We start from the raw sequence: 113,488 nt of genomic DNA, 5'->3' as shown, positions 1-113,488 counted from the left end.
GAAAATGCCATCCTCGATCAGTTTCGAGGAAGCCGCGGCCATTCCGCTCGCCGCCATGACCGCATGGCAGGGATTGTTTGATCATGGCCGCCTTCGAAGCGAGCAGCGGGTTCTGATCCATGGAGGGGGTGGAGGCGTGGGCCATTTCGCGATCCAGTTCGCGAAGGCCAAGGGAGCTTGGGTCGCGACGACTGTTTCGGGGCTGGACATCGATCTTGCCCGGCGCCTTGGAGCAGATCAGGTCATCGACTACAAGTCCGAACGTTTCGAGGATATGCTTGATCCCGTCGATATGGTTTTCGATCTTGTCGGCGGTGAAACACAAAAGCGCTCGTTCGAAGTTATCAAGAACGGAGGCGTTCTGGTGTCGACACTAGGCGAGCCGGAGCGACCGGACACCGTATCCGGTAATATTCGGGTTGCCGGCTATATGGCCACGCCGAATGCGGGCCAGCTTCATGAAATCGTCGATCTGATAGAGCAAGGGCAAGTCAAAGTCCTGCTTCACAAGGTTTTTCCGCTTGATATGGCCGCCGACGCTCAACGAACACTGGAAAACGAGCACGTCCAAGGAAAAATCGTTCTGAGCGTGGACTGATCGGCGAAGATAGATGGATTGCCGACACCGGACTGATTTCAACCGACCGGAAGAGTGATGGTAGACCAAGCTGTCCGGTTGGGTTGCATGGCATTCGCGCAATTCTGGAATTCCATTCCGTCAATGCAAGGACGATCGGGAACGCCTAGCTCGATCCGACAGCAATGACGCCGCCTGACGTCCAAATAATCGCCTTGGACTCAGGCAACTCTCGCCGGCGCGCCTGAGGCGGCCATCCGGATCATCCCGATGACCGGCGCGTCATCGGGATGACAAGTTTGAAAGAGCATTTCGCTGCCGTTGCCCGGCACGATCAAAGGCCATGGAACGGGGCGACCGTTTGGCTTCGTTCTGGACTTACTTCGGGGTCACGTCGAAGCCGAACCATTTCTGAGACAGCTTCGCGATCGTGCCGTCGGCTTTTGCCGCCGCGATCGCATCGTTGAACATCGCCTTCAGCTGGGTGTCGTCCTTGCGCAGACCGACGGAACTGCCGCGGCCGAGGAGGCCGCCTTGGAAGCGCGGTCCGGTCACGGTCATATCTTCATTGCCGGGCTTTGCCGCCGCCGTCGACAGATAGGCCATCGACGCCATGATGAGATCGACGCGGCCGGCCTTCAGGTCGAGGTCATGCTGCTCGGTCGTCTTGTATTCGCGAATATCGGCGACGCCCTTCAGATATTTGTCGAGGAAGGTTGCCGCGATCGATGCCGTCTGCACGCCGATCGTCTTGCCCTTGAGCATCGGTTCGAGTTCCTTCAGCGCCTTGGCCGCGCCGGCTTCATCCGTCGCGAGGGAAAACACCTGGCCCTTCATGGGAAGATCGGCAAGCGGGGAATCCTTCAGGGTTGCGAAAGTCTGGCCGGTGGTGCCGTAGGAATCGCTAAAGGCAATGACCTCCTCCCGCTTTGCGGTTGCCGACATGCCGGAAATGATCGCGTCGAATTTACCCGCATTGAGTGCCGGGATCATGCCGTCGAAGGGCTGGATGACGGTCGTGCATTCGACTTTCATGTGATCGCAGAGATATTTGATCAGTTCGATCTCGTATCCGTCCAGGCTGCCGTCCGCCTTGGTGAAATTCCATGGGCGAAAGGCACCTTCGGTCGCGATGGTGACATGCGTCCACTTTTTGTCCTCGGCGCGCGCGACGCTCGCCGTCGCGAACGTGGCGACCATCATAAGCGCGGTTAGAAGTCCGGTCAGGTATTTCATGATCGAGTTCCCCATTGTGATTGAACTTGAAATTATTGGCTGATGAACTGGCGGAAGCGCTCGGAACGTGAACCGGCAAAGACATCCTGCGGCTTGCCGTCTTCCTCGACGACGCCCTTGTGCAGGAAGATGACGCGGCTCGAGACATCGCGCGCAAAGCCCATCTCATGCGTAACGACGAGCATGGTGCGTCCCTCCTCGGCGAGCGCGCGCATGACCCTCAGGACCTCGCCCACGAGCTCGGGGTCGAGCGCCGATGTCGGTTCATCGAACAGCATGACCTTCGGATGCATGGCGAGAGCGCGCGCGATGGCCGCGCGCTGTTGCTGGCCCCCCGAAAGATGAGCCGGGTAGAAATTGCGCTTGTCGGCGATGCCGACCTTGGCGAGCAGCGCTTCCGCTTCCTCGATGCATTCGGCGCGCGAACGGCCCTGGACGTGGACGGGCGCCTCGATCACGTTCTCCAGCACCGTCTTGTGGGACCAGAGATTGAAGCTCTGGAACACCATGCCGAGCTGGGAACGGATGCGATCGACCTGCCTTCCGTCGGCCGGGCGATGGGCGCCGCGGGCGGTGCGCTGCATGCGGATCGTTTCGCCCGCCACGGTCACCTCACCGGAATCGGGCGTCTCCAGCAAATTGATGCATCGCAGGAATGTCGATTTTCCGGAACCTGACGAGCCGAGAATCGAGACGACGTCGCCTTCCAGCGCATCGAGCGAGATGCCTTTCAGCACCTCGACCGGTCCAAAGCTCTTGTGCATGTCGCGCACGCTGAGTGCGATTGGCGTGGCAGTCATCGCGGATCTCCTACGGGGGCCGTCACGGCGGCGGTATCGTGCGTCGCCGGCACGGGCGGGCGCAGATGCGGGCTCAGCCGGTATTCGGCAAACTGGATGAGGCGCGTCAGCACGAAGTTGATCGCCAGGTAAATGGCACCTGAGACGACGAAGACCTCGATGGCGCGATAGGTCTCCGAAATGATCTTCGCCGCAACGCCCGTGACTTCCATCAGCGTGATGATCGAGGCGAGCGATGTCGCCTTCACCATCGAAATCATCTCGTTGCCGTAGCCCGGCAGCGCCTGACGGATGGCAAGCGGCAGGATGATGCGCCGGAACATCATGAGACGGTGCATGCCGCAAGCCCGCGCAGCCTCCACCTGCCCATGCGGCACCGAGAGCAGACCACCGCGGATGATTTCGCTGGCATAGGCCGCGGTATTCAATGTCAGCGCCAGGACGGCGCACCAATAGGGATCGCGCAGAAACGGCCAGAAGATGCTGTGACGGATGACGGGGAACTGGCCGAGACCGTAGTAGATCAGGAAAATCTGGACGAGCAGCGGCGTACCGCGAAAGACGAAGACGTAGAGCCGGGCAAACCAGTCGAGGACGGTGACGCCCGACAGGCGAGCGAGCGCCAGAAGCAATGCGAGGATGGCGCCGAGGCAGATCGACGTCACCGCGAGTTCGATCGTCAACGGGATCGCCGCGACAAGGCTCACGAAAGTTTCTTCAAGGAATTGCCAATCCATCAGCGTTTCCTCACACCGCGCGACAGATGGCGCTCTGCCTGCTGGATGATCAGGCTGGATAGGGTCGAGATCATCAGATAGATCAGCCCTGCGATCAGGTAGAAATCGAACGGCAGTCCCGTGGAGCCGGCACCGACCTGCGCCTGGCGCAGCAATTCGGCGACGCCGGTGATGGAGACCAGCGCCGACTCCTTGAGAACGACCTGCCAGACGTTACCGAGCCCCGGCAACGCATGACGCAAGGTCAGCGGCGCGATAATCCGGCGCAGGCGCAGCCAGCGCGGCATTCCGCAGGCGATGGCGGCCTCGATCTCGCCGGGATGCACGGCCTTGAACCCGCCGCGCAGCACCTCCGTGAACTGCGCACCGGACGTGACGCCAACGGCAAGGGAACCAGCCAGGAAACCCGGAAAACCGAGGAAGCCCTCCGCTCCGAACATCTTGCCGATGGCCGTGACGACCGCGCTGCCGCCGAAGTAAAAAAGATAGATGACCAACAGATCGGGGATGCCGCGAAGAACCGTCGTATAGGCATCCGCCGTGGCGCGGACAAACCGATTGCCAGCGATCTTGCCCCATGCACCGAGCGTTCCGATGCAGGCGCCGACTGCATAGCCGGAAATCGCGACAAGAATGGTCATCCAGGCGCCGGCGAGGAGAGCATGACCCCACCCATCCGGACCGAAGCCAGCAAGCTCGAATAGGGTTGGCTGGTTCATGCGCTTGACCTGAAAGAATGGACGTGGGCAAGGGAAGTCATGGTCTTATCCTCGGCCGGGAACGGTGGATGCGGGAGGCGTTCAATTGGCCTCGAAGGTCGGCGTCAGGTCGATCTTGCTCCATTTTTCCGAGAGCTGCTTGATCGTGCCATCCTTGGCCGCCCGCTTGATGGCATCGTCGAATTTCGCCTTCAGATCGGTCTCGCCCTTGCGCATGCCGAGAGCGACCTCCGTCGCCAACATCGCACCCTTCACCAGGGGGCCGGACATCATCAGATCGTCGTTGCCGGGTTTGGCGAGTACGGAGGCTTCATAAACGCCGCTGTCGAAGCCGGCATCGATGCGACCTGCCTTCAGATCGAGATCGCGCTCCCCGGAGTTCTTATAGGCACGCACCGTCACATCCGATCCGAAATAGGAATTGATCAGCTGCTCCTGGCTGGTCGACTGGACGACACCGACCGTCTTGCCCTTCAAGGCCTTGCCGATCTCCGCCATCACCGGATCCGCCTTCGCCTTGTCGTTGAGATTGAGCCGCTCACCCGTCATCGGGAGAGGTGAAACCGATCCATCCTTCACGAGCAGGAAGCTTGCGACACCGCTCGCATAGGGTACGGTGAAATCGACCACCTGTTTGCGCTTCTCGTTGATGCCGAGCGTCATCACAAGATCGAATTTGCCGGCATTCAGGCTTGGGATCATCGCGTTCCATTCGCCGGCGATCAGCTCGCAATCGACCTTGGCGCGCTTGCAGAGATCGTTGATGAGATCGACGTCGAAGCCGGCAAGCTTGCCGCTTGAATCCATCAGGTTCCACGGCGGGAACGCGCCTTCGATGCCGACCTTCACCTGGGTCCAATCCTTAGCGCCGGCGGTCAGCGGAGCAAGGGAGGCAATCATGCCGAATACGGCGGCAAGCATTTTTCTGTTTTTCATGTTCGTTCCCCTTTTCGGCCGCTTAGGCGGCCTTTTGTCAGATCCGGTATTCTCGGCGTCAGTTCTCCAGAGCCGCTCGCAGGGCGGCATTGGCCTCCCGCAGCGCGTGAGCGATGCGATTTCTCGTCTGACGCGCGTGAACGACGTAGAAGGCGGTATCCGGCGAGCCTTCATCCAGTCTCGCCAGCGCGCGCAGCCCTTCCAGAGAGGGCCAGGCGACGTGCGGCAGCGCGGAGTCGGGATGGAAGCGTTCGCCGCTCGTATAGTTCAGCGGCACCAGATGCCGCCCGGCATGCATCAGCGAGGCATCGATCCGCGCTGCTCTTTCCGGCGTGGGATCCCTCACCTGCAGAAGCGAATTTGCGTTGACGCGCAAGTCTTCGATGGCCCGGGACAGGCCGGAGATGTCGAGACGGCCGGCAAGCGCTGCCTGCAATTGCCCAATCTGCTCGTCGAGAGAGGCGGCATATTGAGTGTAATCCAGCGGCAGGACGGGCAAAGTCAGCAGCCGCCAGAGAACTTCGAGAACAATCGCCGTGTCCCGGCAAAGATTGTCCGGATCGATATGTTCGACGGTGTCGTGCGGCGTATGCCACCACCATCCGAGCGCTGTCAGCATCTTGACAGGGCCCGGCGGCTGATGGCTGAGGCTGCCGAACATCGAGGGAATACCGATACCCCAGAAGGACTGATCCGCAGCGCGGCCATGACGCCTGCCGGCATGTTTCTGTCCGGTCACACGCTCGATCACATCCGCAGCCAAGGGCCTGAGTTCGTCGATCACACCGGAATTGGTGAGGACGGTAGCACCCTCGCCGCCGGTGGAATCGACATTGACATGGACGGCGCAGCGGCGATCGAGTTCGTCGAAATACTCGTCGGCGTACCAAGCTGAACCGGAGTAGCGGCCATGGGAATGACCGGACCAGAAGCATATGCGCAAGCCCCTGCGCCATTCCGAGGCACGAAGCGCGAGCAGGCGCGCCGCCTCGAGCATCGTCGCATTGGCGCCGCCATTGTCCATGACCCCGAAATGCCAGGTATCGTGATGGCCGGAAAACAGGACGAAAGGTCCATCGTCGCCTTTCGGTTGAAGCTCGGCAACAAGCAAGGGCGTCTCGCGCCAACCCGTGTCGACCTCCGCGCAAAGCGTTGCAGTCACGGCCTCTCCGCGCGCCAGTCTTTCACGCAGGCGGCCGCCATCATCCTTAGCGATCGAGCAGATGACGGTCGTCGGCAGTCTGTCGCGCGTGTGTTGCGACGGGCTGCCCCAGACCGGGGAGACGCACATCTCATAGAGATGCTCGTTCGGACTGATGTGAAGTTCGCCGAGCGCGCCGAAAGCACTCGCAAGCGCGGCCACTTCTTCGGTCGCGATACCATCGACCAGGACGATCTTGCCGGCAATATCCTTGTCCGCGAAATCGGCCTCGGTTCCCTCGCCGACATGGATGAGATTGCCGGTTACCCCCGCGGCTGGTGTCGAGACCGACATGGAATGCGTGATGCAACGAAGGTTCTCGCCATCGATCTCAACCGTGGCGGCACGTGGCAAGCTGATGAAGGCATCGTGCGACAAAAGCCGCGTGCGATAGCCAAAGCCGTCCATCTCAGACTGGAGATAGCGGAAGCTTTCCAGCTCTTCGGCCGTGCCCGAAAGCTTTACCCGGCGCGCGAATTCGCCGATATGCGCCATCAAGCGCGCGCGATCGGGCTTCAGACCGGCCTCAGCCATTGGCCTTCTCCGGCAGCGGCGGCTCGACATCGTCCGGGATCGGGTTGACGAAGGGCGTACCTTCGAGACGTGCCTTGTGATCTTCCTTGGCGGCCGCGATGAGTGCGGGATTGCGGATGAGTTCGACGGCCGTGCTCGCCATCACCTTGGCGGCATGTTCGGTGCCCTTGTGAGCGACAGGCAACTTGCCCTGCGCGACGAGCTGCCAGGAGTGGCCGGGCGTGCCGATCGCATAGGTGGCGCCGCGCATCTGCACGGTCGGGACGACCCAGCTGACCGTTCCGACATCGGTCGAGCCTACCAGGGTGCCATCGCCGGCGTTCAAGGGAAAGATTTCCTCACAGAGCGCCTGGCCCTTCTTCGGCTTCAATGCAAATCGGCCGTAGGAAGCGGCAATATCCTCCGCGCTGAAGGTCTGCTGAAACTTCAGCGCGGTCTCGCGATCCGCGTCGTCAAATACGGGCGGCCCGAGCCGATCCAGCTGCGCGAACATGCATTCCTCGAGCGGTGTATTGCCAACGAGATTGGCGTCACCGCTGATGATCTCGCTGCGAACGGTCGTCTCCGTCATCAAGGCGGCACCCTCGGCCACCTTCTTGACCCGGGCGACCAGCGAAAGGAGTTCCGGCAGGGTCCGCGCCCGCACGAGATAACGCACGGTGGCGCGCGCCTGCACGACATTGGGGGCCGCGCCGCCAGTATCGGTGACGGCATAGTGGATGCGCGCCGTCGAGGGCATGTGTTCGCGCATGTAGTTGACACCGACATTCATCAGCTCGACCGCATCCAGCGCGCTGCGGCCAAGATGAGGCGTGGCCGAAGCGTGCGAGGCACGGCCGGAAAAGTGGAAATTGATCTCGTTGCAGGCGAGCGAAATGGGATTGTTGACGCCGGCGAAGGCCGCCGGATGCCAGGAGATGGCGATATCGACATCATCGAAAACGCCAGCACGAACCATGAAGCCCTTGGAGGATCCACCCTCCTCGGCCGGGCAACCGTAATAGCGCACCCTGCCCTTCAGGCCGTTTTCCGCGAGGAAATCCTTGACCGCGGCCGCCGCGAGCATCGAGCCGGCGCCCAGCATGTTATGGCCGCAGCCATGGCCATTGCCGCCATCGACCAGCGGCCGCTCTTCCGCGACACCGGCTTCCTGGCTCAATCCGGGCAGCGCATCGAACTCGCCGAGGATCGCGATGACCGGACCATCCTCGCCCGCTTCGCCCATGACAGCCGTCGGCAGGCCGGCGATGCCGCGCTCGACACGAAACCCCTGACGCCCAAGCATCGTGGCATGTTCTTCGGCGGATCTGTATTCCATGTAGTTCGTTTCAGGAATGTCCCAGATCCGATCGCTGAGCGCGAAGAATTCCGCGCTTTTCCTTTCGACAATGTCCCAGACCGCATCCGAATTTTGCATGGACTTGCCATCCGCCTCATATAATGGATATTAAATTGGTACCAATTTATGTGCCAATAAGAACGGATGCGCAAGAGATAAGCATGAATATTTTTTCAGCAGCCATAACGCGCGCCATGTTGAAAAATGTGGACCTATGATAGTCATCGCCAACTTGGGAAGGTCTGGGAGAGCTGCATGAACTCGCTGGAAGCTGAAGCGGCGGCGCCGTCGCGGGGAGGAGAGGCCGCCGACGTGACCGAGCTCATTCTCCAGGACATCCTCGCGGGCAGGCTCCCGCCCGGAACATGGCTGAAGCAGATCGATCTGGAGCGTCGGTACAGCTGTACGAGGCCGCAGGTGCGGCGGGCGCTCGACCGCCTCGTGCAGAAGCGGCTTGTCGAGCACATTCCCAATCGCGGCTATCACGTGCACGAGCAGGATGGGCGCCGCGCCCAGGAAGTAAGCGATATCCGCGTGATCCTCGAAGTGGCGATCAGCGATCGCATCGTCGCCAATGCCGACGATGCGGATATTGCCAATTTGCGCGCGCTGGCTTCGCGTTTCGACGATCTGGTGCTCAATGGCACCATGCTCGAGCTTTACGAAGCCAATCTCGCTTTTCACCGATACCTGCTGGTACTTGCAGGAAATCAGGAGCTTGTCGAACTCATCACCGAAATCCGGCAACGCACCTCATCGGCACCGGTCTCGCAATGGCGAACCCGAGCCCGCATCGAGCAGTCCGGCCGCGAGCACCAGCAGATGATCGACGCAATAGAGAAGCGCGACGTCGATATGCTCAAGGAACTGACCCGCAGGCATATTTTGCAGACATGATTGATATCGACCACAGCCTGGGGGCATGCCCGGCGAGGCTGTCGGCCGGGGTCGGGATCCCATTTCACATCGCGGGCCTATCCGCGCCTGTCCCAGATCACTCGGTCCGTCTTGCGGTGAACGCAATGATGGCGGCCGCCAGAAACAGAACACCGCTATAGGCGAATGGGCTCCACCATCCGACGCCGTCGAACAGCAGCCCGCCTGTGAAGGCACCGGCGGTGATTGCCGACTGGATCAGCGCCACCAGCAGCCCGCCGCCGGCCTCGAGTTTGTCTGGGATGGCGCGGGTCATCCATGTGTTCCAGGCAACAGGAATGGGCGTGGCGAAGAACCCAAACAGGCAGAGGAGCGCGGCGACCGCAATACCCGAAGGTGCGAGCGGGATCAGCAGCAGAGCGATCGCGGCGAGCGCCGCGGGGAATCCGGCGAGGACGGCATCCAGATGCGCTCGCAGCAGGAAGCCGATCAAGGACGTGCCTAGCAGGCCGAACAGGCCGATGCCGAGGAGCACGACCGACAGCTCGTTCACATCAAGCCTCGTCACATCTCCAAGGAGCGGTCGAAGATAGGTCGATAGCGCGAATTGGCCCATGAAGAAGAAGGACATGGCGGCCATGCTGATTGCCAAAACGCGGTTTCGCAGCAACCCGAGCGGACCGCCCCCGTCATTCTTCGAACCGCCGGGTATTCGCGGCAAGGCGAAGATCTGCCAGACGAAGGCGATGATGCCGACCGGAACGACGATGAAGAAGGCGCCGCGCCAGCCTATCAATCCGCCGAGGAAGCTTCCCAACGGCTGAGCGATGACCGTGGCCAGAGCAGTACCGCCCTGCAGCATGGCGAGGGCCTTTGGAATGTCCTGTTCGGCAGCGATGCGCGCGACGATAGAGGTGGACAGCGACCAGAAACCGCCGATCGCGATGCCGATCAGCGCGCGGCCGAGCATGAAGACGAGATAGTTGGGCGCGAATGTGATCGCCAGACCCGAGAGCACCATCACGATCGTATAGGACAGGACCACCGTTCGCCGATCCAGCCGCCACAGCACCGTGTTGCTGAACAGGCTGGTGACGACCGCGAAAAATCCGGAAACGGAAATCGCCTGCCCCGCCTGCCCCGCGGTAATGCCAAGCTCCTCTGCGAGCGGGGTTAGCAGGCTGACGGGAAGAAACTCGGAAGCGACGAGGGTAAAGGTCATCAGCGTCATGCAGATGATCGCGGCCCATGGGCTGGCCGCACGCTCGGCGGCGCGGTCATAGGTGGTTTCCATAACAATTGTCCAAAGTTGCCCGGAACGCGCTGTTCAGCGAAAAGTCTTGATGGTGGCAGGGGCGCTCATCGCGGCGATGAATTGCCTTTTCTTCATGGCCTGCTCGTCACGTCCTGAGCAGTGCCTTGATGGCCCGGCGCTCATCCATGGCCTTGTAACCATGCGCGACATCGGCAAGCGGAACCGCCGGATCGAAGACCTTTCCGGGATTGATGAAGGATTGTCGCGAGCATGGCCTGGTCTCCCGTCGGGGCGCGTTGCGCCTGTCCGTTTCGCATTCGGGAGAACACATAGCATCGCTCGATAAATCGGATTAGATGGGGTAATTTGTATGAACCTATCGAAAATTGATATTAATTCGGCCCGCGAATATGGGATAGGACAAGCTTATGCCACGGGAAAATTTCAACGAACTGCTGGTGTTCCTGGCCGTCGCCGAGGAACGGAGCTTCACGAAAGCGGCCGCAAAGCTGGGCACATCCCAATCGACGCTCAGTCATGCGGTGAAGAAACTTGAAGAACGTCTTGGCATGCGCCTGCTGGCGCGCACGACGAGAAGCGTTGGACTGACCGAGGCGGGCGAACGGCTGCAACAGTCCCTGTCTCCTCGCATCGCCGAAATCGAAGCGGACATCGAAGCGTTGACCGTCTATCGGGAACGCCCGGCAGGAACCGTCAGGATCACGCTTTCCAACCACGCCATGGAAAGTGTCGTGTGGCCGAAATTGTCGTCCATCCTTGCCGATTACCCTGATATCAAGCTTGAGCTCAGCGTCGATGGCAGCTTCCGGAACATCATCGAGGACGGGTTCGATGCCGGCGTCAGGCTTGGCGAAAGCCTCGAGAAGGACATGATCGCGGTACGCATCGGCCCCGACTGGAGGCTGGTGGCGGTCGGCTCGCCAGAGTATTTTAGAACCCGATCAGCACCGCTGACCCCACAGGAGCTGATGCGTCACAACTGCATTCGACGACGCCTCGGCCGCATCGGCGGTCTCTATGCCTGGGAGTTCGAGAAGGACGGAGAGGAGATCCGGGTCAGGGTCGAGGGCCAACTCACGTTGAATACCGATCGCGAGATGATATCGGCCGCTCTCGACGGACACGGAATTGCCTACGTTCCGGAAAGCTATGTCGAGCACCATCTGGAGGCCGGGCGGCTTCAACTTGTCCTCGACGACTGGTGTCCGAAATTCGCGGGCTACTACCTCTATTATCCCAGCCGCCGACAGAATCTTCGCGCATTCTCCGTCGTCATCGATGCCCTTCGCGAAAGAGGCTGAAGTCAGGCACCAACGATCTGACCAAGGCGCTGTTATCGGTGCCGGGGATTCGGTCAGGTCAATCGAGAAGCCACAGCAGACTTGAGGGTGGCTCGGATGCTGGTCAGCCCGCTAAAATCAATCAGCCGCAGCGGTAGCAATTCCTGTGATTGACCCGAACCGCGGGACGGGATCAGATTGGGAGAGGCTGAGCGGCCTGCCGGATGCGTGCTGAGATCCGGACGGTGGATTCGTTTGGCTGTTCATTCGGCTGCCTCGTCGATTTCCATGTAGCGCGCCAATGCCAAGGCCGCATTCAGCATATGTTCGCGCATGACCAGGGCCGCTTCCGTCGCATCGCCCCGGATCATAGCGCGCAGGATCGCCTCGTGCTCAAGGAATGAAGCCGTCAATCGCTTCGGTTGCCGCAGCTGAGTCCTGCGGAATGGCAGCAATCTCGCCCGCAGCCTCATCAATTCATCAAACAGAAACTCGTTATGCGCACCGCGATACAGCGTTTCGTGGAAGGACAAATTGAGCTTGTCATACTGTTCAAAGTCGTCTGCCTTCGCCGCGAGTTCGGAACGCTCATGAATTTCGGTCAGAACCGCGCGCTCCACGCCCGTTATCCGATGGGTCGCCAGGCGGACGCACATGCATTCCATCTCGGCGGTCACTTCGAACATCTCCATCAGCCGCGGCAAGGTCAGCGGCAGGACGGTTGCGCCTCGCCGCGGACGAATCTCGACGAGCCCGATCGCCTCCAACTGACGTAACGCATCCCTTACCGGCGTGCGGGAAGCGCCGAAGCGGCTGCTGAGCGTTGCCTCGTCCAGGCTTGTGCCGGGCCTTATGGCGCCGGAGGAAATCTCATCCATCAGCACCAGTTTAATGCGCTGACCGATCGATCCAGCTTCGTCAAATTCCGTCATATCAAACCTTGTTTCCGATTTGGCGGGCAACCATTCAGTTTTACACCATCCAATTCGACAGATAGCAATCGATATGAAGCACGATGCAGCATCCGGCCCGTTTTGCCTGTTGGCGAGGAGGCCGTCGACGACGGCTGGATCGGCAAGCGTCGAGCTATAGCCGGGCGCCGAAATCGTACCGGCGATCCCGTGCAGGATGCGACGTCTAAAAACCCTTTTCCTGCACCGGTTCGACCGGCTTTCCCATATTGTTTCAGCCCCCTGCAATCGCCCTGACGGCGAGATAAAGGATCGAAGGCGCTACAAGGCAGCCCAGCCCCGTGTGAAACGTCGCCGTCAGTGCGCCATAGGGGACGAGACGGCGATCGGTCGCCGCCAGGCCGCCGGACACGCCGCTGACGGTTCCCATCAGGCCGCCGAACACCATGGCGCTACGAGGATTGTCGAGACCGATCGCCTTGGCGACGATCGGCGTTCCGACCATGACAAGGACCGCCTTGAAAACACCGGTCGCAATCGACAGCGCGATCACGGCCGAGCTTGCGCCCAGAGCGGCTCCCGTCACAGGTCCCACGATGTAGGTAACGGCACCGGCGCCGATCGTCGTTATGGATATCGCATCCGTGTAGCCGAAAGCGACGGCGAGCAACGAGCCGACAATGAACGGAAGAACCGTGCCGAGGCCAAGAGCAAGCGCACCGACAGCGCCAGCCTTGCGTGCTTGGCCGACATCGACCTCGAAGGCCGTGGCGACGATGGCGAAATCGCGCAGCATGGCTCCGCCCATGAGGCCGATGCCACTAAGGATTGGAATATCCACCACCCCTTTCTCGCCTCCGGTCCACAAACCAGCCGCGAAGGCGGCGGCGAGCCCCAGAACGATTGCTATGGCCGAGCCGTGGACGCGGCCGAACAGGACATGTTTCGAAATGGCGTTCGACAGCCACATGACCAATCCGACGATGGCGAATGCGGTAAGCAGGCTGTTGGCGGTCAAGCCGTGTTTCAAGATCTCCATGGCGGCCTCCCTCAGACCGGATTGCCGGAGGTGGCAAGCTCACCCCTGGCCCTCGCTTCGATTTCGTCCATCGTTTCGCCTCTCTCGCCGATGCGACTCATCAGGGCGACGGTCGCGAAACAAACGAAAACCGTCACGATACCGGCGATCAGCACCAGCGGACCGCTGCGCGCGGCCACCAGCACGTTTTGCTGCGCCGCCATGGCGACGACGATCGGGATGTAGAGAGCGCCCCAGAACTCGACACCGAGTTTGAGCGGCAGCGTCAGCAAGCCCCGCCTACTCAGCCAAAGCCGCGTGGCGATAAGCAGGATCATGGCAATGCCAACACCGCCGACATTCGCCTTCACGCCAAGCGCTACCCCCAGGAGATCACCGAGGATGCTTCCCAAGAGGGTGCAAAGGGCAAGCATCGCGACACCGGATATCATCATGAGCGATCCTCCCTGCATGCGCTTCGATAGAAATACCAGTTCACCATTTTTCCTCCTCCAATGCATACGGATAGACCGCACGACGATTTTAAAATACACCTTGTTGCAGTTTTCGCAATTGTGTGTACATTATATTTCCATAATCACGCTCTTGCGCATACATAGGGCCATCAAATGCTTGATTGGAACACGAAAGGTCGCGACAGGCTGGCGCGTATCGAGGCCGGCCAGCGTTTCTCTGCCGGGAAGCTCGTCGACCCGCAGCAGCTCGTCGCTTTCCTGGAAGCGATCCTGAAGCCTGGAGATCGCGTTTGCCTCGAGGGCGACAACCAGAAGCAGGCGGACCTTTTGGCCAAGGCGCTGTCCAAGGTCGATGTCGCCAGGATACACGACCTGCATATGGTACAATCGGGCGTGGTCCTGCCGGAGCATCTCGACATTTTCGAAAGCGGCATCGCCCGAAGGCTCGATTTTTCTTATTCCGGCCCGCAGTCGGCTCGCATCGCGCGCATGATGTTCGGCGGTCAGATCGAACTGGGTGCGGTCCATACCTATCTGGAACTCTTCGCCCGCTATTTTATTGATCTGACGCCAAAGGTGGCGCTCATCGCCGCGGTCAGCGCGGACAGAGAGGGAAATCTCTATACGGGGCCGAATACGGAAGACACGCCAACGGTGGTGGAGGCGACGAGCTTCGGCAAGGGGCTGGTCGTCGCCCAGGTGGGCGAGATCGTCGATCGCGTGCCGCGCGTCGACATTCCCGCCGACCAGGTTCATTTCGTCGTGGATGCCAAGCGACCCTTCTATGTGGAGCCACTGTTCACGCGCGATCCGGCGGCGATTACCGAAACGCAAATACTGACGGCCATGCTGGCGATCAAGGGTCTCTATGTGCCCTATGGTGTGCGCCGTCTGAACCATGGCATCGGCTTCAACACCGCGGCCATCGAACTGCTGCTACCAACCTATGGCGAGCGACTGGGATTGAAGGGCAAGGTCTGCACGCACTGGGCACTGAACCCTCATCCCACCTTGATCCCCGCCATCGAAGCCGGATGGGTGGAGCAGATCCATTCCTTCGGCTCCGAAGTGGGCATGGAAGACTATATGCGGGCTCGCCCCGACATTTTTTTCACCGGGCCCGACGGCTCGCTACGTTCCAACCGCGCCTTCTGCCAGACCGCCGGACTCTATGCCTGCGACATGTTCATCGGCTCGACCTTGCAAATCGACCTTGCCGGCAACAGTTCGACCGTGACCGGCAGCAGGGTCGCCGGTTTCGGCGGCGCCCCCAATATGGGATCGGACGCGCGGGGCCGGCGCCATCCGAGCGAAGCCTGGCTGCGTGCCGGCCGGGAAGCCGATCCCTCCGCTGCCACCCCTGCCCTGCGCCGAGGCCGCAAGCTGGTCGTCCAGATCGGCGAAACCTTCGGCGATGGCATGGTGCCGATGTTCGTCGAGCGTCTCGCCGCCCTGGATCTGGCCGACAAGCTACAGCTCGATCTGGCTCCCGTGATGGTTTACGGTGATGACGTAACCCATATCGTGACGGAAGAGGGGATCGCCAATCTGCTGTTGTGTCGCGACAGGGACGAGCGGGAACAGGCGATCCGTGGCGTGGCCGGTTACACCGAGGTCGGTCGCGCCCGAGACCGCAAGATGGTGGAGCACCTGCGTCAGCGCAAAGTCATCCAGCGTCCCGAAGACCTTGGAATTGATCCCCTGGATGCCGATCGCAGTCTGCTGGCCGCGCATTCCATCAAGGATCTGATGCTCGCCTCTGGCGGCCTCTACAGGCCGCCTTCCCGGTTCCGCAATTGGTAGGCCACCGCCATGGAAAATCTGCTTTATGAACTGAAATCGGCACAGACCGGCGGGACCCGCGCCCTCGCCCTGGTGGGCGTCGTCGCTTCGGGCAACCTCGAAGTATTGCTTGAACGACGGGAGGCGCCGGACCGTTGCGTCATCGAGATCGCGACGCCGGCCCATGGTTTCGCCGAGCTGTGGGCAGCGGTTACCGAGGATTTCGCGGCACGCTCCGCCGCCGGCGGCCTGCGCATCACGATCAATGACGGCGGCGCCCGGCCGGATATGGTGGCGCTGCGCCTGGCTCAGGGTGTGCGGCTGATGGAGAAGCCAGAATGACCGATTCTCGCACGCCGCGCCGAAGCTGGTATGAAGAATCCGCCCGTGGCCGGCTGCTGCATCTGCTCGATGCCGACAGCTTCACCGAATTCCTTGGCCCGGAACGACGGGAGACGAGCCCTCACCTCTCACTCTTCGATTTGCCCCGGCAGTTCGACGATGGCATCATCGTCGGAGCCGGCCGCATCGACGGTCGCCCCGTGCTGTTGGCCGCCCAGGAAGGGCGCTTCATGGGCGGTGCCATCGGCGAGGTCCATGGCGCCAAGCTGACGGGCCTGCTGCATGCCGCAACCAAGATGCGGCGGGATATCGTCATTCTCTTCGACACGGGCGGCGTGCGCCTCCAGGAAGCCAATGCCGGTGAATTGGCGATCTCCGAGATCATGCGCGCCGTGCTGGAGGCACGGTCCGAGGGCGCGCGCGTCATCGGTCTTCTTGGCGGCCGGGCGGGCTGCTACGGCGGCGGCAGCCTGATTGCCGGCTGCTGTTCGGCACTCGTCATTTCCGAGCAGGGTCGTTTATCGGTGTCCGGGCCGGAGGTCATCGAGACGAACAAGGGCGTGGAAGAATTCGACTCGCGCGATCGGGCGCTCGTCTGGCGAACCATGGGCGGCAAGCATCGCTACCTGATCGGCGGAGCCGATATCTTCGTCGAGGACGATATCTCAGCCTTCCGCGCCGGTGCGATTGCCGCGCTGCAACGGCCGGCCAGTTTAGACCCGACGGTACTGCAAGCGGAACAGACGCGGCTCGAACATCGATTACGCCATTTTGGCGATGCCCATGATGCCACCGAGATATGGGCGCGGCTGCGGATCGACGACCCCGGGCAAATACCGGAGCGGGACATCGGGACTTTCCTCACCACGGCCAATATCCATCGGGAGAGCGCCGATGCAGCTCGCTGATATCCTGTCCTCACTCTTTCCCGCCGGCCATGAGATAACGCTGGCGGATGGGCGCGTTACCGGCTGGGGGCGGCTGGACCGACAAAACCGGATCGACCTGATCGGCATTGCCGACAAGACCTATCCAGGCGTCGATGAGGCGATAGAGCTGGCCGGGCATATCCTGTCGGTCGCCCGGCGGCCGGACAGTTCACCCCTTTTATTCCTGGTCGACTCCGGCAGCCAACGCATGAGCCGGCGTGACGAACTGCTGGGTCTCAGCGAGGCGCTGGCGCATTTGGCAAAGGCGCTGTGGCAGGCTGAGCATGCGGGACACCGTACAGTCGGCCTTCTCTATGGCGGCAGTGCTGCCGGCGCCTTCATTGCCACCGCGCTGGCCTGCGGATCGCTGGCAGCCCTGCCCACCGCATGGCCCGAAGTCATGGACCTGCCATCCATGGCCCGGGTAACCAAGCTGCCGCTCGCTACGCTGAAAGAAAAGGCCGAGACAACGCCTGTTTTCGCGCCCGGCCTCGATAATCTTCTCGCAACCGGCGCCATAGCGGAAGTGTGGGATCCGGCGTCCTCATTGAACGCCCAGCTCGCCGCGCTTCTCGCCAAGCCCATTTCCCCCGATCCGCGCGCGCAATGGGGCGCGGATCGCGGCGGTCGGCCGAAGGCCGCCATGATCGCGGCCGAAGTAGAACGGCTGGCTTTGCTCCATGGTTGACGTCGCCGCCCTCCGCCGTCACGATCTTGTCTATGTGCGCTCCGAAGCATGGCCGGGCTTGCTGCAGGGACAAGTCCAGGACGAAATGGAGACCGACCTGCTGGCATGGGCGGAATTGGGACGACCAGCAATCTTCCGTCGTCGGACCTGCGGCGACGCGGCGGATATCGTACCCTTGGGGCTGCCCCTTCCTCCAGGCATGGGGCGCAAACGGCTCGCTCTCGCATGCCCGCCGGCTGCCGTCATGCGGACGGCACCTCCTCCTCTATTGCGAGACGCGCTGCCCGCGGCACCGGCGCGATGGTGTCGGGCCATTGGCGCGCTTCTGGAGTCAGTCCCCTCTTGTCGCTGTTTCGGAAGTCTGGCTTGGCAATACCTGACCGGCCTTTCCTATCTGGCCGATACTTCCGATCTCGATCTTCTGGTTGAGTGTCGCTCGGACGCGGATGCAAGACGAGTGACGGGTTTACTGACCGATGTTGCCGAACACGCGCCCATGCGGATCGACGCGGAATTGATCACGCCCTACGGCGCGGCCGTTCAGTGGCGGGAATGGCTGTCGGAAAACCCGGAGCTCCTGGTTAAATCCCATACCGGATCGATCCTTATTGCGCGGGAGGCGCTCTTCGCATGACGTTTCCATTGCTGGCCGAACCATGTCCCGTCGCCGTCAAGTATCACGATCCCGAGCTGATCGGGCGGCATGCCGCCCAAGCGCTCGTCCTGGAGGTGGAAACCTGGCCCAAGCCCGGATTGGTCAGCCATATCGACAACGGCGCTCACACCGACATGGACGCGGATCTTCTGCGCCTGAGCGCTCGGACGCTGGAGCCGTTCTTCGTCGCGCTCGCGGAGGCGGGCGCGATGAACGCCGGCATGGATCGCCTGCGGCAAATCGGCATTGAGGCGGAAAAGGCAATGCGGGATGCGACCGGCGGAGTAAACACCCATCGCGGCGCCATACTCGGCCTTGGCCTTCTGGCGGCGGCGGCCGGCCTGGCGGCGACCCGCGCCTGGCAGGCGCCGCTTGGCACCCTTGTCGCTCAGCGTTGGGGACGTGACATCCTTAACCAAGCGCCGGAGCACGACACTCACGGCAGCCTGGTGGCGCGACGCTACCAGGTCGGCGGCGCGCGGGCCGAGGCTGCCGCCGGCATGCCGTCCGTCTACGATGTCGCCCGCCCGGCGCTTGCCGAAGGGCGCCGCCTGGCCATGGGTAACGAGGAAGCCGCGAGGGTTCATGCCTGCATGGCCCTGATCGCGGTGGTCGACGACAGCAATCTGCTTTATCGTGCCGGCCCGGAAGGGTTGAATTTCGCGCGTGACAAGGCCCGCTCCTTCCTGGCGGACGGCGGGGTCGCGCGCGCGAGTTGGCGATGGGATGCCAAGGCCGTTCACGAGGCGTTCGTGGCGCGCAATCTCAGCCCGGGCGGTTGCGCCGATCTCCTTGCCATGGCGCTGTTTACCGAGGTGTTGGAATCGTGACCCTCGCGCTGCTGTGTTCGGGCCAAGGCCACCAGAGCCGGGAAATGTTCCGGCTGCTGGCAGCGGAACCCGACGCGCAGCTCGTCTTCGAGGCCGCGGCCGCGGTGCTTGGGGCGCATCCAACAGACTTCTGCCGGACCGCACCCGAAGCCGCGTTGCATGCGAACCGCGAAGGTCAGATCCTGTGCGTGATACGTGCGCTTGCGATTGCTCGCGCCCTTTTTCCGGCCGGAGCGCCAAGCGAAACAATGGTGGCTGGCTACAGCGTCGGTGAAATAGCGGCATGGGGGGTGGCTGGGATCTGGTCGCCCATGGACACTTTGAGGCTGGTCGATCAGCGGGCGTGGGAAATGGACGCCGCCGGCGGCCCGGACGACGGACTTGGCTATGTGCGTGGTTTGCCAATGGCGGCGGTGCAGGAGCTTGCCGATCGTTTCGGCTGCGCAATCGCCATCGTGAACCCCGGTCTCCTGTTCATCCTCGGCGGCGCCAGACAATCGATCGATGCGCTATGCACCGCCGCGCTTGAAGAAGGCGCGGCACGTGCCGCGCCGATGCCGGTGCATGTCGCCTCCCATACACCTCGGCTCGCCGGTGCGGTTGCACCGTTTGACAAAACTCTCGCCTCGGTAGCCATGAGCCGCCCGGCGCTGCGCCTCATGACCGCCACCAGTGCCACGCTTGTCGTCGATCCGCAACGCGCCCGCGGAGGGCTCGCGCGGCAATTGGCCGAAAGGATCGATTGGGCAGGCGTGATCGAAGCCATGGCCGAACGTGGCGTCACGACGATCCTCGAACTGGGGCCGGGTCGAGCCCTGGCGGAGATGGCAGCTCTTGCGCTACCCGGAAGAAGAGTGCGTGCGGTTGACGAGTTTCATAGCCTCACAGGGATCAAAGCCTGGCTGGCTGCGGACTGAAACCAAGGTCTTCCCGCTACCGACTTGTATTGCCTGTCCTCGGATGCCGCGATGCAACCGATCCTGAGGCCGGTGGCGGCGAGCAATGGCGAATGAGCTTACTCCAGCCGCCGGCCGGTCGCCGCGTCGAAAAGATGCAGCCTTCCAAGATCAGGTATCAACGAAAGACGGCCGCCAGCCTGCGTGGCCACCCGCTCGCGCAGCGCTATGACGAGATCGTCGGACCCGATACGAGAAACAATCAGGGTCTCCGCTCCGGTCGGCTCCACCACCACGACTTCGGCATCGATGCCGCCCTCGCCCATGGCAATGTTTTCGGGCCGCATGCCGTAGACAACCTCCGCGCCACGCGTGACGTCGAGCCCTGCGGGCAACGGAAGGCGCGCTCCGCCATCGGCGAGGAATTCCAGCGGACCAGCGGTGCTGATCTTGCCGCGGATGAGATTCATTCCCGGAGAGCCGATGAAGCCAGCAACGAACAGGTTGGCGGGTCGGTCGTACAGTTCCAGAGGCGAGCCGATCTGCTCGACATAACCGTCGCGCATGACGACGATCCGGTCCGCCATCGTCATGGCTTCGATCTGATCATGGGTGACGTAGATCGTGGTCGTGCGTAAACGTTGGTGCAGCTGCTTGATTTCCGAGCGCATCTGCACGCGCAGCTTGGCGTCCAGATTGGACAGCGGTTCGTCGAAGAGAAATACCTGTGGCTGACGCACGATCGCGCGGCCCATGGCAACGCGTTGGCGCTGGCCGCCGGACAGATTGCGCGGATAGCGGTCGAGCAGGTTTTCCAAGCCGAGGATCTGCGCCGCATCGCGCACGCGCTGCCGGATCTCCTCCTTCGGCGCCTTGGCCAGCCGAAGCGAAAAGCCCATGTTCGCCTCGACGGTCATATGCGGATAAAGCGCGTAGGATTGGAACACCATGGCGATGTCGCGGCTCTTGGCTTCGACGTCGTTGACCACCCGACCGCCGATCGCGACCTCACCGCCGCTGATCTCCTCCAGTCCGGCGATCATGCGAAGAAGTGTCGATTTTCCGCAGCCCGAAGGGCCGACGAGAATGACGAATTCGCCATCCTCGATATCGATATCCACTCCATGCAGAACTTCGAAGTGACCGTAGCTCTTGCGGACACTCGTCACGCTGACCGATGCCATTATGATCTCCAGTTAGAAAAGCGTGTGTCTGATCGCCAACGCCCTTGCCGACCACCATGGCCGGCAAACGCGCCAAGGCGACCTATGCGATCGTGGCCGCGGAATAGGGTTCCAGGGCCGCATCGATAGCCGCGATGCAGAGATCGCGCGCCCGAGGCGGAACCTTCCTTGCGACCACTGCCGGATAGACCCGGCCGAGATACTGGCTGATGAGCGTTTCCGGAATATCGCCCTCGAAGCGCGCGAACAGGGTCTCGACTGCCGCGGCCGCCTTCTCGTTCGGCCAATAATAGCGGATGCGATCGCTATAGCTGAAATGGCGCTGCAGGCGCTGTTCCTCGGCCGAGCCGCCATAATGGGAATTCCAGTGACCTGGATTTTCGAGCATCAGGGCCTCCATTGTGGCATAGATCGTATCAGGCGGAGCCCTTCCGGCGAGAACCGATGCGATGGCATCGAGGCCATAGAGCGCCTCCCGCAAGGCAAAGGTCAGGCCCGGGCCGACCTTTAGGATCGCGAAACCGCCCTGCACGAGGGCGGCGAGCGCGTCCCCGGGCTGATAGTCCGTGGAATGCGCCTCAAAGAGCAAGCCAGGCATTTGGTCGAGAGCGCCAATCAAGCCATCCGCGCGATCGGGTCTGTAAAGGACGACATTGGCATTGCCGAACTCGACGCCGGGCTGGACGACGATGGCGATCACCCGCTCCAGGGCGCTTTCGACACCGGCCTTGGCGAAGGCGGCACGATGCACCGCCAGCGTGTTTATCGCCGCCTCTGCTCGCGTCACCTCAAGCTCGTCGAGGGCGTGGGTGGCGCCGCCCGGCGGCGGGACCTCGGTTCCGATAATATAGACCGGTGGTCGGAGGCCGGAGCGACGAGCGGCCTCTTCCGCCACGCGGGCGAGCCGCGCGGCACGTTCCGCCGTCAGTTCGTCAGCCAAGGCGACGGGCTCGCCCGCGCAGCCCATCGAGGTATCGAGATGGATCTTTTCGAAGCCCGCCTCGATATAGGTGGCGATCATCGCTTCGGCCTTCGCCATTGCTTCCTCCACGGGAAGCTTCCTCCACGGGTTCGGCCCGAGATGGTCGCCGCCCAGGATAAGGCGATCGATGGGAAGGCCGACCGCGACGGCGATCTCCTCGACGAAACGGCGGAAATCGCGGGGCGTCATCCCGGTATAGCCGCCGTCCTGATTGACCTGATTGCAGGTCGCTTCGATCAGCGCGACCGCCCCTTCCGAAGCCGCACGCTTGAGCGCCGCCTCGATGACAAGCGGATGCGCGGAGCAAACGGAGGTGATGCCGTGCGGCAGTGTCTTGACGCGATCGCCGAGAAGCTTTTTCAGCGCCGCACGGCGATTATGTTCGACGGAGGCGTTCATCCGAGCATCACAACCTTGGTCAGATGACGGGGCGATACCGTATCGACACCCTTCGACTGTGCTGCCCGTTCGCCGAGAATCTGCAGAGCCGGCAACACGCAGAGGCCAGCGAGCGCCGGATCGCAATCGACAGTCAGTTCCAGATCGCCTGGACCGCCAAAGCCGATGACGGCCGCTCCCTTTTGCCGCAACTCCTCGATCAGCAGCGCTTCCGCCGCCTTCTGATCGGCGCTGTAGAGCATGACAACAGCGGTATTTTCATCGACGAGGCTGATCGGTCCATGGCGGTATTCGAGCGGATGGAAGCCCTGGGTGACGACCTGGCTCATTTCCATCAGCTTCAGCGCACCCTCCAAGGCAATGCCGTAGAGCGATCCGCTGCCGAGGAAAACGAAATGCGAGCGACCTTCGATGATCTTCGGAAGAGCCGCGTCGAGCTGATCAGCCAGACGGCGTGCCGATTGGGTGATCGAGGGCGGGATCTCCGTGCCGACCATCTGCATGCCGAGAAGCAGCATCAGGCTTGCCGAGACCGTCATGACGATGCCTTCATCGCTATGGGTCGCCGCTTCGATCAGCCGGTCGCAGTTCTTGGCAAGCGAGCTTTCGGGCTCGACCGTGATGGCGGTGACGAAAACGCCGGCCTTGCGGCTTGCCTTGGCGGCGGCAACGGTTTCCGTCGTTTCTCCGCTGCGCGAAAGGGCCACCAGATGGGCCTTACGCCAGCGCGGCCAGACGGCGGCTGGCCGGTTCAGCCATTCCGCACCCGGTACGGCAATCGCCGGATAGCCGGCAAGATTGGCGTGAGCCGCAAGCGACAAAGCGAGATTGTAGGATGTGCCGCAGCCCAGAAAAACCGTCAGTTCGGCTTCTTGCGGGGCGGAGACCGGTCCGATCGCTTTTTCCCAATAAGGGAATTGCTCGAAGATCACCTTTTCCGTCGTATTCATATCAGCTCCGATTTACTTGACCGATCCGGCCAGCAGACCGCTGACGAGGTATCGATTGAGAAAGATGACGACCAAGGCGGGAATGATGATGGCAATCGATCCGCTTGCCGTGATCAGCCCATAGTCGATGAAGTTCTTGGTGACGAATTCGGGGATCAGCACCGTCAGGGGCTTCGTCGCCTGCGGCGAGAAGATGAGCGGGACGAGATACTGCCCCCATGCGCCAAGAAAGGTTAGAATTGCCGCCGCCGTCAGGCCGGGACCGGCAAGCGGCAGGACGATGTTGAAGAAGATGTAGAGCCTGCCGGCGCCATCGAGCTGTGCCGCCTCCTCAAGCGCGATCGGCAATGCCTCGAAGACGCTGCGCAAGAGCCAGAGCGACAGCGGCAGGTAAGCCGAGACATAGATCAACGCCACGCCCACATAGGTATCGACCAGATGCAGGCCGATCATGATCCGATAAAGCGGAATGAGCACCGCATAACCGGGGATTGCGAGCGTCGCGACGACGGCGGCAAACAGAAAGCCCCGGCCGGGAAACTGGATCCGCGTGAAGGCATAGGCGCCGAGTGCCGATATCGCCACGCAAAGAAGCGTCGCGGCCACCGAGGTGACGATGCTGTTGATCAGTGCCGCGCGAAACTGCGACCAGACCTGGACTCCGCCGATCCTGGCAATATCGATGCCGAAGAGGCGCGAGAAATGGTCCAGCGTGAAATGCTGCGGAAAGAAATGGATCGGTCTAGCCGAAAAGTCCTCGGTCGGAGTGATGGAGCTTGCAAGCGTCCAGTAGATCGGCCCGAGCGACCAGATCAGGAGAACCGCGACACCGGCCCAGATCAGCAAACGATAGGAAAGGCTCTGTTTCATCAATCAAACCTGGTGTTGCGATAGACCCGCAGGACATAGACGAGCGAAACCAGCAGCGAGACCAACGTGATCACGAGAGACAAGGCCATGCCGTAAGAAAAACGCAGGTTCTGGAAGGTCTCGAGATAGATCTGGACAAGAACCGGTCGCGTCTCGAGGCTGGAACCCGCCAAGACCCAGGCCTCATCGAAGAGGTTGAATGCATTGACGGTCGCGTTGGTCATGGCAACGGCAATGGCGCTGCGCACCAGCGGAAGCGTAACAAGGGCGAACATCTGCGTGCGCGTGGCACCATCGATGCGCGCGGCTTCATAGAGATGAGCGGGTATGCTCTGCATGGCGGCCAGCACGATGACGACGGTCAACGGCATCATGCGCCAGACATGAACCACCGTGACGGCGATGATGGCGCTGGTGCGATCGTTGAACCAGACGTGGTTTTCAAATGGCAACCCCACGGCCGATAGAATGCCGTTCAGCAATCCCGCGCCGGGCTGATAGATCCAGAGCCAGATCACCGCGTTGACGACACCGGGCAACGCCCAGGGCAGGACGACTGCCGCGAGCAGCCATTGCCGGCCAACCTTGACCTGATTGATGAGAGCGGCGGCAAGCACGCCGAACACCGTCTCGGCGATGACCGCAAGCACGACATAGAGAAATGTGTTGATCCATGTCGTACCAAGCGCCGCGTCGGAGAACATGCGGGTGTAGTTCTCCAGCCCGACGAAAGGCGTTCCCGCCTGCATCGGATTGACCCTGTGCAGGCTGTCCCACACCGTTCTTCCGATCGGGTAGAAAACAAGGGCCGCCATCGTGATCAGGATCGGCGAGACAAGCAGGATAGCCAGCATGGTGTCGGCCTTGACGCCAGCACCACGCCTGCTCCCGCCATTGGCGGAGACTGCGATTGTCATTGCGCCGATGCCTGCTTTGCCGCTTCGGCGATGTTCTGCATCGCCTGATCGACGGTGACCTGGCCCTTCGCCGCGCTATTGATGGCCGTATTTACCGCGCTGGAGAATTCCGGATACCAAGGGGGCGTACCCTGCGGGAACAGCGGCTCGACGGTCTTCGACTGCGCGACCAGCGTATCACCGCTCAACAACTGGCCGGCGGAATTGAGCTCGGACAATGCCGAGGTGCGGGTCGGTAATGCGCCGTTGGCCGCGTTCTTCTTCTGGAACTCCTTGCTGGTGAACCATTTGACGAAGGCGATGGCGGCTTCCCTGTTCTGCGAAACGCGAGGGATGGCGAGTGCTTCGGGAAGACCGAAGCTGCGGGTCTCGCCGCTTGCGGTCGGCACCAGAATCGCCTCGATCTGGCCGGCCACTTTCGACTGCTTGGGATCGTTCATCTGACCGATCCTGCCCGGCTCGCCCGAGATCATGATGCTCGTGACGCCCTGGGCAAACATGCTCTCATTGATCTGGCTGTCCTTGAGGCCGGTGGAGGCGGGATCGACGAGCCCCTCCTTCAGCAGCATCAGCTCGAAGGCGAGTGCCTTGTAGCCGGCCGAATCCTTCGAGACGAAAAGCGGCTTGAAATCCTTGTCGAACAGTTCGCCGCCGAAGGCTTTCGTCAGCAGATACCAGCTCGTGGACGCGCCTTCGGTCGCCGAAAGCGGCAGGCCGATCGGATAGGTTGCGATCTTCTTTTCCTTGATCTGCTTGGCCGCTGCGACAAGTTCGTCGAGCGTCTTCGGCATTGTCGTGATGCCCGCATCGGCGAAATGCTTCTTGTTGATCAGCATGACGCGGAAGTCGTTGGTATAGGGCACGCCGAGCAGATTGCCGTTGACCGTGAAGATCTTGGAGACACCGATATCCTTGACCGTATCGGCGTCGATCACGTCGTTGAGCGGCAGATACCAGTCCGCGGCGCTGAACTGGCCGGTCCATGACCAATCGAATTCGGTGACATCGGCCGGCGCTGTTCCCGCGATCAGCGAGGTGACGAGCTTGGGACGGATATCGTCCCAAGATAAGGTTTGCATGTTGACGTGGATGCCGGTTTCGGCTTCGAAGTCGCCGGGAATGTTCGGCGCCTGCGGCGAAGGCATAAGCACCGTGATCGATTGACCGGCAAGCGGTTTCGCATCCTGAGCGAAAGCCGGAACGGCGGCAACGAGCGCCGCCAGAGCGACGAATGGCAAAGTAAATTTACGCATGTTCCCTTCTTTCCTTGTTATTGAGGTCTGCTTCACCTGAATGCACCGCTGCGGTCTTTACCGTTGCGGCGATTTGCGTGATCCAGCCGTCATCCACCGGCCAGTCGAGGAGTCGGGCGGCCGCCAGGAGGGCGCCGCCGATGGGAGGAAGCTTCGGGCTCACGGCCGGGCGACCGATGCGCCGCTCGAGCGCGGCTAGCAGGGCGCGGCTTGCAAATGTTCCTCCGGCATGGGTCCAATCTGCCGACGGATCGCAATGCGGCGCTATGGCGTCGACATGCTTTGCCAGTTCGGAGGAGGCCTGTTCGATGAGTCGCTTGGCTGCTGCGTCACCAGCGCGCGCAACGCGATCGACAAGAACAGAAAGGGCTGCGATCGCGGCGCGAGGGTTTTCCAGTTCGCTCACCCATCCTCCCAGCGCATTGACCGGGTCGATGCTGTCGAGGTTCAGGAATTCGAACATGGCCTTCGCCAACGCGGTCGGACGTGCCCGCCCGTCGAGGCTCTGGCTGACGAGGCTGAGAGCTGCCCGCCCGATCCAATAGCTGCTGCCCTCGTCGCCGATGACATCGCCCCATCCGCCGACGCGCGCAGATGCACCAGCGCTGTTGCGTGCCCAGGCCATCGAACCCGTTCCGGACAGGATCAGAATACCAGGCTTTCCGGCGAAGGCGCCGAGATGAGCCGCATCGACATCGTTGAGAACATGCCGCTTGGCCTTGGGGAAGCTGGTCTCGATAGCCTCGCGCTGCCGTTCCGACAGGTGGGCGACCTCACCATAGGCCGGCAGCGCGGCGGCGACGGCGGCCGGCTGCTCCCGCTCCAGGAAGGGGTGCAGGGCAAGATCCAGTTCGCGCCGCCAGTTCGGATTGTCCATCGGATTGACGCCGCCGCTCCGCGTCATCTGGAGTACGTTGCCGGCTCTATCAACAAGCGCGGCCAGCACCTTGCTGCCGCCGCCATCGATGCCGAGGATCAGCTCGTCGTTCATTCCGGCGCTCCGAGATCCGCGATTGTCATCTCGACGCCGAGGTTGACGAGTTCGCCGCGCCAATGGGCGGAAAGACCCGCATCGGTTATCACCTTGGCGGCACTCAGGGGAGCGACCTTATAGGTCGCCATCGTGCCGAATTTGGAGGAATCGGCGAGCACGAAACGGTTCGCGGAGCGGCTGAGCATGCATTTATTGAGGCTCGCTTCGGCGCTGTCGACACTATAGATCGCGCCATCCGGGCTGATGGCGCTCGCGCCGAGGAAGAGCTGATCGAACCAGATGCTCTCGAGCATCGCTTCGGCCTGCGGCCCGACGAGCGAAGCGTTTTCGCTGCGAAGCTGGCCACCGAGCAAGACGACGTCCAGATTGGGAATATTAAGGAATTCCTGCGCCACCGTCAGGCCATTGGTGAAGATGCGAAGTGGGATCGGGTTGAGGCGGATAAGACGCGCGAGCTGCAAGACGGTGGTTCCAGCATCGAGAAAGATCGCCGTGCGCGGGCTCAGCAAATCGTAGGCAGCTGTTGCAATTGCACGTTTGGCCGACAGATGCCGCTTGGCTCGCTCCTGAAAGGCAAGCTCCACCGAGGAGCCCTCGGCGATGCGAGCGCCGCCATGTACCCGGTCGATGGCGCCTTCCCGTTCGAGCACCTGCAGGTCCCTGCGCACCGTTGCCAGTGAGGCGCCGATGGCGTCCGCGAGCGCCTGGATGGTCGAAAATCCGTTCGCATAGAGATGACTGCGAATAGCATCGAGACGATCGACTTTCACTCCCCCGGCCTGGCTCAACGAAGGTTCCTCTTTCGCAATTGCTTCTATTTCGCTCAAACTTCCACCCAATAAGATCAATGTCAATCAGAATTTTGATCTTTTTTGATTTAGTCTTGAGATCACCTCAAACCAAAAAATGCGAACGCGCGGCCTCCTCTGCTGAGGAGACCGCGCTTGGGAATTACCGTCGCTGAAGACGTGGTGGGCTAGTGATAGGCGGGCAAAAGACTGCCGTGCTGCTCAATCATATCATCGACAAGCGTCCATATTTGATCGGGGGACAGTTCCGCCGAGGTGTGCGGATCAAGTAGGGCCGCCTGATAGATGCGATCCCGTTTCTTCGTCAGTGCCGCCTCGACCGTCAGCTCCTGCACGGAAACGCTTAAACGCATGACGGCTGCGAGCTGCGAAGGTATCCGCCCGATGCGCATCGGCTGGACGCCGTTGTGATCGACATGGCATGGAACTTCGACGATGCACGCGTCGGGCAGGTTTTGGATCAGTCCATTGTTCGGGACATTTCCGTAGATCAGCGCGGGCTGCCCGGTGACTGCCGCATGAATGATGCCGGCCGCGTATTCGTTGCTCCGGCAGACATCGATCGGCTTGCCGCCTTCAAGGTCTCGACGCAACTCGTGCCACTCGGCGATCTGGACCTCGCAACGGCGGATATATTCATCCAGGGGAATGTTGAGCCGCTCTATCAGATCGCTACGGCCTTCCTTGATGTACCAGGATGTATATTCCGAGAAATGCTCGCTCGATTCCGTGACGAAGTGGCCAAGCCTTTTCAAAACGTCGAAACGCACCCGATCGTCAGCGGGAATGCGTCCTTCTTCGGCCAGAGCGCGCAGACGCGGGTAGAGGTCCTCGCGACTGCCGTCGGCGTGCAGCTTTTCATATTTGAGAAAGAAGGCGACATGGTTGATGCCGGCCGAGAGATAGTTGATATCGGCGACATTCTCGCCGAGGCAATCGGCAAGATGGGCGGCCGTGTGCTGCACGCTGTGGCAAAGCCCGACGGTGCGGATGTGGGGCGCGATCTCCTTGATCGCCCAGCAATTGATCGCCATCGGGTTGACGTATTGCATCAGCAGGGCCTCGGGGCACATGTCTTCCATGTCACGGCAGATTTCTTCGAGAACAGGAATGGTGCGAAGCCCGCGGAAAATACCACCGATCCCGAGCGTATCGGCTATGGTCTGCCGGAGACCATGCCGTTTCGGGATCTCGAAGTCAGTCACCGTGGCCGGCTTATAGCCGCCGACCTGCATCATCAGGATGACGAAATCCGAGCCTCTCAGCGCTTGCCGGCGATCAAGCGACGCCTCGACGCGCACCTTGTCGAGATGAAGCGCCTCGCAGAGCCGGCGGGCAACGATTTCGGATGTTTTCAGGCGCTCCGGATCGATGTCGAAGAGGCTGATGACGTAATCGCCACCCCTCTGACTGGAAAGGACGTCGCCCAGAATATTCTGGGCAAAGACGGTGCTGCCGGCACCGATCAGGCAGATCTTTGGCATGAAGGGATCTCCGCTTGGAATAGCTTTGAGCCTCAATGCCTCTTTCAATTCGGAATTTCCTCCTGCTATCAATGAAATTATTCCCGGATTCGCGCCACCAGATAGATCCCATGCCGAAACCCAGCCATTCCCTCGAGCGCGAAGCTCTCATCACATCCGCCGGCGGCTTTCTGATCGAGCGGCACATCGCCGATGCCATGAGCGCTGCGCATTGGCACGACCATGTCGAGCTGAACTTCCTCATGGAAGGGCAGATGACCTATATCTTCAATGGGAGGCAGGAGCAGGTCGAAGCGGGGCGACTGGTGCTTTTCTGGGCCGCCATTCCCCACAGGACGATTGCAGTCACCCCTGGTGCGCCACTCATCTGCATCTATCTTCCGCTCGTCGATTTCCTGAGTCTGCCGATCGAGCGTAGCGTGCGGCAGTCGATCATGCAGGGACGGTTTTCGGCCGACAGCCGCCCCTACCCCGCCGACGCGATGCTCCTGGCGCAATGGGTGGCCGATTGGGAGCATGGCGACATGGCTCGGCGTCGGCTGATCCTCGACGAGGTCAAGCTCAGAATACGGCGTTTCGTTCTCGATGCTCCCGACGACAACCATGACTACGCCCGACGGCGCTCGGTACCGGCCGTCAGCATCGCCGTGCAGCGCACCGAAACATTGACGGACCTTATTCATACCCGTTATTGCGAACCGGTAAGCCTGCCGATGCTGGCGGGGCTCGCCGGCATCCATCCCAGCACGGCCAACAAGCTATTCCGCAGCGTATTGGGCATCTCGGTCAACGAATATCTGACGCGCTATCGCCTCGCCCGGGCGATGCAGCAGCTCGCAGAAACCAACAGCCCGATCCTTCAGGTCGCCTATGACTGCGGCTTCGGGTCCAGCAGCCGGTTCTACGACATCTTCAAACGGCGGACCGGAACGACGCCGAGACTGTTCCGTTCGTCGCTCGGACGGGATGGAGGCGCCGATGATAGCGATGCAATGCCGTTCCTAACCATTTGACGGCGCCGGACCAAAGCTCTCGCGCCGAATGAGCTTGCTTTCGATGACATGACGCAGGGCCGTTGCCTTATCCGGCGCGTCGATCCGCTCCATCAGCAAGCTCACGGCCATCTGACCCATTTCCTCCACCGGCTGTTCGATGGTCGATAATGGCGGCATCGAATATTCGCAGACCGGAGCGCCGTCGAAGGATACGATGGAAAGATCTGTCGGAATTTTCCAGCCCATGCGTTGAACGCAACTCATGAAGGAAATCGCCATGTCGTCGCTCGTGGCAATGACGGCCGTCGGCTTCAAGATGAGATCGGCAAATTCCGCCGCCGCGGCGACGCCGATCTGGAAACCATGCTGATAGTCGAGGCTGCCGCCGGACCTGACGATCGCGGTCTCCGGCAGACCCGCGGCGGCAAGCGCTTCAACGGCGCCCCGATAGCGTTCATTGTCGTGATAATTGCCCTCAGGGCCGGCAAGATAAAGGAAACGGCGGTGGCCAAGAGCAAGCAATTCGGCCGTGGCCTCGCGAACGGCCTGCCGATCATTGGTCACGACGCTCGGCAGGGCCGCGTGGCTCATATCGAACAAGAGCGAGACGATCGGCAGGGCCGAATCCTTCAGTGACCGACCACCGTGGACCGGTAGATCCGAGGAGAGAATGATGGCGCCACGGACCGTGCCGCCGAAAGCCAGATCGAGGATATGGCGCTCGGAAGCCTCGTCGCGATCGAGGTTGGCAATCATCAGGTGATAGCCGTTCTGGCTCAACGATCGGTTTATCCCCTGCAGGACCAGGGGAATGACCTGCGAGACACCGTAATAAAGCGAGCCCGGCAGAATGATCATGACGACGTTGGACTTGCCGACACGGAGCCCCCTCGCCATGGCATTGGGCGTATAGCCGAGCTGCTTGGCGGCGGCATCGATCTTGGCACGCGTCTTTTCGTTCACGCGGCCGGGATTGGCAAGCGCCCGGCTCACCGTCGAGATCGCGACGCCTGCCAGCCGAGCGACGTCGGCCATCAAAGGGCCGGAATGCTCTTCTGCCGGCAGATTCTTGTTATTCTTCACTTTTTGGCGTCCTTCCCAATGCCTGTTGCGCGGGATGCTACGGCAATCCCAACCGTTTAGCAAACGTTTGCCAAAAATCACTTGCATATAAAAACGACTTGTCTACTATCTAGGCACGGCAAACGTTTGCCACTTACAGTGCATTGAAATCATTATGGATTATGGGCCGTGGACCGTGGTTCCGCGAGCGATCTTCCATGTCTTAGGAACGGATAATCTCATGACCTCTACGGAACGGCTGCGTTTTGGTGTCGATCTCGTCACCTTTTTCCACCCCGGATTTTGGGGCGTAGAGGATTATGACGGCATCATCGCGCTATCGTGCAATGAACCGCGCGCCTTCTGGGACAAGATACTGGATGCCGTGCAAGCCTCGGGCGTCACCGGCGTGGAGCTGACCTTCTCGCCCTTCAACTGGCAGGACGCGACGAAGACCTATGGTTCGGTCGAGAACTTCGCCGCCGAGCTTTCCAGGCGTGGGCTCACGCTTGCGAGCGGCTTCTTCGCGGAACTCGAAGCCGCCGGTGATTTTACCGAGGCATCCGCCCAGGCGGCCATCATCGACAAGGCAGAAAAATATGCCGAATTCCTCAAGGCGTGCGGCAGCGATGTCATGGTCATCGGCGCGCCGCTTCGCCAGACGCTCGGCGCTCAGCCGGTGCGGTTCTTCGATTTCGAGCAGGCGCGCAAGATTGCCGATTTCCTCAATCGCCTCGGCGCCGCTCTTTACACCAAGGGTGTGCGGCTCGCGCTCCACACCGAGGCGCATTCGATTTTCGCGGCAGCGCGCGATGTCGATCTGCTGATGCTGCTGACCGATCCTGCCTACGTGCATATGTGCCCGGATACGGCGCATATCATCGTTGCCGGCTCCGATCCGCTGCAGCTTGTCGATCGTCACCATGAGCGCGTCATCATCGCCCATTGGAAGGATGCGCTTGGCCCGATGCCCGCCGATACCGTGATCGACGAACATATCCATGATCGCCATCGCCCCTATTTCTGCGGCTTCGGCCTTGGCCGCGTCGATTGGCCTGGCTGGGCCAGGCTGCTGCGCGACCGCGGCTATGAAGGCTGGGCGATACTCGAGCTGGACGCGGCGCCCGATCCGGTCGGCGATATCGCCAACGGGCTGACGCTCGTCAGACAGGCGCTCTTGCCAATTTATCGCTGATACCAACGATCCGAAAACGAATAGCCCCGCCAAGAGGGCTTTCCTGAAGAGGTGGAACGATGAAAGACATAGTGAAAATGCTATTGATGGGAGCCGTGCTTTTTGCGGCCTCCATCCCTGCCCATGCGGAAGACAAGCCGCAGGCTGAGGTAATGACCTCCTGGACATCAGGCAGCGAAGCCGCCGCCCTTAACGTCGTCAAACAGGAGTTCGAAAAGCGCGGCGGTACCTGGAAAGACTCTTCCATTGCCGGTTTCGGCGCGGCCGATGCCGCTTTCCAGAACCGTCTGGTCGCCGGCGACCCACCGACCGCAAAGCAGGCCGTGCTCGGCCTTGCCAATGCCGATTTCGTCAATCAAGGACTTATGAACCCGATCGACGATCTGGCGAAAGCCGGCAAATGGGCCGATGTGCTGCCGAAATCGATCTACGACCTCATCACCTATAACGGCAAGGTCTACCTCTCCCCGACCGGCGCCCATGGCGAGAGCTGGGTATTCTATTCCAAGGATGCCTTCGCCAAGGCTGGCGTCGCCGAGGAGCCGAAGAGCTGGGACGAATTCTTCTCGGCACTCGATAAGCTCAAGGCCGCCGGCATTCAGCCGGTCGCCTGGGGCGGCCAATCCTGGCAGGAGGCCAAGGTCTTCAACATGATCCTGCTGACGCAGGTCGGCATCGACGGCTTCCTCAAGATCTATGTCGACAAGGACAAGGGCGATGCATCGACAGCGGGCGTGAAGAAGACGCTGGATATTCTCGGCAAGCTTCGCGCCTATGTCGACGAGGGTGCCGCGGGCCGCAACTGGAACGACGCGACCGCCATGGTCATCACCGGCAAGGCCGGCGTGCAATTCATGGGCGATTGGGCCAAGGGCGAATTCGTTGCGGCCGGCAAGAAACTAGGCAATGATTATGGCTGCATGCTCGCACCGCAATCGCCAGGCACGGTCTATGTCGCCGATTCCTTCTCCTTTCCGAAGATCGCCGATGCGTCCGCGCAAAAGGGTCAGACCCTGCTTGCGGAGGTCGCCATGGATCCGGCCGTGCAGGTCGAATTCTCGCTGAAGAAGGGCTCGGTGCCGATGCGCACCGACGTCGACAAATCCAAGCTCGATACTTGTGCGCAAAAGGGCCTCGAGTTGATGAGCGCCGGCAAGATCGTGCCGGATCAGGCGCTGATCCTTTCGCCGCAGCAGGCCGGCGCTCTCAACGACTTCGTCGACGAGTTCTGGACCAATCCGTCCGAGGACAGCGCCTCAGGTGCGGAGAAGTTCTTCGCGATCTTCGAATAGTCTTCCAGCGAGCCGATCCTCCAATTCCGGTCGACCGGCTCCGCCCATCCTTTCGAGAAAGTTTGCCTATGCAAACCAAGCGCAGACGTCCCCTTGCTGCGACCTTTGCCCTGCTGCCGACATGGATTGCCGCGATCGTCGTCTATATCGGCACCATGGTCTGGTCGGTACGCCTGTCCTTCACGGATTCGACCATTTTCCCCTCGTCCAACTATGTCGGCTTTGCCCAATATGCCAAGCTGTTCCGGACATCGCGATGGCTCGCGTCCCTGGAAAATGTGCTGATCTTCGGCCTTCTCTACGTCGCCGGCTGCCTTGCTCTCGGCTTCGTGCTCGCCGCGGCGCTCGATCGCAAGGTTCGCTTCGAAAGCCTGTTTCGCACTATATTCCTTTACCCCTATGCCATGTCCTTCGTGGTTACCGGCCTCATCTGGCAGTGGATGCTGAACCCGACCTTCGGCATTCAGGCGACCGTCAGGGCGCTTGGCTGGCAGAGCTTCGTCTTCGACTGGATCGTCAATCGCGACATGGCGATCTACACTGTCGTCTTCGCCGGTGTCTGGCAGGGCGCGGGTCTCGTTATGGTTATCGCCCTGTCGGGCATGCGCGGGATCGGCGAGGAGCAGTGGAAAGCAGCCCAGATCGACGGGATTCCGGTCTGGCGCATCTATACCTCGATCATCCTGCCGCAACTCGGGCCGGCGCTTGCCGCATCGGGCATGCTGCTCTCCATGGGCGTGATCAAAACCTATGACCTCATCGTCGCGCAGACCGGCGGCGGTCCCGGCTATTCGACCGAGGTGCCGGCAAAATTCATCATGGACAATCTGTTCGAGCGCCAGAACCTCGGCCTTGCGAGCGCCGGCGCCACCGTGCTCGTGCTTTCGGTCGTCATGGCCGTCGCACCGTTTCGCTACGCGCTCCACATGCGCGCCAGAAGAAGAGGAGCACATTGATGGCGGCCCCTCATCCCCGCGGTCCCAAGCCGTCTAGGCTCACGGCTGGTCAGATCGGGCTCTATGCCTTCCTCATTCTGTCCGCGCTCTTCTTCCTGCTGCCGCTTTATACGATGCTCATCACCTCGCTGAAGACGATGGAAGAAATCCGCCAAGGCCGCATCTTCGCCTTGCCTGATATCATCGACTTCAACGCCTGGAAAACCGCCTGGTCGGGCGCCTGCATGGGCACGCAATGCCTGGGTGTGCGCATCGGCTTCTGGAATTCGGTCAGGATCACGGTGCCGGCAGTCGCGATTTCCGTCTTCATCGGCGCGATCAACGGTTATGCCCTCTCCTTCTGGCGGCCGAGAGGCTCGAACCTGCTGTTCGGGCTTCTGATGGCCGGAGGCCTTATCCCCTACCAGATCTTCCTCTATCCGCTGGTCCGGCTGCTCGCCAATCTCAGCCTTTATAACTCGGTGGCGGGCGTGGTCCTCGTTCACGTGATCTTCGGCCTGCCGCTGGTGACGCTGCTGTTTCGCAACTATTTCGTCGCCATTCCCGAGGAACTCTGTAAGGCGGCTCGCGTCGACGGCGCCGGCTTCTGGCGAATCTTCCTCGAGATCATGCTGCCCATGTCGGTGCCGATGATCGTCGTCGCCTCGATCTTCCAGTTCACCGGAATCTGGAACGACTTCCTGATCGGCCTGGTCTTCGCCGGACGCGACAACCTGCCGATGACAGTGCAGCTCAACAACATCGTCAACACCACCATGGGCGAGCGCGCCTACAATGTGAACATGGCGGCCACCATTCTGACCGCCGTCGTCCCGCTCGCCATCTATTTCTTCTCCGGCCGCTGGTTCCTACGTGGTGTCGCCGCCGGCGCCGTCAAGGGGTAACGCCATGCAGCCTGCCGTCTCGGTCAAGGATCTCAAGATCGCCTATGGTGATCACACCGTCATCGACAACCTGTCGATCGACATCGCTCCGCGCGAATTTGTCGTGCTGCTCGGACCTTCCGGCTGCGGAAAGTCCACCCTGCTCAACTCGATCGCCGGCCTGCAAGATATCAGCGACGGCGAGATCTGGATATCGGACAAGAACGTCACCTGGGCCGAACCGAAGGATCGCGGCATCGGCATGGTCTTCCAATCCTATGCGCTCTATCCCCGCATGTCGGTGCGCAAAAATCTCTCCTTCGGCCTGCGCGTGGCGGGTCTTCCCAAGACCGAGATCGAGGCGCGCATCGCCCGCACGGCTTCGCTTCTCCACCTCGACAAGCTGCTCGACCGCCGCCCCTCGGAATTATCGGGCGGCCAGCGCCAGCGCGTCGCGATCGGCCGCGCCCTTGTACGTGAGGTCAATGTTTTCCTGTTCGACGAACCGCTATCCAATCTCGACGCCAAGCTGCGCAACGAGTTGCGCGTCGAGATCAAGAAGCTGCATCAGAGCCTCGGCAATACGATGATCTATGTCACGCATGATCAGGTCGAGGCGCTGACCCTTGCCGATCGCATCGCCATCATGAAGGACGGCGTGATCCAGCAGCTCGCCAGCCCTTCCGAGATCTATCATCGCCCGGCCAATCTCTTCGTCGCCGGTTTCATAGGGGCGCCGGCGATGAACTTCATCGAGGGCGAGATCATTTCGAAGGCGGACGAGCCGGTCTTCGAAAGCAACGGACTTGCCATCACCCTCGCCGGCTACCCCTTCCTCAGCGCCGTCAACGCAGGTCCCGCCACACTTGGCATCCGGCCGGAGCATATCGCGCCGAATGGCGCGGACGTTGGTTGGCCTACCCTTCCGGGCACTGTCTCTGTCGTCGAGCCGATGGGCGCCGATACCGTGCTGTGGTTCGACTGGGCCGGCCAAAGCCTCTCCTACCGCGTCATGGGAGATGCCGCGCTCCAGCCGGGTGCGACGATCACGCCCGGACTCGATATCGCCAAGGCCTCCCTCTTCGGCGCCGACGGCGCCCGCCTCTAAGACCACTTCCACAGCATACGGAAATTATCCATGTCTCAGACTGTCTATGACGCGCTGGTGATCGGCTCCGGCGCCGCTGGCTCCTTCGCCGCCAAGGAATTGACTGCCCAAGGGCTATCGGTGCTGCTGCTCGAGGCCGGACCGGCGGTGACACAGAAGGATTTCGATCCGAACAGCAAGAAGGCGCCGGCCAGCAGCATCAATATCTGGGAGCGCGCCCGCGCCACGCTGAAGGGTCAGCCGATCCAGGCGCGCGCCGCCTTCTTTACCGAGCGCTTCAGCCATTTCTTCGTCAATGATCGCAAGAACCCTTATACGACCCCCAAGGATGCACCGTTCCTGTGGATACGCGGCCGCCAGGGCGGTGGCCGCCTGCACAGCTTCGGCCGGGTGTTGCTGCGCTGGACGGATGATGATTTCAAGATCCGCTCGAAGACGGGCAAAGGCGTCGACTGGCCGGTTTCCTATGCTGAGCTCGCGCCCTATTATGCCGAGGTCGAAGCGAGCCTTGGTCTCTATGGCAACGAGGATGGCGTGGAGACATTGCCCGACGGCGTCTACGCCCATCCGGCGAAGCTGACGCCGGCCGAAGAAATCTTCAAGACGGAAGTCGAAGAACGCTGGCCGAAGCGGCATGTCGTTTCCTGGCGCTATATCGCGCCCGATGCCGAACGAACGCCGAAGCCGCTGCGCGAGGCGTTGGCGACCGGACGGCTGACCATCCGCCATGACGCCATCGTGCGGCGTATCACCACCGACGATGCCGGCGGCCGGGCGACGGGTGCCGAGTTCATCGACCGCACGACCGGCAATGTCGAAGCCGCTCGCGCTGCCCTCGTCGTGCTCTCGGCGTCGCCGATTGAAAGCGTGCGGCTGCTTCTCAATTCGGCCACGGCTCGCCACCCCCATGGGCTCGCCAACAGCTCGGGCGCCCTCGGGCGCTATTTCATGGATCAGCTTCCATGCCTTGCCTTCGGCTCCTTCTCCAAGGCGAAAGGATGGGCGACCGATGATTCCGCGCCTGTCGATCCCTTCTACAATCCATCCGGCGGCATCTTCGTGCCGCGCTTTGGAGAGGGCGACACAGGCCGCGGTGATTTCGACTATCAGGGAAGCATCGGTCGGGCACCGACACCGGATGACGAGCCTTCACGACTGGCCTTCTTCGGCTTTGGCCGCATGCTGCCCTATGCCGACAATCGCATCACGCTCGATGCAGGGCGCAAGGATGCCTGGGGAATCCCGGTGCCACATATCCGATGCGTCATGGGCGAGGAGGAACATGCCCTGCTGCACCGGCAGGAAGAGGTATTGATCGACATGGTGCGCGGCGTCGGCGGCGAGCTGGAATTCATCGGCTCGCCCACCGGTTTTAGGGAGATGGGCCGTGGAGCCTTTCCCGAGGCCGATCCGTTCAGCCGCTTCATGTTCCGCAGATGGTTCCGCAAGACCATGTGCATGGGCGCCGCCATCCATGAAACCGGTGGCGCGCGCATGGGCACATCGAGGAAGGACTCTGTGCTCAATGCCCATAACCAGAGCTGGGACATCCCCAACTTGCTCGTGACGGATGCTTCCGCCTTTCCGGGCAGCGGCATTGCCGGCACCACGCTGACCGTGATGGCCCTGACCATCCGCGCCTGCAGGAACATCGCCGATCGATATCGCGCCGGACAATTATGATCGGGCGCTTCGTTCGGATTAGCAGCGCAACTTCGGTCGACCTCCATTTCAGATATGGAGGCTCGCCACACTCATCCTTGGCCGCCGTCTGCGCAGCCTTCGCGGTTTCGCCATCCGACGGAAATAGTTTGGCTTTGTCACCTTGCCCCTGTAAATATCGTGCATATCTTTCTGCTGAGTTGCATCGAGCGATTGTGCAGGATGAACGGGTGGGTTCGACCACTCCGTAACGGCGTCCAACTCAGAAGAAATTCGCGCCGAAATAGCTTGAAAAATTAGAATGTCTTTCGCCAATTGCAGGGAAATCCGGCTCTAGCGCGCAAAGCCATTTAAAGCGCACAATCCCCCCTCGCCACGAAGCGTCGAAAACCGCTTCTCGCGCCAGCATCTGGAGGAGATGCGGGACAAGCCCCATGATTTGACGAGCGTCGGGAACGCTTAGGGAGGAACAATGCTTGAACGACTTTTCAAATTGAGTGAGCACGGCACGTCCGCGCGCACCGAACTCATTGCCGGCGTGACGACATTCCTGACGATGTCCTACATCATCTTCGTCAATCCCGACATTCTGTCGACGACCGGCATGGACCGCAACGCGGTCTTTGTCGCCACCTGTCTCGCAGCCGCGCTGGGTTCGATCGTCATGGGACTCGTCGCCAATTGGCCGATCGGCATGGCACCGGGCATGGGGCTCAATGCCTTCTTCGCCTTCACCGTGGTTTCGGCTCTCGGCTTTACCTGGCAGCAGGCGCTCGGCGCGGTCTTCATTTCGGGCTGTATTTTCGTCCTGTTGACGGTAACCGGCGTGCGCAGCTGGCTGATTGCCGGCATCCCGCATTCGCTCAGAAGCGCGATTGCTGCCGGCATCGGTCTCTTTCTGGCGATCATCGCGCTCAAGAGCGCCGGCATCGTCGTCGCCAACAAGGCGACCCTCATTGGCCTCGGCGACCTCAAACAGACCGGTCCCCTTCTCGCGATCTTCGGCTTCTTCGTCATCGCCGTTCTCGACGCGCTGAAAATAAGAGGTTCGATTCTCATCGGTATTCTCGCCGTCACCATTCTCTCCTGGATCTTCGGCGTCAGCGAGTTTCACGGCATCGTTTCGGCGCCACCGTCGATCATGCCGACCTTTTTGCAGCTCGACATCGTCGGCGCTCTCCATGGCGGCCTGGTCCATATCATCCTCGTCTTCGTGCTCGTCGAGGTTTTCGACGCCACCGGGACGCTGATCGGCATTGCCAAGCGGGCGAACCTGATCCAGGAAGGAAAGCCGAACCGCTTGAGCAGAGCTTTGCTTGCCGATAGCGCGGCAATCGTCGCCGGCTCGCTGATGGGCACGAGCAGCACGACGGCCTTCGTCGAAAGCGCGTCGGGCGTCCAGGCCGGCGGTCGCACGGGCCTGACTGCGATTACCATCGCCGCCCTCTTCATTGCCGCCCTCTTCTTCTCGCCGCTCGCGGCTTCCGTGCCAGCCTATGCGACGGCTCCGGCGCTGCTCTATGTCGCGGGCCTGATGATGCGCGAGCTGACCGAAATCGAATGGGATGACCTGACCGAAGCGGCACCCGCGGCAATCACCGCGCTTGCGATGCCCTTCACCTACTCGATCGCCAACGGTCTTGCTTTTGGCTTCATTACCTATGTGGCCGTGAAAGTCTTCACCGGCCGCTGGTCGATGCTGCATCCGGCAACACAGATCGTCGCGGCCCTGTTCGTCGTACGCTTCGCCTTCTTCGCGGATTGACGGCGGAATGATTTCAAGGCCGGGTCGTTCACTGAAATGACCCGGCCTTTGGCATTCCGCAGATTGCGAGGAACGGGAACCACTTTGACAAATAAGGGGCGCTGCAACCGCAGCGCCCCTTATTCTGTCTGCACCGATCGAGATCCGATCAGCGGATCAGGAACGCCTCGTCATAGAAATGCTCCTCAAGATTGACGCCTTTGCCGCCGCGATCCACAACGATGAAATCCGAGATGCCGTCGAGGGGCGTCAGGATGCCGTGCCAGACGTTGCGCCAGATATTGACGCCTTGTCCGGGTCTGGTTCGGAAAGCCATGGGCTCACCCGGGCCACTGTCCGTCTCCGGCGCGGCCACGACGAGGAACGGATTGCCGGTCAGCGGCACGAAGGCCTGGCTGCCGAGAGGGTGCCGCTCCACCATCTTCAGTTCCATCGGCAGCGCATAGGGTTCGCCGCGCAGCCAGCTGATCATCGTGCGTGCCTCCTCACCAATCGCTTCGACCTTTGCGAGATCATGATAACGAACGCATTTCCCGGCGTTGATGGGGAAACTTTGTGCCCCCTCCATTTCGATGACATCGCCAAAGGGCGCGAATGCGGCTCTCGTCAGCGGCTGAATTTCGATCACTTTCATTCATGGTCTCCCGTTTCCATTCTCCGAAGTCATCTCTTCCTCAATCGACGACAGCCGCCATGCCGCGGCTATTTCCATGGTCGATCATTCCCGACGCTGATCACCAAGACCACGGCATCGGATTCTCCTGCCGCAAGCGCCTCTACCCGATACACAACAGGGTCGGCCGAACATCGGCGTGCTCATCACGTCCGCCATGCAACGCGGAAACCTGCATTTTCATCAAATGCATATCGCGATACCGGCACGTATTTCGCGACCTCAGCGCATGCGAAGCGCGCAAGCCGTATTCATCCATCCCGCCGTGACATCGTATGAAACGCTCCTCCAAACGTTTCGATATCCAATGTCTAGCCGCAAATCGCGCGTGCCATTCCCCTTGGAAATTTTGAAAGTCTCGAACGTTACAGCTGCTTTTCATGGGAATGGGCCTGGCGGATAGTAGAAAAAGGAGCGCTACGTTCGGGAGAAGAATATGCAGTCTCATTCGCCAGGAGCCGGACGGCTCACGACCCACGTCCTGGATACGGCGCTTGGCAAACCTGCGGAAGGCTTGCGCATCGAACTCTACCGGATCGAGGGCGATGCACTGCACCTCCTGAAGTGCACCGAAACCAACGACGACGGTCGCTGCGATGCGCCGCTACTGTCAGGCGAAACCATGCAGGCCGGCACCTACGAGCTGCGCTTCCATGCCGGTGACTATCTCGGCCGCACATCGGCGAGCCCGATGTTTCTGGACATCATCCCGATCCGGTTCGGTCTCGCTGATGAACAAGCGCACTACCATGTGCCGCTGCTCCTCTCGCCCTACAGCTACTCCACCTACCGCGGGAGCTGAAAATGACATCGACGACAATCCGCTCCGAACTTCGTTTCATTCTCAACGGCCGGGACATCATTCTTACCGACGTCGCACCGGACCAGACGCTGCTCGACTGGCTGCGCCTTTCCCGCTCGCTGAAGGGCACCAAGGAAGGCTGCGCCGAAGGCGACTGCGGCGCCTGCACGGTGCTTGTGGGTCGGCTGACGCCGGCGGGTGGCCTCATCTATGAGGGCGTCAACGCCTGCATCCGCTTCCTCGGCTCGCTTGATGGCTGTCATGTGGTCACCGTCGAGCATCTCGCCCCGAGCGACGAACACCTGCATCCGGTGCAGCAAGCGATGGTCGACTTTCACGGATCGCAATGCGGCTTCTGCACGCCTGGTTTCGTCATGTCGCTCTACGGACTTTGGATGCAGACGCCGAATCCCACGGATCAACAGATCGAAACGGCGCTCCAGGGCAATCTCTGTCGCTGCACCGGCTATGAACCGATCTTGCGCGCCGCCCGCTCCATCTCCCACTATGGCGGTACGCAAGACGACCCGCTGCTGATCGAACGCGAAACCATGATCGCGCGCCTGCAGGCCCTTCGCGATGGCGCCCGCGTCGAAATCGGCGAGGGTCGTAATCGGCTTATCGTGCCTGCGAATCTTGATGACTTCGCCTCGGTTCTGGAAGCATCGCCGACGGCGACCGTGGTGGCTGGCTCGACCGATGTCGGCCTCTGGGTCACCAAGCAGATGCGCGATATCACGCCGGTCGTCTTCATTGCCGGGCTGCAGGAGTTGAAATCGATCGAGGTGCAAGACGGCGTGATCAGCATCGGCGCCGCCGTCACCTATTCGGAGGCGATCGCGACGCTGTCGCAGCATGTCCCGGCGCTTGGGCCGTTGATTACCCGCATTGGCGGCCAGCAGGTGCGCAACATGGGCACGATCGGCGGCAACATCGCCAACGGCTCGCCCATCGGCGATACGCCGCCGGCGCTGATCGCGCTCAACACGTCGCTGACCTTGCGCAAGGGCACCGTCCGGCGCACCATCGCGCTTGAAGACTTCTTCATCGCCTATGGCAAACAGGACCGCCAGCCTGGTGAATTCGTCGAAGCCATCCATATTCCGGTTCCTGCAGCCGCGGCGAAATTCGCCATCTACAAGGTGACGAAGCGCCGGGACGAGGACATTACCGCCACGCTCGGCGCCTTCCGGCTGGTACTTGGCGAAGATGGCACCGTTGCCGAAATCCGGATCGCCTATGGCGGCATGGCCGCGACGCCGAAACGGGCCTTCGCAGTCGAAAAAGCGCTGCTCGGCCAGCCCTGGAGCGAGAAGACCGTGGAGACGGCAATGGAGAAATATGCCGAGGATTACGCGCCGCTGACCGACATGCGCGCCACGGCGGAATATCGTGCGCTGGCTGCCAGAAACCTTCTGCTGCGCTTCTACCTGGAAACGACGTCCAGTGCGGCGCCGGCGCAGGTATCGAGATACGAGGCCGCGTAAGACATGAACAAGCACACTCCCGATCTCAAGCCCGAAACCATCATTGGCGGCGTGCATTCCAGCCCGCGTCATGATTCCGCCCACAAGCATGTCTCCGGTGCCGCCGTCTATATCGACGACATCACCGAACCCACGGGCACGCTTCACGCCGGCCTCGGCCTGTCCACCGTGGCGCATGGCACCTTGAAATCCGTCGATCTGTCAGCCGTGCGCGCCGCCCCCGGCGTCGTTGCAGTACTGACCCATGAGGACGTGCCCGGCGTCAACGATATCTCGCCCTCCTATATGAACGACGACCCGGTGCTTGCCGCCGGTAAGGTCGAATTTCACGGTCAGCCGATCTTCTGCGTGATAGCCGAAACGCGCGAGCAGGCTCGCCGCGCCGCACGGCTGGCAAAGATTGACTATGAGGAACTGCCTGCTGATATCGACATCTGGGATCTCGCCGTTTCCACCCATAGGCAGGTGGTTACACCGCTGACGCTGAAACGCGGTGATGCGGCGGCCGCCCTTGCGGATGCGCCGCGGCGCGTGACGGGCCGTATGCGGCTTGGTGGCCAGGACCATTTCTATCTCGAAGGCCAGGTCTCGCTTGCCGTACCCGGCGAGGACGACGAGGTCGCCGTCTATTGCTCCACCCAAGGGCCGAGCGAGACGCAGCACATGGTTGCCCATGCGCTTGGCGTGCCGAGCAACGCTGTCACGATCGAGGTTCGCCGTATGGGTGGTGGCTTCGGCGGCAAGGAGACGCAGGCAAACCAATGCGCGGCAATTGCCGCGATTGCCGCCAAGAAGCTGAAGCGCGCCGTTAAAATCCGGCTCGACCGCGACGAAGACATGGTCGCGACCGGCAAACGGCACGATTTCGCCATCGACTACGATGTCGGCTTCGACGACGAAGGCCATATCCTCGCCGTGGACTACACCTTCGCGCTTCGCGCCGGCTTCTCTGCCGATCTCTCGGGTCCGGTCGGCGACCGTGCGCTGTTTCACTGCGATAATGCCTATTTCTTTCCGCATGTTCATGCAAAATCGGCGCCGCTCTATACCAATACCGTCTCCAATACGGCCTTTCGCGGCTTCGGCGGTCCACAGGGGATGGTCGGCGCCGAACGGGTCATCGACGAGGTGGCCTTCGCCGTCGGCAAGGACCCGCTCGAAATTCGCAAGCTGAATTTCTATGACGCAATGGGCGTCGACGGTGAGCGCAACCTTACCCCCTACCACCAGAAGGTCGAGGATTGCATCATCCAGCGCATCGTCGCCGAACTGGAGGAAAGCGCTGACTATGCCGGACGCCGCAAGGCGATCGCCGAGTTCAATGCCAACAGCCGCATCGTCAAGCGCGGCATCGCGCTGACCCCGGTGAAATTCGGCATCTCCTTCACCAAAACGGAGTCGAACCAGGCCGGCGCGCTGGTGCATGTCTATAGCGATGGCTCCGTGCACATGAACCACGGCGGCACCGAAATGGGACAAGGCCTGCACCTGAAGGTGGCGCAGGTCGTGGCGGAAGAGTTCCAGATCGATCTCGACCGGGTGAAGATCACGGCGACGACGACGGCCAAGGTGCCGAACACCTCGCCGACCGCGGCCTCCTCGGGTGCCGATCTCAACGGCATGGCGGCGCAGAACGCCGCGCGCCAGATCAAGGAACGGCTGATCGCTTTTGCCGCCGAAAGCCACCAGGTGCCGCGCGAGCAGGTGATGTTTCTGCCGAACCGCGTGCGCATCGGCGATATCGAAATGCCCTTCCCCGATCTCGTCAAGAAGGCCTATATGGCCCGTGTCCAGCTTTCGGCGGCCGGCTTCTACAAGACGCCGAAGATCCATTGGGACCGCAAGGCGGGCTGCGGCCATGCCTTCTACTACTATGCCTATGGCGCGGCGTGCTCGGAGGTGTCGATCGACACGCTGACCGGCGAATATGTCATCGAACGCACCGATATCCTGCACGATACGGGCCGCTCACTGAACAAAGCCATCGATATCGGCCAGGTCGGAGGCGGCTTCATCCAGGGCATGGGCTGGTTGACGACGGAGGAGCTCTGGTGGGACGGCAAGGGGCGGCTTCGAACGCACGCGCCCTCGACTTACAAGATCCCGCTTGCATCCGACCGGCCAAAGATTTTCAATGTGGCGCTAACCGATTGGTCGGAGGCCCATGAGCCGACGATCCATCGTTCCAAGGCGGTCGGCGAGCCGCCGCTGCCGCTCGGCCTTTCCGTCTTGCATGCCCTTTCGGATGCCGTGGCGAGCGTCGCCGACCACAAGATCTGCCCGCGTCTCGACGCGCCGGCGACACCCGAACGGGTGCTGATGGCGATCGAGCGTCTCAAGGCGGCGAAGAAGGAGTAAGATCATGCCTGCCGCCCGTGAAGATATCCGGGATTTCCTACGCCGTGAACCGGCATCGATTCTCGTTGAGGTGACGGGGGTCGCAGGTTCCGCGCCGCGCGACGCGGATGCCTGGATGCTGGTATCGGAGCGGGCAATCTTTGCGACGATCGGCGGCGGAACACTGGAATATATGGCCATCGACCAGGCACGACGGGCACTGCGCTCCGGCCTTGCGGCGGAGCCGATGAACGTACCGCTCGGCCCGGAGATCGGCCAATGCTGCGGCGGTCGGGTGGGCCTCGCCTTCACCGCCCTCAGTCCAGCGCTTGCGAATGATCTCATAGCTCGGAGCGACCGCGAGATGGCCACACGCCCACATGTCTATGTTTTCGGCGCCGGCCATGTCGGCGATGCGCTTGCCATGGCGCTTTCGCTGGCGCCGTTACGCGTGGTGCTTGTCGACACGCGAGAAGAAGAGCTTGTCGCCAGCACCGTGCCGGGGGTTGAGACCTGTCTCACGGCCATGCCTGAGGCTGTCGTGCGCGATGCGCCGGCCGGCAGCAGCTTCGTCATTCTCACCCATGATCACGCGCTCGATTTCCTGATTGCCGCCGAGGCGCTCAAACGTAACGATGCCGCCTATGTCGGCATGATTGGCTCCAAGACGAAACGCGCCACCTTCCGCAACTGGCTGTCGCGCGAAACCGGGCACGCTGAGCTTTTCGATCGCCTCGTCTGCCCAATCGGCGGAACGGCGGTGAAAGACAAGCGTCCCACGGTCATCGCCACGCTTGCCGCCGCCGAGATCATGACAGCGGCGCTAACTTGGACGGCCGCTGCACAGCTGGCCGCGACAAAACCTGTTATCGGATAACGGGCAACTGCTTGAAGGGATTGGCGAACGGAACGCCGAGCTGCGCGAAATGCCGCGTATTGGCGGTCAAAACCGTGAGGCCGTGTGCAGCGGCGGTCGCGGCGATGGCAATGTCCTCCAAGCCGGGGTCGTGAGCACGCGCCCGGTCAAGCATCAGGCCAGCATGCCCCGCCTCCTCAACTCCGAAGGGCAGGATACGGTCGGCATAGAAATGTTCGACCGCGGCGAGCCAGCGGCGCAGGTGCTCCGCCTTCGTGGTCGCCTCGATCCTGACCGCGCGGGCGATGCTTGCCTCGATCTCGGCGATGGTGATGGCCGAAAGATAAAGCCGGTCATTATTGGCACGCAGCCAGGCCGCGAATGCATCAACGCCGACTTGGCGTTTGGTTGATACATCGCCCGATACGATATTGGTGTCCAGAAGATACAAGATCAGAAGCCGTTTCCATGCAACGAACGCGCGGGCTTTCGCGATCGCTCTGGAATATCGGCGGGCTCGCCGGGAAAGGCGAGAAGCAGATCGGCGAAGTCAGGTACTCTGGAGACGCGTTGCCATTCCTCGAAGGAAACCAGCACTGCTTCCTTCCGGCCATGGCGGGTAATAACGGTCGGCTCACCGGCCACCGCTTGATCGACCACGGCCGAAAGCCTCGCCTTCGCATCCTTGAGCTGGATTTCTTTCATGCCGTTTCTCCATATGACCACCAATAGTCATATATGATCTCGCTAGCCTGATTCAAGCGCAGATCAATCTGCACCTTCGGATCACGAGGCCGCAGCGGCTGGTTCGTCCTCGAGCAGCTTGCCGATGAGCCGCTGACAGCGCTCCGCCATGAAATCGATCATCAGGCGGACCTTCGGATCCTGGAAACGCTTGTGAGGATAGATGGCGGCGAGCTGAACCGGAGCCGGCGGACTTTCCTTCAGGATCTCCACCAATCGCCCTTCCCTCAGATAGGCTTTAACCTCGAACAGCGGTTTGTTGATGATGCCGCGGTCTTCCAGCGCCCATTGGGTCAGCACATCGCCATCATCGCTGTCATAAGGGCCTGCGACCTCGAATTTGCGGGTACCTTCCGCCGTCATCAGCGTCCAGTAATATTCCTTCGATCCGGGATAGCGCAACAAGAGACAGTCATGCTTGTCGGTGATCAACGCATCCGCGCTCGCCGGCACGCCACGACTTGCAAGATAGGTCGGCGATGCGCACAGCACGCGCTCGCAATTGAGGATACCGCGCATGCGCAGGTTGGAATCCTCCAAGACGCCAAGCTTGAAGGCGACGTCGACGCCTTCGGCCAGGATGTCGACATTGTGGTCCGACAGGCGCAAGCGTACTTCGATATCCGGATATTGGTCGTGAAACTCCGGAATGCCCGAGGCGATCAGCCTTCGGCCGATGCCGAGCGGCGCGGTGATCCTCAGCGATCCCTTCGGATTTCGCGAAAGATCGGCGATCGCCGCTTCCGCCTCATTGACCGCCTCGATGATCTTCACCGCTTTTTCGTAGAAAACGCGGCCATGTTCGGTCGGCGAGAGCTTACGCGTGGTGCGGTTGAAGAGGCGCACGCCAAGATGACGCTCGAGTTCCTTGATGCGATTGCTCGCCACCGCAGGCGTGACGCGCTGGTCGCGGCCTGCCGCCGAGAGGGTACCGAGTTCGACCACGCGAACGAAGACGCGGACATTATCAAGATAGGACATGGCTCTTTCTACCACATTGGCGCGCGGAACAAACCAGGGTTCATCTTATAGATTTTTTTGAAAGTGTTGGCGGATTCACCGGGATTTTCGAGAAAATCACCCGATGGCAAACAGTCCCGTGAAGATCAGGCCCCTGAAGGCCGGGAGGAGTTCCCATGTATGAATATGCCATCGCTTGGGACTGGCTGACATTCGCCGTCCGCTGGCTGCACGTCATCACCGCCATCGCCTGGATTGGCTCGTCATTCTATTTCGTGGCACTCGACCTCGGTCTCAAAAAGCATCCGGCGCTGCCGCCGGGAGCCTATGGCGAGGAATGGCAGGTCCACGGCGGCGGCTTCTACCATATCCAGAAGTATCTGGTGGCGCCGGCCAACATGCCAGACCACCTCGTCTGGTTCAAATGGGAAAGCTACGTCACCTGGCTGTCGGGCTTCGGCATGCTCTGTCTCGTCTATTACGCCGGCGCCGATCTCTACATGATCGACCCGGCCGTACTTGACGTCTCCAAGCCGGTGGCGATCGCCATTTCGCTCTGCTCGATCGCCGGTGGATGGCTCCTGTACGACCTGATCTGCAAGTCGCCCTTCGGCAACGATAATACCCGGCTGATGGTGGCGCTCTATTTCATCCTGGTGGCGGTGGCTTGGGGCTATACGCATCTGTTCACCGGCCGCGCCGCCTTCCTGCATCTCGGCGCCTTCACGGCGACGATCATGTCGGCCAATGTCTTCTTCATCATCATCCCGAACCAGAAGATCGTAGTCGCCGACCTGCTTGCCGGGCGGACGCCAGATGCGAAATACGGCAGGATCGCCAAGCAGCGGTCGACGCACAACAACTATCTGACGCTGCCGGTGCTGTTCCTGATGCTGTCGAACCACTATCCGCTGGCTTTCGGCACGCAGTTCAACTGGATCATCGCCTCGCTCGTCTTCCTGATGGGCGTCACCATCCGCCACTGGTTCAATACCCGGCACGCCAATGCCGGCAACCCGACCTGGACCTGGCTGATCACCGTCATCCTGTTCATTATTATCATGTGGCTCTCCACGGTACCGAAGATCCTGACCGGCGAACCCACAACGAAGGTCTCCGCCATCCAGCAGCCCTTCATCATGGCGCGGGATTTCCCAAAGGTTCGCGATACCGTGATGGGTCGCTGCTCCATGTGCCATGCGAAGGAGCCGAGCTGGGAGGGCATCGTGGCTCCGCCGAAGGGGGTGATGTTCGAGACCGATCGCGATATCGCCGCCCATGCGCGCGAGATCTACCTGCAGGCTGGCCGTAGCCACGCCATGCCGCCCGCCAACGCCTCTCACATAACCGACGAGGAGCGCCGCCTGCTCGTCTCCTGGTATGAAAGTGCCATCAATGGGGAGAAGACCCAATGAACGAAGTCCTGATCCGTGGTCGCGTGCTGACCTTCCTTGCCGAGCCGCAAGGCATAGATGACACCGCCTCCTATCGCTATATCGACGACGGCGCCGTCTTCGTCCGCGACGGCAAGATCGTGGAAATCGGCACCTATGGCGATGTGAGAAAGCTGGCTGACGCCGGCATCAGGATTGCGGACCATCGCCCGAACCTCGTCCTGCCGGGCTTCATCGACACGCACCTGCATTTCCCGCAGACGCAGGCGATCGCGTCTTATGGCGCGCAGCTGCTCGAATGGCTGAATACCTATATTTTCGTCGAGGAACAGAAGTTTGCTCGCGCCGCCCATGCGGCTGAGGTCGCGGACCGCTTCATGGACGAACTCCTGTCGAACGGCACGACGACGGCGGTTGCCTATTGCTCGGTGCATCCGGAAAGCGTCGATGCCTATTTCGCGGCCGCGGAAGCGCGCGGCATGTGCATGATCGGCGGCAAGGTGATGATGGACCGCAACGCGCCGGACGCTCTGCGCGATACGCCTCAGCGCGGCTATGACGAGACAAAGCGGCTGATTGCGAAGTGGCACGGCCGCGGACGCGCCCTTTATGCCATCAGCCCACGCTTTGCGATTACCTCGACGCCCGCGCAGATGGAAATGAGCAAGGCGCTCGTCGCCGAACACCCGGACTGCTACGTCCAGACGCATCTCTCGGAAAATCGCGACGAGATCGCCTTTGCCACCTCTCTCTATCCGGAGGCCAAGGACTATACGGATATCTATGCTCGCTACGGTCTGCTTAATGATCGGATGTTGCTCGGCCATTGCATCCATATGAGCGAGCGGGAGGTCGCGGTTCTCGCCGAAACCGGCGCGGTGGGTGTCTTCTGCCCGACCTCGAACCTCTTTCTCGGCTCGGGGCTCTTCAACGCTGCGGCGTTCGACAGGCTTGGCGCGCGCTGGTCGGTCGCAACCGACGTCGGCGCCGGGACCAGCTTCTCCATGCTGGAAACGATGGATGAAGCCTACAAGGTGCTGCATCTGCAGGGGCAGCGGCTGACGCCGTTCAACTCCTTCTATCGCATGACGCGCGGCAATGCCGTGGCGCTCGGTCTCGAAAAGCAGATCGGCTCGCTGCAGGCGGGCGCGGACGCCGATATCGTCGTGCTCGATTCCAGCGCCAAGTCGGCCATGGAATTCCGCATGCGCACGACAACCTCATTGGCGGAGGAGCTCTTTATCCTTCAGACCATGGGTGATGACCGTTGCGTTGCCGAAGTCTATGTCGCCGGCAAGGCGACGAAGACCAAGGGTAAGAAGGCAGATACGACGCTACGCGAACAACTGCAGCTCGCCTGACCAAGTAAATGTGGCGGGCCGGCAACGCCGTCGTCTCGGGAGAGACGGCGGTGAAGACGTTCAGGTCCGCTTCGAGCGTCCACCCATCGCCTTCGTCAATTCTTCCGCCGCGGCCCGCACGACAGGGCCGAGCGCAGCAACCCTTTCATCCGGCAACCGCACAGCCGGGCCTGAAATCGAAATTCCGGCGATAGCCTCGCCATATTCATCGAAGATCGGCGCCGCCACGCATCGCATGCCGAGCGTATGTTCCTCATCGTCGATCGACCAGCCGCGAGAGCGGATCTCGTCCATATCCGCGAGCAGCATAGGCAGAGTGTCGCGGGTCTTGTCGGTGAAATGCTGGAGCGAACGCGCCCCGAGCAAGGCCTTGATCTGGCTATCCGCCCAGGTGGAAAGGATCGCCTTGCCGATACCCGATGCATGGATCGGCCCGCGGCGGCCAGGGCGGAAGAAGGCGCGCATCGGCGCGTGGCTTTCCGCTTGCGAGATGAAGACGACGTCGCCATCCTCCTCGATGGCGATATTGGCGGTCTCGCCGGAAGCCTCCATCAACTGCTTGAGGAAAGGTCGGCTGATCGTGCCGAGCTTGCGGAAGCGTAAGTAGGCGGTTCCGATCTCGAAGGCTTTCACCCCGATCGTCCAGGCGCCGGTCTCGGCGTCATGCGCCACCATGCCGTGCTGAGCAAGAGACGTCAGTAGCCGGTGGACGGTGGAAGGCGCCATGGCCGACCGGTCAGCGAGATCGGTCAAAACCGCGCCGTCGGCTTGCGCCACCAACTCCAAGAGTTTCAGACTGCGATCGAGCACCTGGACGGATGAAGCCGCCGCGTTCCCTGCCGGTTTCCGGCCCGGCCTGCCCCTCGTCTTTTCCCGATTTTCCGCCATGACGCTCACTCCAGACCAAACGCATGCCGCGCAATTCGACGCGACCCGCTTGGCCTTCATGACATATCCGCTTCGCCGCGATTGTTCCAGATTCGTTGAAGGTATTTATTTCCATATGATGGGATTAATTTCCATTTTTAGATTGCGCTTGTTCACCCATGCGGTACCTTCGATCCAGAAACGGAGGAAATCTCATGGCGAAGATGCGCGCAGTCGATGCCGCGGTGCTGGTTCTGGAAAAGGAAGGCGTCAATTGCGCCTTCGGCGTTCCCGGCGCTGCGATCAACCCCTTCTATTCCGCAATGAAGGCACATGGTTCTATCCGCCATGTACTTGCCCGCCATGTCGAGGGCGCAAGCCATATGGCCGAGGGCTACACCCGCGCTCGCGCCGGCAATATCGGTGTGTGCATCGGAACGTCCGGACCTGCCGGCACCGACATGATCACCGGTCTTTATTCCGCTTCCGCGGATTCGATCCCGATCCTCTGCATTACCGGCCAGGCGCCGCGCGCCCGTCTGGACAAGGAGGATTTCCAGGCCGTGGATATCGCCAAGATCGCAGCACCCGTCACCAAATGGGCCGTGACCGTCATGGAGCCAGCGCTCGTTCCTTACGTCTTCCAGAAGGCGTTCCACACGATGCGTTCGGGTCGCCCCGGCCCTGTGCTCATCGATCTGCCTGTTGACGTCCAGCTCGCCGAGATCGAGTTCGATATCGACACCTATGCGCCGCTTGCCCCCTACAAGCCCTCGGCGACGCGGGCACAGGCGGAAAAGGCGCTCGCCATGCTGAACGCGGCCGAGCGGCCGCTGATCGTCGCGGGCGGCGGCATCATCAATGCCGATGCTTCCGACCTGCTCGTCGAATTCGCCGAAATCACAGGCGTCCCGGTCATTCCGACGCTGATGGGCTGGGGCACGATCCCGGACGATCATCCGCTGATGGCCGGCATGTGCGGGCTGCAGACGTCGCATCGCTACGGCAATGCGACGCTGCTTGCCTCCGATTTCGTCTTCGGCATCGGCAATCGCTGGGCAAACCGCCATACAGGCAATGTTTCGACCTATACGGAAGGGCGAACCTTCGTTCATGTCGATATCGAGCCGACTCAGATCGGCCGTGTCTTTGCTCCTGATTTCGGCATCGTCTCGGACGCGGGTGCCGCCCTGAAGCTCCTCCTCGACGTCGCGACCGAATGGAAGACCGAAGGCAAACTGCGCGACTGGTCGGCCTGGGCCGAGGAGTGCCGCGAGCGCAAGCGGACCATGCTGCGCAAGACGCATTTCGACCAGACGCCGCTGAAGCCACAGCGTGTCTACGAGGAGATGAACAAGGCTTTCGATCGCGATACCTGCTATGTCTCGACCATCGGGCTTAGCCAGATCGCCGGCGCGCAGTTCCTGCACGTCTACAAGCCGCGTAACTGGATCAATTGCGGCCAGGCCGGCCCGCTCGGCTGGACGCTGCCGGCGGCACTTGGCGTGCGCGCCGCTGATCCGGATCGCCCGATCGTCGCACTGTCGGGCGACTACGACTTCCAGTTCCTCATCGAGGAGCTGGCCGTCGGCGCGCAGCACAAGCTCCCTTACCTGCATGTCGTCGTGAACAATTCCTATCTTGGCCTCATCCGCCAGGCCCAGCGCGGCTTCAACATGGATTTCGAGGTCAGCCTCGCCTTCGAGAACATCAATGCCACTGATAATGCGGAACGGGGCTATGGCGTCGACCATGTCGCCGTTGCCGAAGGGCTTGGCTGCAAGGCGATCCGCGTGCGCAGCCCGAACGAGTTCCAGGAGGCGTTCACGACAGCAAAGCAGCTGATGGCGGAGCATCAGGTTCCCGTCGTCATTGAGTTCATTCTGGAGCGCGTCACCAACATCGCCATGGGCGCCGACATCAATGCGGTCGTCGAGTTCGAGGAGCTTGCCGAGCGCGGCGAGGATGCGCCGACGGCGATCCTCGCGCTGCTGGACTGAAGGAGGAACACAATGCCGAAATTTGCGGCCAATCTCACCATGCTCTTCACCGAGGCGCCGTTTCTCGATCGCTTCGCACTGGCCGCCAAGGCGGGCTTCGAGGGCGTCGAATACCTGTTTCCTTACGATTTTGCCAAGGAAGCGCTGCGCGCCGAACTCGATCGCCATGGCCTGACCCAGGTGCTGCACAATCTGCCCGCCGGCAACTGGGCCGGCGGCGAACGCGGCATCGCGATCCTGCCCGATCGTATCGACGAGTTCCGCCGCGGCGTTGCCTCGGCGATCGATTATGCGACGACGCTCGGCTGCAGCCAGATCAATTGCCTCGCAGGCATTACACCAGCTGGCGTGCCCGATGAGGTCCTGCGAACCACCTTCATCGTCAACCTCAAATATGCAGCGGAAGAGCTCGGCAAGCAGGGGATCCGCCTGCTGATCGAGCCGATCAACCGGTTCGACATTCCCGGCTTCTATCTCAACACGCCGGACCAGGCAGCCTCGATCATCGCCGAGGTCGGCAGCGACAACCTGTTCATTCAGTACGACCTCTATCACCAGCAGCGCACCGAGGGCGAGCTGATCGGCACCTTTAGGAAGCATCAGGCACGGATTGCCCATGTGCAGCTTGCCGACAATCCGGGTCGCAACGAACCGGGCACCGGCGAGATCGCCTACCCCTTTGTCTTCGAAGCGCTTGATGCGCTCGGCTATGACGGCTGGATCGGCTGCGAATACAAGCCGCGCACCACGACCGCGGCGGGGCTCGGCTGGTTTGCCGCAGCAGGCCGCCACGCCGAAAGCGCAGCCATTCTCAATATCAGGAGCTAATAACCATGGCACATATCGGATTTATCGGCCTCGGCATCATGGGCACTCCCATGGCGCGTCATCTGCAAAATGCCGGCCACATCGTCGTCACATCAAAGTTTGCCATTCCGCCGCGCCAGGAGCTGCTCGACAACGGCCTGCAATTCGTCGAAACGCCGAAGGAGCTTGCCGAAACCGTCGACACAATCATCCTGATGCTGCCGGATACACCTGAAGTGAAGGACGTGCTCTTCGGCGAGAACGGCGTCGCCTACGGCTTGTCCAAGGGCAAACTCGTCATCGACATGAGCTCGATCTCACCGATCGAGACCAAGGAATTCGCCAGGAAGATTCGCGAGAGCGGCGCCGAATATATCGACGCGCCGGTTTCCGGTGGCGAAGTCGGCGCCAAGAACGCCTCGCTTTCCATCATGGCCGGCGGTTCCGAAGCCAGTTTCGAGCGGGCGCTGCCGCTCTTCCAGCTGATGGGCAAGAACATCACCCTCGTTGGCGATTGCGGCGATGGCCAGGTTACCAAGGTCGCCAACCAGATCATCGTCGCATTGACGATCGAGGCCGTGTCCGAGGCGCTTGTCTTCGCCTCCAAGGCCGGCGCCGATCCGGCTCGCGTGCGCTCGGCCCTGATGGGCGGTTTTGCCTCCTCGCGCATCCTCGAAGTGCATGGCGAACGCATGATCAAGCGCACTTTCGAACCCGGATTCCGCATCTCGCTGCATCAGAAGGATTTGAACCTCGCCCTGCAGGGTGCCAAGGCGCTCGGCGTCTCGCTGCCGAACACCGCGGCTACGCAGGAGCTTTTCAACCAATGCGCCGCCAACGGCGATAGCGGGCTCGATCATTCCGGTCTCGTCAAGGCGCTGGAGCGCATGGCGAACCATCCCGTCGCGTAACATGTGAGAGACCCGATGCCTGATATCGCCGATCCCCGCGCCTTTCTGGAAGAGCTGTTCTATGCGGCGGTCGCGGCCGCCGATCCGGATAAGGCGCTGGTTCCCCATCTGCCTGAAAAGCCGAAGGGTCGGACGGTGGTGGTCGGTGCCGGCAAGGGGGCGGCACAGATGGCGCGTGCCTTCGAGCGTCTCTGGGATGCTCCGCTTTCCGGCGTTGTGGTCACGCGTTACGGCTATGCCGTGCCATGTGAGCGCATCGAGGTTCTCGAGGCCGCGCATCCGGTACCGGACGAAAATGGCCTGCACGCATCAGATCGGTTGATGGCAGCGGTAAACGGTCTCACGGAAGACGATCTGGTCGTCGCCCTCATCTGCGGCGGCGGCTCGGCACTGTTGCCCGCGCCGGCCGGCGATCTCACGCTTGCCGACGAGATCGCCGTCAATCGGGCCCTGCTTGCCTCCGGCGCGCCGATCGGCGCCATGAATGCCGTGCGCAAGCAGGTCTCGCGCATCAAGGGAGGCAGGCTGGCGGCCCTTGCTCATCCGGCAAGGGTCATCTCCCTCGTCGTTTCCGATATCCCAGGCGACAACCCAGCGCTGGTCGCCTCCGGCCCGACCATCGCCGACGAGACGACCCGTACAGATGCACTTGCGATCATAGAACATTACGGTCTCGACTTGCCCGACGCGGTGATGCGTCATCTCGAAGAGGGCACGGATGAAGCGCCGCTGCCTTCAGATCCTCGTTTCGCTCGCAACGAAGTGAAGCTCGTTGCTTCGGCGGCCATCGCGCTGGATGCTGCCGCCGATGTCGCCCGCAAGGCCGGCGTCGAGACCATCGTGCTGTCCGATGCCATCGAGGGCGAGGCATCGGAGGTCGGTCGCCAACATGCGGCGATTGTAGCCAAGATCCTGCAGCGAGGTCTGGCGTCGCAAGACCCCATGCTTCTCCTGTCTGGCGGGGAAACCACGGTCACGATCAAGGGCAAGGGCAAAGGTGGCCGCAACAGCGAGTTCCTCCTGTCCTTCGCCTGCGCCATTTCCGGCCAGAAGGGCATCTCAGCGCTCGCCGCCGACACGGACGGCATCGACGGCTCGGAAGACAATGCCGGCGCCTTCGCCGACGGCACCACCGTTGCCCGGCTTGCCGATCGAAAGAGGGATGCGGCCGACTTCCTTCAGCGCAACGACAGCTGGTCGGCCTTCGCCGCTATCGACGACCTCTTTGTAAGCGGCCCGACCGGCACGAACGTCAACGACTTCCGCGCGATCCTGCTGCAATAGATCATCGCCGCCGCCAATCGAGCGACTCGGAGTTACGCAGCCTGTGGCGTGACGCATTCTGTATTGAGCGGCGCAGTTGGAAAGCGTATAAGTTCAACAAAAAGCTGAACTATTTTTCTTGCCGGCAACGCCAACCGTTGCGGGCAAGCCGGGGACCGTATCTATCATGAATTTGTTGCACTTGCTCACTATCGAGGAGTAGCAAGGAGAAGTGCTGTCGGGCCAGTCACTTTTGGTCTGGTCACCGCACGTCTTCGGGATGATTGATGGGGAGATGAAATCGCAACGCCCTTAAAGCCGCCGAAGCCGCCGAGAAAATCGATATCGGCATCCGTCGACTTCATAGCAAAAGTGCAGATCAGTGGCACGTAACCCGGATCTTACCGAGCTGAAAATAGATCAGCGAGTTCCGACAAATGCTACGCTAAATCTTGAGCTGTTAAGTTTGTTTCCATTGCCCTGTGGAACTTAACCGATCTTTAACAGCCAGTTGTGCAGGCTGGAGATAGAACGGGCAAGGCCCATACCCCGAAAGCATCGGACCCTAAATGCGTCTTCTCGCCTCAGTTATTCTTGCAGTCCTTGCTGTGTTCGCCGCGCCCGCCCTAGCGCAGGACGTGCCGTCGGTGACGGTTACCGGTTCCTCGGGCTCGGTGACCTTCGATCGCAATCAGCTTGAGGCGATGGGCCTCGTGTCGATCAAGACTTCGACGCCCTGGAATGAAGGTGTCGTCAACTTCGAAGGCGTGCCAATGGCGCTGTTGCTTGAAAAGGCCAAGGCCCAAGGTTCGACGGCCACCGTCATTGCCCTCAATGATTATAGCGTCGATATCCCGACCAGCGATTTCACCAAGTTCGGTACGATCCTTGCCGTCAAGCGCAATGGCGCATATATGCCTATCGACGATCAGGGCCCGTTCTTCGTGATGTATCCATTCGACAGCAACCCCATCCTGCAGGGACAGCCGTATCACGGTCGTGCCGTCTGGCAGGTCAAGGCAATCTCCGTGAAATAGCCCCGGGGCCGCATGCGCTACCTCCGCACAGCGCTGATCATTGTGATCCTGGGTTTCATCACCTCGGCGATCTATATTTCCGCCTTGGTCTTCCAGCGCCAGACCGCACTGCAAGATGTCGGCCTGGGCAACATCACCTGGACGATAGCCCAAGCCCCGAGTGAGTTCACCAGGCTCGAACAGCGCGTCAGCGCCATGGGCATGAACGATGGCCAGGTCGATGCCCACGAAGTCAGGCTGCGCTTCGATATCGTCGTCAATCGCCTCAAGACCCTGCGATCCAACGGGGTCGAGAAGTTCGTACAATCCAACCCTCATATCGGCGAAACCCTCGACGACCTCGAAGAGGCGCTCAACCAGACCCGCCCACTGCTTAGTCAGCTTTCGGTACCCGGCACGCCGGCACGGATCCTTGCGATCCTGGAGCCGATCTATCCGAAGCTGGCGCGGCTCTCCAGCGATAGCAACATGTGGTATTCGGCGCGCATTGCCGAAGACCGGCGCGGCCTCCTCGGGCTGCAATTGGCCCTGACATGGGTCACCGTCGGCATGCTCATAGGCGGTTGCCTGCTGATTCTGCTGCTGCTCATCCACAATGGCCTTCTGGGCCGGGCGCAGAAGATCCTGCAGGCCAAGGAGCAGACCTTGGCGATCCAGAATGCCCGGTTCGATGCGGCAATGGAGGCCATGTCGCTGGGTCTCTGCCTGCTCGACGACCAATATCGCGTCGTCGTTCACAATCCCCGTTTCCTGGCCCTGTTCGGTCTGGACGAAGTCCGGGCAAAGCTGGGCACACCCTTGGCTGATCTCATCGCGCCCGAATTGCTGCCTCCTGGATTATCAACCAGCGGGCCGCCCAGCATCGCTGGCGATAAGGCGCGTGTCCGGAACGACATCGCCGTGCTCAGCGACCATATTCATCATCTCGCGAATGGCATGGTGCTGGCCGTATCGCACGAGCCGACGGCCGAAGGCGGCTGGGTCTGCACTTTCGAGGATGTCAGCGAGCGTCATCGCGCGCAGGATCGTGTGGTGCACATGGCCCATCACGACGCGCTGACCGATATGCCCAATCGGCTGCTGTTCTGGGAAAGCGTCAGTCACGCACTGCGCGGATTGGCGGCCGGCGGCCAATTATTCACCATACTCTATCTCGATCTCGACCGCTTCAAGGAAGTCAACGACACGCTGGGCCACCCCGTAGGCGACGTGTTGCTACGCAAGGTCGCCAGACGGCTGCGCAACACCGCGTCACAACATGACATCGTGGCTCGATTGGGCGGTGACGAATTTGCCGTGCTGCATTGGTGTCTGGATTCCACACTCGACAGCGCCCGCGATCTGTCGGAGCGCCTCATTGCCAGCATCAGCCGGCCTTATCGTGTCGATGGTAATGAGATCGTTGTCAGCACCTGCATCGGCATCGCGGTCGCACCGCGCACCGGCGGTGACACCGGCCAACTGATGAAGAACGCCGACCTAGCGCTATACCAGGCGAAGGCCGATGGTAAGGGCGTCTATCGCATCTTCTCCCCGCAGATGGAGGAGGATCTCCAGAACCGGCGCAATCTGGAGGCGGATATGCGTCATGGCATCAAGCTTGGGCAATTCGAGATTCACTATCAGCCGCAGATTTCGCACAAGACCCGCAAGATCGTCGCCAGCGAAGCACTGGTGCGCTGGCGCCATCCCGAGCGCGGGCTGATCCCGCCGACCGAATTCATCCCGCTGGCGGAGGAAACCGGCTTCATCGATACGCTCGGCAAATGGGTGCTGCAACGGGCATGCGAGGACGCCCTGAACTGGCCCGAGGACGTGCGCGTTTCGGTCAACCTCTCTCCGGTTCAGTTCCGTCAGACGGATCTGGTCGATATGGTCAAGAGTGTGCTGGAATTTACGGAATTCGATGCACGGCGGCTGGAGCTGGAAATCACCGAATCGGTGCTCTTGCGGGACAATGCGGCGAACATCGAGGTACTGAACCGGCTGCGTTCGCTCGGCTTGACCATCGCGCTTGATGATTTCGGCACCGGCTATTCTTCCTTGAACTATCTGCAGCGCTTCCCCTTCGATAAATTGAAAATCGATCGCAGTTTCGTGCGCGACCTGGAGAACCGGCCCGACAGCTTTGCCATCGTCCAGTCCATCGCTACGCTCGGTCGCAATCTCAAGATGCTGACCACGGCGGAGGGCGTCGAGACGCAGACCCAACTCGACATGGTCATCAAGGCCGGTTGCTCGGAGAGTCAGGGCTTTTACTTCAGCCCGCCTGTCCCGGAAGCCGAATTCCGCGCCATGATCGACCGGAAGAACAGCGATACCGGCGGAACATCAAACGGTCGAAGCCCCAAACCTGGCAGAGACAAAAGTCCTGAGAAGACCGCAGAGGCTGATTCCGCGGACGGGCAGTATTAGTCCATCCCGACTGCACGGCACTGACCCAATGAGTGAATGACAAGTTCTCGCGCAAAGCGACCTGCCGTTCAAAGCTGATGCCAATATTGAGGGGTGCGTCCGACGACAAAGGATGGGGGCAGTCGTCGGACGCTGCACTGTACGGCCCAAGGGTGGCATTCAGGCCGGCAATTAGAATATTAGCATCTACCGTAGATTTAAGTGAGCTACCCAATTGGATTGGAAGGCGGGTAGCAGCAATTCCTTTGTGTTGATCGTGCAGCATCGATAGATCGCAGGTTTGGCAAGTCCAGCGGCGCCTTCACCGCCTTCGAATGGATTGTCATTTTCGAAATTGCGCTGATAAGCGCGCGACATCATTTTGCCCTTGCCTTTGCCGCCACACGCTCAATCTTGACGCTTCATGATCGGTTCGTGACTTGCGAGGATAATGTGAGTTTCTCTTTTCGCGCTAGTGTGCTGTTAGCAGGATTGTCGGCTCTCCTCGTCGCGGGAAAGGCTATGGCGGCCGACGATGCGCGCGAGCAGGAGTTCATGCGATTTATCGAGCCAGCCTATCCGCTTCTTCTTGCGAAGGCGGGTCTGTGGAAATCAAATCCGGCCGAGATGCGGGAGCTGGCGGACAAGGCAGCCAGGGCGCTATCGGCCGTGGCTCCAGTTGATTGCGACGCTGCCGGTTTCCAGCGCGATTTCTGCGGCATGTCGATGCGAACGATGCCTGCATCTTCCATGGCGCCGAGCATCCAGGAAAAAGAAGTCTTGATGATGAAGCCCTATAAAGACACCGCGCCCAAGCGCGGCGACATCATCGTCTTTTCCAGCAAGTACTACGCCTCTCTGGACAAGCCAGTCTTGTACGTCAAGCGGCTGATCGGCCTTCCTGGTGAAAAAGTGGAATTGCACGATGGTACGGTTTTCGTCGACGGCAAGGCCTTTTCGGTGGCGCCGACGGATCGCACGATGACGGATCTCTTCGGCAATACGGCTAGAATTCTTGAGGAGACGACGCCGGAAGGACGGCGCTACAGGACCTCAATGACGGATCAAGCGGTCGCCGGCCAGGACGAAGCAGGTCCATTCGAAGTGCCCGCGGGTCATTATTTCGTGCTGGGCGACAACAGGCACAATTCCGTCGACAGTCGCTTTCCAGATCAATTCGGCGAAAACGGATTCGTTTCTGCCAAGGATGTTTCCGGTAAGGCAGCGATCATCTTGGTTTCTCCCGACCCCGATCGAATTGGCACGTTGGTCGAGTGAAAACCGTTCTTTGCAGCTTTGCCGTCCGAGGCTTTACTCATGCAATTGCTGAATTCCGCCTTTATTGGCGAGAATATTATTCCAAAATCGTTTCGGAAATTAGCAAATCACTATAGGCTCGATTTCGACTCGGCTGCGCTTACGCTTTGAGCGAGCCCGCTGCGCCGCCGGGCAAGATAATCCTGCGAAGAAAAGCCGACATGCCCAATAGACCCTCTCCGCTCATCGCGTTCCAATCGAAGACTTTCCGCTCTCTCTGGTCGGCAACGCTCATCTCCAATCTCGGCGGATTGGTCGAAGGCGTCGGTGCCGCGTGGCTGATGACCAGCCTCGCGACATCACATGGCATGGTGGCGCTCGTTCAGTCCTCCACCACCCTGCCCGTCATGATCTTCTCGCTTGCGGCCGGAGCGCTGGCTGACAATTACGACCGCAGGCGGATCATGCTGATTGCACAGACGCTGATGCTCTCGGTCTCGGCGACGCTGGCGATCCTGTCCTACAGCAATGCGCTAACCCCTTGGCTTTTGCTTTGCTTCACCTTCCTGATTGGCTGCGGCGGCGCGCTTCACAATCCATCATGGCAGGCATCGATGGGCGATGTCGTGCCACGTGAGCACCTGCCGGGTGCGGTCGCGCTCAACAGCATGAGCTACAACCTCATGCGCAGCATCGGACCCGCCATCGGCGGCGTCATCGTCGCGGCCGCCGGTGCGGCCTTTGCGTTCCTCTTCAATGTCTTCTGTTACTTCGCGCTCATCATCACCCTATGGCGCTGGAAGACCGCGCCCGCCCGCAACACGCTGCCGCGCGAGCCGTTCGGCAGCGCGATGTCGGCAGGCTTTCGCTACGTGCTGATGTCGCCGAACCTTCTCAAGGTCATGTGCCGCAGTTTCGTCTTCGGCTTGACGGCGATCGTCATCCTGGCACTCCTGCCCCTCGTGGCACGCGACCATGTCCACGGCACGGCGATCACCTACGGCATCATGCTCGGCTTCTTCGGCTTTGGCGCCATCTGCGGCGCGATGCTGATCGGCCGAATCCGCGATATCCTGAGCAATGAATGGGTGATCCGCGGCGCCTTCTTCACATTGGCGGTGAGCTGTTTCCTGCTTGCGCTAAGCAACCAGGTATGGCTGAGCTGCCTTATTCTCATGCCGGCTGGCGTCGCCTGGGTGCAGGCCTTCTCGCTCTTCAATGTCACCGTTCAGCTTTCCACGCCACGCTGGGTGGTCGGCCGCGCGCTGTCGCTCTATCAGACCGCGACCTTTGGCGGTATGGCGGTTGGAAGCTGGCTGTGGGGTGCACTGGCCGACACCCACGGTGTCACGGGCGCGCTTTTCATCGCAGGCGTCGGCCTGGCAATAGGTGGCCTGCTTGGCCTGCTGCTGCGCCAGCCGGATTTCGAATCGCTTAATCTCGATCCGACGAACACCTTCAGCGAACCACAATTGCAGCTCGACCTGCGTTCCAGAAGCGGCCCCATCCTGGTCATGGTGGACTACGACATCGATCAGGAGGATGTGGCGGAATTTCTAGCCGTCATGGCCCAGCGTCGCCGGATGAGAATCCGCGACGGGGCAAAACAATGGTCGCTGTTGCGCGATCTGGAAAAGCCGAACACCTGGACGGAAAGCTACCATCTGCCGACCTGGATCGATTATGTTCGCCACAGCCAGCGCCAGACGCATGCCGATGTCGAGGTCGCCGAACGCCTGGACAGATTGCATCGCGGCGACCGCCCGCCCGTCATCCACCACATGATTGAACGGCAGACGGTGCCCAGGCACGACGACATGCCATTGAAGCCCTATCTCGACGCGACATGATGGTCATGCCTGGGGACTCGCAACGGCGGAGCCGCTTCCAGCGTGCTGGCGCGCCATTTCGCGTGGCGAACAACCGAAGGCGCGCTTGAACATGGTCGTGAAGGCGGCCGGGTTCTTATAGCCAAGGTCAATCGCGATCGTCGTCACCGGCACGCCGGCGACAAGCCGCGGAAGCGCGGCATGCAGACAGGCCTGCTCGCGCCATTTGACGAAGCTCAGCCCCGTCTCCAGGCGAAACATGCGAGTAAACGCGCGGCGGCTCATGCGCATGTGGCTGGCCCATAGATCGATCGTATCATGCGTTGCCGGCCGCCTGAGGAAATCCTGGCATTTCTGAGCCAGCGTCCTGTTGCGCGGGATCGGTAGGGACAAGGGCAACGGCCTTAATCTTGCCAGTTCGTGCAGAAGCAATGCCATCAAGGCGCCGGCCCGATCATTGACGTCGTAATCGACCGGAATATCGACGGCTTCGGCGATGAGCGTGCGCAGCAGGGGCGAGATTTCGACCACCTGACAGTGATCCGGCATCGTCTTGATCGCTTCCGGCTCAATGTAAAGACTGCGCATGCTGACCTTTCCGAGCATGCGAACGCTATGGATCACGCCCGGAGGGATCCACATCCCACGCTCCGGCGGCATGACGAGCGTGCCGTCAGGCGTTGTCACCACCACGACGCCGGAAAAGCCGTAGAGTAGTTGGGCGCGGCGATGCTGGTGCGGTTCGACGCGGTGGCCGTCGCCATACTCATTGCCGAGGGCGATGAGTGGCCGGTCGACATCGATGAATGGGTCTATGCGGCTGTTCCTGACCATTCTGGCCCAGTCTCGTAAGAATTACGCCCTGTCGCGGTAGCGGGCAATTTTGTTTTCTAATATCAGCGCGACGAAACATTGAAAAGTGACGGTCATGAGCCAGGTGATGAATCCGCCCCGCGCGGCTACGACGATATATCCGGTCATTATGGTGGCGAGCCTTGGCCACTTCATCAACGACGTCACCCAGGCATTGCTGCCGGCAAGCTATCCGGTGCTCAAGACCGGCTTTGACCTGAGCTTCGCCCAGCTGGGCGTGCTGACATTCGTCTACCAGATCACGGCCTCGATCCTGCAACCCTTCGTCGGCTGGTACACGGATGGACGGCCCCAGCCCTATTCATTGCCGTTCGGCATGATCTGCAGCTGCGCCGGCATGATCACGCTCGGCATGGCGCCCAATTACCCAACGCTACTCATGGGCGCGATACTGCTCGGCTTCGGCTCCTCTATCTTCCATCCGGAAGCCTCCCGCATCGCCCGACTGGCATCAGGCGGAAAACATGGCTTCGCCCAGTCCCTGTTCCAGGTCGGCGGCAATTTCGGCACCTCACTCGGCCCGCTGCTCGCAGCCTTCTTCATCCTTCCGCATGGCCAGCATGGAATGGCCGCGCTTGCCAGCCTGGCTTTTGCCGGCATTCTTATTCTCGCTGGCCTCGGCCGCTGGTATCAGCTGAATGGCGGCCATCTGCGCGCGCCGGCGAAATCCGGCAAGCCCCATAAGGCGCTGAGCCTGTCGCGCGCCCGCGTCGGTCTTGCCATTGCCGTCCTGATCGCACTGATCTTCTCGAAGTATTTCTATCTGGCGAGTTTCACCAGCTACTACAATTTCTATCTCATGGCTCGGTTCGGCGTGACGGAACGGACGGCTCAGCTCTGCCAGTTCGTGTTCTTCGCCGCGGTCGCCGTCGGCACGATGGTCGGCGGCCCCGTGGGCGACCGGATCGGCCGCAAGAAGGTCATCTGGGGTTCGATCCTCGGCATCCTGCCCTTCACCGTCGTTCTGCCCCATGCCAATCTCGAAACGACGATCATTCTCAGCGCTATCATCGGCACGGTCATTGCGTCGGCCTTTTCCGCGATCGTCGTCTATGCGCAGGAATTGCTGCCAGGTCGCGTCGGCATGGTGTCCGGCCTGTTCTTCGGCTTCGCCTTCGGCATGGGCGGCATCGGCGCGGCCGCGCTTGGCGTCCTTGCCGACCACACCAGCATCGAGTTCGTATTCGAGCTTTGCGCCTTCCTGCCGCTGATCGGACTTTTGACGATCCTGCTGCCGAACGTCGAAGACTAAGGGCCCTCTGGAGCGAGGGCCCATGGAGGAACATCGGCGCCTTGCCCTTTTGGCTTTCACGAGGCGGAGATTCTCTTCACCCAGGCTTCGACGTCATCGCCGCTGCTCATGTCGGTCTGCACCAGTCCGTCGATCATGAAGGTCGGGGAAACGTGAATGCCGTTCTGCCGGGCATATTTGCAGTGCCACTTGATCTCCCGATCAAGATCCGGGATGGCAAAAGCCTCCTTCAACTTGATACCGCTGTGGCGCTCCAGCCGCTCGATCAGTTCATTCGGCGTCACATCCATATTCGGCCCGCCCGCATGATGGGCGAATTCAAACTCCTCGCGGTGCGCCCCGATCGCGGCCATCACCCTCCTTGCGGTTTCCCTGCCGCCGGCAAGCGTCGAGGCAGCAAGGATGCAGCGCACCAGAACACCCGAAAACATATGCCAGGGCTGCGATTGCAGGCGGATCCTGATGGTGATCCTGTCCTCGCCCGCCTGCGCCAGCAAGACATCGAGCTTGTTGAAGGCCCTGACGGAAAATGGGCAGGTCGGTTCCAGGAAAACCTCGAATATACGAGGTCCGTGACCCCAACTTAGCGGCTCTGCATGCCAGGCGGCATTGGTCATATTGATATCCTTCCTCGGTCTGGAAAATCCATATGGATGCGGAAGCTAAAGCATGACGCGCAAAATGCGCAGCGGTTTTGTGACCCCGACATGCGCGAGATCAGAAGTCTTAAGGGCGAGAAACGAATCTGAGAGATCGCGATGCGCTCCCGACGGACTCGTCCGCATCGGTGAAGGTTTGCGGTACAAAAAGGTCACACTCAGACAGGTTTACTCTAGCATCACCATGAATTCGTCGAATGGCCTACAACCGGGTATTGAGCTGACAGGTAGAGTGTCTATTTCTTCGCGCCGCAGCTGTGGGCGCAAAGTGGGACTCCGAGGATTATGCGAGGCCTCCGCTTCGCTTCCTGCTTTGCGGATGCCTACACAATCACCCGGAGTTTCAGGCAGACAATGACATTCCCGACGATCAAACTTCCAGAAAGAGCCCTGAGGCTTGCCCAGAACCTTATTTCAATGCCGAAAGCCGTCTATTTCTCCCTGCCGATCCTGATCGGCCTGACGGTTTTCATGGCTGTTTCCGAAGTGCCGGGCATATTGAGGGATTGGACGATCAGCCAAAATCCCGTCAAGCTGGCTAACGGCGATATCCGCGATGGGAAATGCTCGACCCGGAAGGGCTTCTTCACGACCTGCGAGGCGCATCTCAACTACGTCTACGATGGCCAGGCCTATGACAAGGATGTCGAGATCATGTTCGTCGATATCCATGTCGGTGACTATGACACGGACCTGGTCATCTCCGGCGACCATCCGGACCTGGCGACCCTCAGCCTCGGGCTGGATATGCTGTGGAACCGGATCATAACGCTTGCCGTGTTCGTCGCCCTTCTTGGGGGCGCCTGCATCGCCATGATCTTCCAGATCCTGCGTGTCTGGCGTGTTCGCGGACAATTGCGCCGGGCTGCTCAGCTCGAGCCGGTCCCTGTGGAAATCACAGCCTTCCAGCGGCGAGGCAAGCGGCTGACGGTGACCTATACCGACAAGATCGCCGGCAGAAAAACCGGACGCGTGGCCCATACGAACCTCGAGCCAGGACAGGAACCCCTGGTCGTCGGTGCAAAGGACGGCAAGGCCGTGGCGCTCGCCGTCTAGCATGGAAATACGGCTCTCCCAGCACTTTTGGACAGCCGACTGGAGCGGATCGACATGCCGGCGGAGGAACGCGCCGGTATTCTCGCGCCCCTGACAGCGGAACTTGGCGGTCATCCGCCGCAGCTCGTGGCTCAAGGGAAGAAAGGGCCGTCCGTCATGGCGCGGCTTGCCAGGGTTTTCCTGGTCATACTTCTCTTCATCGCCGGCATTTTCGGCTACTGGCTCTGGTATGTGACCAGTGCCAGTTCGCAGTTCACCTCGCCCGCCATGGATCTCAACAATATGATGCCGGCGCCACTCAACCGCTGGGGCTGCGATCAGCTAAAGAAGCGCTTCGGTGATCAACGCGCGCCCTTTGGCTGTACCGCCTCGGACTATACGAGCTGGAAGTGAGGTTCGACCGGCAGAGATGGACGCGGCCTCCAGCGACTCCGCGTCCACTTGCCATGCCTTAGACCGTTACTCGACGATCTCCGCGACAAGTGGCGATGAGCCGCGCAACGGCCGGCGGAAAAGCCCGACGCAGGCGACACCCACCAGAGCGGCGCCGCCGCCGATGACGTGATAGGCGCGCACCGGCTCGCCGAGCATCACGATGGCGCCGAGCGCGGTGAAGACCGGCAAGAGGTTCATGAAAGCCGCGCAACGATTGGGTCCGAGAATGTGGACGCCGCGCACCCACAGGAACGGAAGAACGACGGAGGCAAGGCCCCCGGCATAGGCAATCAGTGGCAAGGTCTCGGCATTCAGCGAACGCAAGGGCGCAGGCGTTGCAAGGAACGCCGGAAACATGATGACCAGAGCGCAGATCGCCTGCATATAGGTCGATTGCCAGCCAGCGACTGGGAGGCTCCAGCGCTTGAGCAGAACGCCATACACGGCATAGCTCAACGCCGCGATCAACATCAGCGGATCACCGAGATGCACGCCATCGCGAGCAAGCGCCGTCGGATCACCGTCACTCACCAGATAGATAAGCCCGGCAAGCGACAGAACGCCGCCGCCGACCATGCCGACGGTCGGCGTATCCTTCAGCACAAAGGCGCTCAAGGCCACCGTAAGCAGTGGCGTCAAGGCCGTGAACACCGCCATGTTTGTCGCCGTGGTCGTTTCCGCCGCCAGATAGGACAGGCTCTGGAAGAAGCACATGGCAAGGAAGCCGAGAATGGCGAATTGCCCAAGATGCGGCCAGATGACGAAGCGGTTTCGCCAGGCGGGGATGGCGACGAAGGTGCTCATCAAGCAGACGGCGAGAAGCAGCCGATAGAAGGTGATTGCCTCAGGCCCGATCGTGTGCGCCGACAGCCGGGAGACAATGACGTTTCCGGACCAGAGGACGATGGCGACGAGGGGATAGAGAAATGCGAGGTTGTTTTTCATGTGCGATAACCATGGGACCAATTCGACGGCCCTGGCTTATCGCCTTGAAGCCGGTCCGTATCACTCTATGATGACCATGATTGTAGAGATTGGGACATGCAAAGCGATCCGACGCGCAAACATCTTGAGTTTCATAATACCCATCGCGTCATGGCGGCCATGGACGTCAACTATCCTGACGGCGCCTCCACCGGCTGGCATTCGCATCCGCGCGGCCAGTTGCTCCATGCGATCGAGGGGGTGATGATCGTGCGGTCGGTGGAAGGATCATGGGTGGTGCCGCCGAACCGGGCGCTGTGGCTCGCCGCCGGGCTGGAGCATGACGTGAAGATGTCCGGCGAGGTCAAGATCCGAACCGTTTTCATCGATGCGACGGCAATCCGCCATATGCCGGCGGAAAGCTGTGTCATCGAGGTTTCGCCGCTGTTGCGCGAGCTAATAGTTGCCGCCGTCCAAGTTCCGCTCGACTATGGAGAAGGCGGTCGAGACGACCGTCTCATGCAATTGCTCCTAGATGAAGTGCGGGTCTCCGATGTCTTGCCCCTTCATCTTCCCATGCCGGAGGATGAACGTATCGAACGGATATGCAAGGCGATCACCGCGTATCCTGCCGACACGTCGACCGCGGAGCAATGGGCCGAACGTTTGGATGTAACGGCCAAGACGGTGCACCGCCTCTTCGCCAGGGAAACGGGCATGAGCTTCGCGCGATGGCGCGAGCAGGCACGCCTCCTGTCCGCGTTGCGCAAACTGGCGAATGGCGAACGCATCATCGACGTCGCCTTCGATTGCGGCTACGCCAGCCAGAGCGCTTTTACCGCCATGTTCCGCCGGCATTTCGGCAAGCCGCCGTCGGAGTTTTATCGTTAGGCGCGCTTTGCCGGCATCCGAAGAAAGCTCGACCGGATATGCCATTTTATCTATATTCAACGATATGCCACCGCAAGCCTCGGCTCTTCCTATGTCAACGACTATCCGAATGCCGACCGCATGCAGCAGGTCATCATGCAGGCGGATGGCCGCAGCCGCAAATAGGTGGAAGACATGATGAAGCTGAACGTTCGCAACGCAAGCGGCGGAATGGTGCCGCTCTCGTCGTTCGCGACCGCCGACCGGCGCAAGGGCGATCCGCAGATCGTCGGCTACAATGGTTATCCGACGATCCGCATCACCGGCGAGGCAGCGGTAGCCAAGTCTTCAGGTGCTACGATGGTCTTCTTCGTCTTTGTGCTGTCCCTCCTCCGGACCAAAAGAACGGCCGAATAGAAGGGTGCAGGCGCCGACGTCCCGCCCGCACCCACTGCTCACTCCGGTTCCGGATAAGGTGTGAAGGGGATAAGAGTGGAAGGGGCCTGAAATGATCGAGGCCTCTTCCGTTCATGACCAATCAGGTCTGTTAGAAACCGCGCTGGGAGCGCGGGATTCCGGCCCACTGATCCCGTTTTAGAGAATCGAGGTCGCTATAGACGGATTGTAGGTTGGAGATCGAACACGATGATCGCCATTCTTGCAATCCGGCCTTTGGCGATTTCAATCGCTTTCCGTCGCGCGCAATTCCTGACATATATGCGGAGAGGCGACTTGCCGTCGTGGATATGGCGTCATGAACGGGTCAATACCGGAAAAAAGCAAGTTGCGGGCACCCGCGGGCTCTGTCACGGGGCTTTGCTCAGCGTCCGCGACGATGTTTGCAGTGGGAATGGCCTTTCTGGGCTATTGGGGAGTGTATGATCAGGGGCCTTGGCGCATATCCGATTATTTCGTCGTGGCCCTAGCCATCATCGGATTCGCGGCTCTCGGCTTCGTGCCCTGGATCGTAACGACGCCCGTAGCGGAAGAAGAGGCGGAGAAAGTTGTCGGTGCCAGGCGCGCGTTGGCACTTGGGGTCGCCTTGATATGGCTGTCCGTGTGCATCGCGGTATGCACCTGATCCATTCTGCCGATTTGTTCCATAGCTGATTTCAAAACTCCGCCGGCCGCAAGGGATTCCGGCCTGCCGGGCTATGCGAACACCCATGAAAGGATGGAGCTTTTATCCTCCCGCTTCCTCGATATACATGACATAATCAACGGCCATGTACAGTTGGAGCATTTTTCGATGCAGCGCGAAGCGGTGTGGACGCTGGCTTTGTTTATTCTCCTCGTGTTTAGCGCCGCGGTCGGTTCGATATTGCGCGCGAGATTACCTGCCCCGCATCGCGGCAACGAGACGATGGACTTTCTCCGGGTCGTTACAGCCCTTCTTGTCACCTTTGCCGCGCTCGTCATGAGCTTGCTCCTGGCATCGGAGCTGAACGCATTCACAACGGCGGCTCACGATCGCAACCGCTACGCCGCCAGCCTGGCAGAGATGGACCGCTGTCTGAGGAATTACGGGCCGGCATTGGATCATGAGCGACAACTTCTGCGCGGCTACACAACCGCCGTCATTGCCAGCACATGGCCAGGTGAGCCAGTTCCAGCGGGGGTGACATATCCCGACATATCAAAATTGCCTTTGACTGGCGAAGCGCCCGTTCTTGGAGCAATTCTCAATGATATGGGTCTCGGCATTGCCCGCGAGCGGCCCACCGATCCCTTGCATCAGTTGCTCGTGACCCGTTGCAATCAGCTCTTCAGTGATCTCCTGGCGGCGCGATGGACCGTGATCGAGGACGCGCACGGCTCGCTTTCGGCACCGTTTCTTGGTGTCCTGATCTTCTGGCTTATGCTGGTATTCCTAAGCTTTGGTCTTCAGGCCCCCAGAAACCCGCTCACCGGCTCCATTGTCACCGTCGCCATCGTCTCGGTGGCGAGCGTCATGTTTGTCATCTTGGATCTCGACCTTCCCTATGGCGGTCTCTTCGGCATTTCGAGCGAATCCATGCGGCATGCGCTCGCCGATATGCTGGCGCCATAGCAGTCGACAAAGCCGTGTACATCGCTTGATCGACGCGTGGGCGCGAAATCATCGGATCGACACTCGATAGCTGGCGAATATGCGCGTCTTGCAGCTATGATATGGCGCGCGGGATCCTGGAGAAGGCAGGCGTGAGGGTCGCACCGGGCTCGGTTTTCGGGCCTGGGGGGAAGAATTGCGACATATGTGTTTTGCCGTTGATCCTGGCGCTCATCGAGGAAGGTGCGAAGCGACTGAAAGCGCTTCCGTGCAGGCAGCAATAGGATGAAGGATAATGAAGAAACTTATCAATCGACCCGCTGACGTGGTGCGGGAAATGCTGGAGGGCATTGTCGCCCTCGCGCCCGGCCTTGCGCTGCTCGACACGGAGAATGTCGTCCTGCGCGCTGACCTACCCGCGATCGCGGACCGGGCGGTCGCCCTGATCTCGGGCGGCGGCGCCGGCCATGAACCGGCCCATGCCGGGTATGTCGGGCCTGGCATGTTGACCGCGGCTGTTACCGGCGAGGTCTTCACCTCGCCGAGCGTCGATGCCGTGCTTGCCGCCATCCGCGCCAGCGCCGGCCCCGCGGGCGCACTGCTGATTGTGAAGAATTATACCGGCGACCGCTTGAATTTCGGCCTTGCCGGAGAACTCGCCGCTATCGAGGGAATCCCGACCGAGCTCGTCGTCGTGGCGGACGATGTGGCGCTTTCCGGTCTCGTGCCGCGTGACCGCCGCCGCGGCATCGCCGGAACGGTACTTGTCCATAAGATCGCGGGCGCGGCAGCGGCGAGCGGCAAGAGCCTGAAGGAGGTTGCCGCCATCGCTCGGTCGGCCGCGTCGCGACTCGGCACAATGGGCGTAGCGCTCGGTGCCTGCATCGTGCCGGCCGCCGGCAAGGCCGGTTTTACGCTCGCTGATGACGAAATCGAACTTGGCCTCGGCATCCATGGCGAAAAGGGCGTCGAGCGCACGAAACATCTGCCCGCGGACGCCATCACCGACAGGATCATCGGGCAGATCGTCACGGACATGCAGCTTGCGTTAGGTTCTAGGGTCGCATTGCTCATCAATGGGCTCGGGGCAACGCCGCCCATGGAGCTGGCGGTCGTCGCCCGTTGTGCGATCGCATCGCTGCGTTCTCGTGGTCTCAGGATCGAACGGGCCTGGAGCGGCAATTTCCTGACGGCGCTCGAAATGCCGGGTTGCTCGATTTCACTCCTGAACCTGGACGAGGGCGATATCGAACTGCTGGATGCCGATACGTCCGCGACCGCGTGGCCGCGGGGCGGCGCGATCTCGGAGGCAGCCCATATCGTGCGGGTACCGAACATGCCGGAGAGCGAAGCTCCGCTCGGCGATGCGGGCCGGTTCGATCCTCACGATTTGCGCCGCATCGGTCTCGCCGTCTGTGATGCGCTGGAGGCGGCCGAAGCCCATCTGACCGAGCTCGACAGCAAGGCAGGCGACGGCGATCTCGGCGCGAGCATGCTTCGTGGCGCCGAAGCCATTCGCGCCCTGCCCGAAAGCGCCTGGATCAACCCCGCCAACGCGCTGGTCGCAATCGGCAATGCGCTACGGCGGGCGATCGCCGGAAGCTCCGGGCCCTTCTATGCGATCGCGTTGACGCGGGCTGGGCGCCATCTCGGCGAGCACAATCGCTTCTCGCCTGAAGATTTTCGCGCCGCCCTCGCGATCGGTATCGCTGCCATCAGCGAAATAGGAGGAGCAAAGCCGGGTGATCGCACCATGCTCGATGCGCTTGATCCGGCCTTGCGAGCGCTCGAGGCAGCCGCCATCAAGGTGCCCGCCGCCGAGGCCTGGAAGCAGGCAGCCTCCGCCGCGGCCGAAGGCGCACGCCGCACGGCGGATATGGTACCGAAACTCGGCCGCGCGAGCTATCTCGGCGAAAGAGCTCTCGGCGCCCAAGACGGTGGCGCAGCAGCCGTCGCGATCTGGATGGAGGCACTGGCGACAAGTCTCTAATTTCGCTGGCGTGGCGCCAAACCCGACATTCGAACCGCCTCGACCGCCGTCCATGTGGCACTTATGGCCATCTTCTCGTCTGTATGAGCATTCGCATCGCGCGCTGCAGGATCGGACAGTTAGAGGAACGCCATATAATCGGTTTCGCTGTATCGCCAACTACGGCAGCCAATCCTTTTTCGGGAGAGGCTGCCGATACGGATCGGCCAATCGGTCCACCCGCCCCCGTACGCCGTCAGCATGAGTCAGCCGTGGAAACGACATACATTCTCGTCCCACTCACTTTCCGGAGGAATCCAAGGTCGCCCGCAGCGATTGACGAGTTTCAGACAGCACGGGGACGTAGAGCGAGCTCAAGGTCGCCGCGAACGTCGCTGTAAGATGATCGGCATCCTTATAAAGCGGCAGACCGTTTCGCACGGCATCGCAACGATCGCTGCCGCAGATGGCTGGAAGCGGATCGATGATCGTTGCACCATATTTCGCAGCCACACGGCTCAGGATCCGGCGCGAGAGCGCCTGCCTCTTCTCGATATACTCCAAGGGGGGAGCAACCTCCGTTGACGTGCCTTGCATCATCGCCTTGGCGACGGCCTCCGGCATGTAGCGCCCCATTTCGGGAACATCCGAGACCAGCACGACCTTGGTACCCTGTTTGGTCAGATCGGCAATCAGGCGGTCCAGCGTGTCGACGACTGATGCCGACCGATCCTCGAGCGGAGGCGGTACGGAAGGATCGAAGTAGGGCCCCTCATTGGGCATTTCGGCATCGTGGACATATTTGGGCCAATAGGCCACCAGGAAAACCAGTGGAATATGCTGGGCCTTAATCAGATCGAGCACCGCGCCGTTGAAATCGCCGCAAAGCTCGGTATCACCGCGCGGTGTGAGCTGAACATCTGGCAAAGGCGGGCACGACGAATGGCCTGCGAATAGACCGCTGATCCCAACCTGCCTCGCCGCCACGTCGATGGCGGGCGCCATGGCGCCGGAATGGGAATCGCCCCAAACGAGAAAATTGGGTTTCGCCGCGTCCTCAGGCCCGAGCGGACAAAGCTTGCCCGCACGAATATCCGCGGCAGAACGCCCCGCCGTGTCGGATTCAGCAAAGCACGGCGGTAGGCTGAAGCGGCTCTGATCGTAAGTGGAAGCATAAACCCGCCGCACATCCGCCGGCAGTCGACCGGGTACACCGCCGTGATGAGCGACATAGTCTCCCAATCCGGCAGCGGCGATCACGACGGTCAGTGCCCCAGCAAATAACGGCGAACGCTTTACCAGGCTGCCGCGTCCACGGAACGGCCGCTCGATGAAGCGCCATGAGATGATGGACATGGCGAGCGACGCCAGCACGATCAGGCCGCCCTGCAGCAGCGAAAGCTTCCGTCCCGTCACCTCCCGGCTGAAGACGATGAGCGGCCAATGCCAGAGATAAAGCGAGTAGGAGATCAACCCAACGAAAACCATCGGCCGCGATCGCAGAACTCTGCTCGCTGGCCCGAGTTCGTCCCGCGCATGGATCACCAGCGCCGCGCCAAGACAGGGTAGCAGAGCTGCCGGGCCGGGGAAGAGTGTCCGCCCGCTAAACCCGAAGACGGCGATCGCGATCAAAAGCACGCCGGCGGAGGCCAATCCGGCTCGCACCTGGGGTCGCTTTGGCACCGATAGGACACCGAGGGCCAGCATCGCTCCAAGGAGCAGCTCCCAGGCGCGAAATTGCAGCAGATAAAATGCGTCGGGCTGCGACCGGAACAGCGTCCATGTGCCCGCTGCGAAAGACACGGTCAGCAATCCAGCCAGGATCGATGCGATATAGCGTTGCGCAAATCGGTTTAGGATCAATAGCAGCAAGGGAAACAGAATGTAGAACTGCTCCTCGACCGCCAGGGACCATGTGTGCAGCAGCGGCTTCATTTGCGCGCCGATATCGAAGTATCCGCTCTCCTTGTCGAATTGGATATTCGATGTGAACAGGGCGGCCGCCTTCAAGCTACGCGCGAAATAGGCAAATTCGGCTGGCATCAGCAGAAACCATGCCGCGACGGAGCACGTGGCCAGGACAGCGAACAATGCCGGAAAAATCCGCCGGATACGGCGCTCATAGAATCGGACGAGACTGAATTCGCCGCGCGCGATTTCGCCCGAGATCAGCGAGGCCATCAGAAAACCCGAGATGACGAAAAACACGTCAACCCCGACGAAACCGCCACTGAAGCCAGGAATACCGGCGTGATAGAGAACGACCGGAAGGATCGCCAGAGCGCGCAGGCCGTCGATATCGCGGCGATAGGTGAAGCCGCCAGGCTCGTATCCGGGAACGGGCGCCACGGACGACGAGCGCCTGAGAACAAGATTCAAATTCAACTCTCCAAATGCCAACGCCCGCATACAGCTGCAACGTGTCGTTTTTGGGAAATAGCCTCATTGACTGACGTAAAGCTGAAAAACCGTGGCTTCAAATGCCTGCCCACGATGTCAGGTTGCGGAACCGCTGGGATGGCGCCATCCATACCATCTAAAATTCGATAATCATGACGCGTCTGGACCATGAACCTCTGGATATGCACCGCCTGCCCCGCCCGCGACCATTTGGCTGCAGGTATATGCAGGACGGGCGGCGTCAATCTTCTATGGAACAGTGCTCCTGAAAGTTCGATTGAAGGTTCCATTTCATTGCCGATATGGTATGCATTCAATGTAACGATCGTAACAATATTGAGAAACGTCTTGAGCCAATGGATTTTGCTTACCTACAAGGTGCCTTCGGAGCCTGCAGCTCGAAGGGTGGCTTTGTGGCGGCGCCTCAAGGGCTTAGGCGCCATCTATCTTCAGAACGGGGTTTGCCTCCTCCCCCGCAGCGACGAGAACCTGCGACGGCTGAAGATGTCGGAACTGGATATCTCCGAGATGGGTGGCGAATCCGTGCTGCTAGAGTCAGCACCTCTCGATGACGCCCAACTCAACAAAGTGATCGAACGCTTCAATGCAGATCGTGATGAACTCTACCAAGAATTTATCGGACGCTGCGACGATTTCGGAAAGGAAATCGCGAAGGAGATATCGAAGCAGAAGTTCACCTATGCCGAACTCGAAGAAGAAGACACGGATCTTAGGAAGCTTCAGGAATGGTTCGAGCGGATCAAGAAGCTCGATTTCTACGGCGCGCAATTAGCAACGCCGGCTGCCGAAAAGCTGAAAGCCTGCGAGACCTTGCTCGACGATTATGCGCGCCAGGTTTTCGAAGCCAACGAAGAGAACAAAAACGGCTGAACAAGATGCGCCGAAAGGATCCGCCAGTGGTCGATGTCAACGCAAAAGGCCGTCGACCGGCACCAGCCATACCCGGTGGCGTCTGGGCGCTAGGCTTCGTCTCGCTTTTTATGGACATCTCCTCCGAGATGATCCACGCTCTGCTTCCTATCTACATGGTGACCGTTCTTGGGGCCTCGACGCTTTCCGTCGGCGTCATCGAGGGCATCGCGGAAGCCACCGCTGCGATCACGAAAGTATTCTCCGGGGCCATAAGCGATTGGCTCGGCAAGCGAAAACTCCTGGTCCTGCTGGGATATGGGATGGCCGCACTGACCAAGCCGATTTTTCCGATTGCGCCGTCGATCGGCTGGCTTGTAGCAGCACGTTTCATCGACCGTATCGGCAAGGGCATTCGCGGTGCGCCGCGAGATGCCCTGATTGCAGATATTTCGCCTCCCGAAGTGCGCGGCGCAAGCTTCGGACTGCGGCAGTCCTTGGATACGGTCGGCGCCTTCCTCGGCCCAGCGCTCGCGTTGCTTCTCATGTGGTGGACTTCGGATCAGTTCGGCACGGTTTTCTGGATCGCCGTCATCCCTGCCTTCCTTGCGGTCGGCCTCATTCTTTTCTTCGTCAAGGAGCCTTCAAAGGCGCCCAGCGGCAAAAGCGCGAGATTTCCGTTACGAAAATCCGATCTCCTGCGTCTTCCAAGCACATACTGGCTTGTGACGGCGGTAGCGGCGATTTTCACGCTTGCGCGCTTCAGCGAAGCTTTTCTGTTGCTCGATGCCCAAAGCCTCGACATGCCAGTTACGCTAATTCCGCTTGTGCTGATCGGCATGAATTTCATCTACTCGATTTCCGCATACCCGGCCGGAGTTCTTGCCGACCGGGTCGACCGCGTCACCTTGCTTTTGATCGGCGTCGGGCTTCTGGTCGCAGCTGATCTGACGCTGGCTTTCGTTCCTGGGCTAGCCGGGCTGGCTTTTGGCGTGTTGCTCTGGGGTTTGCATATGGGCTTCACCCAAGGCATCTTTGCAACGCTGGTTGCGGACGCCTCTCCAAGCAATCTGCGGGGAACGGCTTTCGGAGTCTTCAATCTCGTTTGCGGAATTGCCCTGTTATGCGCCAGCATCCTTGCTGGTGGGCTCTGGGAATGGATCGGACCTGACAGCACCTTTGTCGCCGGCGCGGCTTTTGCGTCCATGGCCGGCGTGATCCTGCTTGCTTTCAGAGAGCGTCTGAAGAGGGCTTGAACCGCACGCCTGCCCATGGCTCGGCTCAAGCATCGTCGAATGTTTTGAACTGATTCAAACGAGCGGCACACGCCAAAAAGCCAGCTTCACACAAGTCATTATCGCTACCATCCCTGCATCAGCAACGTGCGAGGAACCAATGAGCATCTTTGGTAGCATGAAAACGGCAGTTTCCGGCATGAACGCGCAGGCAAATAAGCTTAGCACAGTGTCGGACAACATCGCGAACGTCAATACAACGGGCTACAAGTCAGCGAGCACCAGCTTTTCGTCGTTGATTCTCCCTTCGGGCGGCGGCAACTATAACTCCGGCAGCGTCGAAACCAACGTCAGCTATTCGGTCTCGCAGCAGGGCGATACGGTCTCCACATCGTCGAGCAGCGACTTGTCGATCCAGGGCGCCGGCTTCTTCGTCGTGCAGGGCGCCGACGGCAAGACCGTCCTGACCCGCGCGGGCGACTTTACACCGGATGCAAACGGCAACCTCGTGAACTCCGCCGGCTATACGCTGATGGGCTACTCCTATGCTTCTGGAGCGCCGGCTGTCGTCGTCAACGGCTTCGACGGCCTGGTGCCGATCAACGTCAATCAGAGCGGTCTTGCCAACGAAGCTTCGACATCCGGCAGCTTCACAGGCAACCTCAATTCGAATGCAACCACCGTCACAGCCAGCTCAACCGTAGCGCTGCCGAGCACCGGCTACACCGGTAGCTCGAATACCGCAACAGTTACGACCGACACCCAGAAGAGCTCGGTTGTTGCCTATGACAAGCTCGGTAACAGCGTCATGTATGACGTTTATTACACCAAAATAGCGAATGCGGATTCCACCGCAACCCCACCAACATCGGGCCAATGGGAAGTAACGGTTTATCGCCACGACGATGCAAATACATCGGGCAGCAGCTCATTCCCTTACTCATCGGCGCCCGTCGGGACCACCCAGCTGACATTCGATGCGAATGGAAATCAGTCAATCGATAATAAGGGTGTGTTTAATATCGTTGATCCGAAGACGGGCGGAACGATCTCGATGGATCTGACCAAGATGACCCAAAAGGCATCCGATTTCGCTTCCACCGGCTCGACCAACGGGCAGGCGGCTGCCGCAGTCACCGGCGTCACCATCGACAAGAACGGCGTCGTCTACGCGAACTACGCGAAAGGGGATCCGAAGGCGATCTACCAAATCCCGCTCGCAACCGTTGCAAGCCCGGACAAGCTGACGCTCTTGAGCGGTAACGTCTATCAGGCCAACGCCGACTCCGGCGTGACCGTCACCAGCTTCGCCAACAGCAACGGTCTCGGCTACATCCAGTCGAACTCGCTGGAAGCTTCCAACGTCGACCTGGCGGGCCAGCTCACCGACATGATCCAGGCGCAGAAGAGCTATACGGCCAACTCCAAGGTGTTCCAGACTGGCTCCGACCTGCTGGACGTGTTGGTCAATCTCCAGCGCTGATTTTCCGCCTGCGTAATCAAAAGGGTCCTCCGGGACCCTTTTTTCGTAGGATTCGGCAGGCGAAGCCTGTTGCTAAACACTGCCCCGACCTAGGCGTGTGGATCTGCGAGCGTAGCCGACGCTTGGCTCGGCGCGTAGATTTCGGAATCGGACAGGGCGAGAAAAATGTGGCAGATAGAGCAGTCGGAAAGCGACTTGCCTCACGCGCGGCCAGCTGCTTTCCGGTTCATGAAGCTCAGGGCGAGCACGGTGAAGATCAGTGTTCCCGTACCGACCTGCTGCCAGTAGAAATTCAGATCGGTCAATAAAAGTCCATTGGCCACGATACTGAGCAGCAGCACACCCAGCACGGTACCAGCGACGTTCGGCCGCCCGAGCGGACTGAGCGTCGTGCCGATGAAGGTTGCGCCGATGGCATTCAGCAGAAATGCATTGCCGGAAGACGGGATATAGACGGTGACGGTCGCGGTCAGAATCAGGCCAGCGACGGCTGCGATCAATCCGACCAATATGAAGGTGGCCGCTATATAGGCGGGAGCCGCGATGCCGGAATAGCGCACGACACCCGGCTGGATACCGATCGACAGCACGACGCGGCCAAAGCGCGTGCGGGCAAGAATGACCGCGGCGACCGCGATGATGAGTATGGCGGCTGCAAGGGGCACAGGGAAACCCCCGATCGTGCCGTGGCCAAGGAAACGGAAAGCCTCCGGCACGCCATTCGGCGGCAGATAGACGGGATTGCCGCCATTGGTCAGCAGCTGCTGGATGCTGCGGCCGATGAACAGCGTGCCGAGCGTCGCAAGGAACGGCGAGACGCCAATCCCTGAGATCAGCAGCGCATTGAAAGCACCGACAAGCGCCCCGGCCCCCAATCCGGTAAGCGCCGCAAATGCCACCGGCTGTCCGGCAAGGACAAGCGAGACGAAGGCAAAGGCCGCGAAATCCATCGCCGTTCCCACCGAAAGATCGATGCCGCCAGACGCAACGGCGAAGGTCATGGCGATGGAAACGATGGCAAGCAACGTGAAATTGTTGACCAGGATGCTCTGCAGGTTGGCAAGGGTCAGGAATGTCGGTGTGATCAGGGAAAAGACGGCGAAGACCGCAACCACGGCGAGGATCAGCCCATAGCGCACTAGGCTGGCGGCGATCAGCCGCGTCAAGCCAACCGTGGCGTGTGCGGAAACATGGAGCGACATGTTCAGGCCTCCCGCCGACGCAACAGAGTCGTTGCGGAGACCACGATCAGAATGAGCAGGCCCTGCACGCCGCTGACCAGCGTGCTCGAAATATTGAGCAGCTGGAAACCGTTGGTGAGGAAGCCGACCAGCAGAGCTGAAAGCAACGTTCCAGTCACTGTTGGAACCAGCCTGCGTGAAAAGACCGAACCGAGCAAAGCGGTGACAACGACGGGCAACAGCATCTCGCCGGAACCCGTCGTGCTGCCGCTCAGGTAGGAAACCGAGAGGATGCCGGCGATGCCGCCAGATAGGCCGCTGGCGACGAATGCGCCGGCAAGCAGGCGACGAAGCGGAAGGCCAGCTGCGCGCGCGGCATCCGGAAACTCGCCGACAGCGTAAAGGCGCAGACCAAGCGGTGTATATTGCACGATCGCCGTAGCAATCGCCGTGAAGCCGATGAGCACATAAGCGAGGATCGGCATGCCGAGCGAATCCGAAGCAGAAAGCGCCGAGAGGAATGGCGTGGAAGCCGGAAGGACGGTATTTCCCGTCAGCACCAGTTCCAGGCCGGCAACGACGTTCATGACGGCAAGCGTGGCGAGTAGCGGCACGATACCGGCATAGACGACGGCGATGGCGTTGGCCGCGCCGATCAGTGTACCAGTCAGAATCGACGCCAAGATCGCCGTGACATCACCAAAGCCGAGTTGCGTGAGGCTGGCATAGACGGCGGCGCTGAGGCCCATATTGGCGGCAAGCGACAGGTCGATGCCGCCGGTGACGACATTGGAGCCGCCGGCGATGAGGACGATCGTCAGTCCGATCGCGAGCACGCCGGAGATGGCTGATTGGCCGAGCACATTGCCGATATTGCCGATGCTGAGGAAATAAGGCGCCGTCAGCGAAAAGACGATCAGGATGACCCCAAAGGCGATCAGCGACCCGAAGCGCAATGCCGTGGCCGCTATATTGCCGGCCGGCCGGGCAGGTCCTTCCACGGTCGAAAATCCCGAAGACGCGAATTCTACCTCAGCCGACATGGCGCTGTCCTTCCGACGATCCGGTGGCTTCGGCGAGCACGGCTTCCGCCGTCGTCTCCGACGATATGAATTCCCGCGCCACCCGGCCACGGAAGAGCACAAGGATGCGATCCGTGATGCCAAGGAGTTCCGGTAGGTCGGAAGATAGGACTATGACGCCGGCGCCGCGCGCCGCGAGTTCGCCGATCAGCGTATAGATCTCGACCTTGGAGCCGATGTCGACGCCGACCGTCGGCTCGTCGAGGAGGTAGACCTCGGAATGGCGACTGAGCCATTTCGCTATCGCCACCTTCTGCTGATTGCCGCCCGAAAGCGTGCGCAGCAAGGCACTACGCCCGTTGGTCTTTACCTGCAGGCGTTCAATCAGAGAATCGATTTCCCGCCTTTCGCCCTCGCGGTCGAGAAAGCCGAGGCGCGTGAAGCGATCGAGGCTGGAAAGACTGATATTTTCCGCGACGCTGAGGTCGAGCGCGACGCCATGGCGCCGCCTATCCTCGGGCACCAGGGCGATCCTGTTATCCGTCGCGTGACTGGGATTGGCGAAACGGACAGTCTTGCCGCCGATTTCGATACGGCCGAAGGCCGGCCTATCCAGACCGAAGAGAGAGCGAACCAGCTCCTTTGCCCCGGAACCGAGCAAACCAGTGAGGCCCAGCACCTCGCCGCGCCGAAGGGTGAAGCTGACATCCTCGTATTTTCCGGGCGCCGAAAGCCGTTCGACCGTGAGGATTTCATCACCGGGCGCAACAACCGGCTTCGGAAACATGTCCTTGACGTCGCGCTCGACCATCAGCCGCGCGATCGCCGCGGCCGATGTATCCCGGATCGGCACCGAAGCGACGTCCAGCCCGTTGCGCAGCACGGTGACATGGTCGCAGAGTTCCTCGATTTCGTTCAGGTAATGCGAGATGTAAATGAAGGTCACGCCTTCATCGCGCAGGCGACGGATCAGGCGGAAGAGGATATCGGCCTCGCGACGCACCAATGCCGCCGTCGGTTCGTCGAAGACAAGCACCTTAGGCTGGTTGAGAAGCGCGCGGGTGATCTGGACGATCTGCTTTTCGGCCGCCGACAATTCACCGATCAGCGCGCTGTTCGGCAACCGCACACCGAAATAATCCTTGAGGATATCGGATGCACGGCGCCGCATCAGCCGGCGATCGAGAAATGGCGTGCCCGGTATGCGCGGCTCCCGGCCGAGAAACAGGGCTTCGCCGACCGTAAAAGTCGGCACGAGAAGCTGATCCTGATGAATGAAGTGAATGCCGAGCTCTTCCGCGAGATGCGGGGTCAGCCTATCGAAAGCTCGCCCTTCGATCTCGATCCTCCCGTCATCCGGCTGGTGAAGACCTGCAAGCAGCTTGATCAATGTCGATTTGCCCGCGCCGTTCTGGCCGACGAGACCATGGATAGTTCCACGCCTGACGGCAAGCGACGCACCCGCCAGCGCCTGCGCTCCGCCGAAGCGCTTGACGATGCCTTCAAAGCGGATGATGTCGTCTTTTGCCGTCACCGGCTGCTTGAAAGAAATGGCGCTCATCGCGGTCTCCAGCGGACATGTTCCGGGCGATCCAGCCATGGCGGCATCGCCCGGAGCGGACTATCAGCCAATGCCGAGCTTCTTGGTAACCTCGCCGACATTGGCCTTGTTGGCCAGAAGCGCTGGAACGTAGGTCTCGCGCGGCAGCGTCTGACCGGCGAGGAGCTTCGCGACATTGCGGATGGCGGTGCGGCCGATTTCCGCGGGCTGTTGAGCGACGTCGGCGCCAGCGGGCGATTTCGGATCGGCGATGAGCTGCAGCACTTCCGGGCTGCCATCGACGCCGTAGGTGCGGATTTCGGCGCGGCCAGCGGCGGCAAGCGCCTGGGTCGCGCCGAGCTGCGGGATGTCCCATGCCGACCAGATCGCCTTGATCGACCCTTTTTCCGGATATTTGCTCAAAATCGCCGTGGTCTGGGTGAAGGCGTCCTGCACGGTATTCGGAATGACGTCGCGCAGTTCCGGCTGGAGGATCTTCACCTTCGGGAAATATTTGACGACATTGACCAGCTGGTCATAGCGGATCGCGCAAGGCGTCACGCCGTAAAAGCCATTGAAGACGACGATATTGCCTTCGCCGCCGATATCGGAGACGAGCTGCAGCGCCAGGTCCTTGCCGATGCCCCAGTTGTCGGAGGTGGTATTGTTGATCGAATTGGTCGAGCCGACGTCGACCGTCAGAACCGGAATACCGGCGTCGCGCGCCTTCTTCAGCCAGGGGTCGATGACGCTCAGCGTGCCGAGGATCTGAACGATGGCATCCGGCTTCTGGGCAATCAGCGTCTGCAATTGCGAGACCAGTTTGGCGTCGTTGCGCCCCGCGTCCACGGCGATCGGCTCGCCCCCGAGGCGCTTGACCTCTTCGATCTGGGCATTATAGGCCTGCAGGTCGAAGAAATGGTCGGTTCCGGTCGCGCTGATGGCGATGCGCTTACCCTTCAGGGACGGCTCTTCCTCGGCCGCGAAGGCGGGCTTTCGCCCGATCAGCGAAGCGCCGGCAACGGCAACTCCAGCCGCCGCGGATAATTTCAGCAGCTCCCGTCTTCCCAGACCGCTGTCGGACTTTTCGATGCTCATTGCCACTCTCTCCAATTTGACTTTAGTCTATAAATTAAGTGGACTAATGAGAATGGGGAGAAATGAATTTCCAAAAAGGCGGTCTGGAGAGGAAAGAGTGGACGGCGCGGGTGCTCGTCCCCGGCCGCGGTTTTCAAGGGCGATCAGCCGATGGAGACCGTCTTGTCTTGCCGCGTCGGGAGCGTTGGGTCGAGATCAAGTCCGCACCCTGAGCGCTCGCTCCGTCCTGTCCGCGATCTGCGTTACTGCATAGGCTATCACCATGTAGATCACGACCGCGACCAGGAAGGCCTCGAGATAGTAGAAGTTCAGCGCTGCGGTCAGTTGCGACTGCGCGAAGATGTCGACCACCTCGATGGCGAACCCCAGGGAAAGCGCCTTCATGATGACCATGAAGGAATTGGCAAGATCCGGTATCGCGGCGACGATGACCTGTGGAAGCATGACCCGGCGGAAGAGCTGGCTCTTCTTGTAGCCGAGCGAGTAGGCTGCATCGGCCTGGCCGGTGTCGAAAGAATTCAGCGCGCCCTTGACGACTTCCGCCTGGAAAGCGGCGACGCAGGCGGTCAGGGCGACGATGAGCGTGACCCAGTTTGGCGTCGAATGGCCGTTATAGTCCACGCCAATCAGCGATGTCAGGAATTGCAGGGTCGAGGGCAGGCCATAATAGGCGAGGAAGATCACCACGACCATCGGCACGCCCTTGAACGCAATCTTGTAGGCGACGACAAGCTGTCGCAAGACAGGGATGCGCCGATATTCCACCATGGCGAACAGGCTGCCTATGATCGTCGAGAAGACGAAGATCGCGAGCGCCATCGCGAGCGTGAGGGGTACCGCACCCAGGATATCCCAAAGATCGGGGAGAAGAACGTCGATATCGAACATATAGCAACTCCTTCGATCAGACGCTTGCCATCAGCGTGGTTCTGCCGCGCTTCGCGCCTGGAGAAAATCTCGCGGAACGAAGCTCGAAAAAGCGGACGACAGACCAGGCGACCAGGCAAAGCAGCGAATAGAGCACCGCCAGCACGAGGTATGTTTCGAACTGGTACTGGTTGTAGTCGCGCTCCATCACAAGATGGGCAGTCGCCATGACATCGGCCGCGCCGATATACATGACGAGCGCGACATTATGGATCAGATAGATGATCGAATTGCCGTAGCCCGGGAGCGCGATGTGAACCGCCTGTGGACCGAGAACGCGCGTGAGCTTCTGGCGGAACGTATAGCCAAGACTGTCCGCCGCATCATGCTGGCCGCGTTCGACGGCGAGATAGGCCGGCCGCATGACTTCGGACAGGTAGCCGCCGTGATAGAGGCTCAAGCCCAGCATCGCCGCGATGGTCGGAGACACGAAGTCCGCAACGCCGAACACACCCATAAGCACGGGAAGCCCGTAGAAGGCGACGAACAATTGCAGGACGACGGGCACGCTCCGGGCGTAGGATACGTAGAGATCCGCCAAATGGCTGATCACAGGGATCCTGCGAACCCGGAACGTCGTCGCAATCAACGCCAGCACGAAGCCGGCGATCATGGCCGTGAACGTGATCGCAAGCGTCAGCGGCAGGGCCGAGAGCAGCTCTGGGATCATGACGGAAAGGTCCACTTCGGAACACTCCTTCTTTCAGTCTTTGGGCCTGATCACCGGGGTCGGAGGGCGGCGTTACTTCATATAGGTGGTGATGTCCTCGCCGAACCACTTCTGCGAGAGCTTGGCAAGCGTGCCGTCGGCCTTGAGCTCCTTCAGAGCCTTGTCGATGCCATCGGAGAGGGCCTTGTTCTCCTCGGAGCGATGGATCAGGACGAAGGTCTGATTGATCGCGACCGGCTCGCTCGTCTTGATGTCGAGCTTCTGCTGGTCGATCACGGTCTGCTCGCCAAGGTTGGATGGCAGCACGAGCGCATCGTATTTGCCGTTCTGCACTTCCTTCAGCCGGTCCGGATAGGGAACGCCGGCGCTCGAGGCGGTGATCTCGATCTTGTAGGTCGGGTTTTGCTCCTGCCATGCCGTGGCGAACTTGTAGATGCCGCCGCCTGCGGTGACGGGCACGATCTTCTTGCCGACCAGATCCTTCATCTCGTTGATGCCGCTATCCTTGCGGCTATAGATCTTGATCAAGCTCGCACCGATCGGGGCGTCAGGAATGAGGAACTGCTTTTCACGGGCGGGCGCGCGATAATAGCCGCCCGTCGCGATGTCGTACTTGCCGGTGGCAAGGCCGGTTTCCTGGGCGATGTCGGCCGCGCCTTCCATGACGAACTTGTACTGGGGCAGCTTCGCGTTGATCGCCCTCAGCACGTCGGGTTCATAACCCTGCGGCTCGACGCCGATCGCGCCCCAGGAGAGCGGCTTCGATTCGGCCGCGGTGGCGATCTTGATCGTGCGGACCTCCTCGGCGAACGAGGCGGTTGCGAAGGCGATCGCGACGCCTGCTACGGCGAGACCGAGGCCACGGCGCGAGATTGAACTCATGGAAGTCATTTCAGGCATCCTTTCTACTGGATCGCGCGTTCGGAATTGAGAAACTGAGCGAGGCGCGGGTTGGAGGGTGTATCGAAGATTTCGGCCGGAGTGCCGTCCGCGGCGACGACGCCCCGGTCCATGAAGACGATGCGGTTCGAGATGTTCTTGGCGAACTGCATCTCATGGGTGACGAGGAGCGATGTGATGCCCGAGGACGTCACATCCTTGATCACCTTCAGGACCTCGTTCACCAGTTCGGGGTCAAGCGATGATGTCGGCTCGTCGAACAGCATCACGTCCGGCTTGACCGCCAAGGCGCGGGCGATGCCAGTCCGCTGGAGCTGACCACCGGAGAGCTGGGAGGGATAGTTGTCGAGCTTGTCGGCAAGTCCGACGCGCTCGAGTTCCCGCAGGGCGATCGCGCGGGCCTCTTCCTTCGGCTTGCGCTGAACGACCACCAGCGGGTCCATGACATTCTGGATGACTGTCATGTTCTTGAAGACGTTGAACTGCTGGAAAACCATCGCCGTGCGAAGACGGATCGCCTGCACGGCGGCCTTGTCGGGGCGAGCGTAATCCATGCGGATGCCATCCAACGCGATCGAGCCGGAGGACGGCTTGGTCAGATGGTTGATGCACTTGAGAAGCGTCGTCTTGCCGGTGCCGCTCGGGCCGATGATCGACACCACGTCGCCCCGTTTCACCGACAGGTCCACACCATTTAGAATTTGCGTGCTTCCGTAAGACAGCTTTAGGTTCTTGATCTCAAGCATTGCGGGCTCGGGTCCTTTCGGAAGATAGTTCGGAAGGCTCTTTGGTATCGTCATCCGCCCACTCGTCACCGAGGAGTTCCGGCGTGTCGAAAGCCTGGAGGTTTTCAAAGTGTTTCTCTCGGTCGGCGACAAAGAGGGCGCGGACAATGCCACGCGCCAGGCGGTCGGCACCTTCGCTGATCGCGGGGATGTCGCCGGTGAGCTTGCCGTGACTGAGTGTCGCCGGAAAATTGAAGCAGTGAATCCTTGCCAGCGTCGGGCACGAGCCCGGCTCCCTTTCGAGGAATTCGAACGCCTCTCCGAGATCGGGGGATCCCTCGAGTTCGGCGTTGGGCATCTCCGCCGGCACCGGGAAGCGATCGCGCCACAAGCGTATATATGGGCCGAAGGCGGCAAGCTCCGGTCGATTGGTCAGGTCGATCTTGAAGCCCGTTCCAAAGATGAGAAAGTCGGCGGGATAGTTGGCCCTCGGCGTCGTCACGATGACGTGGTCGCCTTCCTGCTCCAGCTTGCTGATCGGGCTCTCAAGATGGAGATGGGCTTGCGGGAAGGAACTGACGCGCAAGACGCTCGGCCGCGGCGGCGGCGTCTGCTGGGCCATGGCATAATTGAGGAAGCGCCACTTCCACTCATCGGGAAGGCCGGCGAATCCGTGCACGACGCCCTGGCTGCCGATGCCGGTGAACTTGTTGATCCGCGGCAGCTCCTTGCGGCGCACGAACATGTCGAGGCGCGCCGCACCGGCTTCGAGAGCGGTCGCGGCATTGTCCATCGCCGAGGCGCCGGCACCAATCACGCCTATCCGCTTGCCGCGCAGCATCGCGAAATCGATGTCGTCGGCGGTATGCGCCCAAAACTCGCGGCCGATGCTTTTCGCGATATCTGGCACGAACGGGCCGCCCAGACCATCGCGGCCGGTCGCCAACACCGCATGACGCGCAATGATCGTCTCCTTGAGGCCGTCCTCGATGCAGATAAGATCAAGCATTCCGTCATCGCGTGGGAGGATCGCATCGACTGTGACGCCGTTGCGGACGGGAAGCTCGAGCACCTTGCGGCACCAGATCAGATATTCCATCCACGTCTCACGCGGCGCGCGGTCAAGCGCGACCCACGCTTCGCGGCCGAAGCGCGCTTCGTAGTAGGCGCGAAACGTCAGGGCGGGCAACCCCATCGCCGGACCGGTGAGCTGCTTGGGAGAGCGCAGCGTCCGCATGCGGGCGAAGGTGACCCAGGGCCCCTCGCGACCCGCTGATGCCTTGTCGAGCACGACATGGTTGGCGACACCCAGCCTCTTCAGCATCGCGGAGGCGACGAGCCCTGCCATGCCCGCGCCAATGATGACGACATCGACGACAGGCTGACCGTCGATCACGCGCGGCGGCACCCAGGATTTGGCCGGCAGTTCCAGCCAGGCGAGATCCTGCCGCAGCCGCGCCTCAAGAGCATCGAGACCGTCCGGCAACATGGAAAGGTCGCTCATATCGACGCTCCCTCAGGTCTCGCGGTTCGCCCGTAAATGGTATCGGCCAGCGCTTCCGCGCCGCTCGAATCGAACAGGCGGCAGCCTGGCATCGTCAAAGCCACCGCGCGCGCCGCCTCGATCACGGCCGTGATCGTCGATGTGAGCGGCAGCGCGGCGGGCGATATCGCGCCGAAGAGAAAGGGGATGGTGTGATCGAGCACGCGCATCACGACACCGTCAAGCGGCACGCCGACGACGGTCGCCGGCTCGACGATGCCAACCCCTAGTCCAGCCCGAACCAACGACAGCGCCGTCAGTGAAGCATTGACGTCGATGATCCGGTCCGGCGAGACCGCTGCCCGTTCCAGTGCCTCATCGACCCGATGCCGCAAGCGATATGGATTTGCCAAGGTGATGATGCGGCGATCGGCGAGATCGGCAAGACGCACCACGTCACGGTCGGCGAGCGTATCGTTCGCGGCGATGGCGACGACACATGGCGCCTCCGCGATCCAGTGTATTTCGAGGCCCGGATGTTCGAGCGGCAGGCTTGCGATCCCCAAATCCGCCGAGCGGGCGAGCACTGCCTGAACGACGTTTTCGGCCGCAAGCGCCTGCACATGTAGATGACGCGGGATCAGATCCGGGGCGACCGCCGCGAGTGCCCGCGGCAGAACGCCCGCCGCAAGCGACGGCGTGGCCGCGATCGTCAGCGTGGGCGGCTCATCACGACCGATCGCCTCCGCGCGCTCACGGATATGTGTGAGACTGGCAAGATGGCGCTCGACCTCGGAATGAAACAGCACGCCTCGCGAGGTCGGCGTGATCCGCGGACCGCTTCGATGCAGAAGCGCATAGCCGATATCGGCTTCCAGATCCTGGATGAGCCTGGTGACTGCCGGTTGCGATCTGCCCAGCAAGCGCGCCGCCCCGGTCACGCTACCCGCGGAAATCACGGCCGCGAAGGCTTCAAGTTGCCGAATATCGAAAGAGTTAGAATGCATAATTGACATGAAACACTCCCCTTAATGCAAGTAAAGCATATGAATTCTCACTTGACGATCGGAATTAGATAATTATTCCGCATGGAAGTCGCTTAATCATTATCATTTGACATAATGACATGTCGCGCCTACCTAGATGCTGCCCCCAAAGACGTACCCGAGGAGCCTGTTTTGACACTCATCGAAACCCTAGTCTCCGTGAAGCCTGGCTCCGCGCTCGCCGAAGCCATGGAAAAGCGCGCGGAGATCCTGCGCCTGAGCGAGGCAGCGCATGACGCGGTGCTGCTGCCACGCGATCCCGGCGGTCTGTCCCATGGACTTCGGGCGGCGCTTGCCGCCCGCATGGCCCGGCAAAATCATAACGAGGCGCTGGCGCGTCACTATGATGCTCTCGTGGAGCGGGCGGGCGAACCCGCGACTGCCCCGCTCTCCTCACCTGGCACGACCGCGGAGGACCCACGCGTCGCCGAGATCGTTCGTCACGCCGACCGGCTGACCGTCGCACCGAGGGAGGCGACCCGCGCGGACATAGAGGCATTGCGCGCCAGCGGCGCGGCCGATGCCGACATCGTCCGGCTCTCCGAACTGGCAGCCTTCGTGAGCTACCAGGTGCGCGTCATCGCGGGATTGGCGTTGATAGGAGCAAGACAATGAGCGAAGTCGTCCATGCCTTCACCACCAAAATTCCGCGCTGGCAGCCTTATGTCGTTCCGGTCGACCTCGAGACCGCGACCGAGGAACAGCGCGCGGCCATGCAGGTGACACCGTCCAACAAGGGCATTTCACCCTATGTCCTGACGCTCGCGCATGATCCGGAATCACTGACCGTCCGCTCTCCCTTGTTCAATCTGATTATGTACGGAAAGGATGGGCTTGCTTCGAGCGAGCGCGAACTGGGCGCGACGGCCGCGTCCGTCGTCAACCACTGCGTCTACTGCGCCGCGGTTCACGCCTCCCGCTTCATCAGCCAGACCAAAAGAACCGACGTGATCGAAGCAATCTTCACGGACGGCCTGGATGCGGAACTTGACGAGCACCTGCAGGCGATCTTTGATTTTTCCGCACGCCTCTCGCCAACGCCGCCCGAAGCCACGAAAGCAGATGCGCAGGCATTGGCCGATGTGGGCTTCTCTGAATTGGAATCCATCGATCTCGTCTTTTCGTCGGCAATTTTCGGCTGGGCGAACCGCCTGATGCATACGCTCGGCGAGCCGGTGACTGATTAGGTCGAATAGACCGAAATATGGTCCATGAGATGCAGGACCGCATCCGCGGCTCTGGTGATCCGCTTGTCATCACCGTCTGCTGACGCGGCCGCGGAGGTTGCCGGCAGGGCCTACCATCATCTGACGAGACCAAACGCAGCCGCCACGTGCCTCCAACCGTTGTTTGCTTGCCGGACGATCGTAGATTCGGCGCTTGCCCTCATGTAATTGCCCCTCGATCGAATGGACGATGGTGACTATGGGCAAACTCTTCAGGAGGGCCGGTCACAAGGCAGACATACATTCCCGAAGATGGGCGTATCCGCAGCGACCTGAAGACGCAAGGCTGGACGGAGGCGATCGTGTGAGCGGGAATGGCTCGCGGATGCGGGCACACAACATGCCTGATCCCTCCATCGCCCGTGAATGGCAAGAGCCCCGATTGCGAGGCCTTTCGAGCTTTAGGTAAGCAATGATGAGCGGAATATGCGGCAGGAGAGCCGTTACCGGATCGGTTAGCCGGCTTGTCGGCACGCACGGTGGTATGTTTCGAGGACATCGCCGACAAACGTCTTGACGATTCTATCCACGCTGTCCTTCGCGCCGATCCTGTCTGCCATCCGCCCGAGGAACTGGCTTGCCAGCGTCGGCGGGATTTCGCGGCCATGAAGTGTATCGGTCAGCTTTTGAACGGCGCCAACAGCTTCCGGATAACCCCAGTAATAACGGATGCGATCACTGTAGCTGTAGCGAAGTTGAAGCCGGATAGCCTCTTCGCTGCCGTAGTGATGTCCCGCCCAGCCGCCCGTATATTTCAGCATGAGGCGCTCCATGGTGACGGCAAGGTTGCGGTCATAGTCCGGGTCAAGTTCCGTTGCGATCAAGTCGAGCGCGAAGAGGCCTTCCCGCAGCGCGAACGTCAATCCAGGCCCAACCTTCAGAATTGGAAATCCATCGCGTACCAGTGCGGTCAGCGCGCTTTCCGGCTGGTAGTCTGTCGAATGCGCTTCGAAAACCAGACCCACTTCATGATCCAGCACGCTGGTTAGCTTCCTAGCGAGCTCGGGTCTGTAGCCAATGACGTTCTCATTGCCGAACTCCACGCCCGGCTGGACGACGAAGGCAATGCATCTGTCGAACGCCTCCGACAACCCTTCCCTCACGAAAATCTCGCGATGAGTCTCGATGGTGGCAGTGGCGGCTTCGGCGCCGGTCGGTTCGACGACATCGAGCGCGTGGTCGGCACCTCCCGGCACCGGGACTTCCGTCCCCAGCACGTAGAGCGGCTTAGTGCCGACTTCCCGCGCAGCCTGTTCGGCAATTTTGGCAAGCCTTGCCGCTCTTTGAGCCACGATCGCATCGTCGAGGGCGGATGGGTCATCGGCGCATGCCATGGATGCGTCGAGGTGGATTTTCGTGAAGCCCGCTCTCACATATTCAGCAACCATGATCTCGGCCTTGGCCATCGCCGCGGAAGCGGTCTCTCGCCGCCAGGGATTGGGTCCGAGATGGTCGCCACCGAGGATGACCTCGGAAGTGGTTACCCCGCTGGCCTCGGCGAGCGCGAGAACATCTCCGGCAAAATCCGCCGGCGTTTTTCCGGTGTAGCCGCCAAACTGATTAACCTGGTTACAGGTAGCCTCTATCAGGACGGGACCACCCTCCCGCCGAGCCAGCGACATCGTCGCTTCAAGCACGAGCGGGTGCGCCGAGCACACCGAGGTAATTCCGACCGGCTTGCCCGCGCGGCGCGCGTCTGCAAGGCTTTTGAGGAAGAGGTTCATGCGGCTCTCCAACCTTATCCGCTCCTGGAATCGCAATGCGGTTCCCATCACATGTACATGCCCTGCCTTCGCAATCAAGGTTTCCGCCGGGGCTAAGAATTATCAAGCCCGCAGCCAAACGCATGAAGGTTCGAACCGCAGCCAAACCTGTGCTCGGGGGCGGCCGAAAAGCGCTGACCGCATGGGCCTGGATGTTTCCTGCGAAATCTTGCGGCATGGGACGCGGCGGCATGGCCCGACCGCAATCTCGACGGCGGCACGGCTGGCGTTCATGCCGGATATAATTTCCAATCCGGCAATATCGTCCACGGTATCGAAAACGACTTCAACTACAACTTCAAGGACAAGAAGGAAGCGGATCTCGAATGGGATGCGTCGGGCCGCGCTCACGTGGGTTACGCCCTGGACCGGCGCTGCTCTTCGCGACGGCCGGCCTCGCTGCCGCTGGCGGCAAGGTTGACGTCTCCGACGTTGGAAAAAAGGATTTCGAGTCGGCGATCGGAGAGTTCGGCGCCACTCAGAACAAGGTGCTTGTTGGCGCAAGTTACAAGTTCTGAAAGAACAAACAGCAAGCCGCGCTGGTCAAAGCCGGCAGACAAACCGGCTATCGGGCGGAGAAAAAAATCCTCGGCCCAAATTGCCGGCACCAGCATGTTTCCCGTCTGCCTTTGCAAACAGCGGCTATCTATCCGGCTGTCCCCCATGCCGAAACAGGGGCGGCGGACACGGCCGGGTGCGCTTATTGCGTTTTCGTCCGGATCGCGCGTCAAGTGCTGCCGCGCAATTCCACGCGGGGTTCGATCAGCAGATGTCTGGCCTCGCGCCGGCCATCGGAGAATTGTCGTAGCCGATGATCGCAAGATCTTCAGGAACCCGAATTGCGCTTGTCCGCGCTGCATTGATCAAGGGGACGGCATCGAGATCGGGCGCCATATCGAGCGGCTCGGCGCCGACACGGTCGTTCATCTTGATGTCCTCGAACTGATATCACTTGTCGCACGCACAAACGGGATCGGCCGATCCAGATTGGCGAGGCTTTGTTCACCACACCTTTGACCGGGAAGGAACACAGATTCACATAGCCGCGAGCCGTGGCTTGCCAAGGCCAGCTTTGGCTTGAAGACTATAACGCATGCGCTACCGCAAGGCGGAGGTTGTAATTTATTCGCTTCCTTGCGCAACAAAGACAATCACTAACTGCATATCCATGCGGATCTGCCATTTCTATGCGGCATATTGCACGCAAAGACACTTCCCTAAGGCTAGCAATCTACTGTTAATTTGCAGAAATTTTCGAATCATGCAATTTCCAGTTTCAAATCAAACCATTGAATTCTTTGGTAAAATTGTGCCGCTCTGGTTATCGTTAATTATTTTATCAGACATGTCTGACTTAATTAGGATTGCAGCGCCAAATGCGACGAGCAGAATGCTCCTTTCCTGCGATGTTTCCGACCTTCAGAGCAGACAATCGCCGGCCTATATCCATTTTCATCGTGTGGGCAGCTGCCAGCTCGCTAAAAATCCATGAGCCATCATGTCATTTCTTCAGAACGCCAAGATCCGCACGAAGGTGCTCTCCATCATCATTCCGATCTGTCTGATCGGGATCGCAGGTGTCCTTGTCGTATCGAGCGAATATAGGGACACGGTTGCCACCTACTCGAATTTCATTGCCAAGGATGAGGCGGCGGCGGTGGAAATGTCGAGAGCCAGCCAGCGCATGACCGCGATGAGCTACAACGCCTATCAGATCCTGCAATATCCAGCGGAGGATCCACGGATGGCGGCCTTCTCCAAGGATTATCAGGAGAACAAGCAAGTACTTCTGCAGCGTTTCGCCAACGCGAGGCAGGTGCTTCCGACAGAAGCGGATACAATCGATAAGCTCGTCGCAAGGGCCAATGATATCATTGCTCTGACCGATCAGGCCGTCAAAGCCGGCCTAGTCGACGATAACAATACTGCCGGCACGCTCTTGAAGCAGGTCGATCCGATGATCAATGACGAGGTCGTTTCGATTCGTCAGTGGCTCGACGCGTTCAACAAGTCCCTCAACAATAAGAGCGACATGTTGGCAGACCAAGCAAACAGCACCATCGGCGACGCTCTGATCGCGCTTGGCCTTCTCTTTGCCGCCGCCATCGCAATCGCCATCCTCGTTTCGGCACGCGGCATTGCCACGCCCATCGAGCGGCTGCGGGCGCGCATGGTATCGCTCGCGGACGGCAATACCGATGAGCCGGTTTCAGGAATCGAGCGCAAGGACGAGGTCGGCCAGATGGCTGCGGCCGTCGCTGTCTTTCGCGCCAGCGCCATTGAGCGCATTCGATTACAGCAGGAAGCCAATACCAATCGCAGCCTTTCCGAAAAGGAACGGCTGGAACGCGAGGCGCAGAAGGCCAGGGATGCCGCCGACGCACAGTTTGCCGTCGACAGTCTGGCACAGGGCCTGGGAGAGCTCTCGAATGGCAATCTGACCTATCGCCTGGAACAGCCCTTCGTCGCGCATCTCGATCGTCTTCGGATGGATTTCAACGCCTCGATGGCGAAGGTCGAGGAGACCCTTGTCGCGGTCGGTCAGGGTGGCCAGGCGATTGCCGCCGGCGCCAACCAGATCCGCTCGGCAGCCGACGACCTCTCCAAGCGCACCGAGCAGCAGGCGGCCTCGATCGAGGAGACGGCGGCCGCACTCGAGGAGATCACCACGACCGTCAAGGATTCCACCCGCCGCGCCGAGGAGGCAAGTTCGCTGGTCGGACGCGCGCGCATCGGCGCAGAGAAATCCGGCGAAGTCATGCAGGACGCGATTTCAGCAATGGAGGCAATCTCGAAATCGTCGGGCGAGATTTCCAACATCATCGGCGTCATCGACGATATTGCATTCCAGACGAACCTGCTGGCGCTCAATGCCGGCGTCGAGGCGGCGCGGGCGGGTGACGCCGGCAAGGGCTTTGCCGTCGTTGCGCAGGAAGTCCGCGAACTCGCCCAGCGTTCCGCCACGGCGGCAAAGGAGATCAAGGCGCTCATTTCCACATCCGGTCAGCAGGTCGGCAGCGGCGTCGATCTTGTCACCAGAACGGGGCAATCGCTGCAGCAGATCGTCAAGGAAGTCGAGGAAATCGACCGCAATGTACGGGCGATCGTCGAAGCTGCCCGCGAGCAGGCGACCGGCTTGCAGGAGATCAATACGGCCGTCAACAGCATCGACCAGGGAACGCAGCAAAATGCCGCCATGGTCGAGGAATCGACGGCGGCAAGCTACAGCCTCGCCAAGGAGGTGACGGCGCTGAACGAGCTGCTCGGACAGTTCAATCTGCAAAACGGCCGTAGCCATGCGCGGCCAGCTGCCGCGACGGAGCGATCCAGCCCTGCCGCCTCGCCTGCACGGGCGCTGCGCTCCAAGATCGCCGGCGCATTCGGACGTCCCGGTACAGCCGCAGCGGCAGCGACGTCCTGGGAAGAGTTCTAATTCAGTAGACCGCGTCAGTCTTTGACCGGTTGCAAGCCCAAAGAAGACGGCGACCAAAACTGGCCGCCGTCTTCTTTTTCAAAGTGACTAGTTTCCGTGATGCACAAGCTCTCAGCCCGTCATCTTTGAGGAATAGGCCAGGTTAATTGCGAGGGGCTGACACCGATCTCCGCGAATGAACCCGGGCTGAATGGTGCTTTCAGCTTGTGTTCCGAAGGCGGCGTCTAAAACAAAGACGTTCAACCGCGGTCTTATCCGCCTGAGGAGACACAGTCATGATCCGCACGTCTTTCATTGCAACCGCACTCGTCGCTCTCGTCGGCATCACCGCCGCGGCCCCCGCCATGGCCAACGATGTGCGTATCGAACAATATGGCTGGTCGAATTCCGCCGGCGGCGCTCAGGAAGGGTATGCAAACCGCATCAGAACCTACCAGAACGGCGCCTACAACCGGATTGTCGGCCATCAATATGGTCGTCACAACCTTTCGGCTGTCGGTCAGGAAGGCAATGACAATTACGGCGCCACCTATCAGAACGGTGACCGCAACATAGCCGGCATCGGCCAGTTTGGCTCCAATCACACGACCATTCTTACCCAGGATGGCAATGGCAATATCGCGGCTGGCGTCCAGGTCGGCCATGGCTGCAGCGCCAATGTCAGCCAGGGCGGCAACGGCAATGTCGCGGCCTTCGTCCAGGCCTGCCCGTAAGCAGCTGCGCGATGACGTGAAAGAAATCACGATCGCAACGGTAGACCATTTGGGGAGATGACCCATGCCAAATAGCATCAAACATCCACGCCGTCTGATGACGATCCTCGCGCTGGTCCTGCTTCCTGTCGGCGCCGTTGCGGCCATGACGACTGCCAACCAATCTGACGATGCGGGGCTTTGCGAAATCAAGGCAACGCCTGGAGCAGGTATGGTGAGACTGGATGCGCTCGTCCACGCCGACACGCGTGTCGGCGGGACTTACACTTTCCGCGTCGAGAAATCAGGAGGTGGTGGAAGTTCCACGATCAACCAAAGTGGCGATTTCGATGCCATGGCCGGGCATGCGGCAACCCTCGGTTCCGTCTCGCTCGGCTCCAGAGGAACCGCCTACAAGGCAACACTGGACATTGTGATCGGGGACAAGAGTTTCAGCTGCACGAAGCAGGACGGGGGCGACTAATCGGCCTCCAAACTCCGCAAATCCCTTTAAAAGGGCGCCGGTTCCTGGCGCCCTTTTGCTTTCGATCAGATTTAGAGCGGTTGAGTTTTTCACGGAGCCTCTGAACCGCTCTATCTCCTTGATTTCACGCAAGTGCGGACGGAAAACCGTTGCGCACTTTTCCTGGAGTTGCTCCGGACGACTGAACGGCAACTGAACGGGCAATTTTGACTGGGTTCAGCTTAAAGATGCGAAAGTTGGTCATCGGCTAAGGCAGCCGGCAATGGAGATCGGGATGACCCGCAGCGTGTTTAAGATCCTTACTGTCACTCTTCTTGTCGGGAGCCTGGGACAGGTCGCCTTGTCCGCGCCGGCCTATGCCGGCGGCCGGATCTCGTTCAACCTTGTGCCTGATAATGCCGAGGATGCGGATCTTTTCTCGACCGGACTGCGCGTCTATTCGCTCTACCGGGGCCTGAAAGACGCCGACATCCGGCAGCTGGGCCGGGGTAACGCGGCTGGCATTGCCCAGGCCGGCCGAGGCAATCTCGGCTTCATCCAGCAGCGGGGCAATGGTCATTCCGCAACCTTGCGGCAGAACGGCAACGACAATGCCTATGGCATTTTCCAGTATGGACGAAATACTGAAACCGACGTCGTGCAGGGTGGGGATAACGGCAGTGGCGCTACCTTCAGCTACGGCTGGTAAGGTAGTTCACGGCAGTCCCGGAGGCGATGGCAGGCAAAGATCTTCGCTTATTTTGGCGGAGAGAGAAACCGCCGGCGAACGGCGCGCGGAATGATTTCTTCCTCGATACAGACGAAGGAAAAGCCGTTCTTTCCTTTCGGATGGGCTTTATCGCGCCTCGGTACGATCGGAACCAGGGCTGCCGACGGAGGTTATATCCATAGCAAAGGAGAAACCGTCATGATCCGCAAACTGAAATCCGGCGAATATCGTCTCTACTCACGCAAGCTCGATCCAAAGACACACAAGCGCAAGAATCTCGGGACATTCAAGTCCCGCGAGGCGGCCGAAAAGCATGAGCGCGAGGTGCAATATTTTAAGCACCACTAACAGATCGGTGACGCCGGATGGGCATCCGAGAAGCAGATCGGAGCTTATTTTGTTTCTTGAGCTGGAGCGAAGGAGATTAGATATGACACAGTTTCGAAAGAAGAAAGCACTGTCGCGAGAAGAGGATTATCGCGACTATCAGGATCGCGATGCCCGCGAAGGCTGGCCATATTCCGACGAAAGTGCATTGGGTTCGACCGAACCGGAAAATCGAGAATACGGCACCACTCCAGCGAATTTTGACGAAGATATCCCCTCTGGCCTGATTGGAGATAACGCAGACACGAGCGGGCTTGAGGAAGACACGGCCCACACGATGGGGCCATTGCCACGCAGCCGCATCGATAACGATGAACTGGAAGCGGCGATTACCGAACGATTCATCGAAAGCAATGAAATCGATGCGGATAGTATCGAGGTTCATGCCGATGACGGTATCGTAACATTGGAAGGCAGTGTCGAAACGCAGGCGGCTGCCGAACGGGCGGAAGCGCTTGGGCTGTCCACGCCTGGTGTCGTCAAGGTTCGCAACAATCTGAAAACAATCGGTGTCGATTCCCATATTCCCCCCGATGTGTGATACGCGGGCTCCACATGCCCTAGACGTTCGGGAGATATTGTCCCCTTGCAACATCGGGATTCGATACCTATTTACCGCCTTGAGATATCCGGTTCCGCTCGCCCGTTGCATTGCAATGGCTGGTCCAGGCCTTAATCGCCCGACCCATCATGCGGTCCGCTCCTTGCCCTCCGTCCGATGACGTGACGGGCGCTTCCATCATACATTGACATGAGCGCTGGCTTAGTGGCCGGCGCAGGAGATTTTATTGAAAAAATCAAACGCAATCGACGCGCTCGCGGCGGTGAAGCCGCGCGGATGCGATCAACCAATCAACCAGCTCCCCGACAAGAACTGGAAACCCTATCCCTGTTTGCTCACCCGCGAGGAGCTTCAGAAGCTGATAGCCGAGCAACTCGGCTGACGGCCGCCATTCGTCACCAACAGTGAGGAGACCAAAATGCAGGTCCTGGTAAGAGACAACAATGTCGAACAAGCAATCCGAGTTCTGAAACGAAAGATGCAGCGTGAAGGCCTGTTCCGGGAAATGAAGGAACGACGAGCCTACGAAAAGCCGTCCCAACGGCGTATTCGGGAAAAAGCGCAGGCCATCAGCAGACATCGCAAAGCCATGCGCAAAAGAATGAAGCGCGATGGCGGCTGATTACGTCAGCCGGATCCGACATGAAATCGGATGAACACGTCATGCAAGTTGACTTCGCTCAGGGCGGCTTTGCCATGATGACCGAGACTATGCTGGCGCTTCAAGGCGCCTCTCGATCCGCCGGCCTGGCGTGGAACGCGGGGCAAGCACCGCTTTCTCGACGGCGTCGATAAAGTTTACGGCGCTGCCGAGCTAACGCGCCAAACCGTATTGCCGACGTCGTCGGCAATTAGCAAGGCGCCAGGCTTGTCGACCGCCAAACCGACCGGCCGCCCCCTCGCCTCGTTGTCGCCATTCAAGAAGCCGGTAACGACGTCTTGCGGAAGGCCTTTGGGCCGACCGTCTGCGAATGGGACGAAGACCACCTTGTAGCCGTTGAATTGGTGTCGATTCCAACTCCCATGCTCGCCGACGAAGGCACCGCCGCGATACGTTTCCGGCAAATTGGTACCGGTATAGAAGGCCATCCCGAGGGGCGCCACGTGCGAACTCAGAGCGTAATCCGGAACGATTGCCTTCGCCACAAGGTCTGGTCTTTGCGGCATGACCCTGGGATCGATGTTCTTGCCAAAATAGCTGTATGGCCAACCATAGAAGCCGCCCTCCTTCACCGACGTCATATAGTCCGGCACGAGATTGGGGCCTAGTTCGTCGCGCTCGTTGACGACTGCCCAGAGGGCGTGCGTTTGCGGCTCCCAGGAAAGACCATTCGGATTTCTCAACCCATCCGCGAAGATGCGATGGCGACCCGTTCCCCTATCGACCTCCCAGATGGAGGCGCGATCCATCTCAGCCTGTATGCCTTTCCGTGATGTTGCTGTTCGAGCCGACACCGACATAAAGCAGCGTCCCATCGGGGTCAGCCACAAGGCTCTTGGTCCAATGGTGATCGATTGGACCGCCTGGCAAGTCGGTAAGTTTCGTTCCCGGATCGGGGATGCTCGTCTCGCCCGTCTTGTATGGATAACGCATGATCTTGTCCGTTTCCGCGACATAAAGGTCGCTACCGACAAGAGCGACACCGAAAGGAGAGGCAAGATGATCGAGAAAAACGCTCTTCGTCTCCGCAACCCCATCCCCATCGGCATCACGCAACAAGGTTATACGGTTGCTTCCTTCATTGTTGCCGGCAGATGTCGCCATAGACTCGATCCAGCCCATGATCAGGTCCTTGGGACGCTTGATCGATGCCGCGGGCGGCGCAACAGATTCCACGGCAAGAACATCGCCATTCGGCAGCACGTAAACTGAACGCGGGTGCTTCAGCCCTGTCGCGAACGCTTTTATCTGCAACCCTTCCGCAACCTTCGGCTTGTCACCGTTTTGCCAGCCGATCACCTTGGCGACATGCATCGGTGGGATGAGATATTGTGTCTGGGCCGGCAACGTCGGGTTTGGTCCGACCTGATCCTTTGGATCCTGTTCGTTCTGACCGCAGCCGGAGAGGACGAAGATCGTGCCGCAGATAAGCGCGGCAAAGGAAGATGGCGCGGTCAATTTACTAACACTGATCTTCATCTCTCGGCTCCCGGATCTCTGCGGTAAATCAATGCCCGCCTTATCCAGCCGCTAAGAAGGAGGAGAACGACCACCACGGATGAAAGAATAAGCCCGGTCGGAACGACGGAAGTCCACGCATCCCGACTATGCACGAGCGCGTTGAAGAATGACAAGACGAGGATAAGAGCGTTACAGACCATATACAGCCAGACTGGTCCGCGCATCCAGGAAAGGCGCCTGCCGAGCGCGTCGATTATCATGGCAATGACAGCAAGCAAGCCGAACAGCAAGCCAACCGCTAGCAACCATGCAGAAGCATCCGCCCACATCATTTCAGCGGTTTCCCAATAGGCCAGATCCGTTGCCAATGTGCCAAGGAAGCAAACCATTGGGACTGGTATGATGAGCGAGTGAAGGGGGCGGGGCGGAAGAGCGTGTGCAGCTTGAAAGTCCTGAGCGACCATGGCGGTGTCTCCAATATTCCTGAGAGCGCCGGCCAAACATTTGGGGGTCTCAGGGACTGCATCGGGCTTTCCGCTCGGCTTGTCGATGCGAGCGGAAATTCAGCCTCAACTTGCCGCGTGGCCACCTTTCCGCTTGGGATCGTGGCCATGATGACGATCTCGCTCGCCGCCGCCGCCCGAAACCTTGCTGCGGTCCCGCTTATCGGGCTCGGCCGGCGGCTTTGGAATGTTCAAGGGCGCCTTGGCATTTTCATGGGATGCTCCCGGGCCGCCTTGGCGAATGCTGGCCGGTGTTTTGGTCGATGTGGACATTGGCACCTCCCTATCGATCCTGTTGATGCCCCTGGTGACTGGTATTGATCCTGCTATTTCCCTGCTGGCCTTTCTTGTCGGGATCCACCGTCATGTCAGGCTTATGGGGGTCGGATATCGATGGCTTGGCGTGGTCGCCAACACCTTTGTCGCTTCGATTTTCCTCTGGAACCGGTGGTGGTCTGCTGTTCATCATCTCCTCCTGTCATTGCCCTGCCGGAAGCTGTGGACGATTTATCTTGGCCGTCTTTGCCGCATTCGTTGTCATGGCCAAACCACTTCCAGCCCGGAATGTTCCGGGAATGAGCACCGTTCGCGGACATGTCGCGCAAATGCGCCGAAGTCAAAGGAGAGGCTTGCCCCCGGTGACCGCGACGGTCGTGCCGGAAACATAGCTGGAGAGTGGATCGGCAAGCATGACATAAGTTGTTGCCAGTTCAGCCGGTTGACCCGGTCGCTTCATCGGCACTTGCTTTCCGAAATTCTCGACTGCTTCCGACGTCATCGTCGAAGGGATCAATGGCGTCCAAATAGGTCCGGGCGCCACGGCATTGGCGCGAATGCCTTTTTCCGCGAGCAATTGCGCCAGCCCCGCGGTAAAATTCTGGATGGCCCCTTTGGTGGTGGCATAGGCAAGCAATGTGGGGTTCGGAGTGTCCGAGTTGATGGACGCCGTGTTGATAATGGCGCTGCCCGGCTTCATGTGCGGTACGGCCGCCTTTGTCAGATAGAACATGGCATGGATATTGACCTTGAAGGTCAATTCCCATTCCTCGTCACTGATATCGCCGATATCTTGAAAGCTCGCCTGATGCGCGGCATTGTTGACGAGAATATCGATCCCTCCCAGTTCGGCGACGGCCTTGTCGATGATATCGCGACAATGTCGGGGATCTTGAATATCGCCGGCCATCAACACCGCTTTGCGGCCGGCCTCCTCGACCCATTTCTTGGTTTCGTGAGCATCGTCGTCTTCGCTCAGATAGGCGATCAGAACATCGGCGCCCTCGCGGGCAAAGGCGATCGCGACGGCGCGGCCAATGCCGCTGTCGCCGCCGGTGATGACAGCCCTTTTGCCGGCAAGCTTTCCTGATCCGTGGTAGGTCACCTCTCCATGATCGGGTGCCGGATGCATGTCGGCGGTATAACCGGGCATGGGCTGTTGCTGCGGCGGAAATGGTGGTCGTGGATGTGTCATGACTTTGCTTCCGGTGATGATTGCGTCGTTATTCCAAACCATCCACCTCGCTTTCGGTTCCAGCCATGGCACACTATCCGCCGGGTGCATCCGGGAACATTCAAGTCCGGTCATGGTTCCTATCGAAAGCTACGTTTCGATAGATCCCGTTTCGCCGATTTTGAAAGGACAGCCCGATGCATCGCTTCGAAGAAAAGGTCGTCATCGTAACAGGTGCGGCATCGGGAATGGGAGAGGCGACGGCACGGCGCTTTTCCAAGGAAGGCGCCAATGTCGCTCTCGTCGATCGCCGCGAGGATGCGCTGGAAAAAGTCGTCGCGGATCTGCCCGCCGAACGCAGCCTCAAGCAGTTGGTGGATGTATCGGCATCGTCGGCGGTCGCCGCGATGGTAACGGCGGTGGTGGAACGGTTCGGTCGCCTTGACGTCATCGTCAACAATGCAGGCATTCACAAGGGTGGCGAGCCCGCCGACATTTCCAACGAGCAATGGCGCGATGTCATGGCGACCGATCTGGACGGCGTGTTTTTCGGTTGTCGTGCGGCCATCCCACATCTTGAAAAGACCAAGGGGTCGATCATCAATACTGCCTCCGTCTCCGGCACCGGCGGCGATTGGGGTATGAGTCCCTACAACGCCGCCAAGGGCGCCATCGTCAATCTGACCCGCGCCCTGGCGCTCGATCTCGGCCGAAAGGGAATTCGCGTCAATGCCGTATGCCCGAGCCTCACGCGCACTGGCATGACGGAAGACATGCTTAAGGATGAAGTCCTCGTTGCCAAATTCAAGGAACGTATTCCACTTGGTCGCGTCTGCGAGCCGGAAGAGGTTGCGGCCGTCATCGCCTTTCTGGCAAGCGACGATGCAAGCTTCGTGACCGGCGCCAACATCGCCGTCGATGGTGGCGTGTCGGCTTCCAACGGCCAGCCGGCCCAGGATTGAAAGGGAGACGAGCGCGATGAATTTCAAGAAAGTTGACCTGCGGAACGGCCTCAAGACCTACGTCGTCGTGCTCGATGCGAATGAGGAAGCATTCTCCACGCTCGCCCGCTTCGCTACTGATCAGGATCTGACGGCGGCTTCGATCACCGCGATCGGTGCATTTGAACGAGCGACTGTCGGCTGGTTCGATTTCAGCGAGCGAAGCTACCGCAAGATCCCGATTACCGAGCAATGCGAGGTGCTGAGCCTGATCGGCGATATTGCGGCAGGCGACGACGGCAAGGCGAGCCTCCATCTTCATGCCGTCCTCGGTCTCAAGGATGGCTCCACGCGCGGCGGCCACTTTCTCGACGGTATCGTGCACCCGACCTTGGAAGCGACCATCGTGGAAACACCGGCGGAATTGCAGCGTCGGCATCAAGACGATCTCGGCATCGCGCTGATCGAACTTTGAGGTCACCAGCCGCCACCTCCGGCCAATCGGAACATTGCCCGTCGAACAAGGTTCGGTCAGCGGTTTCAACGGCAAAAAGAGGATATCATGGCGAAGGACACGAGCTTCGAAACATCGCGCGGCGAAGGCGGGGAAACGCACCAGCATATTCCCGAAAGCGGCCCCCATGGCGACGCGGAGCATCTGACCACCAATCAGGGCATCCGGGTGTCGGACAATCAGAACAGCCTGAAGTCCGGCGTCCGCGGCCCGACGCTGCTTGAAGATTTCGTCCTGCGTGAAAAGATCTTCCACTTCGACCATGAGCGCATCCCCGAACGGATCGTGCATGCGCGAGGTTCGGCCGCGCACGGCTTCTTCGAGCTCTACGAATCGCTGTCCGATGTGACCAGCGCCGATCTGTTTCAACACAAGGGTGAAAAGACGCCGGTCTTTGTCCGCTTTTCGACCGTTGCCGGCGGTGCCGGCTCGGTGGATACGCCGCGTGACGTGCGCGGTTTCGCCGTGAAATTCTATACCAAGCAGGGCAATTGGGACCTTGTCGGCAACAACATCCCCGTCTTCTTCATTCAGGATGCGATGAAATTCCCCGATCTTGTGCATGCCGTGAAGATGGAAGCCGACCGCGCGTATCCGCAGGCGGCTACCGCCCATGATACGTTCTGGGACTGGGCGTCGCTGATGCCGGAATCCACGCATATGCTGATGTGGGCGATGTCCGATCGTGCCATTCCGCGCTCGCCGCGCATGATGCAGGGCTTCGGCGTCCACACGTTTCGCTTCGTCAACGATGCCGGTAAATCCACATTCGTGAAATTCCACTGGAAGCCGAAGCTCGGCATTCAATCGCTTGTCTGGGACGAGGCATTGAAGCTGCAGGCGGCCGACAATGACTACCATCGCCGCGACCTCTTCGAGGCGATCGCGGCCGGGCATTTTCCGGAATGGGAACTGGGCCTGCAGCTCTTCGACGATGCCTTTGCCGAAAACCTTCCCTACGACGTCCTCGATGCCACGAAGATCATCCCGGAAGAGGTACTGCCGGTAAAGATCGTCGGACGGCTGGTTCTCGATCGCAATCCGGACAATTTCTTCGCGGAGACCGAGCAAGTGGCGTTCTGCCCGGCAAACATCGTCCCCGGCGTCGATTTCACCAACGATCCCCTGCTGCAGGGCCGGCTCTTCAGCTATCTCGACACGCAGAAGTCCCGCCTTGGAACCGCGAACTTCCATCAACTGCCGATCAATGCGCCCAAATGCCCCGTCATGAACTTCCAGCGCGACGGGCAGATGCAGATGCAAGTGCCGAAGGGCCGCGCGAACTATGAACCGAATAGCCTTGGCGACAACGGCGAAAGCGGCGGTCCGCGCGAATGTCCGGCGACGGGCTTCCGCACCTATGAGCATCAAGCGGGGAAGGAAGAGCAGGGCGACAAGCTGCGCGTGCGCGGTGAACTCTTTGCCGACCATTACAGTCAGGCTCGTCTTTTCTGGAAATCCCAGACACCGTCGGAACAGGCTCACATCGCATCGGCCTTCGTCTTCGAATTATCGAAGGTTCAGCTTCAGCACGTGCCGCCCCGCATGGTCGGCAACCTCATGAATGTCGATGCGGGGCTTGCCAACAGGGTCGCAGCGGGCCTCGGGCTCGTCAACCCGACCAGGAATTTGCCGGCGCGTGAACCGATCGATCTCGCCCCCTCCCCCGCTCTTTCCATCCATAAGAACATGAAGGAGACGCTCGAAGGGCGGCAGATCGGCATATTGATCGCCGACGGAAGCGACGCCAAGGCGATCTCCGATCTCGTCGGAGCCCTCAATGATGCCAAGGCGAGACCTTTCATTGTGGCTCCCAAGGTGGGGGAGACGAAGCTTTCCGACGGAAATACGATCCGTGCCGACGGGCAGCTCCTTGGTTCGCCTTCGCAGCTTTTCGATGCCGTTGCCGTCATCCTCGCGAAGGAAGGCGCCGCTTCGCTCCTCAAAGAAGCGGCAGCCGTGCAATGGGTGATGGATGCTTTCGGACACCTAAAGGCGATCGGTCATGACGCCGCCGCCAAGGCGCTTCTCGACAAGGCGGGCATTCAACCCGACGCCGGTGTCGTGGATCTCGCCTCCTTCCTGAGTGCCGCGCCCAAGCGCTATTGGGACCGCGAGCCCCGTATCCGCATGCTTGCCTGATGGGCAAGCTGCCTTCACGTCGCTGCCTGCCTCCGTTGGCGATCAGCGGTGTCCACCGATTATCGCGACATCCCTGATCTCATTGCCGCCGAGGAAATATCGGAAAATCCGGAAACAACTGCCCGCCATTGGAGTTGGAAGGTGGCAAATCAAGGAAAGGAAATACCAATGTTGACGAGAATGATCGCAGTCTGTGCTCTTTCGATCGGCATGGCCACGGCAGCCATGGCTCAGCAATCGGGCTCCGGCGGAACAGGCAATTCCGGAAGTGGTAACGGCGCCGGCACCGGTTCGCAGAACGATGGCACCTCCAACGGAAATGGAGGCGCCAATAGCAATACGACCGGAACCAACGGCACTCCGAATTCCAACGGTCAGTCCCAGGACTGCAATGCCATGAAAACCGGCAAGAACACGACGCAAGGTACGGATACGCAAAACAACAGTCAGTCGAGCGACAGCACGTCCAGCCAGAATTGCCCGCAATAATAACAGTGGAAAGCCGGAATGCCGCCCGCATTTCGCGCACCTCTTGGCTGTCGGTGTCCGTGAGGTGGATCACCGGCAGCGGGAGGGCCGACCAAGGAGACAAATCATGATGAATGGCGCTCAGGAACTTGCCGAGGAATATCTAAGGCTCGGTGGAAAAAGACTTCTGGTCATGGATGACAACATCCTGTCGACCAACAGCTGGGAGGCTGATCCACTCGAAGCTGAAGCCTTTTGGAAAAGGGAAATCGAGAGTTTGACACCAAGACAACGCAACGAGGTCATGTCGTTCCTGCCGTCCATCAACGTTACCTGACAGGACCGACAGGCATTGAATTGCGACATCGTCTCTTGCACAGGCAAGGTGATCCGCACGCGGTATGAACCATGGTAAAAGCTGGAACGATCCGCATCGGAATTTCCGGGTGGACCTACGCACCCTGGCGCGGCGTTTTCTATCCGAAGGGCGTGACCCAGAAACGCGAGTTGTCCTACGCCTCCTCGCAATTTCCATCCATTGAAATCAATGGCACATTCTATAGCCTGCAGACGCCCGACACCTTCGCAAGATGGCGGGAGGCCACTCCAGACGACTTCCTTTTCGCGGTCAAGGGATCACGCTACATAACCCATCTACGAAGGCTTCGCGATATCGAGGTGCCGCTTGCCAATTTCATGGCCTCCGGCCTCTTGCGGCTGGGAGCAAAGCTGGGACCCATCCTTTGGCAGTTTCCTCCCCGGCTGCGGTTCGATCGAGAGCTGTTCTCCAATTTCATCCACCTGCTGCCAAAGGACACGGATGAGGCACTTTCCCTGGCCAAGCGGCATGATGAGCGCTTGAACGGCCGAGATTGGCTGATGGCGGACAAAAGGAGACCGATCCGGCATGCATTCGAAATCCGCGACGAAAGCTTCGTGGACGCCGATTTCATTGAACTCTTGCGGAAGCATCGGATCGGGCTCGTTTGCGCCGATACCGTCGAGTGGCCGTTGCTGATGGATGTCACCGCGGACTTTATCTATTGCCGCCTGCATGGATCGGAAGAACTCTATGTCAGCGGCTACGATGATGAAGCGTTGAGCATATGGGCGGAGCGCATCGCCGATTGGGCGCACGGGCGCGAGCCGGACAATGCCAACCGTGTTCTGAAGCCGTTGAAGCGGACACGACGGGGTCGCGATGTCTATGTCTATTTCGATAATGACGTGAAGGTGCGGGCGCCGGCCGACGCGCGGCGGCTCAGCCAGCATCTTGGGCTGGTCTGGCAAAAAGGCCCGTAAGGAGGAGCGTGCGGCGGCATCATGCTTATTCAAGCCGCCCCCAGGCCGGATTCCAGTTCACGCCTTCCGACAGTTCGACATAGATGGGCCGCATAACCTCGTTCGACATCTTGTTGCGAGCGGCCCGAAAGGCGTCATCTGGCTCCATTTCCTCACCAGGAAAAACCGTGTCATCCTCTCCTGGCGACATGACCTTGCGCAGGAATCCTCGGATCTGATCGCCGGAATGGTAGAACTTGATGACGATGGAGCCTGGCGGCACGTTGTTCTTACGATACCTATGATAGGTTTCCATCTTACACCTCCTCACATTGTCGCCTGTTGCCGCGTCCAGAGCACTTCGCCGTCTCGCGCTATGCTCTTTCATTCAGCCAAGGCTTAGTCGATTGACATCGGTCCAAACCACCGTTCCCAGCCTTGGTTCCCGCAACGCAGCCGACATTTGCCCGTCGTCACCTGTTGGCGCGACTCGGAAGAATGGCACTCAGCGCCTGTCTTAGCGTTCCCTTGATCACACCGCTTTCTTCAGGATCCCCTTTCAGCAGGGCGGTGGTCAGGTTGCGCATCTGCTCGAAAGTCAGGTGCGGCGGTATCGGCGGCACTTCGGGATCTGTCTTGACCTCGAGAACAACGGGGCGATCGGCGGCAAGCGCTTCATCCCACGCGGCGCCAAGCGCCTCGGGCCGATCGACGAAAATTCCCTGAAGGCCAATCATATCGGCGAAACGATGATAGGGGACATCGGGAATCCGCTGCGAGGCATCAAATTTTGGGTCACCTTCCATGACGCGTTGCTCCCAAGTCACCTGGTTGAGATCCTCGTTGTTGAAGACGCAGACGACCATGCGCGGGTCGGACCATTCGCGCCAGTATTTCGCCACGGTGATCAGCTCCGCCATGTTGTTCATCTGCATGGCGCCATCACCGACCAGGGCGACGATTGGCCGATCCGGATGCGCGACCTTCGCGGCGATCGCATAGGGCACCGCCGCCCCCATGGATGCGAGACCGCCGGACAAGGAGGCCATCATGCCGCGGCGCATGCGCAAATCGCGCGCGTACCAATTGGCGCAAGAACCGGAATCACTCGTGACGATGACACCGTCGGGCAGGCGTGGCGAAAGCTCCCAGACGACACGTTGCGGGTTGACCGGATTGGCCTCCACATGCGCCCTCGCCTCCAGCGTTCGCCACCACTTTCCGACACTCGTCTCGATCTCCTTGCGCCAGGAAAAATCCTGGTTCTGCTTGAGAAGCGGCAGCAATGCCTGCAAGGTCTCCCGGGCGTCGCCGACAAGATTGACCTCCATGGGATAACGCAAGGAGAGCATGTCAGGCCGGATATCGATCTGAACCCCTTTTGCATCGCCTTCTTCGGGCAGGAACTCCGAATAGGGAAAGCCGGATCCGACGACCAGCAGGGTATCGCAGTCTCGCATCAGGTCCCAGGATGGTTCGGTACCCAGAAGGCCGATGGAGCCGGTGACCCACGCCAGATCATCCGGTAGGGCGGCCTTGCCGAGCAAGGCTTTCGCCGCTCCTGCTCCCAGCCGGTCCGCGACCGCGATCAGCTCATCGGTAGCGCCCAACGCGCCGGCACCGACGAGCATCGCGACCCTCTTTCCGGCATTCAGGACGGACGCGGCGCGCTTCAGATCGATCTCGTGCGGCACTGTTCTCGGTGCCACATAGCCGACGCCCGACATGACCGAGCCATGCTTGCGTGGCGGCGTCTCATAGGGCATCTCCTGCAGGTCGTTCGGCAGGATGACGGCAGTGACCGTCTTGTTCGCCAGCGCGATGCGCGCGGCGCGATCGACCAGATGGCGTACCTGCGCGGGAGCTGATGCCTGATGGACGAAGTTGCCGGCAACATCCTTGAAGAGCGATGCGAGATCGACTTCCTGTTGATAGTGACCGCCAAGCGCCCGACGGGCCTGCTGGCCGACAAGCGCCAAGACAGGTTGATGATCCAACCGCGCATCATAGAGCCCGGTCACCAAATGCGTGGCACCCGGTCCAGAGGTCGCGATGCAAACGCCAAGCTCGCCTGAGAATTTGGCATAGGCCGATGCCATGAAGGCGGCCATCTCCTCGTGACGAGCCTGAATGAATTCAATTTTTCCATCGGCCCGGTTCAAGGCTCCGAAGAGACCGTTGATGCCGTCTCCGGGATAGCCGAAGATGCGTCGCACGCCCCAATCATAAAGGCGCTGCACGATAAAGTCGCCAACCGTCTTTGCCATGATCCGTCTCCACTTGTCGCGCGCCATCAAAGCGCGTGGGGCCCAACAAGCAGAGGCCCTTTATGTTCCCGCTAGCAGAAGAGGCAGTCATTGGAAAAGCCGGGCATGGGGAGCCTTCGTCGCCGCCTATCGGGATGTCGATCACAGTCCGACACGGCTCTATACCAATTCATTCAAAAGCCGTCGCGTTGCACAATGAACACATGCGAGATCATCGGTCGCCATAGTGTGGCTACGACCGGATCTTCTGACCGTCGAGGTAGCCGTGCTCGTAGGCTTTGGCCTGTTCGCTGTTGTCCGGATAAGGGTTTTTTCTATTCTCGGCTTCGCATTTCCCTGCCTTGACTCCCTCTTCATACGCTTCCTTTTCACTTTCTGAAGCGGGAAGGCGGGGCGATTGCTCGGGGTAGTATTGTATCGGATTCGGCAGCCCAAGGGCGGGTGCGAAAAGCGAAGCTATGATTGGCTTTTGCGGGCACATGATGAATTCCTCCTGACATTGAAACGCCATTTGCGATGGACGAGTTCCCTGAAGCCGTCTCATCACTGCCGCTGCCATCCGCGCGATAGCGCCGTCTAATACGGGACAAGGGCGCGTGATCCGCCCATGGAGTACATTCTTCCAGCGTCCATGGTGAACCTTCAATCTTCAAGGATGAGATAGAGTAATTACCGTCACTTACGCTTTTACATGCATCAGCCGCTACTCGCTCAGGGTTCGCGTAGCGACTGCTTCATTTCCTCGACACATGGCCGCCGCTATAGACGATATTCCTATTGTGAAACTTTTTGAATTTTAGTCCGTTGTCGTGCGTATGACCGACGCTAAATCCAATCCGAAATCGGTCGACGGCGCCAAGTCGCCTGGGCGTGAGAGGTCGCGCCGGGAGAAAGCTCCGACTATTGATATCGAGCCACCGGCAGATATCATTGAACCCGATCCGGACATGACGCCTGAGGAGGCGGAACGGACGCGCAAAGGGTACTTGCTTGCACGTTTCTGGATCAGCGCGCGCGGCTATTGGAGTCGCCGCGGAGACGGCTTTGCGTGGCCGTGCACGATCGGACTACTTGCGCTGATCGGCCTGAACGTGTGCTTCCAGTATGGCATTAATATCTGGAACCGCGCGATTTTTGACGCCATTGAGCAACGCAACGCCCACACCGTTTACGTCCTGAGTGCAGTGTTTCTGCCGCTGGTGCTCGGAAGTGTCGCCCTTGTTACGGTGCAAGTCTACATTCGCATGATGATCCAGAGACGATGGCGTTCCTGGCTGACGACCGGGCTCATCGCTCGCTGGCTCGCGAACGGCCGTTATTATCAGCTGAACCTGATCGGCGGCGAAGGCCACAAGAACCCCGAGGCGCGTCTCTCCGAGGATTTGCGGATCGCCACGGAGTCCCCGGTCGATTTCCTGGCCGGCGTCATTTCCGCATTCGTGTCGGCATCGACCTTCATCGTGGTGCTGTGGACGATCGGCGGGGCCCTGACGTTCCAGATCGCTGGTTCAGTCATCACAATTCCGGGCTTTCTTGTCGTCACCGCGGTTCTCTATGCCGTGGTCACATCCACCTCGATGGCAGTCATCGGTCGGCACTTCGTCGAGATTTCCGAGGTCAAGAACCAAGTGGAAGCCGAATTTCGCTATACGCTGACACATGTGCGCGAAAACGGCGAGAGCATCGCATTGCTCGGCGGCGAAGAGGAGGAGCGTAATGACCTCGAAAGAACTTTTGGCAATGTGCTGAGGCAATGGGCGCGGTTAGCGCATCAATACATGCGCACGACGCTTGTCTCGCAGGGGTCGATGCTGATCGCGCCCGTCGTGCCGGTCCTGCTTTGCGCACCGAAATTTCTCGAAGGCAGCATGACGCTCGGTCAAGTAATGCAGTCTGCCTCTGCCTTCGCCATCGTCCAGAGTGCGTTCGGATGGCTGGTGGACAACTATCCGCGGCTTGCCGACTGGAATGCCTCCGCACATCGCGTCGCTTCACTCATGACGTCACTTGACGGCTTGGAGCGCGCCGAAAAGAGCGATTCCCTCGGACGCATCAAACACGGTGAAACCGAAGGCAAGGCGATGCTGTGCCTAAATAATCTTTCCGTGACGCTCGACGACGGCACCTCCGTGGTCAGGGA

Annotated in this window: 108 protein-coding genes and 3 pseudogenes (2 of these 111 only partly in view); 59 read left to right on the top strand and 52 right to left on the bottom strand. The window is 60.4% G+C overall.

Annotated features, from left to right (window positions below; translation table 11 throughout):
• Positions 1 to 598 carry the 3' portion of an NADP-dependent oxidoreductase gene (locus I8E17_RS26695; protein WP_229002247.1) on the top strand. 338 nt of this gene lie to the left of the window's left edge, so the window shows 598 of its 936 coding nt (coding positions 339-936); its start codon lies beyond the left edge, outside the window; its stop codon occupies positions 596 to 598.
• 357 nt (positions 599 to 955) lie between these two features.
• Here I8E17_RS26695 and I8E17_RS26690 read toward each other — a convergent pair whose 3' ends face one another.
• From I8E17_RS26690 to I8E17_RS26660, 7 genes are all read right to left on the bottom strand, one after another.
• Positions 956 to 1,813: a transporter substrate-binding domain-containing protein gene (locus tag I8E17_RS26690; protein ID WP_069614126.1), complete on the bottom strand. Its 858-nt coding sequence runs from the start codon at positions 1,811 to 1,813 to the stop codon at positions 956 to 958.
• A 32-nt stretch (positions 1,814 to 1,845) separates the two neighbouring features.
• On the bottom strand, positions 1,846 to 2,613 hold the full coding sequence (locus tag I8E17_RS26685; RefSeq protein WP_069614125.1) for an ATP-binding cassette domain-containing protein: 768 nt from the start codon (positions 2,611 to 2,613) through the stop codon (positions 1,846 to 1,848).
• Positions 2,610 to 3,350: an ABC transporter permease gene (locus I8E17_RS26680; protein ID WP_069614124.1), complete on the bottom strand. Its 741-nt coding sequence runs from the start codon at positions 3,348 to 3,350 to the stop codon at positions 2,610 to 2,612. The genes I8E17_RS26685 and I8E17_RS26680 overlap by 4 nt, the downstream gene beginning before the upstream one ends.
• Positions 3,350 to 4,069 carry an ABC transporter permease subunit gene (locus I8E17_RS26675; RefSeq protein ID WP_069614123.1) on the bottom strand — a complete coding sequence of 240 codons (720 nt, stop codon included), beginning with the start codon at positions 4,067 to 4,069 and terminating at the stop codon, positions 3,350 to 3,352. Before I8E17_RS26675 ends, I8E17_RS26680 begins: the two co-directional genes overlap by 1 nt.
• An 81-nt stretch (positions 4,070 to 4,150) precedes the next feature.
• Complete coding sequence (locus I8E17_RS26670; protein ID WP_219511720.1) at positions 4,151 to 5,005, bottom strand: transporter substrate-binding domain-containing protein; 855 nt, start codon at positions 5,003 to 5,005, stop codon at positions 4,151 to 4,153.
• Positions 5,006 to 5,063: 58 nt separating this feature from the next.
• Positions 5,064 to 6,740 (bottom strand): M28 family peptidase, encoded by a 1,677-nt coding sequence (locus I8E17_RS26665; protein WP_113366162.1) that lies wholly within the window; start codon positions 6,738 to 6,740, stop codon positions 5,064 to 5,066.
• Positions 6,733 to 8,157, bottom strand: coding sequence for a M20 family metallopeptidase (locus tag I8E17_RS26660; protein ID WP_069614120.1), 1,425 nt, complete (start codon positions 8,155 to 8,157; stop codon positions 6,733 to 6,735). Before I8E17_RS26660 ends, I8E17_RS26665 begins: the two co-directional genes overlap by 8 nt.
• A gap of 177 nt (positions 8,158 to 8,334) precedes the next feature.
• On the opposite strand from I8E17_RS26660, the gene I8E17_RS26655 reads away from it, so the two are divergent.
• Positions 8,335 to 8,976, top strand: coding sequence for a GntR family transcriptional regulator (locus I8E17_RS26655; protein ID WP_069614119.1), 642 nt, complete (start codon positions 8,335 to 8,337; stop codon positions 8,974 to 8,976).
• Between the two features lie 97 nt (positions 8,977 to 9,073).
• On the opposite strand, the gene I8E17_RS26650 is transcribed toward I8E17_RS26655, so the two are convergent.
• Positions 9,074 to 10,249, bottom strand: coding sequence for an MFS transporter (locus tag I8E17_RS26650; protein ID WP_069614118.1), 1,176 nt, complete (start codon positions 10,247 to 10,249; stop codon positions 9,074 to 9,076).
• Positions 10,250 to 10,355: 106 nt separating this feature from the next.
• On the bottom strand, positions 10,356 to 10,541 hold the full coding sequence (locus I8E17_RS26645; RefSeq protein WP_069614117.1) for a hypothetical protein: 186 nt from the start codon (positions 10,539 to 10,541) through the stop codon (positions 10,356 to 10,358).
• A gap of 97 nt (positions 10,542 to 10,638) precedes the next feature.
• On the opposite strand from I8E17_RS26645, the gene I8E17_RS26640 reads away from it, so the two are divergent.
• Positions 10,639 to 11,532, top strand: coding sequence for a LysR family transcriptional regulator (locus tag I8E17_RS26640; RefSeq protein WP_069614116.1), 894 nt, complete (start codon positions 10,639 to 10,641; stop codon positions 11,530 to 11,532).
• A gap of 242 nt (positions 11,533 to 11,774) precedes the next feature.
• Here the strand turns inward: I8E17_RS26640 and I8E17_RS26635 are convergent, their stop codons facing one another.
• The 3 genes from I8E17_RS26635 to madL all read right to left on the bottom strand — a co-directional run bounded on the left by I8E17_RS26635 (position 11,775) and on the right by madL (position 13,895).
• Positions 11,775 to 12,443, bottom strand: coding sequence for a GntR family transcriptional regulator (locus I8E17_RS26635; protein ID WP_069614115.1), 669 nt, complete (start codon positions 12,441 to 12,443; stop codon positions 11,775 to 11,777).
• A gap of 253 nt (positions 12,444 to 12,696) precedes the next feature.
• Positions 12,697 to 13,461: a malonate transporter subunit MadM gene (gene madM, locus I8E17_RS26630; protein WP_069614114.1), complete on the bottom strand. Its 765-nt coding sequence runs from the start codon at positions 13,459 to 13,461 to the stop codon at positions 12,697 to 12,699.
• 11 nt (positions 13,462 to 13,472) lie between these two features.
• Entirely contained in the window at positions 13,473 to 13,895 is a 423-nt protein-coding gene (gene madL / locus I8E17_RS26625) for a malonate transporter subunit MadL (protein WP_069614414.1), read from the bottom strand.
• Between the two features lie 174 nt (positions 13,896 to 14,069).
• Between madL and mdcA the strand changes: the two genes are divergently transcribed.
• Genes mdcA through I8E17_RS26590 form a run of 7 tightly spaced genes read left to right on the top strand, consistent with a single transcriptional unit; the run spans position 14,070 to position 20,059 of the window.
• Positions 14,070 to 15,719 (top strand): malonate decarboxylase subunit alpha, encoded by a 1,650-nt coding sequence (mdcA, locus tag I8E17_RS26620; RefSeq protein WP_069614113.1) that lies wholly within the window; start codon positions 14,070 to 14,072, stop codon positions 15,717 to 15,719.
• Positions 15,720 to 15,728: 9 nt separating this feature from the next.
• Entirely contained in the window at positions 15,729 to 16,040 is a 312-nt protein-coding gene (mdcC, locus tag I8E17_RS26615; RefSeq protein WP_069614112.1) for a malonate decarboxylase acyl carrier protein, read from the top strand.
• Positions 16,037 to 16,948 carry a biotin-independent malonate decarboxylase subunit beta gene (locus tag I8E17_RS26610; RefSeq protein ID WP_069614111.1) on the top strand — a complete coding sequence of 304 codons (912 nt, stop codon included), beginning with the start codon at positions 16,037 to 16,039 and terminating at the stop codon, positions 16,946 to 16,948. The genes mdcC and I8E17_RS26610 overlap by 4 nt, the downstream gene beginning before the upstream one ends.
• Positions 16,935 to 17,657, top strand: coding sequence for a biotin-independent malonate decarboxylase subunit gamma (locus I8E17_RS26605; RefSeq protein WP_069614110.1), 723 nt, complete (start codon positions 16,935 to 16,937; stop codon positions 17,655 to 17,657). The genes I8E17_RS26610 and I8E17_RS26605 overlap by 14 nt, the downstream gene beginning before the upstream one ends.
• Positions 17,650 to 18,291 carry a malonate decarboxylase holo-[acyl-carrier-protein] synthase gene (mdcG, locus tag I8E17_RS26600; RefSeq protein WP_069614109.1) on the top strand — a complete coding sequence of 214 codons (642 nt, stop codon included), beginning with the start codon at positions 17,650 to 17,652 and terminating at the stop codon, positions 18,289 to 18,291. Before I8E17_RS26605 ends, mdcG begins: the two co-directional genes overlap by 8 nt.
• Positions 18,288 to 19,142 (top strand): triphosphoribosyl-dephospho-CoA synthase MdcB, encoded by an 855-nt coding sequence (gene mdcB / locus I8E17_RS26595; RefSeq protein ID WP_069614108.1) that lies wholly within the window; start codon positions 18,288 to 18,290, stop codon positions 19,140 to 19,142. Before mdcG ends, mdcB begins: the two co-directional genes overlap by 4 nt.
• Positions 19,139 to 20,059 (top strand): acyltransferase domain-containing protein, encoded by a 921-nt coding sequence (locus I8E17_RS26590; protein WP_069614107.1) that lies wholly within the window; start codon positions 19,139 to 19,141, stop codon positions 20,057 to 20,059. Before mdcB ends, I8E17_RS26590 begins: the two co-directional genes overlap by 4 nt.
• A gap of 98 nt (positions 20,060 to 20,157) precedes the next feature.
• Here I8E17_RS26590 and ugpC (I8E17_RS26585) read toward each other — a convergent pair whose 3' ends face one another.
• From ugpC (I8E17_RS26585) to I8E17_RS26545, 9 genes are all read right to left on the bottom strand, one after another.
• Positions 20,158 to 21,222 carry a sn-glycerol-3-phosphate ABC transporter ATP-binding protein UgpC gene (gene ugpC, locus I8E17_RS26585; RefSeq protein ID WP_069614106.1) on the bottom strand — a complete coding sequence of 355 codons (1,065 nt, stop codon included), beginning with the start codon at positions 21,220 to 21,222 and terminating at the stop codon, positions 20,158 to 20,160.
• Between the two features lie 82 nt (positions 21,223 to 21,304).
• Complete coding sequence (locus I8E17_RS26580) at positions 21,305 to 22,603, bottom strand: D-tagatose-bisphosphate aldolase, class II, non-catalytic subunit (protein WP_069614105.1); 1,299 nt, start codon at positions 22,601 to 22,603, stop codon at positions 21,305 to 21,307.
• Positions 22,600 to 23,553, bottom strand: a complete 954-nt coding sequence (locus I8E17_RS26575; RefSeq protein WP_069614104.1) for an SIS domain-containing protein — start codon at positions 23,551 to 23,553, stop codon at positions 22,600 to 22,602. Before I8E17_RS26575 ends, I8E17_RS26580 begins: the two co-directional genes overlap by 4 nt.
• A gap of 12 nt (positions 23,554 to 23,565) precedes the next feature.
• Positions 23,566 to 24,423, bottom strand: coding sequence for a carbohydrate ABC transporter permease (locus I8E17_RS26570; protein WP_069614103.1), 858 nt, complete (start codon positions 24,421 to 24,423; stop codon positions 23,566 to 23,568).
• Positions 24,423 to 25,277 carry a sugar ABC transporter permease gene (locus I8E17_RS26565; RefSeq protein ID WP_229002272.1) on the bottom strand — a complete coding sequence of 285 codons (855 nt, stop codon included), beginning with the start codon at positions 25,275 to 25,277 and terminating at the stop codon, positions 24,423 to 24,425. The genes I8E17_RS26570 and I8E17_RS26565 overlap by 1 nt, the downstream gene beginning before the upstream one ends.
• A gap of 59 nt (positions 25,278 to 25,336) precedes the next feature.
• Complete coding sequence (locus I8E17_RS26560; protein ID WP_069614101.1) at positions 25,337 to 26,593, bottom strand: sugar ABC transporter substrate-binding protein; 1,257 nt, start codon at positions 26,591 to 26,593, stop codon at positions 25,337 to 25,339.
• The gene (locus I8E17_RS26555) at positions 26,586 to 27,584 is read right to left on the bottom strand and encodes a BadF/BadG/BcrA/BcrD ATPase family protein (RefSeq protein WP_069614100.1); all 999 of its coding nucleotides are present in this window, start codon (positions 27,582 to 27,584) and stop codon (positions 26,586 to 26,588) included. The genes I8E17_RS26560 and I8E17_RS26555 overlap by 8 nt, the downstream gene beginning before the upstream one ends.
• Positions 27,581 to 28,375 (bottom strand): DeoR/GlpR family DNA-binding transcription regulator, encoded by a 795-nt coding sequence (locus I8E17_RS26550; RefSeq protein WP_112721648.1) that lies wholly within the window; start codon positions 28,373 to 28,375, stop codon positions 27,581 to 27,583. Before I8E17_RS26550 ends, I8E17_RS26555 begins: the two co-directional genes overlap by 4 nt.
• Positions 28,376 to 28,563: 188 nt before the next feature.
• Positions 28,564 to 29,880: an alpha-glucosidase/alpha-galactosidase gene (locus tag I8E17_RS26545; protein WP_069614098.1), complete on the bottom strand. Its 1,317-nt coding sequence runs from the start codon at positions 29,878 to 29,880 to the stop codon at positions 28,564 to 28,566.
• 110 nt (positions 29,881 to 29,990) lie between these two features.
• On the opposite strand from I8E17_RS26545, the gene I8E17_RS26540 reads away from it, so the two are divergent.
• Positions 29,991 to 30,893, top strand: a complete 903-nt coding sequence (locus tag I8E17_RS26540) for a helix-turn-helix domain-containing protein (protein ID WP_113366163.1) — start codon at positions 29,991 to 29,993, stop codon at positions 30,891 to 30,893.
• Here I8E17_RS26540 and I8E17_RS26535 read toward each other — a convergent pair.
• Positions 30,882 to 31,958, bottom strand: coding sequence for a LacI family DNA-binding transcriptional regulator (locus tag I8E17_RS26535; protein WP_113366164.1), 1,077 nt, complete (start codon positions 31,956 to 31,958; stop codon positions 30,882 to 30,884). The two genes, I8E17_RS26540 and I8E17_RS26535, sit on opposite strands and share 12 nt — an antisense overlap.
• A gap of 220 nt (positions 31,959 to 32,178) precedes the next feature.
• Here I8E17_RS26535 and I8E17_RS26530 point away from each other — a divergent pair, with 220 nt between their 5' ends.
• From I8E17_RS26530 to I8E17_RS26500, 7 genes are all read left to right on the top strand, one after another.
• A complete protein-coding gene (locus I8E17_RS26530) occupies positions 32,179 to 33,132 on the top strand; it encodes a sugar phosphate isomerase/epimerase (RefSeq protein WP_069614412.1) in 954 nt (317 codons plus the stop codon).
• A 59-nt stretch (positions 33,133 to 33,191) separates the two neighbouring features.
• Positions 33,192 to 34,424: an ABC transporter substrate-binding protein gene (locus I8E17_RS26525; RefSeq protein ID WP_069614096.1), complete on the top strand. Its 1,233-nt coding sequence runs from the start codon at positions 33,192 to 33,194 to the stop codon at positions 34,422 to 34,424.
• Between the two features lie 68 nt (positions 34,425 to 34,492).
• Positions 34,493 to 35,380, top strand: a complete 888-nt coding sequence (locus I8E17_RS26520) for a sugar ABC transporter permease (RefSeq protein WP_069614095.1) — start codon at positions 34,493 to 34,495, stop codon at positions 35,378 to 35,380.
• Positions 35,380 to 36,264: a carbohydrate ABC transporter permease gene (locus tag I8E17_RS26515; protein WP_069614094.1), complete on the top strand. Its 885-nt coding sequence runs from the start codon at positions 35,380 to 35,382 to the stop codon at positions 36,262 to 36,264. Before I8E17_RS26520 ends, I8E17_RS26515 begins: the two co-directional genes overlap by 1 nt.
• Before the next feature lie 4 nt (positions 36,265 to 36,268).
• Positions 36,269 to 37,351 (top strand): sn-glycerol-3-phosphate ABC transporter ATP-binding protein UgpC, encoded by a 1,083-nt coding sequence (ugpC, locus tag I8E17_RS26510; RefSeq protein ID WP_069614093.1) that lies wholly within the window; start codon positions 36,269 to 36,271, stop codon positions 37,349 to 37,351.
• 30 nt (positions 37,352 to 37,381) lie between these two features.
• Positions 37,382 to 39,034, top strand: a complete 1,653-nt coding sequence (locus tag I8E17_RS26505) for a GMC family oxidoreductase (protein ID WP_069614092.1) — start codon at positions 37,382 to 37,384, stop codon at positions 39,032 to 39,034.
• Positions 39,035 to 39,485: 451 nt separating this feature from the next.
• Positions 39,486 to 40,778, top strand: a complete 1,293-nt coding sequence (locus I8E17_RS26500) for an NCS2 family permease (protein WP_069614091.1) — start codon at positions 39,486 to 39,488, stop codon at positions 40,776 to 40,778.
• A 148-nt stretch (positions 40,779 to 40,926) separates the two neighbouring features.
• Here I8E17_RS26500 and I8E17_RS26495 read toward each other — a convergent pair whose 3' ends face one another.
• A complete protein-coding gene (locus I8E17_RS26495) occupies positions 40,927 to 41,412 on the bottom strand; it encodes an ureidoglycolate lyase (RefSeq protein WP_113366165.1) in 486 nt (161 codons plus the stop codon).
• Positions 41,413 to 41,887: 475 nt separating this feature from the next.
• Here I8E17_RS26495 and uraH point away from each other — a divergent pair, with 475 nt between their 5' ends.
• From uraH to xdhC, 4 genes are read left to right on the top strand one after another with little or no spacing between them, the layout of a single operon-like run.
• The gene (uraH, locus tag I8E17_RS26490) at positions 41,888 to 42,253 is read left to right on the top strand and encodes a hydroxyisourate hydrolase (RefSeq protein WP_069614089.1); all 366 of its coding nucleotides are present in this window, start codon (positions 41,888 to 41,890) and stop codon (positions 42,251 to 42,253) included.
• 2 nt (positions 42,254 to 42,255) lie between these two features.
• A complete protein-coding gene (xdhA, locus tag I8E17_RS26485) occupies positions 42,256 to 43,740 on the top strand; it encodes a xanthine dehydrogenase small subunit (RefSeq protein WP_069614088.1) in 1,485 nt (494 codons plus the stop codon).
• A gap of 3 nt (positions 43,741 to 43,743) precedes the next feature.
• Entirely contained in the window at positions 43,744 to 46,098 is a 2,355-nt protein-coding gene (gene xdhB / locus I8E17_RS26480; protein ID WP_069614087.1) for a xanthine dehydrogenase molybdopterin binding subunit, read from the top strand.
• 4 nt (positions 46,099 to 46,102) lie between these two features.
• Complete coding sequence (xdhC, locus tag I8E17_RS26475) at positions 46,103 to 46,954, top strand: xanthine dehydrogenase accessory protein XdhC (protein WP_069614086.1); 852 nt, start codon at positions 46,103 to 46,105, stop codon at positions 46,952 to 46,954.
• On the opposite strand, the gene I8E17_RS26470 is transcribed toward xdhC, so the two are convergent.
• The 3 genes from I8E17_RS26470 to I8E17_RS26460 form a co-directional block, all read right to left on the bottom strand.
• Positions 46,944 to 47,384: a PIN domain-containing protein gene (locus tag I8E17_RS26470; RefSeq protein WP_069614085.1), complete on the bottom strand. Its 441-nt coding sequence runs from the start codon at positions 47,382 to 47,384 to the stop codon at positions 46,944 to 46,946. The two genes, xdhC and I8E17_RS26470, sit on opposite strands and share 11 nt — an antisense overlap.
• A 2-nt stretch (positions 47,385 to 47,386) precedes the next feature.
• Positions 47,387 to 47,638, bottom strand: a complete 252-nt coding sequence (locus tag I8E17_RS26465) for a type II toxin-antitoxin system Phd/YefM family antitoxin (RefSeq protein WP_069614084.1) — start codon at positions 47,636 to 47,638, stop codon at positions 47,387 to 47,389.
• An 81-nt stretch (positions 47,639 to 47,719) separates the two neighbouring features.
• Positions 47,720 to 48,658 carry a LysR family transcriptional regulator gene (locus tag I8E17_RS26460; RefSeq protein ID WP_069614083.1) on the bottom strand — a complete coding sequence of 313 codons (939 nt, stop codon included), beginning with the start codon at positions 48,656 to 48,658 and terminating at the stop codon, positions 47,720 to 47,722.
• A gap of 155 nt (positions 48,659 to 48,813) precedes the next feature.
• Here I8E17_RS26460 and I8E17_RS26455 point away from each other — a divergent pair, with 155 nt between their 5' ends.
• A complete protein-coding gene (locus tag I8E17_RS26455; RefSeq protein WP_069614082.1) occupies positions 48,814 to 50,052 on the top strand; it encodes a urate hydroxylase PuuD in 1,239 nt (412 codons plus the stop codon).
• Positions 50,049 to 51,392 carry a guanine deaminase gene (gene guaD, locus I8E17_RS26450; RefSeq protein WP_069614081.1) on the top strand — a complete coding sequence of 448 codons (1,344 nt, stop codon included), beginning with the start codon at positions 50,049 to 50,051 and terminating at the stop codon, positions 51,390 to 51,392. The genes I8E17_RS26455 and guaD overlap by 4 nt, the downstream gene beginning before the upstream one ends.
• 60 nt (positions 51,393 to 51,452) lie before the next feature.
• Here guaD and bhcR read toward each other — a convergent pair whose 3' ends face one another.
• Positions 51,453 to 52,280: an HTH-type transcriptional regulator BhcR gene (gene bhcR / locus I8E17_RS26445; RefSeq protein WP_069614080.1), complete on the bottom strand. Its 828-nt coding sequence runs from the start codon at positions 52,278 to 52,280 to the stop codon at positions 51,453 to 51,455.
• 194 nt (positions 52,281 to 52,474) lie between these two features.
• Between bhcR and gcl the strand changes: the two genes are divergently transcribed.
• From gcl to I8E17_RS26405, 8 genes are all read left to right on the top strand, one after another.
• On the top strand, positions 52,475 to 54,259 hold the full coding sequence (gene gcl, locus I8E17_RS26440) for a glyoxylate carboligase (RefSeq protein WP_069614079.1): 1,785 nt from the start codon (positions 52,475 to 52,477) through the stop codon (positions 54,257 to 54,259).
• Positions 54,260 to 54,271: 12 nt separating this feature from the next.
• Positions 54,272 to 55,087 (top strand): hydroxypyruvate isomerase, encoded by an 816-nt coding sequence (gene hyi / locus I8E17_RS26435; RefSeq protein ID WP_069614078.1) that lies wholly within the window; start codon positions 54,272 to 54,274, stop codon positions 55,085 to 55,087.
• A gap of 5 nt (positions 55,088 to 55,092) precedes the next feature.
• The gene (gene glxR, locus I8E17_RS26430; protein ID WP_069614077.1) at positions 55,093 to 55,977 is read left to right on the top strand and encodes a 2-hydroxy-3-oxopropionate reductase; all 885 of its coding nucleotides are present in this window, start codon (positions 55,093 to 55,095) and stop codon (positions 55,975 to 55,977) included.
• 15 nt (positions 55,978 to 55,992) lie between these two features.
• Complete coding sequence (locus I8E17_RS26425) at positions 55,993 to 57,261, top strand: glycerate kinase (protein WP_069614076.1); 1,269 nt, start codon at positions 55,993 to 55,995, stop codon at positions 57,259 to 57,261.
• Positions 57,262 to 57,809: 548 nt separating this feature from the next.
• Positions 57,810 to 58,277 (top strand): molybdopterin-dependent oxidoreductase, encoded by a 468-nt coding sequence (locus I8E17_RS26420; RefSeq protein ID WP_069614075.1) that lies wholly within the window; start codon positions 57,810 to 57,812, stop codon positions 58,275 to 58,277.
• 12 nt (positions 58,278 to 58,289) lie between these two features.
• Positions 58,290 to 60,692 carry an EAL domain-containing protein gene (locus tag I8E17_RS26415; RefSeq protein WP_069614074.1) on the top strand — a complete coding sequence of 801 codons (2,403 nt, stop codon included), beginning with the start codon at positions 58,290 to 58,292 and terminating at the stop codon, positions 60,690 to 60,692.
• A 501-nt stretch (positions 60,693 to 61,193) separates the two neighbouring features.
• The gene (gene lepB / locus I8E17_RS26410; RefSeq protein WP_069614073.1) at positions 61,194 to 61,949 is read left to right on the top strand and encodes a signal peptidase I; all 756 of its coding nucleotides are present in this window, start codon (positions 61,194 to 61,196) and stop codon (positions 61,947 to 61,949) included.
• A gap of 200 nt (positions 61,950 to 62,149) precedes the next feature.
• Complete coding sequence (locus tag I8E17_RS26405; protein WP_069614072.1) at positions 62,150 to 63,778, top strand: MFS transporter; 1,629 nt, start codon at positions 62,150 to 62,152, stop codon at positions 63,776 to 63,778.
• Between the two features lie 3 nt (positions 63,779 to 63,781).
• Here the strand turns inward: I8E17_RS26405 and I8E17_RS26400 are convergent, their stop codons facing one another.
• Complete coding sequence (locus I8E17_RS26400; protein ID WP_069614071.1) at positions 63,782 to 64,591, bottom strand: helix-turn-helix transcriptional regulator; 810 nt, start codon at positions 64,589 to 64,591, stop codon at positions 63,782 to 63,784.
• A 94-nt stretch (positions 64,592 to 64,685) separates the two neighbouring features.
• Between I8E17_RS26400 and I8E17_RS26395 the strand changes: the two genes are divergently transcribed.
• Positions 64,686 to 65,882, top strand: a complete 1,197-nt coding sequence (locus I8E17_RS26395; protein WP_069614070.1) for an MFS transporter — start codon at positions 64,686 to 64,688, stop codon at positions 65,880 to 65,882.
• A 56-nt stretch (positions 65,883 to 65,938) separates the two neighbouring features.
• Here I8E17_RS26395 and I8E17_RS26390 read toward each other — a convergent pair whose 3' ends face one another.
• On the bottom strand, positions 65,939 to 66,499 hold the full coding sequence (locus tag I8E17_RS26390) for a thioredoxin (RefSeq protein WP_069614069.1): 561 nt from the start codon (positions 66,497 to 66,499) through the stop codon (positions 65,939 to 65,941).
• Positions 66,500 to 66,895: 396 nt separating this feature from the next.
• On the opposite strand from I8E17_RS26390, the pseudogene I8E17_RS26385 reads away from it, so the two are divergent.
• Positions 66,896 to 67,990 (top strand): annotated as a pseudogene (locus tag I8E17_RS26385) (hypothetical protein).
• 66 nt (positions 67,991 to 68,056) lie between these two features.
• Here the strand turns inward: I8E17_RS26385 and I8E17_RS26380 are convergent.
• A complete protein-coding gene (locus I8E17_RS26380) occupies positions 68,057 to 68,977 on the bottom strand; it encodes a DMT family transporter (protein ID WP_069614068.1) in 921 nt (306 codons plus the stop codon).
• A gap of 96 nt (positions 68,978 to 69,073) precedes the next feature.
• On the opposite strand from I8E17_RS26380, the gene I8E17_RS26375 reads away from it, so the two are divergent.
• The 5 genes and pseudogenes from I8E17_RS26375 (at position 69,074) to I8E17_RS26355 (ending at position 73,845) form a co-directional block, all read left to right on the top strand.
• Positions 69,074 to 69,847: a helix-turn-helix transcriptional regulator gene (locus I8E17_RS26375; RefSeq protein WP_069614067.1), complete on the top strand. Its 774-nt coding sequence runs from the start codon at positions 69,074 to 69,076 to the stop codon at positions 69,845 to 69,847.
• A 69-nt stretch (positions 69,848 to 69,916) separates the two neighbouring features.
• Positions 69,917 to 70,192, top strand: a pseudogene (locus tag I8E17_RS26370) (efflux RND transporter permease subunit); the annotation flags it as partial.
• Positions 70,193 to 70,580: 388 nt separating this feature from the next.
• Positions 70,581 to 70,907: a hypothetical protein gene (locus tag I8E17_RS26365; protein WP_069614065.1), complete on the top strand. Its 327-nt coding sequence runs from the start codon at positions 70,581 to 70,583 to the stop codon at positions 70,905 to 70,907.
• A gap of 168 nt (positions 70,908 to 71,075) precedes the next feature.
• The gene (locus I8E17_RS26360) at positions 71,076 to 71,876 is read left to right on the top strand and encodes a hypothetical protein (RefSeq protein ID WP_069614410.1); all 801 of its coding nucleotides are present in this window, start codon (positions 71,076 to 71,078) and stop codon (positions 71,874 to 71,876) included.
• A gap of 274 nt (positions 71,877 to 72,150) precedes the next feature.
• Positions 72,151 to 73,845: a dihydroxyacetone kinase family protein gene (locus tag I8E17_RS26355; protein WP_069614064.1), complete on the top strand. Its 1,695-nt coding sequence runs from the start codon at positions 72,151 to 72,153 to the stop codon at positions 73,843 to 73,845.
• 279 nt (positions 73,846 to 74,124) lie between these two features.
• Here the strand turns inward: I8E17_RS26355 and I8E17_RS26350 are convergent, their stop codons facing one another.
• Complete coding sequence (locus I8E17_RS26350; protein ID WP_229002271.1) at positions 74,125 to 76,173, bottom strand: acyltransferase family protein; 2,049 nt, start codon at positions 76,171 to 76,173, stop codon at positions 74,125 to 74,127.
• Between the two features lie 219 nt (positions 76,174 to 76,392).
• Here I8E17_RS26350 and I8E17_RS26345 point away from each other — a divergent pair, with 219 nt between their 5' ends.
• The 3 genes from I8E17_RS26345 (at position 76,393) to I8E17_RS26335 (ending at position 79,812) form a co-directional block, all read left to right on the top strand.
• The gene (locus tag I8E17_RS26345; RefSeq protein WP_346016511.1) at positions 76,393 to 77,115 is read left to right on the top strand and encodes a Chromate resistance protein ChrB; all 723 of its coding nucleotides are present in this window, start codon (positions 76,393 to 76,395) and stop codon (positions 77,113 to 77,115) included.
• Between the two features lie 26 nt (positions 77,116 to 77,141).
• Positions 77,142 to 78,350, top strand: coding sequence for an MFS transporter (locus I8E17_RS26340; protein WP_069614408.1), 1,209 nt, complete (start codon positions 77,142 to 77,144; stop codon positions 78,348 to 78,350).
• A gap of 139 nt (positions 78,351 to 78,489) precedes the next feature.
• A complete protein-coding gene (locus I8E17_RS26335) occupies positions 78,490 to 79,812 on the top strand; it encodes a flagellar hook protein FlgE (protein WP_069614062.1) in 1,323 nt (440 codons plus the stop codon).
• Positions 79,813 to 80,012: 200 nt separating this feature from the next.
• Here I8E17_RS26335 and I8E17_RS26330 read toward each other — a convergent pair whose 3' ends face one another.
• The 10 genes from I8E17_RS26330 to I8E17_RS26285 all read right to left on the bottom strand — a co-directional run bounded on the left by I8E17_RS26330 (position 80,013) and on the right by I8E17_RS26285 (position 90,374).
• Entirely contained in the window at positions 80,013 to 81,014 is a 1,002-nt protein-coding gene (locus tag I8E17_RS26330; protein WP_069614061.1) for an ABC transporter permease, read from the bottom strand.
• Between the two features lie 2 nt (positions 81,015 to 81,016).
• Positions 81,017 to 82,036: an ABC transporter permease gene (locus I8E17_RS26325; protein ID WP_069614060.1), complete on the bottom strand. Its 1,020-nt coding sequence runs from the start codon at positions 82,034 to 82,036 to the stop codon at positions 81,017 to 81,019.
• Positions 82,026 to 83,576 carry a sugar ABC transporter ATP-binding protein gene (locus I8E17_RS26320; RefSeq protein WP_069614059.1) on the bottom strand — a complete coding sequence of 517 codons (1,551 nt, stop codon included), beginning with the start codon at positions 83,574 to 83,576 and terminating at the stop codon, positions 82,026 to 82,028. The genes I8E17_RS26325 and I8E17_RS26320 overlap by 11 nt, the downstream gene beginning before the upstream one ends.
• 63 nt (positions 83,577 to 83,639) lie before the next feature.
• Complete coding sequence (locus I8E17_RS26315; protein ID WP_069614058.1) at positions 83,640 to 84,653, bottom strand: sugar ABC transporter substrate-binding protein; 1,014 nt, start codon at positions 84,651 to 84,653, stop codon at positions 83,640 to 83,642.
• A gap of 195 nt (positions 84,654 to 84,848) precedes the next feature.
• Entirely contained in the window at positions 84,849 to 85,541 is a 693-nt protein-coding gene (locus I8E17_RS26310) for an amino acid ABC transporter permease (protein ID WP_069614057.1), read from the bottom strand.
• Positions 85,542 to 85,557: 16 nt separating this feature from the next.
• A complete protein-coding gene (locus tag I8E17_RS26305) occupies positions 85,558 to 86,265 on the bottom strand; it encodes an amino acid ABC transporter permease (RefSeq protein WP_069614056.1) in 708 nt (235 codons plus the stop codon).
• Between the two features lie 57 nt (positions 86,266 to 86,322).
• On the bottom strand, positions 86,323 to 87,141 hold the full coding sequence (locus I8E17_RS26300) for an amino acid ABC transporter substrate-binding protein (protein ID WP_069614055.1): 819 nt from the start codon (positions 87,139 to 87,141) through the stop codon (positions 86,323 to 86,325).
• A gap of 14 nt (positions 87,142 to 87,155) precedes the next feature.
• The gene (locus I8E17_RS26295; RefSeq protein WP_069614054.1) at positions 87,156 to 87,896 is read right to left on the bottom strand and encodes an amino acid ABC transporter ATP-binding protein; all 741 of its coding nucleotides are present in this window, start codon (positions 87,894 to 87,896) and stop codon (positions 87,156 to 87,158) included.
• Positions 87,889 to 89,379, bottom strand: a complete 1,491-nt coding sequence (locus I8E17_RS26290; protein ID WP_069614053.1) for an NAD(P)/FAD-dependent oxidoreductase — start codon at positions 89,377 to 89,379, stop codon at positions 87,889 to 87,891. The genes I8E17_RS26295 and I8E17_RS26290 overlap by 8 nt, the downstream gene beginning before the upstream one ends.
• Positions 89,376 to 90,374, bottom strand: a complete 999-nt coding sequence (locus tag I8E17_RS26285; RefSeq protein WP_069614052.1) for a LysR family transcriptional regulator — start codon at positions 90,372 to 90,374, stop codon at positions 89,376 to 89,378. The genes I8E17_RS26290 and I8E17_RS26285 overlap by 4 nt, the downstream gene beginning before the upstream one ends.
• 162 nt (positions 90,375 to 90,536) lie before the next feature.
• On the opposite strand from I8E17_RS26285, the gene I8E17_RS26280 reads away from it, so the two are divergent.
• Together I8E17_RS26280 and I8E17_RS26275 are read left to right on the top strand one after the other, a co-directional pair.
• The gene (locus tag I8E17_RS26280; RefSeq protein ID WP_069614051.1) at positions 90,537 to 91,019 is read left to right on the top strand and encodes a hypothetical protein; all 483 of its coding nucleotides are present in this window, start codon (positions 90,537 to 90,539) and stop codon (positions 91,017 to 91,019) included.
• Entirely contained in the window at positions 91,016 to 91,591 is a 576-nt protein-coding gene (locus I8E17_RS26275; RefSeq protein ID WP_069614050.1) for a peroxidase-related enzyme, read from the top strand. Before I8E17_RS26280 ends, I8E17_RS26275 begins: the two co-directional genes overlap by 4 nt.
• Before the next feature lie 494 nt (positions 91,592 to 92,085).
• Here the strand turns inward: I8E17_RS26275 and I8E17_RS26270 are convergent, their stop codons facing one another.
• The 3 genes from I8E17_RS26270 to I8E17_RS26260 form a co-directional block, all read right to left on the bottom strand.
• The gene (locus I8E17_RS26270; RefSeq protein ID WP_069614049.1) at positions 92,086 to 93,354 is read right to left on the bottom strand and encodes a D-tagatose-bisphosphate aldolase, class II, non-catalytic subunit; all 1,269 of its coding nucleotides are present in this window, start codon (positions 93,352 to 93,354) and stop codon (positions 92,086 to 92,088) included.
• Between the two features lie 395 nt (positions 93,355 to 93,749).
• A complete protein-coding gene (locus I8E17_RS26265; protein ID WP_069614047.1) occupies positions 93,750 to 94,007 on the bottom strand; it encodes a hypothetical protein in 258 nt (85 codons plus the stop codon).
• A 148-nt stretch (positions 94,008 to 94,155) separates the two neighbouring features.
• Positions 94,156 to 94,320 carry a substrate-binding domain-containing protein gene (locus I8E17_RS26260; RefSeq protein WP_229002246.1) on the bottom strand — a complete coding sequence of 55 codons (165 nt, stop codon included), beginning with the start codon at positions 94,318 to 94,320 and terminating at the stop codon, positions 94,156 to 94,158.
• A 571-nt stretch (positions 94,321 to 94,891) separates the two neighbouring features.
• On the opposite strand from I8E17_RS26260, the gene I8E17_RS26255 reads away from it, so the two are divergent.
• The 8 genes from I8E17_RS26255 to rpsU all read left to right on the top strand — a co-directional run bounded on the left by I8E17_RS26255 (position 94,892) and on the right by rpsU (position 100,282).
• Complete coding sequence (locus I8E17_RS26255; protein WP_069614046.1) at positions 94,892 to 96,826, top strand: methyl-accepting chemotaxis protein; 1,935 nt, start codon at positions 94,892 to 94,894, stop codon at positions 96,824 to 96,826.
• A gap of 275 nt (positions 96,827 to 97,101) precedes the next feature.
• Positions 97,102 to 97,539, top strand: coding sequence for a curlin (locus I8E17_RS26250; protein ID WP_069614045.1), 438 nt, complete (start codon positions 97,102 to 97,104; stop codon positions 97,537 to 97,539).
• A gap of 64 nt (positions 97,540 to 97,603) precedes the next feature.
• The gene (csgH, locus tag I8E17_RS26245; RefSeq protein WP_069614044.1) at positions 97,604 to 98,002 is read left to right on the top strand and encodes a curli-like amyloid fiber formation chaperone CsgH; all 399 of its coding nucleotides are present in this window, start codon (positions 97,604 to 97,606) and stop codon (positions 98,000 to 98,002) included.
• Between the two features lie 274 nt (positions 98,003 to 98,276).
• Positions 98,277 to 98,690: a curlin gene (locus tag I8E17_RS26240; RefSeq protein ID WP_069614043.1), complete on the top strand. Its 414-nt coding sequence runs from the start codon at positions 98,277 to 98,279 to the stop codon at positions 98,688 to 98,690.
• A 219-nt stretch (positions 98,691 to 98,909) separates the two neighbouring features.
• The gene (locus I8E17_RS26235) at positions 98,910 to 99,059 is read left to right on the top strand and encodes a hypothetical protein (RefSeq protein ID WP_112721595.1); all 150 of its coding nucleotides are present in this window, start codon (positions 98,910 to 98,912) and stop codon (positions 99,057 to 99,059) included.
• 49 nt (positions 99,060 to 99,108) lie between these two features.
• Positions 99,109 to 99,639, top strand: a complete 531-nt coding sequence (locus I8E17_RS26230; protein ID WP_229002245.1) for a BON domain-containing protein — start codon at positions 99,109 to 99,111, stop codon at positions 99,637 to 99,639.
• Positions 99,640 to 99,886: 247 nt separating this feature from the next.
• On the top strand, positions 99,887 to 100,042 hold the full coding sequence (locus I8E17_RS26225; RefSeq protein ID WP_176728033.1) for a hypothetical protein: 156 nt from the start codon (positions 99,887 to 99,889) through the stop codon (positions 100,040 to 100,042).
• Positions 100,043 to 100,078: 36 nt separating this feature from the next.
• Positions 100,079 to 100,282: a 30S ribosomal protein S21 gene (rpsU, locus tag I8E17_RS26220; protein ID WP_069614040.1), complete on the top strand. Its 204-nt coding sequence runs from the start codon at positions 100,079 to 100,081 to the stop codon at positions 100,280 to 100,282.
• Between the two features lie 176 nt (positions 100,283 to 100,458).
• Here rpsU and I8E17_RS26215 read toward each other — a convergent pair.
• The 5 genes and pseudogenes from I8E17_RS26215 to I8E17_RS26195 all read right to left on the bottom strand — a co-directional run bounded on the left by I8E17_RS26215 (position 100,459) and on the right by I8E17_RS26195 (position 103,756).
• Positions 100,459 to 101,800: pseudogene (locus I8E17_RS26215) on the bottom strand (sorbosone dehydrogenase family protein).
• Positions 101,797 to 102,246, bottom strand: a complete 450-nt coding sequence (locus I8E17_RS26210; protein WP_113366168.1) for a DUF2231 domain-containing protein — start codon at positions 102,244 to 102,246, stop codon at positions 101,797 to 101,799. Before I8E17_RS26210 ends, I8E17_RS26215 begins: the two are co-directional and overlap by 4 nt.
• Positions 102,247 to 102,351: 105 nt before the next feature.
• Complete coding sequence (locus tag I8E17_RS26205; RefSeq protein WP_069614038.1) at positions 102,352 to 102,558, bottom strand: hypothetical protein; 207 nt, start codon at positions 102,556 to 102,558, stop codon at positions 102,352 to 102,354.
• A 10-nt stretch (positions 102,559 to 102,568) separates the two neighbouring features.
• A complete protein-coding gene (locus tag I8E17_RS26200; protein WP_083258237.1) occupies positions 102,569 to 102,751 on the bottom strand; it encodes a hypothetical protein in 183 nt (60 codons plus the stop codon).
• Positions 102,752 to 102,901: 150 nt separating this feature from the next.
• The gene (locus tag I8E17_RS26195; protein WP_069614407.1) at positions 102,902 to 103,756 is read right to left on the bottom strand and encodes an SDR family oxidoreductase; all 855 of its coding nucleotides are present in this window, start codon (positions 103,754 to 103,756) and stop codon (positions 102,902 to 102,904) included.
• Between the two features lie 176 nt (positions 103,757 to 103,932).
• Between I8E17_RS26195 and I8E17_RS26190 the strand changes: the two genes are divergently transcribed.
• From I8E17_RS26190 to I8E17_RS26165, 6 genes are all read left to right on the top strand, one after another.
• Complete coding sequence (locus I8E17_RS26190) at positions 103,933 to 104,697, top strand: SDR family oxidoreductase (RefSeq protein WP_069614037.1); 765 nt, start codon at positions 103,933 to 103,935, stop codon at positions 104,695 to 104,697.
• A gap of 16 nt (positions 104,698 to 104,713) precedes the next feature.
• The gene (locus tag I8E17_RS26185) at positions 104,714 to 105,151 is read left to right on the top strand and encodes a PPC domain-containing DNA-binding protein (RefSeq protein WP_069614036.1); all 438 of its coding nucleotides are present in this window, start codon (positions 104,714 to 104,716) and stop codon (positions 105,149 to 105,151) included.
• 87 nt (positions 105,152 to 105,238) lie between these two features.
• Positions 105,239 to 107,332 carry a catalase gene (locus I8E17_RS26180; RefSeq protein WP_069614035.1) on the top strand — a complete coding sequence of 698 codons (2,094 nt, stop codon included), beginning with the start codon at positions 105,239 to 105,241 and terminating at the stop codon, positions 107,330 to 107,332.
• 168 nt (positions 107,333 to 107,500) lie between these two features.
• Positions 107,501 to 107,821 carry an oxidoreductase gene (locus tag I8E17_RS26175; RefSeq protein ID WP_112721587.1) on the top strand — a complete coding sequence of 107 codons (321 nt, stop codon included), beginning with the start codon at positions 107,501 to 107,503 and terminating at the stop codon, positions 107,819 to 107,821.
• Between the two features lie 106 nt (positions 107,822 to 107,927).
• Positions 107,928 to 108,137, top strand: a complete 210-nt coding sequence (locus tag I8E17_RS26170; RefSeq protein WP_069614033.1) for a hypothetical protein — start codon at positions 107,928 to 107,930, stop codon at positions 108,135 to 108,137.
• Positions 108,138 to 108,208: 71 nt separating this feature from the next.
• Complete coding sequence (locus tag I8E17_RS26165; protein ID WP_069614032.1) at positions 108,209 to 109,102, top strand: DUF72 domain-containing protein; 894 nt, start codon at positions 108,209 to 108,211, stop codon at positions 109,100 to 109,102.
• Between the two features lie 25 nt (positions 109,103 to 109,127).
• Here I8E17_RS26165 and I8E17_RS26160 read toward each other — a convergent pair whose 3' ends face one another.
• The 3 genes from I8E17_RS26160 to I8E17_RS26150 all read right to left on the bottom strand — a co-directional run bounded on the left by I8E17_RS26160 (position 109,128) and on the right by I8E17_RS26150 (position 111,829).
• A complete protein-coding gene (locus I8E17_RS26160) occupies positions 109,128 to 109,397 on the bottom strand; it encodes a hypothetical protein (RefSeq protein ID WP_069614031.1) in 270 nt (89 codons plus the stop codon).
• Positions 109,398 to 109,554: 157 nt separating this feature from the next.
• On the bottom strand, positions 109,555 to 111,348 hold the full coding sequence (locus tag I8E17_RS26155; RefSeq protein ID WP_069614030.1) for a thiamine pyrophosphate-requiring protein: 1,794 nt from the start codon (positions 111,346 to 111,348) through the stop codon (positions 109,555 to 109,557).
• Between the two features lie 232 nt (positions 111,349 to 111,580).
• The gene (locus tag I8E17_RS26150) at positions 111,581 to 111,829 is read right to left on the bottom strand and encodes a hypothetical protein (RefSeq protein ID WP_069614406.1); all 249 of its coding nucleotides are present in this window, start codon (positions 111,827 to 111,829) and stop codon (positions 111,581 to 111,583) included.
• A gap of 334 nt (positions 111,830 to 112,163) precedes the next feature.
• Between I8E17_RS26150 and I8E17_RS26145 the strand changes: the two genes are divergently transcribed.
• On the top strand, positions 112,164 to 113,488 hold the 5' portion of the coding sequence (locus I8E17_RS26145; protein ID WP_069614029.1) for an ABC transporter ATP-binding protein/permease. The gene runs 673 nt beyond the window's last position; 1,325 of the gene's 1,998 nt are visible here — the first part of the coding sequence; the start codon lies at positions 112,164 to 112,166; the stop codon falls past the right edge of the window.

The organism is Rhizobium sp. AB2/73, assembly GCF_020871915.1.
Taxonomy (GTDB): domain Bacteria; phylum Pseudomonadota; class Alphaproteobacteria; order Rhizobiales; family Rhizobiaceae; genus Rhizobium; species Rhizobium dioscoreae.
Note: the sequence above shows the minus strand (reverse complement) of the source record. Positions and strands in the feature narration are given on the sequence as shown.

Coding starts and splice junctions, on each gene's coding strand:
- I8E17_RS26690 (WP_069614126.1), bottom strand. CDS start 1,813: ATGAAATACCTGACCGGACTTCTAACCGCGCTTATGATGGTCGCCACG.
- I8E17_RS26685 (WP_069614125.1), bottom strand. CDS start 2,613: ATGACTGCCACGCCAATCGCACTCAGCGTGCGCGACATGCACAAGAGC.
- I8E17_RS26680 (WP_069614124.1), bottom strand. CDS start 3,350: ATGGATTGGCAATTCCTTGAAGAAACTTTCGTGAGCCTTGTCGCGGCG.
- I8E17_RS26675 (WP_069614123.1), bottom strand. CDS start 4,069: ATGAACCAGCCAACCCTATTCGAGCTTGCTGGCTTCGGTCCGGATGGG.
- I8E17_RS26670 (WP_219511720.1), bottom strand. CDS start 5,005: ATGAAAAACAGAAAAATGCTTGCCGCCGTATTCGGCATGATTGCCTCC.
- I8E17_RS26665 (WP_113366162.1), bottom strand. CDS start 6,740: ATGGCTGAGGCCGGTCTGAAGCCCGATCGCGCGCGCTTGATGGCGCAT.
- I8E17_RS26660 (WP_069614120.1), bottom strand. CDS start 8,157: ATGCAAAATTCGGATGCGGTCTGGGACATTGTCGAAAGGAAAAGCGCG.
- I8E17_RS26655 (WP_069614119.1), top strand. CDS start 8,335: ATGAACTCGCTGGAAGCTGAAGCGGCGGCGCCGTCGCGGGGAGGAGAG.
- I8E17_RS26650 (WP_069614118.1), bottom strand. CDS start 10,249: ATGGAAACCACCTATGACCGCGCCGCCGAGCGTGCGGCCAGCCCATGG.
- I8E17_RS26645 (WP_069614117.1), bottom strand. CDS start 10,541: ATGTGTTCTCCCGAATGCGAAACGGACAGGCGCAACGCGCCCCGACGG.
- I8E17_RS26640 (WP_069614116.1), top strand. CDS start 10,639: ATGCCACGGGAAAATTTCAACGAACTGCTGGTGTTCCTGGCCGTCGCC.
- I8E17_RS26635 (WP_069614115.1), bottom strand. CDS start 12,443: ATGACGGAATTTGACGAAGCTGGATCGATCGGTCAGCGCATTAAACTG.
- madM (WP_069614114.1), bottom strand. CDS start 13,461: ATGGAGATCTTGAAACACGGCTTGACCGCCAACAGCCTGCTTACCGCA.
- madL (WP_069614414.1), bottom strand. CDS start 13,895: ATGATGATATCCGGTGTCGCGATGCTTGCCCTTTGCACCCTCTTGGGA.
- mdcA (WP_069614113.1), top strand. CDS start 14,070: ATGCTTGATTGGAACACGAAAGGTCGCGACAGGCTGGCGCGTATCGAG.
- mdcC (WP_069614112.1), top strand. CDS start 15,729: ATGGAAAATCTGCTTTATGAACTGAAATCGGCACAGACCGGCGGGACC.
- I8E17_RS26610 (WP_069614111.1), top strand. CDS start 16,037: ATGACCGATTCTCGCACGCCGCGCCGAAGCTGGTATGAAGAATCCGCC.
- I8E17_RS26605 (WP_069614110.1), top strand. CDS start 16,935: ATGCAGCTCGCTGATATCCTGTCCTCACTCTTTCCCGCCGGCCATGAG.
- mdcG (WP_069614109.1), top strand. CDS start 17,650: ATGGTTGACGTCGCCGCCCTCCGCCGTCACGATCTTGTCTATGTGCGC.
- mdcB (WP_069614108.1), top strand. CDS start 18,288: ATGACGTTTCCATTGCTGGCCGAACCATGTCCCGTCGCCGTCAAGTAT.
- ugpC (WP_069614106.1), bottom strand. CDS start 21,222: ATGGCATCGGTCAGCGTGACGAGTGTCCGCAAGAGCTACGGTCACTTC.
- I8E17_RS26580 (WP_069614105.1), bottom strand. CDS start 22,603: ATGAACGCCTCCGTCGAACATAATCGCCGTGCGGCGCTGAAAAAGCTT.
- I8E17_RS26575 (WP_069614104.1), bottom strand. CDS start 23,553: ATGAATACGACGGAAAAGGTGATCTTCGAGCAATTCCCTTATTGGGAA.
- I8E17_RS26570 (WP_069614103.1), bottom strand. CDS start 24,423: ATGAAACAGAGCCTTTCCTATCGTTTGCTGATCTGGGCCGGTGTCGCG.
- I8E17_RS26565 (WP_229002272.1), bottom strand. CDS start 25,277: ATGCTGGCTATCCTGCTTGTCTCGCCGATCCTGATCACGATGGCGGCC.
- I8E17_RS26560 (WP_069614101.1), bottom strand. CDS start 26,593: ATGCGTAAATTTACTTTGCCATTCGTCGCTCTGGCGGCGCTCGTTGCC.
- I8E17_RS26555 (WP_069614100.1), bottom strand. CDS start 27,584: ATGAACGACGAGCTGATCCTCGGCATCGATGGCGGCGGCAGCAAGGTG.
- I8E17_RS26545 (WP_069614098.1), bottom strand. CDS start 29,880: ATGCCAAAGATCTGCCTGATCGGTGCCGGCAGCACCGTCTTTGCCCAG.
- I8E17_RS26540 (WP_113366163.1), top strand. CDS start 29,991: ATGCCGAAACCCAGCCATTCCCTCGAGCGCGAAGCTCTCATCACATCC.
- I8E17_RS26530 (WP_069614412.1), top strand. CDS start 32,179: ATGACCTCTACGGAACGGCTGCGTTTTGGTGTCGATCTCGTCACCTTT.
- I8E17_RS26525 (WP_069614096.1), top strand. CDS start 33,192: ATGAAAGACATAGTGAAAATGCTATTGATGGGAGCCGTGCTTTTTGCG.
- I8E17_RS26520 (WP_069614095.1), top strand. CDS start 34,493: ATGCAAACCAAGCGCAGACGTCCCCTTGCTGCGACCTTTGCCCTGCTG.
- I8E17_RS26515 (WP_069614094.1), top strand. CDS start 35,380: ATGGCGGCCCCTCATCCCCGCGGTCCCAAGCCGTCTAGGCTCACGGCT.
- ugpC (WP_069614093.1), top strand. CDS start 36,269: ATGCAGCCTGCCGTCTCGGTCAAGGATCTCAAGATCGCCTATGGTGAT.
- I8E17_RS26505 (WP_069614092.1), top strand. CDS start 37,382: ATGTCTCAGACTGTCTATGACGCGCTGGTGATCGGCTCCGGCGCCGCT.
- I8E17_RS26500 (WP_069614091.1), top strand. CDS start 39,486: ATGCTTGAACGACTTTTCAAATTGAGTGAGCACGGCACGTCCGCGCGC.
- I8E17_RS26495 (WP_113366165.1), bottom strand. CDS start 41,412: ATGAAAGTGATCGAAATTCAGCCGCTGACGAGAGCCGCATTCGCGCCC.
- uraH (WP_069614089.1), top strand. CDS start 41,888: ATGCAGTCTCATTCGCCAGGAGCCGGACGGCTCACGACCCACGTCCTG.
- xdhA (WP_069614088.1), top strand. CDS start 42,256: ATGACATCGACGACAATCCGCTCCGAACTTCGTTTCATTCTCAACGGC.
- xdhB (WP_069614087.1), top strand. CDS start 43,744: ATGAACAAGCACACTCCCGATCTCAAGCCCGAAACCATCATTGGCGGC.
- xdhC (WP_069614086.1), top strand. CDS start 46,103: ATGCCTGCCGCCCGTGAAGATATCCGGGATTTCCTACGCCGTGAACCG.
- I8E17_RS26465 (WP_069614084.1), bottom strand. CDS start 47,638: ATGAAAGAAATCCAGCTCAAGGATGCGAAGGCGAGGCTTTCGGCCGTG.
- I8E17_RS26460 (WP_069614083.1), bottom strand. CDS start 48,658: ATGTCCTATCTTGATAATGTCCGCGTCTTCGTTCGCGTGGTCGAACTC.
- I8E17_RS26455 (WP_069614082.1), top strand. CDS start 48,814: ATGTATGAATATGCCATCGCTTGGGACTGGCTGACATTCGCCGTCCGC.
- guaD (WP_069614081.1), top strand. CDS start 50,049: ATGAACGAAGTCCTGATCCGTGGTCGCGTGCTGACCTTCCTTGCCGAG.
- bhcR (WP_069614080.1), bottom strand. CDS start 52,280: ATGGCGGAAAATCGGGAAAAGACGAGGGGCAGGCCGGGCCGGAAACCG.
- gcl (WP_069614079.1), top strand. CDS start 52,475: ATGGCGAAGATGCGCGCAGTCGATGCCGCGGTGCTGGTTCTGGAAAAG.
- hyi (WP_069614078.1), top strand. CDS start 54,272: ATGCCGAAATTTGCGGCCAATCTCACCATGCTCTTCACCGAGGCGCCG.
- glxR (WP_069614077.1), top strand. CDS start 55,093: ATGGCACATATCGGATTTATCGGCCTCGGCATCATGGGCACTCCCATG.
- I8E17_RS26425 (WP_069614076.1), top strand. CDS start 55,993: ATGCCTGATATCGCCGATCCCCGCGCCTTTCTGGAAGAGCTGTTCTAT.
- I8E17_RS26420 (WP_069614075.1), top strand. CDS start 57,810: ATGCGTCTTCTCGCCTCAGTTATTCTTGCAGTCCTTGCTGTGTTCGCC.
- I8E17_RS26415 (WP_069614074.1), top strand. CDS start 58,290: ATGCGCTACCTCCGCACAGCGCTGATCATTGTGATCCTGGGTTTCATC.
- lepB (WP_069614073.1), top strand. CDS start 61,194: ATGGCGGCCGACGATGCGCGCGAGCAGGAGTTCATGCGATTTATCGAG.
- I8E17_RS26405 (WP_069614072.1), top strand. CDS start 62,150: ATGCCCAATAGACCCTCTCCGCTCATCGCGTTCCAATCGAAGACTTTC.
- I8E17_RS26400 (WP_069614071.1), bottom strand. CDS start 64,591: ATGGTCAGGAACAGCCGCATAGACCCATTCATCGATGTCGACCGGCCA.
- I8E17_RS26395 (WP_069614070.1), top strand. CDS start 64,686: ATGAGCCAGGTGATGAATCCGCCCCGCGCGGCTACGACGATATATCCG.
- I8E17_RS26390 (WP_069614069.1), bottom strand. CDS start 66,499: ATGACCAATGCCGCCTGGCATGCAGAGCCGCTAAGTTGGGGTCACGGA.
- I8E17_RS26380 (WP_069614068.1), bottom strand. CDS start 68,977: ATGAAAAACAACCTCGCATTTCTCTATCCCCTCGTCGCCATCGTCCTC.
- I8E17_RS26375 (WP_069614067.1), top strand. CDS start 69,074: ATGCAAAGCGATCCGACGCGCAAACATCTTGAGTTTCATAATACCCAT.
- I8E17_RS26365 (WP_069614065.1), top strand. CDS start 70,581: ATGAACGGGTCAATACCGGAAAAAAGCAAGTTGCGGGCACCCGCGGGC.
- I8E17_RS26360 (WP_069614410.1), top strand. CDS start 71,076: ATGCAGCGCGAAGCGGTGTGGACGCTGGCTTTGTTTATTCTCCTCGTG.
- I8E17_RS26355 (WP_069614064.1), top strand. CDS start 72,151: ATGAAGAAACTTATCAATCGACCCGCTGACGTGGTGCGGGAAATGCTG.
- I8E17_RS26345 (WP_346016511.1), top strand. CDS start 76,393: ATGAACCTCTGGATATGCACCGCCTGCCCCGCCCGCGACCATTTGGCT.
- I8E17_RS26335 (WP_069614062.1), top strand. CDS start 78,490: ATGAGCATCTTTGGTAGCATGAAAACGGCAGTTTCCGGCATGAACGCG.
- I8E17_RS26330 (WP_069614061.1), bottom strand. CDS start 81,014: ATGTCGCTCCATGTTTCCGCACACGCCACGGTTGGCTTGACGCGGCTG.
- I8E17_RS26325 (WP_069614060.1), bottom strand. CDS start 82,036: ATGTCGGCTGAGGTAGAATTCGCGTCTTCGGGATTTTCGACCGTGGAA.
- I8E17_RS26320 (WP_069614059.1), bottom strand. CDS start 83,576: ATGAGCGCCATTTCTTTCAAGCAGCCGGTGACGGCAAAAGACGACATC.
- I8E17_RS26315 (WP_069614058.1), bottom strand. CDS start 84,653: ATGAGCATCGAAAAGTCCGACAGCGGTCTGGGAAGACGGGAGCTGCTG.
- I8E17_RS26310 (WP_069614057.1), bottom strand. CDS start 85,541: ATGTTCGATATCGACGTTCTTCTCCCCGATCTTTGGGATATCCTGGGT.
- I8E17_RS26300 (WP_069614055.1), bottom strand. CDS start 87,141: ATGACTTCCATGAGTTCAATCTCGCGCCGTGGCCTCGGTCTCGCCGTA.
- I8E17_RS26295 (WP_069614054.1), bottom strand. CDS start 87,896: ATGCTTGAGATCAAGAACCTAAAGCTGTCTTACGGAAGCACGCAAATT.
- I8E17_RS26290 (WP_069614053.1), bottom strand. CDS start 89,379: ATGAGCGACCTTTCCATGTTGCCGGACGGTCTCGATGCTCTTGAGGCG.
- I8E17_RS26285 (WP_069614052.1), bottom strand. CDS start 90,374: ATGTCAATTATGCATTCTAACTCTTTCGATATTCGGCAACTTGAAGCC.
- I8E17_RS26275 (WP_069614050.1), top strand. CDS start 91,016: ATGAGCGAAGTCGTCCATGCCTTCACCACCAAAATTCCGCGCTGGCAG.
- I8E17_RS26270 (WP_069614049.1), bottom strand. CDS start 93,354: ATGAACCTCTTCCTCAAAAGCCTTGCAGACGCGCGCCGCGCGGGCAAG.
- I8E17_RS26265 (WP_069614047.1), bottom strand. CDS start 94,007: ATGCTGGTGCCGGCAATTTGGGCCGAGGATTTTTTTCTCCGCCCGATA.
- I8E17_RS26260 (WP_229002246.1), bottom strand. CDS start 94,320: ATGAACGACCGTGTCGGCGCCGAGCCGCTCGATATGGCGCCCGATCTC.
- I8E17_RS26255 (WP_069614046.1), top strand. CDS start 94,892: ATGTCATTTCTTCAGAACGCCAAGATCCGCACGAAGGTGCTCTCCATC.
- I8E17_RS26250 (WP_069614045.1), top strand. CDS start 97,102: ATGATCCGCACGTCTTTCATTGCAACCGCACTCGTCGCTCTCGTCGGC.
- csgH (WP_069614044.1), top strand. CDS start 97,604: ATGCCAAATAGCATCAAACATCCACGCCGTCTGATGACGATCCTCGCG.
- I8E17_RS26240 (WP_069614043.1), top strand. CDS start 98,277: ATGACCCGCAGCGTGTTTAAGATCCTTACTGTCACTCTTCTTGTCGGG.
- I8E17_RS26235 (WP_112721595.1), top strand. CDS start 98,910: ATGATCCGCAAACTGAAATCCGGCGAATATCGTCTCTACTCACGCAAG.
- rpsU (WP_069614040.1), top strand. CDS start 100,079: ATGCAGGTCCTGGTAAGAGACAACAATGTCGAACAAGCAATCCGAGTT.
- I8E17_RS26210 (WP_113366168.1), bottom strand. CDS start 102,246: ATGGTCGCTCAGGACTTTCAAGCTGCACACGCTCTTCCGCCCCGCCCC.
- I8E17_RS26205 (WP_069614038.1), bottom strand. CDS start 102,558: ATGTCCACATCGACCAAAACACCGGCCAGCATTCGCCAAGGCGGCCCG.
- I8E17_RS26200 (WP_083258237.1), bottom strand. CDS start 102,751: ATGAACAGCAGACCACCACCGGTTCCAGAGGAAAATCGAAGCGACAAA.
- I8E17_RS26195 (WP_069614407.1), bottom strand. CDS start 103,756: ATGACACATCCACGACCACCATTTCCGCCGCAGCAACAGCCCATGCCC.
- I8E17_RS26190 (WP_069614037.1), top strand. CDS start 103,933: ATGCATCGCTTCGAAGAAAAGGTCGTCATCGTAACAGGTGCGGCATCG.
- I8E17_RS26185 (WP_069614036.1), top strand. CDS start 104,714: ATGAATTTCAAGAAAGTTGACCTGCGGAACGGCCTCAAGACCTACGTC.
- I8E17_RS26180 (WP_069614035.1), top strand. CDS start 105,239: ATGGCGAAGGACACGAGCTTCGAAACATCGCGCGGCGAAGGCGGGGAA.
- I8E17_RS26175 (WP_112721587.1), top strand. CDS start 107,501: ATGTTGACGAGAATGATCGCAGTCTGTGCTCTTTCGATCGGCATGGCC.
- I8E17_RS26170 (WP_069614033.1), top strand. CDS start 107,928: ATGATGAATGGCGCTCAGGAACTTGCCGAGGAATATCTAAGGCTCGGT.
- I8E17_RS26165 (WP_069614032.1), top strand. CDS start 108,209: ATGGTAAAAGCTGGAACGATCCGCATCGGAATTTCCGGGTGGACCTAC.
- I8E17_RS26160 (WP_069614031.1), bottom strand. CDS start 109,397: ATGGAAACCTATCATAGGTATCGTAAGAACAACGTGCCGCCAGGCTCC.
- I8E17_RS26155 (WP_069614030.1), bottom strand. CDS start 111,348: ATGGCAAAGACGGTTGGCGACTTTATCGTGCAGCGCCTTTATGATTGG.
- I8E17_RS26150 (WP_069614406.1), bottom strand. CDS start 111,829: ATGTGCCCGCAAAAGCCAATCATAGCTTCGCTTTTCGCACCCGCCCTT.